The sequence below is a fragment of the Halomonas terrestris genome (genome assembly GCF_049166755.1).
In the GTDB taxonomy this organism is placed as follows: Bacteria; Pseudomonadota; Gammaproteobacteria; order Pseudomonadales; family Halomonadaceae; genus Halomonas.
This window is the reverse complement of the sequence record NZ_JBMHFZ010000001.1, coordinates 112,091-224,162: the sequence shown is the minus strand read 5'-3', so window position 1 is coordinate 224,162 and position 112,072 is coordinate 112,091. Positions and strand designations below refer to the sequence as shown.

The 112,072-nt window shown below is 68.2% G+C and carries 108 protein-coding genes (2 of these 108 cut by a window edge); 75 read left to right on the top strand and 33 right to left on the bottom strand.

The genetic code is table 11. From position 1 onward, the window contains the following. The 4 genes from rep to pyrE all read right to left on the bottom strand — a co-directional run. Window positions 1–1,356 carry the 5' portion of a DNA helicase Rep gene (rep, locus tag ACOMD9_RS01065; protein ID WP_421411653.1) on the bottom strand. It extends 708 nt beyond the left edge of the window, so the window shows 1,356 of its 2,064 coding nt (coding positions 1–1,356); it begins with the start codon at window positions 1,354–1,356; its stop codon lies off the left edge, out of view. Between the two features lie 3 nt (window positions 1,357–1,359). Continuing rightward, window positions 1,360–1,851 (bottom strand): tRNA (uridine(34)/cytosine(34)/5-carboxymethylaminomethyluridine(34)-2'-O)-methyltransferase TrmL, encoded by a 492-nt coding sequence (gene trmL, locus ACOMD9_RS01060; protein WP_421411651.1) that lies wholly within the window; start codon window positions 1,849–1,851, stop codon window positions 1,360–1,362. Between the two features lie 72 nt (window positions 1,852–1,923). Then, the gene (locus ACOMD9_RS01055) at window positions 1,924–2,487 is read right to left on the bottom strand and encodes a YfaZ family outer membrane protein (RefSeq protein ID WP_421411649.1); all 564 of its coding nucleotides are present in this window, start codon (window positions 2,485–2,487) and stop codon (window positions 1,924–1,926) included. Between the two features lie 45 nt (window positions 2,488–2,532). Then, window positions 2,533–3,246 (bottom strand): orotate phosphoribosyltransferase, encoded by a 714-nt coding sequence (pyrE, locus tag ACOMD9_RS01050; protein ID WP_421411934.1) that lies wholly within the window; start codon window positions 3,244–3,246, stop codon window positions 2,533–2,535. 76 nt (window positions 3,247–3,322) lie between these two features. Between pyrE and ACOMD9_RS01045 the strand changes: the two genes are divergently transcribed. Then, window positions 3,323–4,090, top strand: a complete 768-nt coding sequence (locus tag ACOMD9_RS01045) for an exodeoxyribonuclease III (protein ID WP_421411647.1) — start codon at window positions 3,323–3,325, stop codon at window positions 4,088–4,090. A gap of 114 nt (window positions 4,091–4,204) precedes the next feature. On the opposite strand, the gene rph is transcribed toward ACOMD9_RS01045, so the two are convergent. Continuing rightward, window positions 4,205–4,927, bottom strand: coding sequence for a ribonuclease PH (gene rph, locus ACOMD9_RS01040; RefSeq protein ID WP_421411645.1), 723 nt, complete (start codon window positions 4,925–4,927; stop codon window positions 4,205–4,207). A 114-nt stretch (window positions 4,928–5,041) separates the two neighbouring features. On the opposite strand from rph, the gene ACOMD9_RS01035 reads away from it, so the two are divergent. The 11 genes from ACOMD9_RS01035 (at window position 5,042) to ACOMD9_RS00985 (ending at window position 18,913) form a co-directional block, all read left to right on the top strand. After that, window positions 5,042–5,905 (top strand): YicC/YloC family endoribonuclease, encoded by an 864-nt coding sequence (locus ACOMD9_RS01035; RefSeq protein WP_421411644.1) that lies wholly within the window; start codon window positions 5,042–5,044, stop codon window positions 5,903–5,905. 26 nt (window positions 5,906–5,931) lie between these two features. Beyond that, window positions 5,932–8,328, top strand: a complete 2,397-nt coding sequence (locus ACOMD9_RS01030) for a type I restriction-modification system subunit M (protein ID WP_421411642.1) — start codon at window positions 5,932–5,934, stop codon at window positions 8,326–8,328. Then, window positions 8,321–9,670 (top strand): restriction endonuclease subunit S, encoded by a 1,350-nt coding sequence (locus ACOMD9_RS01025; RefSeq protein ID WP_421411640.1) that lies wholly within the window; start codon window positions 8,321–8,323, stop codon window positions 9,668–9,670. The genes ACOMD9_RS01030 and ACOMD9_RS01025 overlap by 8 nt, the downstream gene beginning before the upstream one ends. Before the next feature lie 5 nt (window positions 9,671–9,675). Further along, on the top strand, window positions 9,676–10,509 hold the full coding sequence (gene dinD / locus ACOMD9_RS01020; RefSeq protein WP_421411638.1) for a DNA damage-inducible protein D: 834 nt from the start codon (window positions 9,676–9,678) through the stop codon (window positions 10,507–10,509). 461 nt (window positions 10,510–10,970) lie between these two features. Next, a complete protein-coding gene (locus tag ACOMD9_RS01015; RefSeq protein ID WP_421411636.1) occupies window positions 10,971–13,997 on the top strand; it encodes a type I restriction endonuclease subunit R in 3,027 nt (1,008 codons plus the stop codon). 113 nt (window positions 13,998–14,110) lie between these two features. After that, entirely contained in the window at window positions 14,111–14,725 is a 615-nt protein-coding gene (gene gmk, locus ACOMD9_RS01010) for a guanylate kinase (protein WP_421411634.1), read from the top strand. Between the two features lie 190 nt (window positions 14,726–14,915). Next, window positions 14,916–15,176 (top strand): DNA-directed RNA polymerase subunit omega, encoded by a 261-nt coding sequence (rpoZ, locus tag ACOMD9_RS01005; protein ID WP_421411632.1) that lies wholly within the window; start codon window positions 14,916–14,918, stop codon window positions 15,174–15,176. 66 nt (window positions 15,177–15,242) lie between these two features. Then, entirely contained in the window at window positions 15,243–17,378 is a 2,136-nt protein-coding gene (locus ACOMD9_RS01000) for a RelA/SpoT family protein (RefSeq protein WP_421411630.1), read from the top strand. A 90-nt stretch (window positions 17,379–17,468) separates the two neighbouring features. After that, window positions 17,469–17,858 carry a RidA family protein gene (locus tag ACOMD9_RS00995; RefSeq protein ID WP_421411628.1) on the top strand — a complete coding sequence of 130 codons (390 nt, stop codon included), beginning with the start codon at window positions 17,469–17,471 and terminating at the stop codon, window positions 17,856–17,858. Window positions 17,859–17,864: 6 nt separating this feature from the next. Next, window positions 17,865–18,380 (top strand): RNA 2',3'-cyclic phosphodiesterase, encoded by a 516-nt coding sequence (gene thpR / locus ACOMD9_RS00990; RefSeq protein ID WP_421411626.1) that lies wholly within the window; start codon window positions 17,865–17,867, stop codon window positions 18,378–18,380. 29 nt (window positions 18,381–18,409) lie between these two features. Continuing rightward, complete coding sequence (locus ACOMD9_RS00985; protein ID WP_421411624.1) at window positions 18,410–18,913, top strand: acyloxyacyl hydrolase; 504 nt, start codon at window positions 18,410–18,412, stop codon at window positions 18,911–18,913. Window positions 18,914–18,959: 46 nt separating this feature from the next. Here ACOMD9_RS00985 and ACOMD9_RS00980 read toward each other — a convergent pair whose 3' ends face one another. After that, window positions 18,960–19,835, bottom strand: coding sequence for an SDR family oxidoreductase (locus ACOMD9_RS00980; RefSeq protein WP_421411622.1), 876 nt, complete (start codon window positions 19,833–19,835; stop codon window positions 18,960–18,962). Between the two features lie 111 nt (window positions 19,836–19,946). Here ACOMD9_RS00980 and ACOMD9_RS00975 point away from each other — a divergent pair, with 111 nt between their 5' ends. Then, a complete protein-coding gene (locus ACOMD9_RS00975; protein ID WP_421411620.1) occupies window positions 19,947–20,867 on the top strand; it encodes a hydrogen peroxide-inducible genes activator in 921 nt (306 codons plus the stop codon). Continuing rightward, the gene (gene recG / locus ACOMD9_RS00970; protein ID WP_421411619.1) at window positions 20,864–22,957 is read left to right on the top strand and encodes an ATP-dependent DNA helicase RecG; all 2,094 of its coding nucleotides are present in this window, start codon (window positions 20,864–20,866) and stop codon (window positions 22,955–22,957) included. Before ACOMD9_RS00975 ends, recG begins: the two co-directional genes overlap by 4 nt. Window positions 22,958–23,159: 202 nt before the next feature. Here the strand turns inward: recG and ACOMD9_RS00965 are convergent, their stop codons facing one another. The 3 genes from ACOMD9_RS00965 to ACOMD9_RS00955 form a co-directional block, all read right to left on the bottom strand. Beyond that, window positions 23,160–23,516, bottom strand: coding sequence for a hypothetical protein (locus ACOMD9_RS00965; protein WP_421411617.1), 357 nt, complete (start codon window positions 23,514–23,516; stop codon window positions 23,160–23,162). 78 nt (window positions 23,517–23,594) lie between these two features. Continuing rightward, entirely contained in the window at window positions 23,595–23,870 is a 276-nt protein-coding gene (locus tag ACOMD9_RS00960; RefSeq protein WP_421411615.1) for an HU family DNA-binding protein, read from the bottom strand. 227 nt (window positions 23,871–24,097) lie between these two features. Further along, on the bottom strand, window positions 24,098–25,258 hold the full coding sequence (locus ACOMD9_RS00955) for an FAD-dependent oxidoreductase (protein ID WP_421411613.1): 1,161 nt from the start codon (window positions 25,256–25,258) through the stop codon (window positions 24,098–24,100). A gap of 74 nt (window positions 25,259–25,332) precedes the next feature. Between ACOMD9_RS00955 and ACOMD9_RS00950 the strand changes: the two genes are divergently transcribed. From ACOMD9_RS00950 to aptA, 5 genes are all read left to right on the top strand, one after another. Continuing rightward, window positions 25,333–25,881, top strand: coding sequence for a chorismate--pyruvate lyase family protein (locus tag ACOMD9_RS00950; RefSeq protein WP_421411611.1), 549 nt, complete (start codon window positions 25,333–25,335; stop codon window positions 25,879–25,881). Between the two features lie 188 nt (window positions 25,882–26,069). Further along, a complete protein-coding gene (gene ubiA, locus ACOMD9_RS00945) occupies window positions 26,070–26,966 on the top strand; it encodes a 4-hydroxybenzoate octaprenyltransferase (RefSeq protein WP_421411609.1) in 897 nt (298 codons plus the stop codon). 88 nt (window positions 26,967–27,054) lie between these two features. Continuing rightward, window positions 27,055–27,744 (top strand): phosphate regulon transcriptional regulator PhoB, encoded by a 690-nt coding sequence (phoB, locus tag ACOMD9_RS00940; protein ID WP_421411607.1) that lies wholly within the window; start codon window positions 27,055–27,057, stop codon window positions 27,742–27,744. 1 nt (window position 27,745) lies between these two features. Then, on the top strand, window positions 27,746–29,053 hold the full coding sequence (gene phoR, locus ACOMD9_RS00935; protein ID WP_421411606.1) for a phosphate regulon sensor histidine kinase PhoR: 1,308 nt from the start codon (window positions 27,746–27,748) through the stop codon (window positions 29,051–29,053). A 111-nt stretch (window positions 29,054–29,164) separates the two neighbouring features. Further along, window positions 29,165–30,538 (top strand): omega-aminotransferase AptA, encoded by a 1,374-nt coding sequence (aptA, locus tag ACOMD9_RS00930; protein WP_421411605.1) that lies wholly within the window; start codon window positions 29,165–29,167, stop codon window positions 30,536–30,538. Window positions 30,539–30,642: 104 nt separating this feature from the next. Here aptA and ACOMD9_RS00925 read toward each other — a convergent pair whose 3' ends face one another. The 7 genes from ACOMD9_RS00925 to ACOMD9_RS00895 all read right to left on the bottom strand — a co-directional run bounded on the left by ACOMD9_RS00925 (window position 30,643) and on the right by ACOMD9_RS00895 (window position 37,550). Then, complete coding sequence (locus tag ACOMD9_RS00925) at window positions 30,643–31,122, bottom strand: copper chaperone PCu(A)C (protein WP_421411604.1); 480 nt, start codon at window positions 31,120–31,122, stop codon at window positions 30,643–30,645. Between the two features lie 68 nt (window positions 31,123–31,190). Next, the gene (cysZ, locus tag ACOMD9_RS00920; protein ID WP_421411602.1) at window positions 31,191–31,925 is read right to left on the bottom strand and encodes a sulfate transporter CysZ; all 735 of its coding nucleotides are present in this window, start codon (window positions 31,923–31,925) and stop codon (window positions 31,191–31,193) included. A 209-nt stretch (window positions 31,926–32,134) separates the two neighbouring features. Next, complete coding sequence (gene phoU / locus ACOMD9_RS00915; protein ID WP_421411600.1) at window positions 32,135–32,863, bottom strand: phosphate signaling complex protein PhoU; 729 nt, start codon at window positions 32,861–32,863, stop codon at window positions 32,135–32,137. 25 nt (window positions 32,864–32,888) lie between these two features. After that, window positions 32,889–33,704, bottom strand: a complete 816-nt coding sequence (pstB, locus tag ACOMD9_RS00910) for a phosphate ABC transporter ATP-binding protein PstB (protein ID WP_421411933.1) — start codon at window positions 33,702–33,704, stop codon at window positions 32,889–32,891. 62 nt (window positions 33,705–33,766) lie between these two features. Beyond that, complete coding sequence (pstA, locus tag ACOMD9_RS00905) at window positions 33,767–35,299, bottom strand: phosphate ABC transporter permease PstA (RefSeq protein ID WP_421411599.1); 1,533 nt, start codon at window positions 35,297–35,299, stop codon at window positions 33,767–33,769. Next, window positions 35,296–36,519 (bottom strand): ABC transporter permease subunit, encoded by a 1,224-nt coding sequence (locus ACOMD9_RS00900; protein ID WP_421411598.1) that lies wholly within the window; start codon window positions 36,517–36,519, stop codon window positions 35,296–35,298. Before ACOMD9_RS00900 ends, pstA begins: the two co-directional genes overlap by 4 nt. 74 nt (window positions 36,520–36,593) lie before the next feature. After that, window positions 36,594–37,550 carry a PstS family phosphate ABC transporter substrate-binding protein gene (locus ACOMD9_RS00895; protein WP_421411596.1) on the bottom strand — a complete coding sequence of 319 codons (957 nt, stop codon included), beginning with the start codon at window positions 37,548–37,550 and terminating at the stop codon, window positions 36,594–36,596. 127 nt (window positions 37,551–37,677) lie between these two features. Between ACOMD9_RS00895 and ACOMD9_RS00890 the strand changes: the two genes are divergently transcribed. Beyond that, window positions 37,678–38,094: an acyl-CoA thioesterase gene (locus ACOMD9_RS00890; protein ID WP_421411593.1), complete on the top strand. Its 417-nt coding sequence runs from the start codon at window positions 37,678–37,680 to the stop codon at window positions 38,092–38,094. A gap of 227 nt (window positions 38,095–38,321) precedes the next feature. On the opposite strand, the gene ACOMD9_RS00885 is transcribed toward ACOMD9_RS00890, so the two are convergent. From ACOMD9_RS00885 to ACOMD9_RS00875, 3 genes are read right to left on the bottom strand one after another with little or no spacing between them, the layout of a single operon-like run. Further along, complete coding sequence (locus ACOMD9_RS00885; RefSeq protein WP_421411591.1) at window positions 38,322–39,263, bottom strand: nucleoside hydrolase; 942 nt, start codon at window positions 39,261–39,263, stop codon at window positions 38,322–38,324. A gap of 32 nt (window positions 39,264–39,295) precedes the next feature. Next, complete coding sequence (locus ACOMD9_RS00880; RefSeq protein WP_421411589.1) at window positions 39,296–40,216, bottom strand: ribokinase; 921 nt, start codon at window positions 40,214–40,216, stop codon at window positions 39,296–39,298. A gap of 15 nt (window positions 40,217–40,231) precedes the next feature. Next, a complete protein-coding gene (locus tag ACOMD9_RS00875; protein WP_421411587.1) occupies window positions 40,232–41,167 on the bottom strand; it encodes a D-2-hydroxyacid dehydrogenase in 936 nt (311 codons plus the stop codon). 183 nt (window positions 41,168–41,350) lie between these two features. Here ACOMD9_RS00875 and ACOMD9_RS00870 point away from each other — a divergent pair, with 183 nt between their 5' ends. The 14 genes from ACOMD9_RS00870 (at window position 41,351) to ACOMD9_RS00805 (ending at window position 52,878) form a co-directional block, all read left to right on the top strand. Continuing rightward, a complete protein-coding gene (locus tag ACOMD9_RS00870) occupies window positions 41,351–41,614 on the top strand; it encodes an FmdB family zinc ribbon protein (protein ID WP_421411585.1) in 264 nt (87 codons plus the stop codon). A 48-nt stretch (window positions 41,615–41,662) separates the two neighbouring features. Beyond that, on the top strand, window positions 41,663–43,444 hold the full coding sequence (gene aspS / locus ACOMD9_RS00865) for an aspartate--tRNA ligase (RefSeq protein ID WP_421411584.1): 1,782 nt from the start codon (window positions 41,663–41,665) through the stop codon (window positions 43,442–43,444). A 79-nt stretch (window positions 43,445–43,523) separates the two neighbouring features. Beyond that, window positions 43,524–44,273, top strand: a complete 750-nt coding sequence (locus tag ACOMD9_RS00860) for a YebC/PmpR family DNA-binding transcriptional regulator (RefSeq protein WP_421411582.1) — start codon at window positions 43,524–43,526, stop codon at window positions 44,271–44,273. A gap of 9 nt (window positions 44,274–44,282) precedes the next feature. Further along, a complete protein-coding gene (gene ruvC / locus ACOMD9_RS00855; RefSeq protein ID WP_421411580.1) occupies window positions 44,283–44,822 on the top strand; it encodes a crossover junction endodeoxyribonuclease RuvC in 540 nt (179 codons plus the stop codon). A 130-nt stretch (window positions 44,823–44,952) separates the two neighbouring features. Then, a complete protein-coding gene (gene ruvA / locus ACOMD9_RS00850) occupies window positions 44,953–45,564 on the top strand; it encodes a Holliday junction branch migration protein RuvA (RefSeq protein WP_421411578.1) in 612 nt (203 codons plus the stop codon). A gap of 48 nt (window positions 45,565–45,612) precedes the next feature. After that, window positions 45,613–46,650 carry a Holliday junction branch migration DNA helicase RuvB gene (gene ruvB, locus ACOMD9_RS00845; RefSeq protein ID WP_421411576.1) on the top strand — a complete coding sequence of 346 codons (1,038 nt, stop codon included), beginning with the start codon at window positions 45,613–45,615 and terminating at the stop codon, window positions 46,648–46,650. After that, window positions 46,647–47,069, top strand: coding sequence for a tol-pal system-associated acyl-CoA thioesterase (gene ybgC, locus ACOMD9_RS00840; protein WP_421411574.1), 423 nt, complete (start codon window positions 46,647–46,649; stop codon window positions 47,067–47,069). The genes ruvB and ybgC overlap by 4 nt, the downstream gene beginning before the upstream one ends. Window positions 47,070–47,080: 11 nt before the next feature. Beyond that, window positions 47,081–47,770 carry a protein TolQ gene (gene tolQ, locus ACOMD9_RS00835; protein ID WP_421411572.1) on the top strand — a complete coding sequence of 230 codons (690 nt, stop codon included), beginning with the start codon at window positions 47,081–47,083 and terminating at the stop codon, window positions 47,768–47,770. A 12-nt stretch (window positions 47,771–47,782) separates the two neighbouring features. Beyond that, entirely contained in the window at window positions 47,783–48,223 is a 441-nt protein-coding gene (gene tolR, locus ACOMD9_RS00830) for a protein TolR (RefSeq protein ID WP_421411932.1), read from the top strand. Window positions 48,224–48,232: 9 nt separating this feature from the next. Next, complete coding sequence (gene tolA / locus ACOMD9_RS00825; RefSeq protein ID WP_421411570.1) at window positions 48,233–49,417, top strand: cell envelope integrity protein TolA; 1,185 nt, start codon at window positions 48,233–48,235, stop codon at window positions 49,415–49,417. 11 nt (window positions 49,418–49,428) lie between these two features. Next, a complete protein-coding gene (tolB, locus tag ACOMD9_RS00820) occupies window positions 49,429–50,709 on the top strand; it encodes a Tol-Pal system beta propeller repeat protein TolB (RefSeq protein WP_421411568.1) in 1,281 nt (426 codons plus the stop codon). A 46-nt stretch (window positions 50,710–50,755) separates the two neighbouring features. After that, window positions 50,756–51,289, top strand: coding sequence for a peptidoglycan-associated lipoprotein Pal (gene pal, locus ACOMD9_RS00815; protein WP_421411566.1), 534 nt, complete (start codon window positions 50,756–50,758; stop codon window positions 51,287–51,289). Window positions 51,290–51,321: 32 nt separating this feature from the next. Continuing rightward, window positions 51,322–52,098 carry a tol-pal system protein YbgF gene (gene ybgF / locus ACOMD9_RS00810; protein WP_421411564.1) on the top strand — a complete coding sequence of 259 codons (777 nt, stop codon included), beginning with the start codon at window positions 51,322–51,324 and terminating at the stop codon, window positions 52,096–52,098. An 18-nt stretch (window positions 52,099–52,116) separates the two neighbouring features. Then, entirely contained in the window at window positions 52,117–52,878 is a 762-nt protein-coding gene (locus ACOMD9_RS00805; protein ID WP_421411562.1) for a YciK family oxidoreductase, read from the top strand. Window positions 52,879–52,888: 10 nt separating this feature from the next. Here ACOMD9_RS00805 and ACOMD9_RS00800 read toward each other — a convergent pair whose 3' ends face one another. From ACOMD9_RS00800 to ubiG, 3 genes are all read right to left on the bottom strand, one after another. Then, complete coding sequence (locus ACOMD9_RS00800; RefSeq protein WP_421411560.1) at window positions 52,889–53,701, bottom strand: hypothetical protein; 813 nt, start codon at window positions 53,699–53,701, stop codon at window positions 52,889–52,891. Window positions 53,702–53,842: 141 nt separating this feature from the next. Continuing rightward, the gene (locus tag ACOMD9_RS00795) at window positions 53,843–54,511 is read right to left on the bottom strand and encodes an HAD-IA family hydrolase (protein WP_421411558.1); all 669 of its coding nucleotides are present in this window, start codon (window positions 54,509–54,511) and stop codon (window positions 53,843–53,845) included. Then, window positions 54,508–55,233, bottom strand: a complete 726-nt coding sequence (ubiG, locus tag ACOMD9_RS00790; protein WP_421411556.1) for a bifunctional 2-polyprenyl-6-hydroxyphenol methylase/3-demethylubiquinol 3-O-methyltransferase UbiG — start codon at window positions 55,231–55,233, stop codon at window positions 54,508–54,510. The genes ACOMD9_RS00795 and ubiG overlap by 4 nt, the downstream gene beginning before the upstream one ends. Window positions 55,234–55,471: 238 nt before the next feature. On the opposite strand from ubiG, the gene galU reads away from it, so the two are divergent. Next, complete coding sequence (gene galU / locus ACOMD9_RS00785; protein WP_421411554.1) at window positions 55,472–56,362, top strand: UTP--glucose-1-phosphate uridylyltransferase GalU; 891 nt, start codon at window positions 55,472–55,474, stop codon at window positions 56,360–56,362. Between the two features lie 5 nt (window positions 56,363–56,367). After that, window positions 56,368–57,663, top strand: a complete 1,296-nt coding sequence (locus ACOMD9_RS00780) for a nucleotide sugar dehydrogenase (protein ID WP_421411552.1) — start codon at window positions 56,368–56,370, stop codon at window positions 57,661–57,663. 97 nt (window positions 57,664–57,760) lie between these two features. Here the strand turns inward: ACOMD9_RS00780 and ACOMD9_RS00775 are convergent, their stop codons facing one another. Continuing rightward, window positions 57,761–58,339, bottom strand: coding sequence for a superoxide dismutase (locus ACOMD9_RS00775; protein WP_421411551.1), 579 nt, complete (start codon window positions 58,337–58,339; stop codon window positions 57,761–57,763). Between the two features lie 282 nt (window positions 58,340–58,621). On the opposite strand from ACOMD9_RS00775, the gene ACOMD9_RS00770 reads away from it, so the two are divergent. The 4 genes from ACOMD9_RS00770 (at window position 58,622) to msrA (ending at window position 66,136) form a co-directional block, all read left to right on the top strand. Beyond that, window positions 58,622–59,533 (top strand): hypothetical protein, encoded by a 912-nt coding sequence (locus ACOMD9_RS00770; RefSeq protein ID WP_421411550.1) that lies wholly within the window; start codon window positions 58,622–58,624, stop codon window positions 59,531–59,533. Window positions 59,534–59,605: 72 nt separating this feature from the next. Further along, a complete protein-coding gene (gene tamA, locus ACOMD9_RS00765) occupies window positions 59,606–61,459 on the top strand; it encodes an autotransporter assembly complex protein TamA (protein ID WP_421411931.1) in 1,854 nt (617 codons plus the stop codon). Next, window positions 61,459–65,484 (top strand): autotransporter assembly complex protein TamB, encoded by a 4,026-nt coding sequence (tamB, locus tag ACOMD9_RS00760; protein WP_421411548.1) that lies wholly within the window; start codon window positions 61,459–61,461, stop codon window positions 65,482–65,484. The genes tamA and tamB overlap by 1 nt, the downstream gene beginning before the upstream one ends. Window positions 65,485–65,521: 37 nt before the next feature. Beyond that, window positions 65,522–66,136: a peptide-methionine (S)-S-oxide reductase MsrA gene (msrA, locus tag ACOMD9_RS00755; protein WP_421411547.1), complete on the top strand. Its 615-nt coding sequence runs from the start codon at window positions 65,522–65,524 to the stop codon at window positions 66,134–66,136. Here the strand turns inward: msrA and ACOMD9_RS00750 are convergent. Continuing rightward, window positions 66,117–67,157: a hydrolase gene (locus tag ACOMD9_RS00750; protein WP_421411545.1), complete on the bottom strand. Its 1,041-nt coding sequence runs from the start codon at window positions 67,155–67,157 to the stop codon at window positions 66,117–66,119. The genes msrA and ACOMD9_RS00750 overlap by 20 nt on opposite strands. 7 nt (window positions 67,158–67,164) lie before the next feature. Then, the gene (gene pepQ, locus ACOMD9_RS00745) at window positions 67,165–68,463 is read right to left on the bottom strand and encodes a Xaa-Pro dipeptidase (RefSeq protein WP_421411544.1); all 1,299 of its coding nucleotides are present in this window, start codon (window positions 68,461–68,463) and stop codon (window positions 67,165–67,167) included. Window positions 68,464–68,621: 158 nt separating this feature from the next. On the opposite strand from pepQ, the gene ACOMD9_RS00740 reads away from it, so the two are divergent. Next, on the top strand, window positions 68,622–69,098 hold the full coding sequence (locus ACOMD9_RS00740; RefSeq protein WP_421411542.1) for a cytochrome c: 477 nt from the start codon (window positions 68,622–68,624) through the stop codon (window positions 69,096–69,098). A 5-nt stretch (window positions 69,099–69,103) separates the two neighbouring features. On the opposite strand, the gene can is transcribed toward ACOMD9_RS00740, so the two are convergent. Further along, window positions 69,104–69,754 carry a carbonate dehydratase gene (gene can, locus ACOMD9_RS00735; protein ID WP_421411540.1) on the bottom strand — a complete coding sequence of 217 codons (651 nt, stop codon included), beginning with the start codon at window positions 69,752–69,754 and terminating at the stop codon, window positions 69,104–69,106. Between the two features lie 182 nt (window positions 69,755–69,936). Here can and gorA point away from each other — a divergent pair, with 182 nt between their 5' ends. The 10 genes from gorA (at window position 69,937) to yidD (ending at window position 79,234) form a co-directional block, all read left to right on the top strand. Beyond that, window positions 69,937–71,301: a glutathione-disulfide reductase gene (gorA, locus tag ACOMD9_RS00730; protein ID WP_421411538.1), complete on the top strand. Its 1,365-nt coding sequence runs from the start codon at window positions 69,937–69,939 to the stop codon at window positions 71,299–71,301. A gap of 235 nt (window positions 71,302–71,536) precedes the next feature. After that, complete coding sequence (ectA, locus tag ACOMD9_RS00725; RefSeq protein WP_421411536.1) at window positions 71,537–72,115, top strand: diaminobutyrate acetyltransferase; 579 nt, start codon at window positions 71,537–71,539, stop codon at window positions 72,113–72,115. Between the two features lie 88 nt (window positions 72,116–72,203). Beyond that, on the top strand, window positions 72,204–73,469 hold the full coding sequence (gene ectB / locus ACOMD9_RS00720; RefSeq protein WP_421411534.1) for a diaminobutyrate--2-oxoglutarate transaminase: 1,266 nt from the start codon (window positions 72,204–72,206) through the stop codon (window positions 73,467–73,469). Window positions 73,470–73,566: 97 nt separating this feature from the next. Further along, window positions 73,567–73,980, top strand: coding sequence for an ectoine synthase (locus ACOMD9_RS00715; protein WP_421411532.1), 414 nt, complete (start codon window positions 73,567–73,569; stop codon window positions 73,978–73,980). A 509-nt stretch (window positions 73,981–74,489) separates the two neighbouring features. Beyond that, on the top strand, window positions 74,490–75,332 hold the full coding sequence (locus ACOMD9_RS00710) for an ATP-dependent zinc protease family protein (protein WP_421411530.1): 843 nt from the start codon (window positions 74,490–74,492) through the stop codon (window positions 75,330–75,332). Window positions 75,333–75,374: 42 nt separating this feature from the next. After that, complete coding sequence (locus tag ACOMD9_RS00705; protein WP_421411528.1) at window positions 75,375–76,880, top strand: UUP1 family membrane protein; 1,506 nt, start codon at window positions 75,375–75,377, stop codon at window positions 76,878–76,880. Between the two features lie 5 nt (window positions 76,881–76,885). After that, complete coding sequence (locus ACOMD9_RS00700) at window positions 76,886–77,875, top strand: alpha-L-glutamate ligase-like protein (RefSeq protein ID WP_421411526.1); 990 nt, start codon at window positions 76,886–76,888, stop codon at window positions 77,873–77,875. Between the two features lie 70 nt (window positions 77,876–77,945). After that, window positions 77,946–78,401, top strand: coding sequence for a transcriptional repressor (locus ACOMD9_RS00695; protein ID WP_421411524.1), 456 nt, complete (start codon window positions 77,946–77,948; stop codon window positions 78,399–78,401). A gap of 36 nt (window positions 78,402–78,437) precedes the next feature. Then, on the top strand, window positions 78,438–78,881 hold the full coding sequence (gene hisI, locus ACOMD9_RS00690; protein ID WP_421411522.1) for a phosphoribosyl-AMP cyclohydrolase: 444 nt from the start codon (window positions 78,438–78,440) through the stop codon (window positions 78,879–78,881). 5 nt (window positions 78,882–78,886) lie between these two features. Beyond that, on the top strand, window positions 78,887–79,234 hold the full coding sequence (yidD, locus tag ACOMD9_RS00685; protein WP_421411520.1) for a membrane protein insertion efficiency factor YidD: 348 nt from the start codon (window positions 78,887–78,889) through the stop codon (window positions 79,232–79,234). 2 nt (window positions 79,235–79,236) lie between these two features. Here the strand turns inward: yidD and ACOMD9_RS00680 are convergent, their stop codons facing one another. Next, on the bottom strand, window positions 79,237–79,662 hold the full coding sequence (locus ACOMD9_RS00680) for a SufE family protein (protein WP_421411518.1): 426 nt from the start codon (window positions 79,660–79,662) through the stop codon (window positions 79,237–79,239). A 27-nt stretch (window positions 79,663–79,689) separates the two neighbouring features. Beyond that, window positions 79,690–80,850, bottom strand: coding sequence for a tyrosine-type recombinase/integrase (locus ACOMD9_RS00675; RefSeq protein ID WP_421411930.1), 1,161 nt, complete (start codon window positions 80,848–80,850; stop codon window positions 79,690–79,692). Window positions 80,851–81,147: 297 nt separating this feature from the next. On the opposite strand from ACOMD9_RS00675, the gene ACOMD9_RS00670 reads away from it, so the two are divergent. Continuing rightward, window positions 81,148–82,182: a DNA-binding protein gene (locus tag ACOMD9_RS00670; RefSeq protein ID WP_421411516.1), complete on the top strand. Its 1,035-nt coding sequence runs from the start codon at window positions 81,148–81,150 to the stop codon at window positions 82,180–82,182. 161 nt (window positions 82,183–82,343) lie between these two features. Here the strand turns inward: ACOMD9_RS00670 and nfuA are convergent, their stop codons facing one another. Next, window positions 82,344–82,934: a Fe-S biogenesis protein NfuA gene (gene nfuA, locus ACOMD9_RS00665; protein WP_421411514.1), complete on the bottom strand. Its 591-nt coding sequence runs from the start codon at window positions 82,932–82,934 to the stop codon at window positions 82,344–82,346. Window positions 82,935–83,285: 351 nt separating this feature from the next. Between nfuA and metH the strand changes: the two genes are divergently transcribed. The 4 genes from metH to ACOMD9_RS00645 all read left to right on the top strand — a co-directional run bounded on the left by metH (window position 83,286) and on the right by ACOMD9_RS00645 (window position 90,733). Continuing rightward, window positions 83,286–87,005: a methionine synthase gene (metH, locus tag ACOMD9_RS00660; protein WP_421411512.1), complete on the top strand. Its 3,720-nt coding sequence runs from the start codon at window positions 83,286–83,288 to the stop codon at window positions 87,003–87,005. A gap of 58 nt (window positions 87,006–87,063) precedes the next feature. After that, the gene (locus ACOMD9_RS00655) at window positions 87,064–88,392 is read left to right on the top strand and encodes an MATE family efflux transporter (RefSeq protein ID WP_421411510.1); all 1,329 of its coding nucleotides are present in this window, start codon (window positions 87,064–87,066) and stop codon (window positions 88,390–88,392) included. A gap of 165 nt (window positions 88,393–88,557) precedes the next feature. Then, the gene (locus ACOMD9_RS00650; protein ID WP_421411508.1) at window positions 88,558–90,210 is read left to right on the top strand and encodes a nitrite/sulfite reductase; all 1,653 of its coding nucleotides are present in this window, start codon (window positions 88,558–88,560) and stop codon (window positions 90,208–90,210) included. After that, on the top strand, window positions 90,203–90,733 hold the full coding sequence (locus ACOMD9_RS00645; RefSeq protein ID WP_421411506.1) for a DUF934 domain-containing protein: 531 nt from the start codon (window positions 90,203–90,205) through the stop codon (window positions 90,731–90,733). The genes ACOMD9_RS00650 and ACOMD9_RS00645 overlap by 8 nt, the downstream gene beginning before the upstream one ends. 156 nt (window positions 90,734–90,889) lie before the next feature. Here the strand turns inward: ACOMD9_RS00645 and smrA are convergent, their stop codons facing one another. Further along, a complete protein-coding gene (gene smrA / locus ACOMD9_RS00640) occupies window positions 90,890–91,483 on the bottom strand; it encodes a DNA endonuclease SmrA (protein ID WP_421411504.1) in 594 nt (197 codons plus the stop codon). A gap of 113 nt (window positions 91,484–91,596) precedes the next feature. Here smrA and ACOMD9_RS00635 point away from each other — a divergent pair, with 113 nt between their 5' ends. The 5 genes from ACOMD9_RS00635 (at window position 91,597) to ACOMD9_RS00615 (ending at window position 94,100) form a co-directional block, all read left to right on the top strand. Beyond that, window positions 91,597–92,040 (top strand): gamma-glutamylcyclotransferase family protein, encoded by a 444-nt coding sequence (locus ACOMD9_RS00635; RefSeq protein ID WP_421411502.1) that lies wholly within the window; start codon window positions 91,597–91,599, stop codon window positions 92,038–92,040. A gap of 75 nt (window positions 92,041–92,115) precedes the next feature. Continuing rightward, window positions 92,116–92,469: an arsenate reductase (glutaredoxin) gene (arsC, locus tag ACOMD9_RS00630; RefSeq protein ID WP_421411500.1), complete on the top strand. Its 354-nt coding sequence runs from the start codon at window positions 92,116–92,118 to the stop codon at window positions 92,467–92,469. Between the two features lie 44 nt (window positions 92,470–92,513). Beyond that, a complete protein-coding gene (gene wrbA, locus ACOMD9_RS00625) occupies window positions 92,514–93,137 on the top strand; it encodes an NAD(P)H:quinone oxidoreductase (protein WP_421411499.1) in 624 nt (207 codons plus the stop codon). Then, window positions 93,134–93,535, top strand: coding sequence for a DUF2069 domain-containing protein (locus ACOMD9_RS00620; RefSeq protein WP_421411497.1), 402 nt, complete (start codon window positions 93,134–93,136; stop codon window positions 93,533–93,535). The genes wrbA and ACOMD9_RS00620 overlap by 4 nt, the downstream gene beginning before the upstream one ends. A gap of 91 nt (window positions 93,536–93,626) precedes the next feature. After that, entirely contained in the window at window positions 93,627–94,100 is a 474-nt protein-coding gene (locus ACOMD9_RS00615) for a c-type cytochrome (RefSeq protein ID WP_421411495.1), read from the top strand. 73 nt (window positions 94,101–94,173) lie between these two features. On the opposite strand, the gene ACOMD9_RS00610 is transcribed toward ACOMD9_RS00615, so the two are convergent. After that, window positions 94,174–94,860, bottom strand: a complete 687-nt coding sequence (locus ACOMD9_RS00610) for a cytochrome b/b6 domain-containing protein (protein WP_421411494.1) — start codon at window positions 94,858–94,860, stop codon at window positions 94,174–94,176. 307 nt (window positions 94,861–95,167) lie between these two features. Between ACOMD9_RS00610 and pdxH the strand changes: the two genes are divergently transcribed. Then, on the top strand, window positions 95,168–95,809 hold the full coding sequence (pdxH, locus tag ACOMD9_RS00605; protein ID WP_421411492.1) for a pyridoxamine 5'-phosphate oxidase: 642 nt from the start codon (window positions 95,168–95,170) through the stop codon (window positions 95,807–95,809). 53 nt (window positions 95,810–95,862) lie between these two features. On the opposite strand, the gene ACOMD9_RS00600 is transcribed toward pdxH, so the two are convergent. After that, the gene (locus tag ACOMD9_RS00600; protein WP_421411490.1) at window positions 95,863–98,610 is read right to left on the bottom strand and encodes a bifunctional acetate--CoA ligase family protein/GNAT family N-acetyltransferase; all 2,748 of its coding nucleotides are present in this window, start codon (window positions 98,608–98,610) and stop codon (window positions 95,863–95,865) included. Window positions 98,611–98,742: 132 nt separating this feature from the next. Here ACOMD9_RS00600 and ACOMD9_RS00595 point away from each other — a divergent pair, with 132 nt between their 5' ends. Both ACOMD9_RS00595 and ACOMD9_RS00590 read left to right on the top strand, forming a co-directional pair. Then, complete coding sequence (locus ACOMD9_RS00595) at window positions 98,743–99,678, top strand: histone deacetylase family protein (RefSeq protein ID WP_421411488.1); 936 nt, start codon at window positions 98,743–98,745, stop codon at window positions 99,676–99,678. A gap of 160 nt (window positions 99,679–99,838) precedes the next feature. Further along, window positions 99,839–100,468, top strand: coding sequence for a helix-turn-helix domain-containing protein (locus ACOMD9_RS00590; protein WP_421411486.1), 630 nt, complete (start codon window positions 99,839–99,841; stop codon window positions 100,466–100,468). A gap of 44 nt (window positions 100,469–100,512) precedes the next feature. Here ACOMD9_RS00590 and ACOMD9_RS00585 read toward each other — a convergent pair whose 3' ends face one another. Next, on the bottom strand, window positions 100,513–101,352 hold the full coding sequence (locus ACOMD9_RS00585) for a formate dehydrogenase accessory sulfurtransferase FdhD (RefSeq protein WP_421411485.1): 840 nt from the start codon (window positions 101,350–101,352) through the stop codon (window positions 100,513–100,515). A 94-nt stretch (window positions 101,353–101,446) separates the two neighbouring features. Between ACOMD9_RS00585 and ACOMD9_RS00580 the strand changes: the two genes are divergently transcribed. The 11 genes from ACOMD9_RS00580 to ACOMD9_RS00530 form a co-directional block, all read left to right on the top strand. Next, complete coding sequence (locus tag ACOMD9_RS00580; protein WP_421411483.1) at window positions 101,447–101,878, top strand: DUF3305 domain-containing protein; 432 nt, start codon at window positions 101,447–101,449, stop codon at window positions 101,876–101,878. Then, the gene (locus tag ACOMD9_RS00575) at window positions 101,875–102,417 is read left to right on the top strand and encodes a DUF3306 domain-containing protein (protein ID WP_421411481.1); all 543 of its coding nucleotides are present in this window, start codon (window positions 101,875–101,877) and stop codon (window positions 102,415–102,417) included. The genes ACOMD9_RS00580 and ACOMD9_RS00575 overlap by 4 nt, the downstream gene beginning before the upstream one ends. A gap of 93 nt (window positions 102,418–102,510) precedes the next feature. Then, the gene (locus ACOMD9_RS00570) at window positions 102,511–104,232 is read left to right on the top strand and encodes a 4Fe-4S binding protein (RefSeq protein ID WP_421411479.1); all 1,722 of its coding nucleotides are present in this window, start codon (window positions 102,511–102,513) and stop codon (window positions 104,230–104,232) included. A gap of 4 nt (window positions 104,233–104,236) precedes the next feature. Then, entirely contained in the window at window positions 104,237–104,866 is a 630-nt protein-coding gene (locus ACOMD9_RS00565) for a TorD/DmsD family molecular chaperone (protein WP_421411477.1), read from the top strand. Window positions 104,867–104,973: 107 nt separating this feature from the next. Further along, window positions 104,974–105,177: a twin-arginine translocation signal domain-containing protein gene (locus ACOMD9_RS00560; protein ID WP_421411475.1), complete on the top strand. Its 204-nt coding sequence runs from the start codon at window positions 104,974–104,976 to the stop codon at window positions 105,175–105,177. Between the two features lie 26 nt (window positions 105,178–105,203). Next, a complete protein-coding gene (locus ACOMD9_RS00555; RefSeq protein ID WP_421411473.1) occupies window positions 105,204–108,059 on the top strand; it encodes a molybdopterin-dependent oxidoreductase in 2,856 nt (951 codons plus the stop codon). Window positions 108,060–108,085: 26 nt separating this feature from the next. Beyond that, the gene (gene fdh3B, locus ACOMD9_RS00550; protein WP_421411471.1) at window positions 108,086–108,700 is read left to right on the top strand and encodes a formate dehydrogenase FDH3 subunit beta; all 615 of its coding nucleotides are present in this window, start codon (window positions 108,086–108,088) and stop codon (window positions 108,698–108,700) included. 9 nt (window positions 108,701–108,709) lie between these two features. Next, window positions 108,710–109,771 (top strand): formate dehydrogenase subunit gamma, encoded by a 1,062-nt coding sequence (locus ACOMD9_RS00545; RefSeq protein WP_421411470.1) that lies wholly within the window; start codon window positions 108,710–108,712, stop codon window positions 109,769–109,771. A 92-nt stretch (window positions 109,772–109,863) separates the two neighbouring features. Next, window positions 109,864–110,190, top strand: coding sequence for a DUF1244 domain-containing protein (locus ACOMD9_RS00540; RefSeq protein WP_421411468.1), 327 nt, complete (start codon window positions 109,864–109,866; stop codon window positions 110,188–110,190). A 1-nt stretch (window position 110,191) separates the two neighbouring features. Then, a complete protein-coding gene (moaB, locus tag ACOMD9_RS00535; protein WP_421411466.1) occupies window positions 110,192–110,713 on the top strand; it encodes a molybdenum cofactor biosynthesis protein B in 522 nt (173 codons plus the stop codon). A 212-nt stretch (window positions 110,714–110,925) separates the two neighbouring features. Next, window positions 110,926–112,072: the 5' portion of a molybdopterin molybdotransferase MoeA gene (locus tag ACOMD9_RS00530; protein WP_421411464.1), read on the top strand. The gene runs 62 nt beyond the window's last position; only the first 1,147 of its 1,209 coding nucleotides appear in the window; its start codon is at window positions 110,926–110,928; its stop codon lies off the right edge, out of view.

Genomic DNA, 112,072 nt, shown 5'->3' with positions numbered 1-112,072 from the left:
CAGGCCCAGCTCGTGACAGGCGGCGAACAGCGAGATGCCGCGCCCGGTGGCCTGGTCGTTGGCATAGTTGGCCAGCTTCTCCAGGGTGCCGGGGCCGATCTCGCGACGTGGCACGTTGACGATGCGCAGGAAGGCGTTGTCGTCGGCCGGGTTGATCAGCAGCCGCAGGTAGGCCATGGCGTCCTTGATCTCGTTGCGCGAGAAGAAGGAGGTGCCGCCGGAGAGCTTGTAGGGGATCTGGTAGTGCTGCAGCTTGAGCTCCAGCAGCCGGGCCTGGAAGTTGCCGCGGTAGAGCACCGCGAAGTCGCGCCACTCGGCGCGCTCCTTGATGCGCCGGGTGAGGATCTCGCTGGCCACCCGCTCGGCCTCGGCCTCCTCGTGGCGGTTGACCACCACGCGGATCGCCGCACCCTGGCCCATCTCCGACCACAGGGTCTTCTCGTAGACGTGGGGGTTGTTGGCGATCAGGGTGTTGGCGGCACGCAGGATGGTGCCGGTGGAGCGGTAGTTCTGCTCCAGCTTGATGACATTGAGGCGCGGGAAGTCCTCGCCCAGGGTGACCAGGTTCTCGGGCCGGGCTCCGCGCCAGGCATAGATCGACTGGTCGTCGTCGCCCACCACGGTGAAGGTCTTGCGCTCGCCCATCAGCAGCTGGACCAGCTGGTACTGGCTGACGTTGGTGTCCTGGTACTCGTCCACCAGCATGTAGTGGATCTTGCGCCGCCAGCGAGCGAGCGCCTCCGGATCGTCGCGCAGCAGCACCACCGGCAGCAGGATGAGGTCGTCGAAGTCGACGGCATTGTAGGCCTTGAGGTGACGACCATAGGCCTCGAAGACTCGCGCCGCATACTGCTCGTCGTCGTCCGCGGCGTGGGAGAGCGCCTGACCGGGCAGGATCAGGTCGTTCTTCCACTGGGATATCTGGTGCTGGACCCGATTGATCTGGTCGGCATCGACCTGGGCGTCCTTGTTCATCAGGTCGCGCAGTAGTGCCTTGGCATCCTCGGGATCGAACAGCGAGAAGCCGGGCTTGTAGCCCAGCGCCTTGAGCTCGCCGCGGATGATGTTGAGCCCCAGGGTATGGAAGGTGGAGACGGTCAGGCCGTGCCCCTCGCGTCCCTTGAGCATCGACCCCACCCGCTCCTTCATCTCCCGGGCGGCCTTGTTGGTGAAGGTGACGGCGGCGATGCGCCGCGCGCTCATGCCACACTCCTGCACCAGGTAGGCGATCTTGGTGGTGATCACGCTGGTCTTGCCGGAGCCGGCCCCGGCCAGCACCAGGCAGGGGCCATCGATGTAGCGCACCGCCTCCTGCTGGCGGGGGTTCAACTTGGCCAGGCGCTGCTTGATCGACATCGCTCACTCCTTCCGGGTGCCCGCCTTCACGGGACCCGACCCCACGAACTCCAGCTGACGCCAGGCCTCGAAGACGATCACCGCGCAGGCGTTGGAGAGGTTCAGGCTGCGGCTCTCGGGCCGCATGGGGATGCGCAGGCACCGCGCCTCGGGCAGGGCATCCAGCATCGCCTGGGGCAGCCCGCGGGTCTCGGGGCCGAACACCAGGGCATCGCCCTCACGATAGGCCGGCTCATGATAGCCGGTCCGCCCGCGGGTCGATACGGCAAACACGCGCTCGGGGGCCACGGCAGCCAGGAAGGCGGCCCAGTCGACATGCACCCTCACCCGTGCCCACTCGTGGTAGTCGAGCCCGGCGCGGCGCAGCCGCTTGTCGTCGAGCTCGAAGCCCAGTGGCTCGATCAGGTGCAGGCGGAAGCCGGTGTTGGCACACAGGCGGATCAGGTTGCCGGTGTTGGGGGCGATCTCCGGCTGGTAGAGGACGATATCGAGCATGGGTCTCCTGCGGGCGGCCCTCAACGCAGTCGGGCCCCATCCGGGGCCCGACGCTGACGGCACGGATACCGCTCAGAAGGTGAGGCGAACACCCACCAACGGGCCGCTGTCCAGGGTGCGCGAGCCGCCGCGGTCGTCGTCGAAGTCGGCGCGCAGGGCCCGGTAACCGACATAGCCGTCGACGGTGGGGGTGAAGGCATAACGCGCCCGCACGCCCAGTTCGTAGCCGTCGTCCAGGTCACGGGTGCTGACCGCGCCCGGCGTGTAGAAGCCATAGCCGCCCAGCGACAGCGCCGGCATGGCCGGAACATAGGCATAGCCGTAGCCGCCGAGGCCCAGGCCGCCGCCCTTGCCGTGGTCGGTGTCGAACTGGGTCCAGCGCGCACCCACGCCGATGTCGTAGTCGTTGGTGCGCTCCACGCCGAGCAACTGGGCATGGAAGGCCGTGGCGTCATGACGGTAGTCGCTGTCGATCACGCCACCGCCCAGGACGATGCCGTGGGTGAGCTCGCCGGCGGCCTCGAACTGCACGGCGTCCTGGCTGAGGTTCAGATCCAGGCTGCTCGACTGGGCCTGGGCCAGGGTCGCGGAACCCAGCAGCAACGCCCCGGCGAGGGCAATGATGGTCAGTCGCATGTCACTCTCCTTGTCTGCCCTGGGGCATGACCGTGTGCATCGGTATCAGGCGGCCTGCACGCCGTAGCGCTCGCGATAGTCGCGAATGGCCGCCGCATGACCCCGGAGCTCATCGCCTGCATGCTGTTCAAGATAGGCCAGTACCATGTCCAGCGTCACGATACTGATCACCGGCATGCCGTAATTGGCCTCGACCTCCTGGATGGCGCTCCGCGTGCCGTTGCCGCGCTCCTGGCGGTCCAGGGCGATTACCACCCCGGCGGCCCGGGCGCCGGCGGCCTCGATCAGCCCCATCACCTCGCGGATGGCGGTGCCGGCGGTGATCACGTCGTCGATGATCAGGATATCACCGGCCAGTTCGGCGCCGACGATGCTGCCACCCTCGCCATGGGCCTTGGCTTCCTTGCGGTTGAAGGCGTAGGGCAGGTCGCGGTCATGATGGTCGGCCAGGGCCACGGCGGTGGTGGCGGCCAGGGGAATGCCCTTGTAGGCGGGCCCGAAGAGCACGTCGATCGCCAGGCCGCTGTCGGCGATGGCCCGCGCGTAGAATCGTCCCAGCCTGGCCAGGGCACGGCCGGTGCGGAACAGCCCCGCATTGAAGAAGTAGGGGCTGACCCGACCCGACTTCAGGGTGAACTCGCCGAAGCGCAGCACCCCCTGCTCGATGGCGAACTCGATGAACTCTCGCTGGTAGGCTTGCAACTCGCTGTTCTGCTGCCTGGGCACGCCGGAACTCTCCACCTCGTGGCTCTCTATCATGTTCATGGGCAAAGGCCATTTACCCAAACGTCGAAACGTCGGGTATCATACACGCGCGACGCAAAAGGGACCATGTATGAAAATCGCCACCATCAATGTCAACGGCATCCGGGAGGCGGTCGGTCGGGGTTTCCTCGACTGGCTGGCCAACCAGGATGCCGATGTCGTCTGCGTGCAGAACCTCAAGGCCAAGAGCTTCGAGCTGGACGACAGCATCCTCTACCCGGAAGGCTACGAGGGCTACTTCCTCGACGCCGAGCAGGACGGCTTCTCCGGTGTCGGACTCTACTGCCGCAAGATTCCCAAGGCCATCATGTACGGCCTGGGCTTCCCGCAGTGCGACCACGAGGGTCGCTTCCTGCAGGCCGACTACGACCGCTTCAGCATCGCCAGCTTCCTGATGCCCGACGGCAGCGACCCCGCCGCCAAGCAGGCCTTCATGGCCCAGTACCAGGAGTACCTGAGCAAGATGGCCCGCAAGCGCCGCGAGTACATCATCTGCGGCACCTGGCACATCGCCCACAAGACCATCGACCTGGAGAACTGGGCCGACAACCAGACCACGCCCGGCTTCAAGCCCGAGGAGCGCGCCTGGATGGACCAGGTCTTCGGCCCCACCGGTTTCATCGACGCCTTCCGCGAGATCAACCGTGACGCCGGCGAGTACACCTGGTGGCCGGCACTCGACCAGGACCAGCCGCGTTCACGCCAGGAAGGCTGGCGCATCGACTATCAGGTGGTGGGCGCCAACTTCCGCCGCCACGTGGTCGATGCCTGGATCGATCACGACGCCACCTTCTCCGAGTTCGCCCCGCTGATCGTCGAATACGACCTGACGCTCTGATCGCGCCCCCTACGTCGCCGTCCCGGCTCCGGCCGGAACGCATTGCGCCGGCCATGATGGCCGGCGCAATGCGTTATGCCGCGGCTCAGGGCGGATCCGTCGGCCAACGCCGCGTCAGCGACGAATCCCCAGCGCCTCGCGCTGGTGATCGAACAGCTCGGCCCCTGCCTTCTCGGCCAGGTCGAGCATGGCGTCGAGCTCTGCACGGGAGAAGGTGCCGGCCTCGGCGGTCCCCTGCACCTCGATCATGCCACCGCTCTCGGCCATCACCACGTTCATGTCGGTGTCGGCGCCGCTGTCCTCGGGGTAGTCCAGGTCCACCACCGGCACGCCCTTGAAGATGCCCACCGAGACGGAGCTGACCAGCTGCTTGAAGGGGTCCCCCTTGATCTTCTTCTCGCGCTGCAGGTAGCGGATGGCATCGATCAGCGCCACGCAGCCGCCGGTGATCGAGGCGGTGCGGGTGCCGCCATCGGCCTGGATGACGTCGCAATCCACGGTGATGGTGAATTCGCCGAGCTTCTTGAGGTTCACCGCCGCCCGCAGCGAGCGACCGATCAGCCGCTGGATCTCCAGGGTGCGCCCTCCCTGCTTGCCACGGGCCGCCTCGCGCCCGCCACGAGTATGGGTGGCACGGGGCAGCATGCCGTACTCGGCGGTCACCCAGCCCTGGCCCTTGCCACGCAGCCAGCGCGGCACCCCGGCCTCGACACTGGCGTTGCACAGCACGCGGGTGTCACCGAACTCCACCAGTACCGACCCCTCGGCGTGGCGGGTGTAGTCGCGGGTCAGGCGGATCTCGCGGGGCTGGTCGGGCTGTCGTCCACTGGGGCGCATAGAACCTCTCGTCTTTCGTATGAACATCATGGCCGGTGTCGGCCTGGGGCCGCCATTCTACACGCTTAATCGGTTACACTGGGGCCCCACCGACGCGACGCATCAGGAGTTCCCATGGCTCACAGCATGACCGCCTTCGCCCGCCTGGGCCGGGAAGCCGAGTGGGGCAGCCTGCAGCTCGAGCTGCGCTCGGTGAACCAGCGTTACCTCGATCCTCACTTCCGCCTGCCGGAGAGCCTGCGCGACCTGGAGCCGGTGTTCCGCGAGTCACTGCGCGTGCGCCTGGCCCGCGGCAAGGTGGAGTGCACCCTGCGCTTCGAGCCGGCCAGCGGTGCAGCCACCCTGGCCGTCAGCCGCGAACGCCTCGAGGCCCTGGCCGTGGCCCTGGCCGAGGTGCGCGGCGTGGTCAGCGATGCCCCCATGCCCGATGCCCTGGCGCTGCTCGACCACCCCGGCGTGCTCGACGCCCGCGGTCCGGACCTCGAGACCGTCAAGGCCGAGGCCACGGCACTGTTTCATGCCGCCCTGGACGACCTGGTCGCCGGCCGCGCCCGGGAGGGCGACAAGCTGGCGGTGCTGATCCATGAGCGGCTTGCCGCCGTCAACGCCCAGGTGGCCGAGGTGCGCCGGCTGATGCCGGAGATCCTCGCGCGCCAGCGCGCCCAGCTGCTCGAGCGCCTCGAGGCGGTCAAGGCCGACCTCGATCCCCAGCGGCTCGAGGCCGAGCTGGTACTGCTCGCCCAGAAGGCCGACGTCGACGAGGAACTCGACCGCCTGGCCACCCATGTCACCGAGGTGGAACGCCAGCTCGGCCAGAAGGGCCCCGTGGGGCGGCGCCTCGACTTCCTGATGCAGGAGCTCAACCGCGAGGCCAACACCCTCTCCTCCAAGGCGGTGGTCGCCAGCACCACGCGCTGCGCGGTCGAGCTCAAGGTGCTGATCGAGCAGATGCGCGAGCAGATCCAGAACATCGAATAAACCAGGGATAGGAAGGTCCCCGCACCATGAATCACGCCGCCCACAACAAGCTGGTTGCCTTCATCTGGTCGATCGCCGACGACTGCCTCCGCGATGTCTACGTGCGTGGCAAGTATCGTGACGTGATCCTGCCGATGGTGGTACTGCGCCGCCTCGATGCCCTGCTGGAAGCCTCCAAGTCCCAGGTACTGGAAGAGGTCGCGCTCCAGCGCGACGAATTGCAGTTGGCGGAGCCGGACGAGACGGGGCTCCGCGATGCCTCCGGCCATGTGTTCTACAACACCAGCAAGTGGACCCTGAGCCAGCTCTACAGGACGGCCACCAACAACCAGCAGATCCTCCTGGCCAACGTCGAGGAGTACCTCGAGGGCTACAGCCCCAACGTCAAGGAGATCATCGACAAGTTCGACCTGCGTCGTCAGATCCGGCACATGGCCAGCAAGGACGTGCTGCTGGATGTGCTGGAGAAGTTCACCTCGCCCTATATCAACCTGACCCACGAAGACGCCGAGGACCCGGACGGCAACCGCCTGCCGGCACTCTCCAACCTCGGCATGGGCTACGTCTTCGAGGAGCTGATCCGCAAGTTCAACGAGGAGAACAACGAGGAAGCCGGGGAACACTTCACTCCCCGCGAGGTGATCGAGCTGATGACCCACCTGGTCTTCGATCCCGTCAAGGACTGCCTGCCACCGGTGATGACCATCTACGACCCGGCCTGCGGCAGCGGCGGCATGCTCACCGAATCCCAGAATTTCATCAAGGACGAGGAAGGCGACATCCGCGCCGGTGGCGACGTCTATCTCTACGGCAAGGAGATCAACGACGAGACCTACGCCATCTGCAAGTCCGACATGATGATCAAGGGCAACGACCCGGCCAACATCCGCTCCGGCTCTACCCTCTCCACCGACGAGTTCGCCGGCGACCGCTTCGATTTCATGCTCTCCAACCCGCCCTATGGCAAGAGCTGGGCCAGCGAGCAGAAGTTCATCAAGGACGGCAAGGAAGTCATCGACCCCCGCTTCAAGGTCGAGTTGGCCGACTACTGGGGCAATCGCGAAATCCTCGACGCCACGCCCCGCTCAAGCGACGGCCAGCTGCTGTTCCTGATGGAGATGATCAGCAAGATGAAGGCCGGCGAGACCAGCCCGGGCTCACGCATCGCCTCGGTGCACAACGGCTCCAGCCTGTTCACCGGCGACGCCGGCAGCGGCGAGAGCAACATTCGCCGCTACATCATCGAGAACGACCTGCTGGAGGCCATCATCCAGCTGCCCAACAACCTGTTCTACAACACCGGTATCACCACCTACATCTGGCTGCTCAGCAATCGCAAGGCCGAAGGGCGCCGCGGCAAGGTCCAGCTCATCGACGCCAGCCTGCTCTACCGCAAGCTGCGCCGAAACCTCGGCAACAAGAACTGCGAGTTCTCTCCCGAGCATATCGGCGAGATCACCCGGTGCTATCAGGCACTGGAAAGCATCGACCGCCCGGCGGGAGGCGACGGCATCGCCGCCCAGGTCTTCGACAACCGTGACTTCGGCTACCACAAGGTCACCATCGAACGCCCCGATCGACGCAGGGCAGGCTTCAGCGCCGAGCGCATCGAGACCCTGCGCTTCGATAAGGCCCTGCGCGAGCCCATGGCATGGGCCTACGCACAATGGGGAGACACCCTCTACGAGCCCGGCACCCTCAAGGAGCACGAAAAGGCAATGCTTTCCTGGTGCGAGGAGCAGGAGCTGGGCCTCAACGCCAAGCAGCGCAGGAAGCTGCTGGATGAGGCCACCTGGCACAAGCACCTGACCCTGGTCAGCGCCGCCCAAGGGCTGATGGCGGCCATCGGCACCGAGGAGTTCAACGACTACAACCGCTTCAAGTCGCTGGTGGAGAAGGAGCTGAAGGCGCTGACCAGGCGGGAGGGCATCAAGCTCTCCGCCAGCGACAAGAGCGCCATCCTCAACGCCATTAGCTGGTACAGCGAGGACGCCGAGAAGGTCATCAAGCAGACCGTGAAGCTGACCGGCGAAGTGCTCGCCCAGCGCCTCGCGTTTCTGGGCTGCCGGGAGGAGGATCTGCCCGACTTCGGCTACACCCCGACCGGCAAGCCTGGCGAATATGTCATCTTTGAAGCGAGCGCGGAGCTACGCGACAGCGAGAGCATTCCTCTCGACCAGAGCATCCACGGTTTCTTCCTGAACGAGGTCAGGCCCCACGTGCCGGAAGCCTGGATCAATATGGCATCGGTGAAGATCGGCTATGAGATCAGCTTCAACAAGTATTTCTACAAGCACCAGCCGCTGCGCAGCATGGAGGAGGTCGCCTGCGATATCGTGGCACTGGAGCAACAGGCGGAAGGGCTGATTGCCGATATTCTGGGTATTGGTGTTGAAGAATTATCGGGTGTGGAGAATGAATAATAAAACTTCCTTTTACCAAAGAGCCAGCCTCCCAATTTCACATCAATGGCATACCTGCAGACTGAAAGACATTGCCTTGATCAACCCAGTTCTTTCACTTTCAAACTTCAGCCCTGATGAGCATGCTTGTTTCTTGCCAATGGAGCATGTTTCGGTTCTTGATGAGCCGTCCTACTCACTTCAAAAAAAAATAAAGGATATCAGCACAGGACTGACAAACTTTGAGCGGAGCGATGTCATAATCGCCAAGATCACTCCTTGCTTTGAAAATGGAAAAGGTGCCTGCCTCGACAAGATGCCATCCCAGATTGGTTTCGGCTCTACAGAATTTCATGTATTGAGGCCTGGAAGAAGTACCTCATCAAGATTTTTATATTTCTTGACTAAGTCAAGCTTATTTATGAAGCAAGGCGAGGCGCTTATGACCGGATCCGCCGGTCAGAAGCGCGTTCCCTACAGCTTTATTTCCAACTTTCAATTATCGCTACCCCCGATTCATGAGCAGTTTAATATAGCTAGATTCCTTGATGAAAAAACCACAGGGATCGAAAAAGCAGTCAACATAAAAAAACAGCAGATCGACTTACTCAAGGAGCGCAAGCAGATTCTGATCCAGAATGCCGTTACTCGCGGCCTGGAACCGAATGCGCCCATGCGCGATTCTGGCATTGAGTGGATTGGAGAGGTCCCGCAGCACTGGAGAATCAACCATAATCGCACCCTCTTTACTGAACGTGTCGAGCCTGGCAACGAAGGCTTGCCGCTTCTCACCGTATCCATTCGTTCCGGCGTATCCACCGGCGAGCTAAGCGAAGACGATAACCTGAGAGGACGAGTCAAGATCGAGGATCAAACCAAGTACAGCCTCGTTCAGCCCGGTGATATCGTCTATAACATGATGCGCGCCTGGCAGGGTGCCATCGGTGCCGTAACGACGACAGGCATGGTAAGCCCGGCCTACACAGTGGCTACTCCGGATTCCAGGATTCGGCCAAAATACTTCGAGTACCTGTACAGGACACCGCTCTTCATCCACCAGATGGACCGCCACTCCAAGGGCATTACCGATTTTCGCAAGCGACTCTACTGGCAAGAGTTCAAGCAAATGCTCTCCCTCGTTCCTCCGCTCTATGAACAGGATCGCATCGTTCAACATATCGACCAGGAATCGACCCGAATCGACAGGGCTATTTCCCTCTTCCAAGGCCAGATCGAGCGCCTCAAGGAGTACCGCGCCACCCTGATCGATAGCGCCGTCACCGGCAAGATCCGGGTGCCAGGCGTGGAGGATCCCGCCCCCGCCCTTTCCATGGATGGACCTAAGGAGAACTCATGGATATAAATAGAATGCGAAGCCAGTTTGACGACCTGAGCCACACCGTTCCTGAAGAAGATATCGAGTTCTGGTTTGCCCGCGACCTGATGAAGCCGCTGGGTTATGCGCGATGGGAAAATTTCCAGACCGCCATCCGCCGGGCCATAGAGTCCTGCGAATCAACAGGTTATAGCCCTGAAGACCATTTTCGTGGCGTCACGAAAATGGTCCCTCTGGGCAGTGGCTCTGAGCGACCAGTGGATGACTTCATGCTCACCCGCTATGCCTGCTACCTGATTGCTCAGAACGGCGACCCTCGCAAGGAGCCCATTGCCTTTGCCCAGAGCTATTTCGCCGTTCAGACCCGTAAGCAAGAGCTGATTGAAGACCGCATGCGGCTGATTGCCCGGATGGATGCCCGGGAGCGTCTACGTGAATCCGAAAAGGGCCTGTCGCAGAACATCTACGAACGGGGCGTGGATGACAAGGGCTTTGGGCGTATCCGCTCACGGGGAGATGCCGCCCTATTCGGCGGTAACACCACCCAGCTGATGAAGCAGCGCTACGGCATCACCAAGAGCCGCCCACTCGCCGACTTTCTGCCCACACTGACCATCGCGGCCAAGAACCTGGCCACAGAGATGACCAACCACAATGTCATGCAGGAAAACCTGCAAGGCGAAATGTCGATTACCCAGGAGCATGAACAGAACAATGTAAGCGTCCGCGATATGCTGGGTCAGCGTGGTATCCAGCCGGAAAACCTGCCGCCCGAGGAAGACATCAAGAAGTTGGAGCGCCGAGTAAAAAGTGAACAAAAACGGCTTGAAAGACAGTCCGGTAAATTACCCGGCGATGAGGAGTAGTCATTGCGCTGTTGCCAGCGGCGTCCGACTCCACGGAAGCGCAAGGCCTACCGCTACGTTCCCTACTGGGCCTGGGACGTTCTCATTTAATAGTGCTGCGCTTTCTCTCCATGCCAGAGAGACTACTACCCCACAGAGTTAGACGAATGCAGACGCGAAGCGAGCCGGAAGCTGAGGGCAGCTTTGAAAATAAGTTATATTTTACAAATGGTTATGCGGTGATCGACAAATGTCTAACCGCCACTCGCTAGACATTTCTAGACATTCCCTCGGCCCTACAAGCTAAAGAATGGCTGCGGCTCGAAGGCAAAGAGGGGCAGGAAAGCTTCATTTGACGGCCACTTGATGGGCTACCCTGGCAGAAGCAGTGGAGCACAGGAAAGTCTATTAATAACAATGAATTATAAAAAATTCGTCATTTGACAGGGCACAGGGATGCCAGGACACACGCAGGAGAGGTCATGGTCAGCCAGACAAACGAGCAGGCACTGGAAGCGAGCATCGAGCGCGCCCTGACGGGCAGCAGCCGCGAGGACAACATCGCGCTGGGCGAGAGCCCGGCCGAGCGCCCCTTCAGCCCGGCGCATGGCTACCACCCCGGCCGCCCCGAGCACTTCAACCCACACTACGCCGTCGATACCCACCAGCTGTGGCACTTCCTCGAAGCCACCCAGGCCAGGGAGTTGGACAAGCTCAGGCAGCGCCATCCGGACTGGGAGCGCAAGCTGCTGGAGCGCTACGACCGGCTGGTCGGCAAGCATGGACTGCTGCACCTGCTCAAGAAGGGGCTGAGCCTCGATGACGCCCACTTCACCCTGTTGTATCCCGCACCGCTGGCCAGCAGTTCGGCCAGCGTCAAGGAGCGCTTCGCGGCCAACCGGTTCAGCTGCACCCGCCAGGTGCGCTATTCGCTGGCCAACAGCCTCGAAGAGATCGACATGGTGCTGTTCATCAACGGCCTGCCCTTCGCCACCCTGGAGCTGAAGAACCCCTGGACGGGGCAGACGGCGCGCTATCACGGCCAGAAGCAGTATCGACAGGACCGCGACCCCAGCCAGCCGCTGCTGCGGTTCGGGCGCTGCCTGGTGCATATGACCGTGGATACCGACGAGGTCTACATGACCACGCGGCTGGCGGGACCGAGGACCGATTTCCTCCCTTTCAACCAAGGCAGCGAGAACCACGGTGCCGGCAATCCGCGCAACCCGCATGGCCATCGCAGCGCCTACCTGTGGCAGGAGGTCTTCACCCGCGAGAGCGTGGCCAACATCATCCAGCACTTCATGCGCCTGGATGGCAGCAGCCGTATGCCGTTGACCAGGCGGACGCTGTTCTTCCCCCGCTATCACCAGTTGGATGTCGTGCGCCGCCTCGTGGCCCATGTCAGCGAGCATGGCGTCGGCCAGACCTATCTGGTGCAGCACTCAGCCGGCTCGGGCAAGTCCAACTCCATCACTTGGGCGGCCTACCAGCTGATCGAGACCTACCCAAGCGCCGAGGACGTGCGCGGTGCCCGCGGGCTGGAAACGCCGCTTTTCGACTCGGTCATCGTGGTCACCGACAGGCGCCTGCTCGACCGGCAGCTGCGCGACAACATCCGGGAGTTCTCGGAGGTCAAGAACATCGTTGCGCCGGCGCAGCGCTCGGCCGACCTGAAGCAGGCCCTGGAGCAGGGCAAGAAGATCATCATCACCACCATCCAGAAGTTCCCCTACATCATCGACGGCATCGATGACCTGAGCGACAAGCGCTTCGCCGTCATCATCGATGAGGCACACGGCTCTCAGGATGGCGATGCTCACGGCAAGATGAACCGGGCCATGGGTGGCGACGCGGAGTCCGAGGAGGACGTGCAGGACAAGGTGCTCCAGGCCATGCGCGCCCGCCGGATGCGCGGCAACGCCTCCTACTTCGCCTTCACCGCCACCCCCAAGCGCAGCACGCTGGAGAAGTTTGGCCAGGCCACGCCAGACGGCGAGTTCAAGCCCTTCCACCTCTACTCGATGAAACAGGCCATCGAGGAGGGCTTCATCCTCGACGTGCTGGCCAACTACACCACCTACCGCAGCTACTACGAGATCCAGAAGTCCATCGAGGAGAACCCCCTGTTCGATACGGCCAGGGCCCAGAAGAAGCTGCGCGCCTACGTGGAGCGGCACCCCCAGACCATCCGTGCCAAGGCGGAGATCATGCTGGACCACTTCATCCAGCAGGTGGTCAATCACAAGAAGCTGAAGGGCAAGGCCAAGGGGATGGTGGTCACCCAGAACATCGAGGCCGCCATCCGCTACCACCAGGCCATCACACGCCTGCTGGAAGACCGTGGCGCCCCCTTCAAGGCGCTGGTGGCCTTCTCGGGAACCAAGCCGGTGGATGGCATCGACTACACCGAGGCCGACATCAACGGCTTCCCCGAGGCCGAGACCAGGGAGGCATTCGACAGCGACGAATACCGGCTGCTGGTGGTGGCCAACAAGTACCTGACCGGCTTCGACCAGCCGAAGCTGACGGCCATGTACGTGGACAAGAAACTCCAGGACGTCCTCGCGGTCCAGACGCTTTCCCGTCTCAACCGCGCCGCACCGAAGCTCGGCAAGAAGACCGAGGATCTCTTCGTTCTGGACTTCTTCAACACCACCGACGATATCAAGAAGGCCTTCGATGATTTCTATACGGCCACCAGCCTGTCGGAGCCGACCGACGTCAACGTGCTGCATGAGCTCAAGGAGGCCCTGGACGAGATCGGTGTCTATGAATGGCACGAGGTGGAAAGCTTCATCGAGCACTACTTCGGCAATGCCGACGCCCAGGAGCTGAGCCCGCTGATCGATGCGGCGGCCGACCGTTTCAACAACGAACTGGAACTCGACGACCCGCACAAGGCGGACTTCAAGATCAAGGCCAAGCAGTTCGTCAAGATCTACAGCCAGATGGCCTCGATCATGCCCTATGAGGTGATCGATTGGGAAAAGCTGTTCTGGTTTCTCAAGTTTCTGATTCCCAAGCTTATCGTCCGGGACAGGGAAGCCGACCAGATCGATGCGCTGCTGGAATCGGTCGACCTGTCATCCTATGGCCTGGAACGGGTCAAGCTTGGTCAGCGAATCGGCCTGGACGAGACACCGACGGAGCTCGACCCCACCAACCCGAACCCACGCGGCGCCCATGACGGTGGGGCCGACTCCGACCCGCTGGACGAGATCATCCGCACCTTCAACGAGCGATGGTTCCAGGGCTGGGAAGCCACGCCGGAGGAGCAGCGCGTCAAGTTCCTCAGCATCGCCAGGAGCATCGAGGCTCACCCGGACTTCAAGGAGAAGTACAAGAACAATCAGGACTCCCATAACCGCGTGCTGGCATTCGAGAAGATCTTCGAGGAGGTCATGCTGAAGCGTCGTCGCGCCGACCTTGAGCTGTACAAGCTGCTGGCCAACGATGAAGCCTTCAAGTCGTCCATGCAGGAAAACCTGAGAAAAGTGTTGGGATAGCCTCGCGGCAGGGGATGAACAGCCCCTGCAGCGCGCCGCGAATTCATGCGATACTTCGCGCTTTCCTCACGGCACACGCCGCTTCACCCAGTTGCCAATCAGGGATGCCGACCATGCCCCAAGGTACCCTCTTCATCGTTTCCGCCCCCTCCGGCGCCGGCAAGACCAGCCTGGTGCGCGAGCTGATCGAGAGTCTCGACGGCCTCCAGGTCTCGGTCTCGCACACCACCCGCGAGCGCCGGCCCGGCGAGGTGGATGGCGTGAACTACCACTTCGTCGACGTGCCGGGCTTCGAGGCGATGATCGAGCGGGGCGAGTTCTTCGAATACGCCCGGGTGTTCGACAACTACTACGGCACCTCCCGCCCGGCCGTGAAGACCATGCTGTCCGCCGGCCAGGATGTCATCCTGGAGATCGACTGGCAGGGCGCCCGCCAGGTACGCAGCCAGATGCCCGAGGCCGTCTCGATCTTCATCCTGCCGCCCTCCCGCAACGAGCTGGAGCGCCGCCTCGCCAGCCGCGGCACCGACGAGCATGCGGTGATCGCCCGGCGCATGGACGACGCGGTCAAGGAGATGTCGCACCATGACGAGTACGACTACCTGGTGATCAACGACGACTTCACCACCGCCCTGCGCGAGCTCCAGTCGCTGGTGATCGCCCGCCGCCTGACCCTGGCGCGGGTCCGCGAACGTCACGCCCCCCTGCTCGAGGCGCTGTTGTCATGACCCCCAGCCGCGGGCGCTTGTCATGACCCCCGGCCGCAGGCGCTGATCCTGAAACCCCGCCGCGGCGCTTGTCAGGCGAGCCGGGCGTCGAGTAACCTATCAGGTCTATCCATTGTGGAATCACGGTCTGCGCCCCCCCCCTCGCCGCGGGCCCGATGACGATTCCCCACCAGCACTCAGGAAGGCATCCATGGCGCGAGTCACAGTCGAAGATTGTCTGGAAAACGTCGAAAACCGCTTCAAGCTGGTGATGATCTCCACCCAGCGTGCCCGCCAGCTGGCCCGCGGCTCCCGCGACGCCCTGCTGCCGTGGGAGAACGACAAGGCCACCGTGATGGCACTGCGCGAGATCGCCGAGGGCCTGGTCGACGCGAGCGTGCTCGACGAGCCGATCGAGGCGCCGGTGCGCATTCGCCACGAACCCGAGCCGGGCCTCGCCGCCGAGGAGTGATCCCGCACGACGGCTTTCCGCCGCCATTCCCCGCAGGGCACTCACGCAGGATTCAGGGCGCGCCGCATGTTCACCATCGATGACCTGGCCGACCGTCTCGGCGGCTACCTCCCTCAGGACGAGATCCAGCAGGTCAAGCGTGCCTTCTACTACGCCGAGCAGGCCCACGATGGCCAGCGTCGGCGCTCCGGCGAGCCCTATGTGACTCACCCGCTCGCCGTCGCCAACATCCTCGCCAACATGCACATGGACCATCAGAGCCTGATGGCCGCCATGCTGCACGACGTGATCGAGGACACCGGGGTCGGCAAGGAGGCCCTGGCCAGGCAGTTCGGCAAGCCGGTGGCCGAGCTGGTCGACGGCGTCTCGAAGCTGACCCAGATCACCTTCGAGGACAAGGCGGTCGCCCAGGCCGAGAACTTCCAGAAGATGGTCCTGGCGATGTCCCGGGACATCCGGGTGATCATCGTCAAGCTCGCCGACCGCCTGCACAACATGCGCACCCTGGGCGCCCTGCGCCCCGAGAAGAAGCGCCGCATCGCCCGCGAGACCCTCGAGATCTACGCCCGCATCGCCAGCCGGCTGGGCATCAACACCATCCGAGTCGAACTCGAGGACCTCTCCTTCCAGGCCCTGCATCCGATGCGCGCCGAGCGCATCAAACGCGCCGTCTCCAGCGCCCGCGGCAACCGTCGCTCGGCGATCCGCCATGTCCAGAATGCCCTGCAGACGAGCCTCGACGAAGAGGGAATGCCCGCCACCGTGATCGGCCGCCAGAAGCACCTGCTGTCGATCTACAAGAAGATGCGCGACCAGCGCAAGTCGTTCGCCGAGATCATGGACGTGTTCGGCTTCCGCATCATCACCGAGGACGTCGACAGCTGCTACCGCATCCTCGGCGTGGTGCACAACCTCTACAAGCCGGTGCCGGGTCGCTTCAAGGACTACATCGCCATTCCCAAGGCCAACGGCTACCAGAGCCTGCACACCACCCTGTTCGGCAGCGGCGGCATGCCCATCGAGGTGCAGATCCGCACCCGCGAGATGGAGGCCATGGCCAACAACGGCATCGCCGCCCACTGGCTCTACAAGGCCGGCCAGACCGAGCACCCCATCGCCGAGGGCAGCCATGCCCGCGCCCGGGCCTGGGTCAAGGGGCTGCTCGAGATGCAGCGCCACGCCGGGGATTCGCTGGAGTTCATCGAGCACGTCAAGAACGATCTCTTCCCCGACGACATCTACGTCTTCACGCCCAAGGGCGACATCATGGAGCTGCCCCAGGGCGCCACGGTGATCGACTTCGCCTACAGCGTGCACACCGACATCGGCAACAGCTGCATCGCCTGCCGCATCGACCGCCACCTGGCCCCGCTCTCCTCCCGTCTGGAGAGCGGCCAGACCCTGGACATCATCACCGCCCCCGGGGCCAAGCCCAACCTGGCCTGGCTCAACTTCGTGGTCACCGCCAAGGCCCGCTCGGCGATCCGCCACGCGCTGAAGCACCAGCAGCAGATCGAGGCCGTACAGCTCGGCCGCCGCCTGCTCAACAAGTCCCTGGCCGACTTCGAGACCAGCCTGGAAGAGCTGCCGCGCGGCCCGCTGGACGGCCTGCTGGCCGAGCTGTCGCTGAAGAACGAAGATGCCCTGCTGGAGTCCATCGGCCTGGGCACCCGGGTCGCCCATGTGGTGGCGCGCCGCCTGCTCGACCTGCAGCACGGCGAGGAGCGGGGCGCCGGCGAGTCCGAGAGGTCCAGCCACGGGCCCATCGTGATCAGCGGCGCCGAGGGCATGGTGATCAAGTTCGCTCGCTGCTGCCACCCCCTGCCCGGCGATCCGGTGATCGGCCACCTGTCGGTGGGCAAGGGCATCGTGGTGCACCGTGCCGAGTGCCGCAATCTCGGCGAACTCAGGAACGACCCGGACAAGCTGTTCGCCCTGGAGTGGTCCGACGAGATCGAAGAGGACTTCCCCGTCGCGCTGCGCCTGGAGGTGGAAAGCCGCCGCGGCCTGGTGGCGGAACTCGCCGGCCTGGCCACCGATGCCGGGGCCAACATCGAGCGCATCGGCATCGAGGAGCGCGACGCGCGCCTGTCGATCGTCAACCTGACCCTGGCGGTACGCGACCGGGTGCACCTGGCGCGCATCATCAAGCGACTGCGCAACCTCTCCCATGTGGGCAGGATCTCGCGGGTCGGCAACTGAATCCGTCCCAGGCCCGCCCGTCGCGGCTGCGGCGGGCGGGCCATCTCTTTCATGCGTCACAACCCTTCAACGCCACCACGGAGAACGTCCATGAGCAACAAGGCCGTGATCAACACCGACCAGGCGCCCGCCGCCATCGGCCCCTACTCCCAGGCCATCAAGGCCGGCAACACCGTCTACCTCTCCGGCCAGATCCCCCTGGACCCGGCCACCATGGAGCTGGTCTCCGACGACTTCGAGGCCCAGGCCCGCCAGGTCTTCACCAACCTCAAGGCCGTCTGCGAGGAGGCCGCCGGCTCGCTGGGCGAGATCGTCAAGCTCAACCTCTACCTGGTCGATCTGGACAACTTCGCCATCGTCAACCAGGTGATGGAGGCATTCTTCGAGAAGCCCTACCCGGCCCGCGCCGCGGTGGGCGTGAAGGCACTGCCCAAGGGCGCCCAGTTCGAGGCGGAAGCTGTCATGGTCATCGGCGACTGAGCGGGCGTGAGACTCTTTCTGGCACTGGTGCCGCCGCCCGAGCTGCGCAGGCGGCTCGGCGAGCTGGCGGACCTCGCCCACGCCCGCTGCGGCGGGCGGCGCATGCCGGACGAGAGCCTGCACCTGACCCTGGCCTTTCTCGGCGAGGTCGCCGAGGAACCGGCCGACGCAGTGGCGAGCTGGGTGCGCACGCTGGCGGTCACGCCCGGCCGCTGGCGGCTCGATCACTGGGGCCGCTTCCGGCGACCGGGGATCGTCTGGCTCGGGGCCAGCCGCACCGACACCGCGCTCCAGGCGCTGCACGGCCGGCTGTGGGACGGCCTGGAGCACCGTGGCCTGACAGGCCGCCCGGACAGCTTCGTGCCCCATATCACCCTGCTGCGACGTGCCGACACCCTCGAGACCGACGGCCTGCCGGACGTGCGGCTCGACTGGACCTATAATCAGCTTGAGCTGATTCACTCCATCACCGACGACCGGGGCGCCCGCTACGTCAGCCTGGCACGATCAGGCACCCCCTGAATCGTCGGCAGGGAAGAAGGGGGAAGGGAATGTCCCGCAAGGCAGGCATCACGACCGTCGCCGCTGCCGCGGCACTGCTGGGCAGCGGCCCGGTACTGGCCGACTGGTACCTGGCCGCAGGCGCCACCAGCGAATCCACGGCGGCGCTGACGGTCGAGATCGACCGGATGATCGGGCTCGAGCGTTTCCATCCACGCCTCGACCTGAGGCTGGCCACGGGCCTGCTGCTGCTCTCCAGTCGCGAGAAGGATGGCAATGCCGCCTGGCGCCTGACACCGGCGCTGCGCTACACCTTCGCCGGCGAGCGGGGAGTGTTCGTGGAAGGGGGCATCGGCGGGGCGCTGTTCCTCGACACCCGTGTCGAGGCGCGGGAACTCTCCACCGCCTTCCAGTTCGAGGACCGCCTGGCGCTGGGCCTGCCGTGGGCCGGCGGCGAACTCTCGCTCGCCCTGACCCACTACTCCAATGCCGGCATCCGGCGACCCAACGACGGCTTCGAGACGCTGACGCTTGGCTATCGTCAAGCACTGTGATCGCGGCCAGCCGATACGCCGGCCTCGATGCCACCCCGGCTCGGGGTCAGGCCTTCTCGGGTGCCAGGAAGCCTCCCTCCCGGAGCACCTGGGCATAGCCCTCGCGGTAGCTGGGGTAGCGGAACACATAACCGCTCTCGAGCAGGCGGCGGTTGTCGCAGCGCTTGCTGGCCCGGCGCCGCAGCGGCGACTGGATCGTCTCGGTAGCCTCCACCTTGAGCTGCCTGGCCAGCCAGGCCATCACCTCGTGCAGCGGCGCGGGTTCGCAATCGCTGCCGAGATAGAGTTCATGGAGGGGCTTGCCGGCCAGGGCGAGGTCGACCAGGTGGGCGAGCACCCCGGCACAGTCGTCGCGGTGGATGCGGTTGGTGTACATGGCCGGGCTGGCGGGCGCGATGCGCCCCTCGCTCACCTGGCGAATCAGGCGGTCGCGGCCGGGGCCGTAGATGCCCGAGAAGCGCACCACCGTGCCCGGCAGGTCATGATCGATCAGGGCCTGCTCCGCCTCGCGCATCAGCTGGCCGGAGAAACCCGAAGGAGCGGTGGGGCTGGACTCGTCGACGGCCTCGCCCTCCTGCTGGGCGTAGACGCTGGTGGAGGAGACGAAGAAGACGTGCCGTGGCGCCCTGCTGCGGCCGGCATATTCGGCCAGCGCCGCCTTGAGGCCCTCGGGATAGGCGACACGATAGGCCTCCTCGTCGAAGTGGTCGGCGCTGACCACGTAGACCAGCACATCGGCATCCGGCAACCCGGCCAGGCCGGCGGTATCGCCCAGGTCCAGTGACACGGCCTCGAGGCCGGCATCCTCCAGGGCCGCGGCGTTGCGGCGCACGCCGACCACCCGCTGGCCGGCTTCCTTGAGGCGCCGTCCCAGCGCGGTGCCGATATCGCCACAGCCCAGAATCAGTGTCGTCTTCTTCACCTTTCCGTCGCCCCCTGATAAAAAGTCCCTATTGGCATTATTGTATCCTTGTGCTTTGGGCCCCGTGCATCGGGGCAACACCCGTATCGAGAGGATGCCACCGGCACCAAGATGACTCTAACAGAACTTCGCTACATCGTAACCCTGGCCCAGGAGCGCCACTTCGGGCGCGCCGCGGAGCGCTGCTTCGTCTCCCAGCCGACCCTGTCGGTGGCAGTCAAGAAGCTCGAGGAGGAGCTGGGCGTGGCACTGTTCGAGCGTTCGAAGTCCACCGTGCAGGTCACGCCCCTGGGCGAGAAGATCGTCGAACAGGCCCAGCGCGTGCTGGAGCAGAGCAGCGTGATCAAGGAGCTGGCCAGCGCCGGCAAGGACCAGCTGGCCAGCCCGCTGCGCATCGGTGCCATCTACACCATCGGGCCCTACCTCTTCCCGCACCTGGTGCCGGCCCTGGCGGCCAGCGCCCCGCAGATGCCGCTCTACATCGAGGAGGGCTTCACCGGCAACCTGCGTCGCAAGCTGAGGAACGGTGAGCTGGACGCCATCATCGTGGCCCTGCCCTTCACCGAGACCGACGTGGTCACCAAGCCCCTCTACGAGGAGGAGTTCGAGATACTGATGCCCGCCGACCATCCCTGGGCCGAGCGACAGAGCATCGACAAGGAGGACCTGCTCGACGAACGCCTGCTGCTGCTGGGCGAGGGACACTGCTTCCGCGACCAGATCCTCGAGGCGTGCCCGGCCATCAGCCACAAGCTCAACAGCCCCAGCAATACCCTCACCGCCGAGGGCGGGTCGCTGGAGACCATCCGCCACATGGTGGCCTCGAAGCTGGGCATCACGGTGCTGCCGCGCTCGGCCATCGGCACCGGCCACTACGAAAGCGGCCTGTTGATCAGCCGGCCCTTCAGCCCCCCGGCGCCCTCGCGTACCGTGGCCATCGCCTGGCGGGCGAGCTTCCCGCGCCCCAGGGCCATCGACGCCGTGACCGACGCCATCGCCCGGTGTCGCGAGGCCGAACTCGAGCCCGCATGAGGACCGACACCAAGGCTCTCGACGCGCCGGTCACATCGCTCAAGGGCGTCGGTGAAGCCCTGGCGCTGAAGCTCGCCCGGTTGCGCATCGACAGCGTCGCCGACCTGCTGTTTCACCTGCCACTGCGCTACCAGGACCGCACCCGCATCACGCCCATCGGCACCCTGCGTGCCGGACACGAGGCGGTGGTGGAGGGCGAGGTCGTGGCCAGCGAGGTGGTGCGCGGCCGTCGGCGCAGCCTGCTGGTCCGGCTGCGCGACGGGTCCGGGCTCCTCAGCCTGCGCTTCTTCCACTTCACGCCGGCCCAGCAGCAGCAGTTCCGCCCCGGCACCCGGGTACGCTGCTTCGGCGAGGCCCGGGCCGGTGCCACGGGGCTGGAGATCTACCATCCGGAGTATCGGCTGCTCAGCACCGACGCGCCGCCGGTGGAGGATCACCTGACGCCGATCTACCCGGCCACCGAGGGGTTGCACCAGACCCGCCTGCGGGCGCTGATCGAGCAGGCACTGGCATGCCTCGACGCCGAGCCCGAGGCACTGCCCGACTGGATTCCCGCCCCCCTGCGCACGCGCTTCGGCCTGCCCGAGCTGCACCACTGCCTGCGGGTGCTGCACCAGCCGCCCCCGGAAGCCGACCCCGCGCAGCTCGCCAGCGGCCACCACCCGGCCAGCCGCCGCCTGGCCCTGGAGGAGCTGCTGGCCCACCAGCTCAGCCTGCGCGAGGTGCGCCAGTGCATCCAGCGGGACGGCGCGCCACGACTGCCCTCCGGACGCAGCCTGCAGACGCGCTTCCTGACCCAGCTGCCCTTCTCGCTGACCGGCGCCCAGCGCCGGGTGCTCGACGAGATCGCTGCCGACCTGGCACGCGAGGTGCCGATGCTGCGCCTGGTGCAGGGCGACGTGGGCTCCGGCAAGACGGTGGTGGCCGCGATGGCGGCACTCTCGGCCATCGCCGGCGACTGCCAGGCAGCCATGATGGCGCCCACCGAGATCCTCGCCGAGCAGCATTACCGCGCCTTCCGCGCCTGGTTCGAGCCGCTGGGCATCGAGGTGGCCTGGCTGGCCGGCAAGCTCAAGGGCAAGCCGCGACTCGACACCAAGGCGGCGATCCTCGACGGCCGCGCGCGCATGGTGGTGGGCACCCACGCGCTCTTCCAGGGCGACGTGCACTTCCAGCGCCTGGGACTGGCCATCATCGACGAACAGCACCGCTTCGGGGTGCACCAGCGCCTGGCGCTACGTGAGAAGGGCGAGGCCGGCGGCCTCACCCCCCACCAGCTGGTGATGACCGCCACGCCCATTCCCCGCACCCTGGCCATGAGCGCCTACGCCGACCTCGACGTCTCGGTGATCGACGAGCTGCCGCCGGGGCGCACCCCGGTGAAGACGGTCGTGGTGCCGGACGAGCGCCGCCCCGAGGTGGTGGCGCGCATCCGCCACGCCTGCGCCGAGGGCCGCCAGGCCTATTGGGTCTGCACCCTGATCGAGGAATCCGAGGCGCTGCAGTGCCAGGCCGCCGAGGCGACCCGCGACGAGCTCACCGAGGCCCTGCCGGAGCTCGCCATCGGCCTGGTCCACGGGCGCATGAAGGCCGCCGAGAAGGCCGCGGTGATGGATGCCTTCAAGGCCGGCGAGCTGGACCTGCTGGTGGCCACCACGGTGATCGAGGTGGGCGTCGACGTGCCCAACGCCAGCCTGATGATCATCGAGAACCCGGAACGGCTGGGGCTCTCGCAGCTCCACCAGCTCCGCGGGCGGGTCGGACGTGGCTCCACCGAAAGCTACTGCGTGCTGCTCTACCACGGGCCGCTGTCGGCCCACGCCAAGGAGCGGCTGACGGTGATGCGCGAGACCACCGATGGTTTCCGCATCGCCGAGAAGGACCTGGAGCTGCGCGGCCCCGGCGAGGTGCTGGGCACCCGCCAGACGGGGCTCGCCCAGATGAAGATCGCCGACCTGGAGCGTGACGCCGACCTGCTCGAGCGGGTCTCGCCCCTGGCCGAGGCGCTGCTGGCCAGCCGCCCGGAGGCCAGCCGCCCGCTGATCCGCCGCTGGCTGGGCGAGGAAGCGGGGCGCTATGGGCAGGTGTGACAGGGCCGAGCACCGAGCACCGAGCACCGAGCACCGAGCAGGATGATAGCGTGTTACGACTGATGCGAGCGGCGCCGGGGACAGGTCGGAGCGGAGGTCATTCTTCAAGGACGAAGAATGTAGCGCCAAGGGAGGGGTTCACAGCGCCTCCGCGTAGACCTGTCGCCGGGAAAGCCGCGACGTCAGGCAACCCCTTGGGCGTTCAAAGGTGCTTCAGCAGCCGCTGCAGCCTCTGCAGGTCGCCGGAGTCGCCGACCAGGCGCACGGTGCCGGCCATCATGCCGTCTAGGAAGGCCTGCTGGGTGGGCTTCTTCAGCACCTTGAGCGCGGTGGCCTCGTCCTCGAAGCGCAGCTCCAGGTCGAGGTCCACCGGCAGCCCACGGCCCGTGCGAATGCCACGGGGGGACATGCGGTAGAAGCGGGCGATGGAGAGGTCCTCGGTGGCGATGCCCCAGTCGAGGCCACGCATCTCGGTAAGCAGTTCACGGAAGCGGGGCTTGCGCCGCAGGGCGCGCTTGAGCAGCCGTCCCAGCAGCCAGAGCATCAGTCGCAGCTTCATGTCGATTCCGCCGCCAAGGAAGTGTGAAGGGCATGATCCTGCGGCCCGCGTTACCGCGGGCCGCGTCAAGGTACCGGCTTACTTGGTGACGGCGTCCTTGAGCCCCTTGCCCGGCTTGAAGGCCACGGTCTTGCTGGCCGGAATCTTGAGCGGGGCACCGGTCTGGGGGTTCTTGCCGGTACGAGCGGCGCGCTCGCGCACGGTGAAAGTGCCGAAGCCGATCAACGAGACATCCTGACCCTGGGACACGCTGCCGGTGATCTCGTCGAGGATGACGTTGAGCACCTGGCTCGCCTTGTCCTTGGAGAGATCGGCACGCTCGGCAATCGCCGCCGCGAGTTCTGGTTTACGCATACAGCCCTCCTGGTATTGGCATTGTTCCCGGCGAAGTCGCACGCCGGTATTGTTGTTGATAACTGAGTTGATGGATCCCTGCTCCTGCATCACTCGCATGCGGCCTCCCCGCCACGCGCCTGTCCGGAACATCCGTCAGGCCAGCGGAATGACGACATGCGAATGACACCAACATCAACGACGCATCGGGCCCGGCCGTATCGCCGGGAGCGCCGTCGTTGACGTCACTAGCCTAGCAACGGCGGTGCCGCCCGCGCCAGTTCGACTTTCCGACGTACACAGGCGCCTGTCAACGCAAAACCGATCAAACGTCCGTCCTCGGCCTCGGCGAAGGCCGCCAGGTCGCCTCCCTCCCCCTCGATGCGCCAGCACGCCACCCCCCGTGTCGGTGGCAACGCCACCACCGGCAGCAGCGGCGTCTTGACCAGCACCGGCCAGGCGCCGTAGCTCACCGGTGTGGGCGTGCCGGCCAGGGTCCCGGCCAGGGCCTTGGCGCTGGCCTGAAGGGGCTGGACGTACATGGCATTGACCCCGTCGACGCAGGCCGCGTCCCCCAGTGCAAAGACACCGGGAGCCGAGGTGGCGAGCAGGCGGTCGGTGAGGATGCCGGCGTGGCTGACCTCGAGACCGGCCGCCTCGGCCAGCTCGGTGCGGGGCCGCAGCCCGGTGGCCACCAGCACCAGGTCGGCCTCGAGACGGCTGCCATCGCTCAAGGCCACGCCGACCCGGCTGCCTGAAGGCTCCAGTCCCGCCAGGCTGCGGCCCAGGTGCAGTGTCATCCCCGCCGCCTCGAAGGCGTCACCCAGGGCGCGTCCCAGCGGCTCGGGCAGCAGTCGCGGCAGGGGGGCGCTCTCCGGCGCCACCAGGCTCACGTCGTGCCCCCCCGCGGCGAGGTCGTTGGCGAACTCGCAACCCACCAGCCCCACGCCGATGATCGCCACCCTCGCCGGCCGGCCCAGGGCCTCCAGCGCCGCATGGAAGAGGCGGTAGTCATCCAGGTCATTGACACTGAAGACGCGGCCGGAGACCGCCTTCGGCACCCGGAAGGGCACGGCCGGCGCGGCGCCCGTGGCCAGTACCAGCTCGCTCCAGGGCAGCCGCTCGGCACCGATGGCCAGGGTGCGCGCCTCGAGGTCGATGGCCTCGACCCGGGTGTGGGTGCGCACCACGGCGCCGAGCCGGTCGGCCAGCTCCAGTGCCGAGCCTGCCGCCAGCCGCTGCGGAGGCAGGCGCTTGGCAAAGCCGGTGGAGAGCAACGGCTTCGAGTAGTCATCGCCGCTGTCGGCGGTGATCAGGGTGACGGGACGCTCGGTATCCCGGGCCCGCAGCTGGCGCAGCAGGCCGATGCCGGCCATGCCGGAGCCGATGATGGTCAGGGGAGCGCTCATGGAACTCCTCGGTCAGGGTGGGGATGACACCGCATGTTACACTACCCGCCCCTGTATCGACGCGGAGCCCGACGGTGTCCGACCTGCCACCCTGCGACACCCACGCCCCGGCGCACTGGATCCCCCTAGCCGCGGCCCGCCCCGCCATGGCGCCCGCCTGGTGGCGATGGGTCGCCTCCCGCGACTCCCTCACCGCCCGGCTGACCGATGCCGGCCACCCGCGGCCCTTCCGGGTCCGGCTGCTCGACCAGCGCATCGGCCTGCCGCGCCGCGACGAGGCGCTGGCCCTGGACCTCCCGCTGCACCGCCAGGCCTGGCTGCGCGAGGTGGCCCTGTACCTCGGCGAGCGCCCCTGGGTGGTGGCCCGGTCGGTGGCGCCGCTGGAGGAGCTGCGCGGCCAGCGCCTCGACCAGCTGGGCGAGAACTCCCTGGGCAGCTGGCTGTTCCGCCAGCCGGACCTGGAACGCGGCGACATCGAGGTGACCTCGGCCCCCGCCGGCTTCCATTCGGCCCGCGGGCCCTGGGGTCGGCGCTCGGTGTTCCGCCACGGCAGCTTCCGGGTGCTGGTGCAGGAGTGGTTCCTGGACGCCATGGCGGATGACCTCGGCCTTCCTTCGCGCTAGGCTCTGGGCCAGTCTCCGATGCCGACGGTGAGGGGCGCCGGAGACAAGCCGAAGAGGAGGTCCTACGCCAGGGATGGCGTCGGTAGCGTACAGGGAGGTATTCACAGCGCCTCCTCGCAGGCTTGTCTCCGGAACAGCCCCGTCCCTTAACACCTTCTGCTAATAAAGAAATTTTTCACGAGGACGAGATGGACCGTTCCCTGATGCACCCCAAGGGCCTGGCCCGGGTACCCGACTTCCTGCACCTGACGCGCCTGGACCGTCCCATCGGCACCTGGCTGCTGATGTGGCCCACCCTCTGGGCGCTCTGGTTCGCCGCCGAGGGCGTGCCCGGCCGCGACGTGCTGCTGATCTTCATCGCCGGGGTCTACCTGATGCGCGCCGCCGGCTGCGTGGTCAACGACTACGCCGACCGCCACTTCGACGGCCACGTCAAGCGCACCAGGAATCGCCCCCTGGCCACCGGCCGGATCAGCGAGGGAGAAGCCAAGGCGCTGTTCCTGATCCTGGTGACCGCCGCCTTCGTGCTGGTGTGGTTCACCAACCTCTTCACGGTGATGCTGTCGCTGGTGGGCGTGGTGCTAGCCTTCATCTACCCCTTCATGAAGCGCTACACCCACCTGCCACAGCTGTTCCTGGGGGCCGCCTTCTCCTGGGCGATCCCCATGGCCTTCGGCGCGGTGCTGGGCCATGTTCCGGCCGAGGCCTGGCTGCTGTTCCTGGCCAACGTGGCCTGGACGGTGGCCTATGACACCGAGTACGCCATGGTCGACCGCGACGACGACCTCAAGATCGGCATCAAGTCCACCGCCGTGCTGTTCGGCCATGCCGACCGGCTGATGATCGGGCTGCTGCAGGGGCTGACGCTCGTCCTGCTGGCCTGGGCCGGTTCCCGCCTGGCCCTGGGCGGCTTCTTCTGGCTGGGCCTGGCGACCATGGCGGCGACCTTCGTCCACCAGCAGTTCCTGATCCGCCACCGGGACCGCGACCGCTGCTTCCAGGCCTTCCTCAACAATCACTGGTCGGGCCTGGTGGTGTTCGCCGGCATTGCGCTCAGCCTCTGGCCGGCGCTGAACGGCAGCTGAGCATGGCGACGGCGGGGGAGTGTCACGGTATTGTCACAAGGAGATGATGTCATCGTCATCGACCCGACATTGACCACGAGGGCCCGGGATGACTGCCAAGACCGTTCTGATCGTCGATGACGAGGCGCCGATCCGCGAGATGATCGCGGTGGCACTGGAGATGGCCGACTATCGCGTCCTCGAGGCGGACAACGCCCTGTCCGCCCATGCCATGGTCGTCGACCACCAGCCCGACCTGCTGCTGCTCGACTGGATGATGCCCGGCACCAGTGGCATCGAGCTGGCCAGGCGACTCAAGCGTGACGAGGCCACCAGCGAGCTGCCGATCATCATGCTCACCGCCAAGGGCGAGGAGGACAACAAGATCCAGGGCCTGGAAGCCGGCGCCGACGACTACATCACCAAGCCCTTCTCGCCGCGGGAGCTGGTGGCACGCCTCAAGGCCGTGTTGCGCCGCTCCACGCCGCGGGGCATCGAGGAGCCCCTGGAGGTCGAGGGGCTGCTGCTCGACCCGGTCAGCCACCGGATAAGCGCCAACGGTCGCGCGCTGGAGATGGGGCCCACCGAATACCGCCTGCTGCAGTTCTTCATGAGCCACCCCGAGCGCGCCTATACTCGCGGTCAGCTGCTCGACCAGGTGTGGGGCGGCAATGTCTACGTCGAGGAGCGTACCGTGGATGTCCATATCCGCCGCCTGCGCAAGGCACTGGGCGACGCCCACCAGCATCTGATCCAGACCGTGCGCGGCACCGGCTACCGATTCTCCACCAAGGGCTGACGTGCGCCTCTGGAGCCGTGAACTCTGGCGCCTGGGTCTGCTCGCCGGCATCGGCACCCTGGCGGGCTGGCCCTTCTCGGCTCCCGGTCTGGGGCTGGCCACCGGCCTGGCCATCTGCCTGCTGTATCACCTGCGCCAGCTGCACGCCCTGCACGCCTGGCTGACCCAGGCGCCCCGGGCCGAACCCCCTGCCGCCAGCGGCCTGTGGGGCGAGCTGTTCGACCGCCTCTACCGCTACCAGAAGGGCCAGCGCCTCGCCCAGAGCCGCCTGCGCAGCACCCTGAAGCGCATCCAGGAATCCTCCGAGGCGATGCGCGACAGCGTGGTGATGCTCGACCACCATGGCGACCTGGAGTGGTGGAACAGCGCCGCCGAGCGGATGCTCGGCCTCCAGGCCAGCCACGATCGTGGCCAGCACGTCACCAACCTGATCCGCGACCCGCGCTTCATCGCCTACTTCGAGGCCCGCGACTACCGCGAACCGCTGACACTGCCCTCGCCCATCGACGAGCGACTGATCCTGCAGTTCCAGGTGACGCTCTACGGCGACGACGAACGGCTGCTGATGGCCCGTGACATCACCCGCCTGCACCACCTGGAGCAGATGCGCCGCGACTTCGTGGCCAACGTCTCCCACGAGTTGAGGACGCCACTGACCGTGCTGGCGGGCTACCTGGAGACCTACTCGGGGGTCGCCGAGCAGCTGCCGCCTCGCCTGGCCCGTGGCCTCGGCCAGATGCAGGAGCAGACCGCCCGGATGCAGAACCTGGTCAACGACCTGCTGCTGCTGTCGCGGCTGGAGATCGACCGGGGTGGCGATGACCATGCTCCCCTGGCCATGGACGCCCTGCTGGAGAGCGTGCGCCGCGACGCCGAGGCGCTCTCGGGCGGACGCCAGCAGGTCAGGGTCGAGATCGAGGAGGCACGGCGGCTGATCGGCAGCGAATCGGAGATCCGCAGCGCCATCTCCAACCTCGCCTACAACGCCGTGCGCTACACCCCGGAGGGGTGTCATGTCACCCTGCGCTGGAAACCCCACCCAGAGGGGGCCTGCGTGGAGGTCGAGGATGATGGCGACGGCATCGACCCGGTGCACATCCCCCGACTCACCGAACGCTTCTACCGGGTCGACAAGGGACGCAGCACCGCCAGCGGCGGCACCGGCCTGGGACTGGCCATCGTCAAGCACGTCCTGCTGCGCCATGGGGGCCACCTGGAGATCGCTTCCCAGCCCGGCCGGGGCGCCCTGTTCCGCTGCATCTATCCAACCGACCGCCTGTCGACCCCCGAGTCCATCACCTCCCCCTGACGTCTTGCGCAAGAGAGAGCTCACGTTAAGGACAGTAGGGTTTAATTTTATAAACCTGATTTCCGGGCCATGCTCTATGGAGGACAACGCCAAACGACAGAGGTGAGCACCATGGTCGAGCTGAGCCATCAGCCGTCATCCGCCCGGGACGACGCCTCCACGACGCCCCGCTCGGGGGGCGCGTCCGTCAACCGCCACTACTGGATGCCATTCAGTGCCAACCGCGACTTCCACGCCAACCCCCGGGTGATCGCCGGCGCCGAGGGTCGCTACTTCATCGATGACCAGGGACGACGGCTGTTCGATTCGCTCTCGGGTCTCTGGACCAGCGGGGCGGGGCACAACCGCATCGAGATCCAGCAGGCAGTGTCGCGCCAGCTCGGCAGCCTGGATTTCGCCCCGGGCTTCCAGGTCGCACATCCCCTGGCCTTCGCGCTGGCCGAGAAGGTGGCCAGCCTGACGCCCGCGGGGCTCGATCATGTCTTCTTCACCGACTCCGGTTCGGAGGCGGCCGATACCGCGGTGAAGATGGCCAGGGCCTACTGGCGGCTGAGGGGGCGGCCGGAGAAGACCCGCCTGATCGGCCGTGCCAAGGGCTACCACGGCGTCAACGTCGGCGGCACCAGCCTCGGCGGCATCGGCGGCAACCGCAAGCACTTCGGCCAGCTGATGGATGTCAGCCACCTGCCGCACACCCTGCAGCCACATCTCGCCTTCACCCGCGGCCAGGCCGAGAGCGGTGCCGAACTCGCCGATGCCCTGCTCGACCAGATCGCCCTGCACGATGCCTCCAACATCGCCGCGGTCATCGTCGAGCCGATGTCGGGCTCGGCCGGGGTCATCGTGCCGCCCAGGGGCTACCTCCAGAGGCTGCGCGAGATCTGCACGGCCCATGACATCCTGCTGATCTTCGACGAGGTGATCACCGCCTTCGGCCGCAGTGGCGCCACCACCGGCGCCGAGGCCTTCGGCGTGACGCCGGACATCATGAACCTGGCCAAGCAGCTGACCAACGGCGCCGTGCCCATGGGGGCGGTGGTCGCCTCCCGCGAGATCTACGACACCTTCATGCACGCCGGCGGGCCACGGCACGCCATCGAGTTCTCCCACGGCTACACCTACAGCGCCCACCCGGTGGCCTGCGCCGCGGGCCTGGCGGCACTGGAGCTGCTCGAGCGCGAGGACTTCCCTGGCCAGGTGCGCGCCATCGCCCCGGTGTTCGAGGAGAAGCTCCACGCCCTCGAGGGCCGGCCGCACGTGGTGGATATCCGCAACCACGGGCTGGCCGGGGCGGTCCAGCTGGCACCCCGGGACGGCGATCCGACGATCCGCCCGCGGGACGCCCACCTGGCACTCTGGGAGGCGGGCTTCTACGTGCGCTATGGCGGCGACACCCTGCAGTTCGGCCCGCCGTTCGGCTCGACGCCCGAAGAGCTCGAACGGCTGTTCGATGCCGTGGCCACCACGCTGGATTCGCTGGCCTAGGAGCCTGTCTGATTTGACCGATCGTCACGAGAGATTCGGATTTCGCAGTAGATCGGCGTTAAGTCCGACAGGCTCCTGGCGGGAGCGGATCCCGCGGGCCCGCGTCAGTGGTGATGGTCGTCGGCGTCCCGGCTGCCCTCCCCGGCACTCTGCACCCAGACCTCCACCTCGATCTCGCCGCGCTCGGCGAACTCCAGGGTCAGGGAGAAGCGCTCGCCCTCGCGGAGCGGAGCGACGAGGTCGAACAGCATCAGGTGGTAGCCGGCACCGGGGCGCATGGTCTGGAGGATGCCGGCGGGGACCTCGATGCGCTCGACCCGGCGCATCCGCATCACGCCATCGTCCATGGTCATGTCGTGCAGCTCGATCGTCTCGCTCGCCGGACTGCGTGCCCCGACCAGCACGGCGGGCTCACCGCCCTCCACGCGGATGTCCACATAGGCCGCGGCATGGGGCACCCCGGGGGGAGCCGGTGTGGCGAAGGGGTGGGCGATATGCACGTCATCCAGGCGGTAGTCGTGGGCCAGGGCCGTGGCGGGGAAGACCAGGCCGGCGGCGAGCAGCAGGGAAGCGAGAAGCGGCATACGGCGGTTTCCTTGTCGGCTGAAAGATGCGGGAGGCAGGAGCTCCTTCCCAGCATAGCAGCCGGCCTTCACGCCCCGCCGGCGGCCGGTACCTGGCCGCGATAGTGGCGCTCCCACATCAGCACCGCGCCGGCCACGGCGCCGGGCAGCAGGAAGAGGTTGGCCAGCGGGATCCAGGTGATCAGGGTCACCCAGCCGCCGTAGGTGAGCGTCGGCCACCAGCGCGACGAGAGCCGCCGGCGCATGTCGGCGAAGCTCACCTTGTTGTTGTCCATGGGGTAGTCCAGGTAGGTGATCGCCATCACCCAGGCCGAGAAGGCCAGCCACAGCAGCGGCGCGACCACGTTCAGCCCGGGAATCCAGCTCACCACGAAGAGCAGCGCCATGCGCGGCAGGATATAGACCAGCTTGACCATCTCGCGGCCCAGGGCATCCACGGCGGTCTTCGCCAGGCCGCGGTCGTCCAGCGGTGGCCGACCGGTGGCCACCACCTCCACCTTCGCCGCCAGGAAGCAGTAGAAGGGGGCAGCGATCAGGTGGGTCACCAGGGTGAAGGTGAAGAAGATGATCACCACCAGGCTGACCACGAAGAGCGGCCAGATCAGCCATTCGAGCCAGGCGAGCCATCCGGGCACCATGGCCATCCAGCCCTCGAGCCAGCCGCCGAAGTTGGCCAGCACGTAGCGCAGCATGGCGCCGTAGACCAGCAGGTTGACGGCGATGGGCAGGAAGACATAGCGGCGCAGGCCGCGGGTGTAGACCAGGCGGGTGCCGCGGGTCAGGGCCGTGAAGGCGTCGAGCATTTCGTCGTCTCTAGCAGGAGGTCGATAACATCCCCCGGGGCTTATCCGGCGACGGCTCCCGAAGTGTCGGACCATCGAGGAGGCGCTGTGAACCCATCCCTGGGCGCTACTTTTGCCTTCCCTGGCAAAAGACCTCCTCTTCGAGCCGTCCCCGGCGCCCCTCACCAAGGGAAAAGCCTACGCCATTGACGACGATTCGCTGACAGCGATCAACCCTTGCGAGTGATCGCCTGCTCGTCCAGGTCCTCGGGATCGGTATGGCGGATATCCAGGCCCTTGACCAGGTAGACCACGTACTCGGCCAGGTTGTTGGCGTGGTCGCCGATGCGTTCCAGGGCGCGCAGGATCCACATCAGGCTGAGGATGGGGGAGATCGAACGGGCATCCTCCATCATGAAGGTCATCAGCGAGCGCATGGCGCTGCGATACTCGTTGTCCACCTCCTCGTCCTCGTGGACCAGCTGCAGCGCCAGCTCCGTATCGAAGCGGGCGAAGGAGGTCAGGGCATCGCGCACCATGCGCCGCACGTGCTCGCTGATCATCCGCACCTCGACGAAGCCGCGGCTGCCGTTGCCGGCCTCGATCAGGTCGATGGCGTTGCGGGCGATCTTGCTCGCCTCGTCGCCGATGCGCTCCAGATCCGAGGCGGCACGGATCACCGCCAGCACCAGGCGCAGGTCGGAGGCGGTGGGCTGGCGACGGGCCAGCACCTGGGTGCACTCCTCGTCGATCTTGATCTGCATGTCGTTGACCGCCCGGTCGTTGTCGACCACCCGCTGGCCCAGGGCGGAGTCGCTCTCGAGCAGCGCGCTGACGGCATCCTGGACCTGCTTCTCGACCAGGCCACCCATCGCCATCAGGTGGGTCTTGAGTTCCTCGAGCTCCTGGTTGAACTGCCGGGAGATATGCTGGCTGTGGATGTCGCTGGTGATGTCCATGGGACTCTCCTTGGGGGCCGGGCCGTCAGGCCATGCGCCCGGTGATGTAGTTCTCGGTGCGCCGCAGGCGCGGGTTGGTGAAGAGGGTATCGGTGGCGCCGTACTCCACCAGTTCGCCCTGCTGCAGGAAGGCGGTGTAGTCGGAGACCCGCGCGGCCTGCTGCATGTTGTGGGTGACCAGCACCAGGGTCAGCTGCGACTTCAGGTTGCGGATCAACTCCTCGATCTTCAGCGTCGAGATGGGGTCCAGGGCCGAGGCCGGCTCGTCGAGCAGCAGCACCTCGGGGCGCACGGCCAAGGTACGGGCGATCACCAGGCGCTGCTGTTGGCCGCCGGAGAGCGCCCAGGCCGAGCTCTTCAGGCGATCCTTCACCTCGTCCCACAGCGCCGCCGACTGCAGCGCCCACTCGACGATATCGTCCATCTGGCGCTTGCGGATCCCGCCCTGCAGCCGCAGGCCGAAGGCCACGTTGTCGTAGATCGACATGGGGAAGGGGTTGGGGGCCTGGAAGACCATGCCCACCCGCCTGCGCAGCTCGGCCACCGCCACCTCGGGGCCATGGATGTCCTGCCCCTCCAGCCGGATCCGCCCCTCGCGCCGGACCTCCTCGTTGAGGTCGTGGAGCCGGTTAAGCGCCCGCAGCAGCGTCGACTTGCCACAACCGGAGGGCCCGATGAAGGCCGTCACCCGATGCCGCGGGATCCTCAGGGTGAGATCGCGCAGCGCCGGCTTGTCGCCGTAGGCCAGGGTCAGCCCCTCGATCTCCAGGCAGCTCGCCTCGCGGTCGAAGTCGATGATCGGTCCGGACGGGGCCGGACGCGGCGTCGAGAACACGGACATCGCGGTGACACTTCTCCCCGGCGCCTTGGCGCCACTGAACATGAGCGCCTCGGCGCCGACGTTCAGTGGCGCGGCAGCGCCCCATGACGCGCCCTCAGATGATGGCGCAGGAATATTGCAGTCAGGTTAAGCACCAGGATCACCAGCACCAGCAGCAGCGCCGTGGCGTAGACCAGCGGCAGCGCCGCCTGGACATCGCCGCCGTGGAAGGCCACGTCGTAGATGTGGTAGCCCAGGTGCATGAACTTTCGCTCAAGATGCAGGAAGGGGAAGTCGCCGTCCACCGGCACCTGGGGCGCCAGCTTGGCCACTCCCACCAGCATCAGCGGCGCCACCTCGCCGGCCGCCCGGGCCACGGCCAGGATCAGCCCGGTGAGCATGGCGGGCAGCGTCATCGGCAGTACCACCCGGGTGAGCATCTCCATCCGGGTGGCCCCCAGCGCCAGGGCCCCCTCGCGCTGATGGTCGGGCACCCGGGCGAGCCCCTCCTCGGTGGCCACGATCACCACCGGCAGGGTCAGCAGCGCCAGGGTCAGCGAGGCCCACAGCAGGCCGCCGGTGCCGAAGGTGGGGGACGGCAGCGCCTCGGCGAAGAACCACTCGTCCAGCGAGCCGCCGATGCCGTAGACGAACACCCCCAGCCCGAACACCCCGTAGACGATGGAGGGCACCCCGGCCAGGTTGCGCACGGCGATGCGCACCAGCCGGGTCAGGGGGCCCTGGTGGGCCACCTCGTTGAGGTAGATGCCCGCCAGCACGCCGAAGGGCGTCACCACCACCGACATCAGCAGCACCATCAGCACCGTGCCGAAGATCGCCGGCCAGACGCCGCCGGCCGTGTTGGCCGCGCGGGGCCCCTCCGAGAGGAAGCGCCACACGCCCTCGCCCCAGGCGACGAGCCGGTCGAGGGACGTCATGGCATTGGGCCGCCAGGCGCGCAGCACCTCCTCCAGCGGCTGCTCGAGCCGGCGGCCATCGACGCTCTCCAGCACCAGGGTGTCACCACCCATGCGCGCCTGCAGCGCGCGAATCCGGGCGTTGGCCTCGGCCAGCTCCGCCCGCGAGCCGGCCTCCTGCTCCAGGCGCCGCACCAGCGGCACCACGACCCGGTCGCGCAGCTCGTCGCGCTGGCGGCGCAGGGCCTGGATCTCCTCCAGCCGCGCCTGCAGGGCCGGCCAGGCGGCTTCGCCCGCGTGGCGGCCGTCGGCGCCCTCCAGGGCCACCAGCCGGCCAACGAAGCTGCCCCAGCGGCGGCGTTCCAGCACCAGCAGCTCGGGGGGTGTCGCCACCCGCTCAATGGCCTCCACGGCCACCCAGCTCCAGATGCCGCCGTCGAGGTCCCGGTTGGCGGTACGATAGAGCCGCTCGCGCCCCTCGCCATCGAAGCGGCGCTCCTCCCGGACCGCCTGGCCCGCCAGCACCCGGCCGTCGGCGAGGGTCACCTGCTCCACGGTGGCGGGCCAGAAGTGACCCAGGCCGCGCACCGCCAGCAGGGCCAGCAGCCCGACGAGCATCAGCAGCGACAGCGCCACGCTGCCCGCGGCCAACCAGGGCCAGGGGCCCTCGCCTCGCATTCCATGGACCCGCCGGCTCATGCGCCTCGCCCCAGGCGACGATAGCGGTGACGCAGGCGCATCCGCACCAGCTCGGCCAGGGTATTGACCAGGAAGGTGAAGACGAACAGCAGCAGGGCGGCCAGGAACAGCAGTCGGTAGTGGGTCCCGCCCGGCGCGGCCTCCGGCAGCTCGATGGCGATGCTCGCCGCCATGGAGCGCATCCCCTCCAGGGGGCTCAGGGTCATCAGCGCGGTGTTGCCGCTGGCCATGAGCACGATCATGGTCTCCCCCACCGCGCGGCCGGCCCCGATCATCACCGCGCTGAAGATCCCGGGGCCGGCCGCCGGCAGCACCACCTTCCAGAGGGTCTGCCAGCGGGTGGCGCCCAGCGCCTGGGCCCCCTCGCCCAGGCTCGGGGGAACGCCGGAGAGCGCATCCTCGGCCAGGGCGTAAATGCCGGGAATCACCGCGAAGCCCATGGCCAGCCCGACGATCAGCGCGTTGCGGCTGGCGTAGTCGAGCCCCAGGGAGGCCTCCAGCCAGCCGCGCAGGTCGCCGCCGAACACCCGGGCCTCCAGCCAGGGCGACAGCCACAGCGACAGCGCCACCAGCAGCGCCAGCCAGGGCATCAGCCAGAGCCCGGCCCAGCCCGGCGGCAGCCGCTGCGCGAGGCTCGCCGGCAGCCGCGACCAGAGCAGGCCGGCCAGCAGCATGCCCAGCGGCAGGACCGCCACCAGCGAGAAGGCCCCGGCCAGGTGGCGCTCCACCCAGGGGGCCAGCACCAGGCCGGCGACGAAGCCGATGACCACGCCCGGCAGTGCCTCCATCAGCTCCAGGGTCGGCTTGAGGCGGGTGCGCAGGCGCCGCGACATGAAGGTGGCCGAGTGCACGGCGGCTCCCAGCGCCAGCGGCACGGCGAACAGCAGCGCCCAGAAGGCCGCCTTCAGCGTGCCCCACACCAGCGGGGCCATCCCGTAGTGCGGCGCCTCCTCCGTGGAGAGGGTATCGGGCTGCCAGCGGTGCTGGGGCAGCTCGTGGCCCTCCACGGGCTGCGGCAGCCATAGCCCGCGCCAGTCGACCCCGTGGTGGTCGGCAAGGAACAGCGGCACCACCTCCAGCGCCAGGAAGACCCCGATGGCCATCACCGCCACGACCACGCCGATGCCCCCGGCGGTGACCAGCAGCGTGGCCAGGCGGTCGCGGCCACGCCGCAGCCACTGGCGACGAGGAGTGGGCTTGGGCGGCAGGGGGTCGATCATGGCCGCTCCCGGGAAGTCATGAAGAGGGGGTGAATCATACATTACGACATTGGCGTGACAGTTGCGTGACAGGCTCAGTCGGCGGGCTCGCCCCGTCCGAACCAGGCCTGCTGGCGCTCGCGGACGGCCTCGGAGAGGCTCACGAAGCCGATCTCCTCGACGGTCTCCTGCCCCTCGGGGGACAGCACCAGGTCGATGAAGGCCTGCTCCGGGCCGGGCAGCACCCCGCCGGGGGGCAGGTTGACATAGAGATAGAGGTCGCGCGTCAGGGGATAGTCGCCGCTGTGCACCGTCTCGGGGCCGGGTCGATGGAGTCGCCCCCGGGCATCGCGCTGCGCCACGGCCCTGACGCTGGCCGTCAGGTGATTGAGGCCCGCATAGCCGATGGCGGAGGGTTCGGCGGCCACCGCCGCCACCACGGCCGCCGAGCCGGGGTGCTCGTTGAGCCGCAGACGGAAATGGCCGTTGCAGAGGGTATCCCGGCGGAACTGGCCGTGGGTGCCGGAGGCCACGTTGCGGCCGTGCAGCACGATGCGGTCACCGGGGAGCGCCACTCCCAGCTGGCTCCAGCGGTCGATCGCCGATTCGGCCCCGCAACGCCGCGTGTCGGAGAAGATCGCATCCAGCTCGTCGAGGCGCAGGCTCTCCAGGGGGTTGTGGCGATGCACCACCACCACCAGGGCGTCACGGGCGATCTCCAGCTCCAGGGGAGGATAGCCGTAACGCTCGACGAAGGCCTCCCGCTCGTCCTCGGTCATCGGCCGCGACATCGGCCCCAGCCGGGTCGTGCCGGCGATCAGCGCCGCCGGGGCGCTGGCCGAGCCGCTGGCCTGGAGCTGCAGCCTGATCCCGGGATAGCGTTCGCCGAGGCGCTCCCCCCAGCGCAGCATCAGACCCGCCAGGGTGTCCGAGCCGACGGCCCCCAGGGTCCCGGTGACCTCCTCGACAGGCTCGGCCGTGGCCGCCATCGCCATCAGGGCCAGCAGCAGTGCGCCCAGCCAGGTTACCGCTCTCTTGCTGCCTCGAGTCATGATCTCTCCCGAACGAGGGCGCGGGACATGGTGTCGCAGCGCTGGTGACACGGCATGGCATGCGTATACCATGGCCATCGATTGGCCTTCTATCGCCACAATAACAAGTCAGGAAGATGACGTTGTCATGACAGAGCTCGACGATATTCCCGCCCCCCAGGGCCAGCTGACCCTCAAGCTGCTGGCCAACCGCCAGGATACCAACCTTCACGGTGACATCGCCGGCGGCTGGCTGGTGGCCCACATGGACCAGGCCGCCGAACTGGCCGCCGGCCGCGAGGCCCGGGGACGAACCGCCACGGTGGCCATCGAGGCGATGGACTTCCTCTGCCCGGTGCGCGTCGGCTCGGTGGTCAACATCTTCACCGCGGTCCGGGAGATCGGCCACAGTTCGGTGAAGATCGACGTCGAGGTGTGGATCCGCCAGCCCCATGAGCGCGACCCCGACGAGCTGCACAAGGTCACCGAGGCCCGCTTCGTGATGGTGGCCCTGGACGACAACGGCCGCATCCGCGCCGTGCCCCAGAACGGCTCCCCCTCATAACGGCGATGGGCGCCACCCGGGCGCCCATCGCTGTAACCGCGGAAGCCCCCCAGGAGCCTGTCTGATTTGACCGATCGTCACGAGAGATTCGGATTTCGAGACAAGTTTATCGATCTGATGAGGCGAATAGCCCGCTATTTAACGAATCAGATCGAATGAAATTGGCCGAAAGACCGGATCTCGCAGTAGATCAGCGTTAGGTCCGACAGGCTCCTAGGGCAAGGCCCTCAGGCCAGGGTGTCGGCGATCCAGTCGCTCACCGCCTGGCCCTCCACGTCCAGGCAGACGTCGACCAGGGGGGTGCGTGACCAGCGCCCCTCGATGAAGGCGCGGCCCTCCGGCGCGAAGATCGTCTGTCCCTCGGCATCCCCCGAGGTCGCCACCGTCAGGTGGCCCCGGGCGGTGTCGAACAGCTCCGGGCGCAGCAGCCAGGCCAGGGCGCAGCTGTCATGGGGGCAGCAGCCGTCGATGCCCAGGAACTCGTGGTAGAAGTCGCGATAGAAGGCGTAGCTGCCTGCCAGTACCCGGCCAAGGGCTCCCTGGCCAGCCTCGATGCGGGCCATGTGTGCCGGGGTGAGCACGCAGCGGTGGGTGACATCGAGCCCCACCAGGGTCAGTGGCCAGCCGGCAGTCAGCACCCGCGCCGCGGCGTCGGGGTCGTTGAACATGTTGGCCTCGGCTACCGGGGTGACGTTGCCCCCCTCGCGGATCGAGCCACCCATGATCACCACCTGCCTGACCTTGCCGATGATGGTCGGATCAAGCTGCAGCGCCGCCGCCAGGTTCCCTACCGGCCCGACGGCCACCAGCGTGACCTCGCCGGGGCGTGCATTCACGGTATCGACGATGAACTGGGCGGCACTGCGCGGATCGGGCCGGCCCTGGATCGCCGGAAGCTCGATATCGCCCAGGCCGTTGGCACCGTGGATGTGGGCCGGTGCCGGGTGGCGCGGCTTGACCATCGGCGCGGCGGCGCCCTGGGCGACAGGGATGTCGCGCCCGGCGAGTTCGGCGAGCAGCAGGGCGTTGTGGGTGGCGGTCTCCACATCCACGTTGCCGTAGGTGGTGGTCAGGCCCAGCAGTTCGATGTCGGGGTGGCGCAGGGCGATGGCGATGGCCTGGGCGTCGTCGACGCCGGGGTCGGTATCGAAGATGATCGGGTGCGGCACGGTGTCGTCTCCTCGGGCGATGGAAGGGGGGATCAGGAAGCGGCGGGCTCGTCGCGCAGGGCGCGCTCGACCTCGGCCTGCTCGGGAATGCTCTCGGCGGCGCCCGGGCGCTGAACGCCCAGGGCCGCGGCAGTGGCGGCGCGCTTCAGGCAGTCGGTGATCGCCAGTCCGGCCTGCAGTGCCGCCATGAAATAGCCGATGAAGGTGTCGCCGGCCGCGGTGGTGTCCACCGGCGTGACCGGCAGGGCCGGCTGATGGAGGCGCTCGCCGGCGGCCTGGTACCACGCGCCCTCGCCGCCCAGGGTCAGCACGATCTCGCAGTCCGGCAGCGTCGCGGCAAGGGCATCGAGCAGCGCCTCGGCGGGTGTCGTCTCGTCGACTCCCGCCAGGCCGGCCGCCTCGATGCGGTTGACGAACAGCAGTCGGCAGGCCGCCAGTGGCAATGATGCCACCTCCGGGGTCATCGGCGCCGGGTTGAAGGCGATGTTCAGGCCCTGCTCGGCGCCGCGGGCCATGACCTCGGCCAGGGCATTGCACTCGTTCTGCATCAGCAGCCAGTCGCCGGGGCGGGTCGCCGCGATCAGGCTTCCCACCTCCTGCGGGTGAAAGCCGAAGTTGGCTCCGGGGAAGAGGATGATGGCGTTCTCGCCCTGGTCATCGACCTGGATGACGGCGTGGCCGCTGGGCTCGTCGACCAGCTCGACATGCGAGACGTCGACGCCGGCCCGTGCCAGGGTGTCCCGTGCCCAGGCGTCCTGACGCCCGAGGCGTCCCCAGTGGCAGATGCTGCCGCCGGCGCGGGCCATGGCCAGTGACTGGTTGGCCCCCTTGCCGCCCAGGCCCACACGATAGTCGTGGCTGGCGAGGGTCTCGCCGGGCGTCACCAGGTGAGGCACCCGATAGAAGTGATCGAGGTTGATCGACCCATAGTTGTGGATGCCGCTGTGCCGCATGGTCGCTCTCCTCGATCAGCTCGCCAGCCAGGTGCGCAGGTTCTCGACGGTCAGGGTCACGACCCGCTGTCGTGCCTCGGGGGTGATCCAGGCATTGTGGGGCGTGACGATCAGGTTGAGCGGCTCGGCGAGGGCATCGAGCAGGGGGTGGCCGTCGCGGGGCGGCTCCACCGGCAGGACGTCGACGCCGAGCCCTCCCAGCCGGCCCTCGCGCAGGGCCTGCAGCGACGCCTCCTCGTCGATGATGCCGCCGCGGGCGCAGTTGACCAGCAGGGTGCCGGGCTTGAGCGTGGCGAGCAGGTCGGCATCGACCAGGTGTCGCGTCGCCTCGGTGAGCGGGCAGTGAAGGCTGATGATGTCGGCCTGGGGCGCCAGCTCGCCGAGGCCGGGGCGGCTGTCGCCGGCCTCGTTGCCGGGGCGGGCGGCGAAGCTCACACGCATGCCGAAGGCCTCGCCGAGCTGCGCCACCTTGGAGCCCAGCACGCCCTGGCCGACCACCACCAGGTGCTTGCCCTCGAGTTGCAGGGTGCCGTGATCCATCAGGCAGAAGAAGGGGCTCTCGCCCCAGCGGCCGGCGGCGACATCGCGCTGGTAGAGTGGCAGCCGATTGGCCAGGGCGAGCATCAGCATCAGGGTGTGCTGGGCGACGCTGGCGGTGCCGTAGGCGGTGACGTTCTTCACCGCGATGCCCAGTCGCTCCGCGGCCGCCATGTCGATGTTGTTGGTGCCTGTGGCCAGCACGCAGATCAGCTCGAGCTCGGGCAGGGCCTCCAGGGTCGCGGCATCGAGTACCACCTTGTTGACGATGGCCACCCGCGCGCCGGCCAGCCGTTCCCGGGCCTCCCCGGTGCTGCTCTGGGGGTGGACGTCCAGGCGTTGCACCTGCTGACGAATCGGGTCGAGGTCGATATCGGGGCCGAGGCTGGCGGCATCGAGAATCACGGCTTTCATGCGGTTTCCTTCCAGTGAGTGGAGCGGGGATGCCTTGCCCGCACGGGTGGTGGGCACGCTATAATGTCTCGCTTTCGGGCAGGCTTGGAAGTTGCGCGGGCCGGCCATATGTTCGTTACTCGTCGGGCCCGGTGCCCGACATCCTCCTGACCTGGGTAATGTCATCCCCGGAGAGATAGAACCATGCCCATCTACGAATACGAGTGCAAGGCCTGCGGCCACCGCCTGGAGAAGCTCCAGAAGCTCAGTGCCGCCCCCCTGACCGATTGCCCCTCCTGCCAGGCTCCCGAGCTCTCCCGCCTGGTCTCGGCGGCGGGTTTCCGCCTGGCCGGCGGCGGCTGGTACGAGACCGACTTCAAGTCCGGCAGCAAGAAGAACCTGGCCGGCGACCCGACCGGCGCCAGCGACGGCAAGACACCGGCGAAGAAGGATGGCGCGGCGGCCTGACGGCCCCCTGCGCCACGTTTTCAACAACGCAACAGTACAGGACATGACATGCGCAGCCATTATTGCGGCCAGCTGAACGAGACCCTGGTGGACCAGACGGTCACCCTGTGCGGCTGGGTACACCGCCGCCGTGACCACGGGGGCGTGATCTTCCTCGACATGCGCGATCGCGACGGTATCGCCCAGGTCGTGGTCGACCCCGATACCGCCGAGGCCTTCGCGAACGCCGACCGCGCCCGCAGCGAATTCGTGCTGCGCATCCAGGGTCGCGTGCGGCTGCGCCCGGAAGGGACCCAGAACCCCAACATGCCCACCGGCATGATCGAGGTGCTGGCCAGGGACGTGGACGTCCTCAATACGGCGGTCACGCCGCCGTTCCAGCTCGACGAGCACGGCAAGGTGGGCGAGGAGGTGCGTCTCAAGCACCGCTACATCGACCTGCGCCGCCCGGAGATGATCGAGAAGCTGCGCCTGCGCTCGCGCATCACTCACAGCGTGCGGGCCTTCCTCGAGGGGCAGGGCTTCCTCGACATCGAGACGCCGATCCTGACGCGTGCCACTCCGGAAGGGGCGCGTGACTACCTGGTGCCGAGCCGCACCCACGCCGGCAGCTTCTTCGCCCTGCCGCAGTCGCCGCAGCTGTTCAAGCAGCTGCTGATGGTGTCCGGGTTCGACCGCTACTACCAGATCGCCCGCTGCTTCCGTGACGAGGACCTGCGCGCCGACCGCCAGCCGGAGTTCACCCAGATCGACATCGAGGCCTCCTTCGTCGAGGAAGACGACATCATGGCCGTCACCGAGTCGATGATTCGCCAGCTCTTCCAGGAGGTCCTGGCCGTCGAGCTGCCCGAGTTCCCGCGCATGCCCTACGCCGAGGCGATGAGCCGCTTCGGTTCCGACAAGCCGGACCTGCGCATTCCCCTGGAGCTCACCGACGTCGACGACCTCATGCAACGGGTCGACTTCAAGGTGTTCTCCGGCCCGGCCAACGCCGACGACGGGCGGGTTGCCGCCCTGCGCGTGCCGGGTGGGGCCAAGCTGTCGCGCAAGGAGATCGACGAGTACACGAAGTTCGTCGGCATCTACGGCGCCAAGGGACTGGCCTGGATCAAGGTCAACGAGCGTGCCAAGGGGCTCGAGGGCCTGCAGTCGCCCATCGTCAAGTTCATGGAGAACGTGGTCGAGGAACTGCTCGACCGGGTCGGTGCCGAGGACGGCGACATCATCTTCTTCGGTGCCGACAAGGCGCGCATCGTCAACGAGGCGATCGGCGCGCTGCGTGTGCGGCTGGGCGAGGACCTCGACCTCTACACCCGTGCCTGGGCACCGCTGTGGGTGATCGACTTCCCGATGTTCGAGGAGGATGGCAGCGCACGGATGCAGGCCCTGCACCATCCCTTCACCGCCCCCTCCTGCGATGTCGAGGCGCTCAAGGCGAACCCGATCGCGGCGCTCTCCCGGGCCTACGACATGGTGCTCAACGGCACCGAGCTGGGTGGCGGCTCGATCCGTATCCACGATCCGGCCATGCAGCGGGCGGTGCTCGAGGTACTGGGCATCGACGAGGAAGAGGCCCGCGAGAAGTTCGGCTTCCTGCTCGACGCCCTGCAGTACGGCGCTCCCCCTCACGGTGGGCTGGCCTTCGGCCTGGATCGGCTGGTGATGCTGATGACCGGTGCCCGCACCATTCGCGAGGTCATCGCCTTCCCCAAGACCCAGAGTGCGGCCTGCCTGTTGACCGATGCCCCGGGCGAGGTGAGCGGCGAGCAGCTGCGCGAGCTCCACATCCGCCTGCGCCAGAAGGCCAGGGCGGAAGTCGCCGGCGAGTAGGCGCTCACCGGACCAGGTATCATTGCACCGGCGCCCAGGGGCGCCGGTCTCCGTTGGGAACCATGTGAAGGAGAAGCCGATGGCCGGCCACAGCAAATGGGCCAATATCAAGCACCGCAAGGCGGCCCAGGATGCCAGGCGGGGCAAGATATTCACCAAGCTGATCCGCGAGCTGACCGTGGCGGCCCGCCAGGGAGGCGGTGAACCCGCCGACAATCCACGCCTGCGCGCCGCCATCGACAAGGCGCTGGCCAGCAACATGACCAAGGACACCATCCAGCGGGCGGTGGACCGCGGCGCCGGCAACAGCGATGGCGACGCGATGGAGGAGTGCGTCTACGAGGGCTACGGCCCCGAAGGCGTCGCGATGCTGGTCGAGTGCCTGACCGACAACCGCAATCGCACCGTCTCCGACGTGCGCCACGCCTTCAACAAGTGCGGTGGCAACCTGGGGACCAGCGGGTCGGTGGCCTTCATGTTCCACAAGCAGGGCCGCCTGGACCTTCCCGCCGGCGTCTCCGAGGAGGCGGTGATCGAGGCGACCCTCGAGGCCGAGCCGGATGACATCGTCACCCTGGATGACGGCAGCCTGGAGGTGATCACCTCGCCGGAGGCCTACGGTGAGGTCAAGGACGCCCTGGTGCAGGCCGAACTCGAGCCGGAACGCAGCGAGCTGGGGCTCTTTCCCGAGACCACCACGCCGATCGCCGACGTGGAACTGGCGCGCAAGGTGATCCGGCTCATCGACATGCTGGAGGACCTGGACGATGTCCAGAACGTCTATACCAACGCGGAGTTCGCCGACGATGTCCTCGACCAGCTCGAATGAGCCCGCCCGGTGCTGATCCTGGGGATCGACCCCGGCTCGCGGATCACCGGCTACGGGGTGCTCGACGTCACCACCGCGACGCCGTTGTATGTGGCCAGTGGCTGCATCCGTACCCGGGCCGACGACCTGGCCCAGCGCCTGGCCCAGATCTATGCGGGCATCGCCGAGCTCGTCGCCACGCATCGGCCCGGGGAGTTCGCCATCGAGCAGGTGTTCATGTCGAAGAATGCCGACTCGGCGCTGAAGCTGGGGCAGGCGCGGGGCACGGCCATCGTCTGCGCCGCCAACCATGGGCTGCCGGTCAGCGAGTACGGGCCGCGCCAGATCAAGCAGGCGGTGACCGGCAGCGGTGGCGCCGACAAGGCCCAGGTGCAGCACATGGTGGCCGCCGTCCTCGGGCTCGATGGTAGTCCCCAGGCCGATGCCGCCGATGCCCTGGCCATCGCCCTGACCCATGCCCATGCCCGGCTGGGGCTGCTCACCGAGGGTAGCTTCGGCGGCCACCGCACCCGCCGCCGTGGCAGCGGCTGGCGAGACTTCCGGCCCTGAGGGCGCCTCGTCCGCCAGCGTTGAATGATTCTCGAACGCTGTTTGATGGCAGGCTGGCCAGCCGGCAGGATGATCCGTATAGTGAACGCCATGTCTCGATGGACCCATTGCCGACGGATTTGACAGCCCCATGATCGGACGCCTGCGTGGCACCCTGCTCGACAAGCAGCCGCCCTGGCTGGTAGTGGACGTGGCCGGCGTCGGCTATGAGCTGGAAGCCTCCATGAACACCCTGGTGGCGCTGCCCGCCCCCGGGGAGCCCGTTTTCCTCTACACCCACCTCAGCGTGCGTGACGACGCCCACCTGCTCTACGGCTTCGCCCGCGAGCAGGAGCGCTCGCTGTTCCGTGCCCTGATCAAGGTCAACGGCATCGGCCCCAAGCTGGCCCTGGCCATCCTCTCGGGCATGGACGAGGCGGCGTTCATGCGCTGCGTGATGGACGACGACGCCAAGGCCTTGACCCGCCTGCCGGGGGTCGGCAAGAAGACCGCCGAGCGCCTGATCATCGAGATGCGCGACCGCTTCCCCCACTGGGAACCCGCCGAGGCGGGCCTCGGGGCGGCGATCGGTGGCAGCGCTGTGTCGGACGCCCGCCAGGAGCCGCTGGTGGATGCCGAGGCGGCACTGGTCAGCCTGGGCTACAAGCCCGCCGAGGCGACCAGGATGCTCGCCGGACTCGAGGACGAGGCCTCCACCGAGGCGATGATCAAGGCGGCACTGAGTCGCCGCCTGGCCGGGTGATCCAGATGCTGCCGACACCTTCCTCCCTGCCGATCCCGGGGGCCGCCGATGCTCGAGAATGACCGCCTGATCGCCGCCGACCCGCGCGAGGGTGAAGGGCGCATCGATCATGCCATTCGCCCGCAGCGGCTGGCCGACTATATCGGCCAGCCGCGGGTGCGCGAGCAGCTCGACATCTTCATCAGCGCGGCCCGGGGCCGGGACGAGAGCCTCGACCATACCCTGGTGTTCGGCCCTCCCGGCCTGGGCAAGACCACCCTGGCCAACATCATCGCGGCGGAGATGGAGGTGGGGCTCAAGTCCACCTCCGGGCCGGTGCTGGAGCGGGCCGGTGACCTGGCCGCCATGCTCACCAACCTGCAGCCCGGGGACGTGCTGTTCATCGACGAGATCCACCGTCTCTCGCCGGTGGTGGAAGAGATCCTCTATCCCGCCATGGAGGACTTCCAGCTCGACATCGTGATCGGCGAGGGGCCGGCGGCGCGCTCCATCAAGCTCGACCTGCCGCGCTTCACCCTGGTCGGGGCGACGACCCGGGCAGGACTGCTGACCTCGCCGCTGCGCGACCGCTTCGGCATCGTCCAGCGCCTGGAGTTCTACGCCATCGACGAGCTCACCGAGATCGTCGCCCGCTCGGCACGGCTGCTCGGCGTCGAGGCCGACCGCGGTGGCGCCCTGGAGGTGGCCCGTCGCTCGCGGGGCACGCCGCGCATCGCCAACCGCCTGCTGCGCCGGGTGCGCGACTACGCCGAGGTGCGCGGCAGCGGTCGCGTCGATGCGACCATCGCCGACCAGGCGCTGAACATGCTCCACGTGGACCATCATGGCCTCGACCACATGGATCGTCGGCTGTTGCTGGCGATGATCGAGAAGTTCGATGGTGGCCCGGTGGGGGTGGACTCGCTCGCCGCGGCGATCGGCGAGGAGCGCGACACCATCGAGGACGTCATCGAACCCTACCTGATCCAGCAGGGGTTGATGATGCGCACCGCCCGCGGACGGGTCGTGACCCGCCAGGCCTGGCAGCACTTCGGCCTGGTGCCTGACGAGCAGGCCGCCGATGCCCAGGGGGAGGTGCGGCCGTGAGTGACTTCCGGCTGCCGGTTCGGGTCTACATCGAGGATACCGACGCCGGCGGTATCGTCTATTACGTCAATTACCTCAAGTACATGGAGCGGGCACGCAGCGAGTGGCTCCGGGCGCAGGGGTTCACCCAGCGCGAGCTGTTCGAGGGCGGTATCCAGCTGGTGGTCCACCGCCTGGAGTGCCGTTATGCCAAGCCCGCCCGCCTGGATGACGGCCTCGAGGTCGGGGTCGTCATCCTGTCGCACGGTCGCTGCCGACTGACGTTCGGCCAGGTAGTGACACGTCGCGGGGAACCCTTGTGCGAGGCACGAGTCGACATCGCCTGTATCGATGCCGATAGCCTCAAGCCCACACCATGGCCGCCGGCACTTGCCGCGGTTCTCTCTGCCCCACGGCAGGACGTTCAACCGCAAGTCTGACGAGGATGCCCGTGAACGACTCCATGTCCATTCCCCACCTGATCATGAGTGCCAGCACCGTGGTGCAGCTGGTGATGCTGCTGCTCACGGTGGGATCCATCCTGTCCTGGGTGGTGATCTTCCAACGGACCTTCGTGATGCGCCGTGCCCGCAGGGCCCACCAGGTCTTCGAGGAGCGCTTCTGGTCCGGCGTGGACCTCAATGAACTCTACCGCGAGACCCCGGCCGAGCAGGAGACCCAGGGGGCCGAGCATGTCTTCCGTGCCGGCTTCCGCGAGTTCAACCGCCTGCTGCCCAAGACCCGCAGCCCCCAGGCGATTCTCGACGGCGTCCAGCGCAGCATGCGCGTCGCCTGGTCGCGGGAGGAGGAGCGCCTGAACCTGCACCTGGTGTTCCTGGCCACGGTGGCCTCGGCCAGCCCCTATATCGGGCTGTTCGGCACCGTCTGGGGCATCATGGGTTCCTTCCAGTCGCTCTCCATGGCCCAGCAGGCGACGCTGGCCACCGTGGCACCATGGATCGCCGAGGCGTTGATCGCCACTGCCATGGGCCTGTTCGCGGCCATCCCGGCGGTGATCTTCTACAACCGCCTGTCTGCCGAATCCGGGCGACTGCTGGGCAAGTACGAGGACTTCGCCGAGGAGTTCCACTCCATCCTGCACCGCAATCTGCAGGGCCGGACCGAAACCGCCACCGCCTGAGGGACTCGCATGATGCATGGACCTTTCAAACGTGGCGGTGGTCGCAAGCCCATGGGCGAGATCAACGTCGTGCCCTTCATCGACGTCATGCTGGTGCTGCTGGTGATCTTCATGATCACGGCGCCGATGCTGACCCAGGGGGTGCAGGTCGATCTGCCCCAGGTGACCTCGGAGCCCATGGAGGATGTCGAGGACAATGAGCCGATCATCGTCTCGGTGGACCGCGAGGGACAATACTTCATCTCCCTGGGTGACGACGAGACGCCGGTGAGCCTGAACGACATCGCCGACCGGGTGATCATCATCCTCGAGCGGCGCCCGGGCACCCCGGTGATGGTGCGCGGCGACCGCAATGTGCCCTATGGCCAGGTGGTCAGCCTGATGAGTACCCTGCAGATCGCCGGCGTCGTTAATGTCGGGCTGATCTCGGAACCGCCACCCGGGGAGGGTTGAGGAGACGAGATGGCCAGACACGACCAGCGCGTGGGCTATGGACTGCCCACGATCCTCGCCGTTGCCCTGCATGTCGTCGTGGTGGCGTTCAGCGTGATCAGCCTGCCCCAGCGCGAAGCGGAACCGACCTCGTCCTCCATCGTCCAGGCGACGCTGGTCAGTACCGAGACCACCACCGACCAGGCCCAGCGCGCCGAGGAGGCGCGGGCAAGGGCCCAGGCCAGGGAGGCCGAGGAGCAGCGCCAGGCCGAGGAGGCCGCCCGTCAGGCCGAGGAGGCGGCCGCCGCCGAGGAAGCCGCCCGCCAGGCCGAGGAGCAGGCGCAGCGCGAGGCCGAGGCCCGGGCCCGCGAGGAGGCGCGCCAGGCCGCCGAGGAGGAAGCGGCCCGGCGCGCCGAGCAAGCCGAGCAGCAGGCTCGCCTGCGCGAGCAGCAGGAGGAGCAGCGACGCCAGCAGGAAGAGGAAGCCCGTCGCCAGCGGGAAGCCGAGGAGCAGCATCGCCGCGAGGAGGAGGCCGAACGCCAGCGCCAGGCCGAGGAGCAACGCCAGCGGGAAGCCGAGGAGGAGGCCGAGCGCCAGCGCCAGGCCGAGGAGCAGCGCCAGCGGGAAGCCGAGGAGGAGGCCGAGCGCCAGCGCCAGGCCGAGGAGCAGCGCCAGCGGGAAGCCGAGGAGCAGCGTCGCCGCGAGGAGGAGGCCGAGCGCCAGCGCCAGGCCGAGGAGCAGCGCCGGCGGGAAGCCGAGCGCCAGCGGGAAACCGAGGAGCAGCGCCGCCGCGAGGAGGAGGCCGAGCGCCAGCGCCAGGCCGAGGAAGCCGCGCGTCGTGCCGCCGAGGAGGCCGAGGCCGCCCTGCAGCGCGCCATCGAGGGCGAGAGCGATGCCGTGGCCAACGCCCGCCAGGGCGAGGAGGCCGCCAACAGCTTCATCAACCTGGTGCGCCGTGCGGTGGAGCAGGCCTGGGTGATTCCGCCCAATGTTCCCCAGGGCGCGGCCGCCGAGATCTCGGTACGCCTCGGGCCCTCCGGTGAACTGTTCACGGCGACCATCTCGCAGAGCAGCGGCGACAGCGCCTTCGACCGTTCGGCCATCCAGGCCGTCGAGGCAGCCGCGCCCTTTGCCGAACTGCGGCAGTTGCCAGCGGCGGTTCAACGGGATTACCGTCAATTCAATCTGCGATTCAGACCGGGGGATGTACGCTGATGAGAGCCCTGATGACCACCTGGTTGACCGCCTTGCTGCTGCTGGTCAGCGGCATGGCCCACGCCCAGGCCAACCTGACCATCGAGATCACCCGTGGCAGCGACCGGGCCACTCCGGTCGCCGTGGTGCCCTTTGCGGGCGGCGACAGCCTGCCCGAGGATGTCGCCCAGGTGATTCACGACAACCTCGAGCGCAGCGGCTACTTCGACCCGCTGCCCCGCGACTCCATGATCGACCGCCCCACCGAGAGCGGCGAGGTGCGCTACCGCGACTGGCGGGCCCTGGACGTGCGCTATCTGGTGGTGGGGCAGGTGAGCCAGGAGGGCAGCGGCTACAGTATCCAGTTCGAGCTGATGGACGTCAGCGGCGAGCGCCGCATGCTCGGCGAGGTGGTGACCACCCCCCAGGGCCAGCTGCGCAAGGCCAGCCACCATATCAGCGACCAGATCTTCGAGGCCATCACCGGCATCCGCGGGGCCTTCTCCACCCGCATCGCCTATGTCACCGCCCAGGGGGTCGGCGAGGACATGCAGTTCGGCCTCTACGTCGCCGATGCCGATGGCCGCAACAGCCAGCAGGTGCTCTCGTCGGTCGAGCCCATCCTGTCGCCGGCCTGGTCGCCGGATGGCGGCAAGCTGGCCTATGTCTCGTTCGAGACCGAGCGGCCGGCCATCTATATCCAGAACCTGGCTTCCGGACAGCGCGTGCGTGCCACCTCCTTCGAGGGCATCAACGGCGCGCCGGCCTGGTCGCCCGATGGCCGCAAGCTCGCCATGTCGCTCTCCAAGGATGGGCAGCCGGAGATCTACGTGATGGATGTGGCCTCCCGCGACTTCCAGCGACTCACCAACAGCTCCAGCATCGACACCGAGCCCTCCTGGGCCCCTGACGGCCGCAGCCTGCTGTTCACCTCCGACCGCAGCGGCGGGCCGCAGATCTACCGCCACGACTTCGCCAGCGGCGAGCAGCAGCGCCTCACCTTCACCGGCAACTACAATGCCCGTGGCCGGTTCGCACCGGACGGGGAGTCGATCTTCCTGATCCACCGCAGCAACAACGGCTACCAGGTGGCGAGGCAGGATCTCGACAGCGGCCGCCTGGTGGTGATCAGTGATTCGAGCCGGGATGAATCCCCCAGTGTTTCACCCAACGGGACCATGGTAATCTTCGCCACCCAGCAGGGCGGCAGCGGGGTCCTGGGGGCGGTATCGGCCGACGGCCGCGCGTCCTTCCGGCTGCCCTCGCCCCAGGGTGATGTACGGGAACCCGCCTGGTCCCCCTTCCTGAACTGACAAGTCACAACGATGGCGTCTTTCGAAACCAGCAAGGAGTAAGAAAATGCAACTCAAGCCCTACGCCAGGACCCTGGCAGTCGCGCTGTCCCTGGCCTTCGTGGCAGGTTGTTCCAGCAGTGGCGGCACCCAGGACGGGACCATGGATGGCAGTGCCGGCAACGGTGCTGCCGGCAGCGGCGTGGCGGGTACCGGCCAGGTCAGCGGTAGCGGCCTGGGTGGCGATGCCGGCCAGCAGGCCGACGGCCGCATCCCCGAGCAGCGCACCATCTACTTCGAGTTCGACAGCGACCGTATCCGCAGTGAGTTCGAGCCGGTGCTCGCCGCCCACGCCCGCTACCTGCGCTCCAACGGCAACGCCCGTGTCGCGCTTCAGGGCCACACCGACGAGCGCGGTACCCGCGAGTACAACATGGGGCTGGGCGAACGCCGTGCCCGCTCCGTCGAGCGCTTCCTCTCCGTGCAGGGCGTGTCGCCCTCGCAGGTCGAGGTGGTGAGCTATGGCGAGGAGCGCCCCGCGGTACGCGGCAACAACGAGGAGGCCTACGCCCAGAACCGTCGGGTCGTCTTCGCCTACTGAGTTCGGCACGTTCCCCGCCGATGGAGACACGCATGAAACACGGTCTTAAGGGACTGTGCGGCGCGGGAGCCCTGGTGCTCCCGCTGTCCGTATGGCTCCCGGCAATGGCGCAGCAGCCGGTGGTCGAGGACCTCACCGGCCAGCGGAGCTCCTTCTACCAGCAGGCAGAAACCCGCGAGGAAGCGGGGGGCAGCCTGGTGATCTTCAACCAGGTCCAGCAGCACGACGAGGAGATACGTCAGTTGCGGGGCCAGGTCGAGGAGTTGCGCCACCAGCTCGATCAGCTGCGGCGTCAGAGCCGCGAACAGTACCTGGACCTCGAGGAGCGACTGGCTTCCGGCAGCGCCGGGATGGAGATGGATGCCTCCACCCAGGTCGACGACGAGGCCGCTCGCGAGGTGGTCCGGGCGCCCTCGCCCAGCGGTGCCAGTGCCGATGCCCAGGCGGCCTACCAGGCGGCCTTCGCCCGGGTCCAGTCCCGGGAGTTCGGCGAGGCGATCAATGCCTTCAATCGCTTCGTGGTCGACCACCCGGGCAATACCCTGACGGCCAATGCCTGGTACTGGCTCGGTGAGCTGCACTCGGCGGAGGGTTCGCTCGACGAGGCCGAGGGCGCCTTCCATACCGTCCTCGACGACTTCCCGCAGAGCAGCAAGGTGCCCGATGCCCTCTACAAGCTGGGCCTCCTCAAGGCGCGCCAGGGGGAACCCGCCGAGAGCCGCGAATTGCTCGAGCGCCTGCTCGAGGAGTATCCCGAGACCAGCGCCGCGGGACTCGCCAATGACTTCCTGCGCCAGTCGGGCAGCTGATTTCCCCAAGGAGCACCGATGACCTGCAAGATCGACTACCAGGCCCCCGCCGACCTCCTCAAGAACCGCAATATCCTGGTCACCGGTGCCGGCGACGGCATCGGGCGTGCCGCTGCGCTGGCCTTTGCCCGACACGGTGCCACGGTGATACTGCTCGGCCGTACCATCTCCAAGCTGGAGAAGGTCTACGACGAGATAGAGGCAGCGGGGGGGCCGCAGCCGGCGATCTTCCCGCTGAACTTCGAGGGGGCCACCCTCAAGGACTACCACGACATGGCCGAGACCCTGGATCGGGAGTTCGGCCGTCTGGACGGTCTCCTGCACAACGCCGGGCTGCTCGGACGCATCACTCCCTTCGAGCAGTACAACCCGGAGCTGTGGGAACAGGTGATGCAGGTCAACTTCAACGGCCCGATCTGGATGACCCAGGCGCTGCTGCCGGCGCTGAAGTATTCGGCCGACGCCTCGATCATCTTCACCTCCTCTTCGGTGGGCCGCAAGGGACGCGCCTACTGGGGGGCCTATGCGGTCTCCAAGTTCGCCACCGAGGGCTTCGTCGAAGTGCTGGCCGACGAGGTGGAGCACCTGGGCAACATCCGGGTGAACACCCTCAACCCCGGCGCCACCCGCACCCGGATGCGCAAGACCGCCTATCCCGGCGAGGATCCCGCCACCCTGCGAACCCCCGAGGAGATCATGCCTACCTACCTGTGGCTGATGGGCCCGGAGAGTCGCGGCCACAACGGCGAGAAATTCGACGCCCAGCCGCCCCGGGCCTGAACGAGCGCCATCAGGGGAGGTCGGGGCCCCCGGGTGGCCAGGTGAGCCGTCCCCGGGAGCCCGCCTCCTGGATGTTCCGGCCGCCCATGCCCGGCAGGGGGTCTCCCCGGGCGGCCCCGGCCTGGAAGGCCACGATGCCCGCCGGGACGACATCGGGGTCGACATGCTCACGGATGATGGAGACGTCTTCGCTACTGATCAGGCCGGCCTGGTCGCTGACCGGGCCGAGGTGGGCGACCAGGCGACCCTCGTGTTGCCAGCAGCGCTGTGGCACATGCGAGACCCGCCAGGTCCGTCCCTGCCAGCATGCGCGGCTGGCGTGCTCGAGTTGCAGTGCCTCGAGGGGGGGCAACGCCGTGAAGAGCCGGCTGTTGAGGACGACACCGGTCCGCCCGAGGCGCACACCCCCATGGTAGTCCCCCTGCTTCAGGGCCTTGATCACGCGCCTGCGTCCCTGCTCGGACTGCAGGGTGCCGATACCGCACAGGTGCAGGATGTCGTCATCGATCTGCTTGACCACCCAGACCTCGATCGGCGCTCCCCACAGCCGTTGGCGCAGCGAAGCGAGCCCTGCGCGCGCTTTCGCCCCGTGAGCCGCGAGCCACTGGCGCACGGCAGTGCGTCGCGTTCGCTGCGCGAGGCCGGGCACGCGCCGAGGCACGGCTTCCTCGCCTGTCGTCGGGTCGGGGGGATCGTGCCAGGCAAAGGAGGCCTCGCAATCGATGCAGCGATAGGTGCGAGGGCGTCTGGCCAGGCGCCTCCAGAGGGCGCGCCGGTTCCTGACGACGCCGTAGCTGTGGCAGTACGGGCAACGCTTCCTCATGACCTGTACCTTGGCGTGCCGGATGCGGGAGGGGGCGCGACAGGTCACCCTGAAGGGATGAAGGGTCGTCCTCACAGTGTCGTCGCCCGGGCGCCACTCCGCCAGGTCTGAACGGGACCGCGCCACCCGGCCGGGGGCGCCTCAGTGTCCGGTCAGTGCCGCCACCAGTGCCTCGCCGCTCTCGAACCACAGGTCGGCGGGCCAGGTGCGGTAGTCGTCGTGCTCCTCGATATAACCGTAGCCCACCGCCACGGCGGCCATCCCGGCCGCTCGCGCCGCCTGGATGTCCCGCAGGTGGTCGCCGATGTACCAGCAGTCGGCCGGCGAGGCCCCGAGGCGACGGGCGGCTTCCCAGAGCGGTTCGGGGGCAGGCTTCTTGACCGGCAGGTCGTCGGCGCAGAGCAGGGCGCCCGGCGTCAGCCCGAGCGCCTCGATCAGCGGTTCGGCATAGGCGCGTGGCTTGTTGGTGACGATGCCCCAGGGACGTGCCCGGGCTTCCCAGTCGGCCAGCAGGCGGTCGAGCGGGGGAAATACCCGGCTCTCCACCGCGATGGCCTCGCCGTAGGCCTCCAGCAGGAAGTCGCGAGCCTCGTCGTGCCCCTCGGCCTCCCTGGCCAGGCCCAGCGCGAGGGTGACCAGGGCGCTTCCCCCGTTGGAGACCTGGGCACGGATCACCGGATAGGCCAGCGGCGCGAGCCCGTGGTGGGTGCGCAGCGCATTGGTGGCCCGGGCCAGGTCGGGCGCCGTATCCACCAGGGTGCCATCCAGGTCGAAGAGCAGGGCGCCGGGGCGCACGGGAAACGTGCTCACGTGAGCTCCCTTCGGCAGTGCATCAGGTAGTTGACCGAGACATCGCTGCTGGAGAGGCGATAGCGGCGGGTCAGGGGGTTGTAGACCAGGCCGCTCTGCTCGCGCACCTCGAGGCCTGCCTCGCGGCACCAGCCGGCGAGCTCCGATGGGCGGATGAACCTGGCGTAGTCGTGGGTACCGCGGGGCAGCAGGCGCAGCAGGTACTCGGCGCCGAGGATCGCCAGCGCATAGGCCTTGGGGTTGCGGTTCAGGGTGGAGAAGAAGACCTGGCCGCCGGGCTTGACGAGCCGGGCGCAGGCGGCCACGACCGATGCCGGGTCGGGCACGTGCTCGAGCATCTCCAGGCAGGTGACCACATCGAAGTCGCCGGGCTGCTCCTCGGCCAGGGCCTCGACGCTCACATGGCGGTATGCCACCTCGACGCCGCTCTCGGCGGCGTGCAGGCGTGCCACGGCCAGGGGAGCCTCGCCCAGGTCGATGCCGGTGACGACGGCGCCGCGGTGGGCCATGGCCTCGGCGAGGATGCCGCCGCCGCAGCCCACATCGACCACCCGCCGGCTGGCCAGCCCGGCACGTGCATCGATGAAGTCGAGGCGCAGCGGATTGATGTCGTGCAACGGCTTGAACTCGCTCTCCGGGTCCCACCAGCGTTCGGCCAGGGCCTCGAACTTGGCGATCTCGCCGGGATCGACGTTACCCGCTTCCGTGTGACTTGCGCTCATCGGAGCTCTCCGTTCTGGAATCCACAGACATGAACCCACTCAAGGTTAAGTTGTTGCCGAGCCGACACGGTGGCAGGTCGGTGCTCGTTCGGTATCATGGCGTATTCTACCCGTTCCCGAGGGCGCATTCCCATGATCTGCCCCCGGGAGAGGGATGTCACCGGCGCGTCTCATCCGCTGGCAAGGTCACACATCGACATCCAGAGACGACGATTACTCACAGGACAAGGACTGCACCATGATCAACAAGGCTGTGCTTCCCGTTGCCGGCTTCGGCACCCGTTGCCTGCCGGCCTCCAAGGCGATTCCCAAGGAGATGATCACCATCGTCGATCGACCGGTGATCCAGTACGTGGTGGAAGAGGCGGTGGCCGCCGGCATTCGCGACATCGTGCTGGTGACCCACGGCAGCAAGAGCGCCATCGAGAACCACTTCGACAAGCACTTCGAGCTCGAGGCCAGCCTCGAGGCCAAGGGCAAGCATGAACTCCTCGAGGAGTTGCGCTCCGTCGTGCCCGGTGACGTCAACATCATCAGCGTACGCCAGTCCGAGCCGCTTGGGCTGGGCCATGCGGTGCTCTGCGCCCGGCCGGTGGTGGGCGACCACGAGCCCTTCGCGGTGCTGCTGCCCGACGTGCTGGTCGATTGCGAGGGGCTCGAGCGCAACGACCTCGCCGGCATGCTCGACGCCTACGAGCGCACCCGGCGCTCCCAGCTGATGGTCGAGGAGGTGCCCCACGAGCTGGTCCACAAGTACGGTATCGTGGATACCGGCGGTGAAGTGCCCGGACCGGGCGAGTCGCGCCCGCTGGCTGGCGTCGTCGAGAAGCCGGCCGTCGAGGACGCCCCCTCCGACCTGGCCGTCATCGGCCGCTACGTGCTGACGGGCAGGATCTTCCCGCTGCTCGCCGAGACCCCGCCGGGTGCCGGCAACGAGATCCAGCTCACCGATGCCATCGAGAGCCTGCGGCAGGCCGAGGGGGTCGATGCCTGGCGAATGCGCGGCAGGACCTATGACTGCGGGCACCAGCTGGGTTATCTGGAGGCCATCCTGGCCTATGGGCGCCGGCATCCGCGCTACGGCCAGGGTTTCCGCGAGCTGCTCGCGCGTTACGCCACCGAGGAGTGAATCCCATGCGGGTATTGATCCATGGCAGCGAGCTGTCTGCCGTCACCGCCGCCGCGGCCCTCTCCTGGGTCGGCCACCAGGTCACCTGGGTGCCCCATGCCAGTGCCCCCTGGGAGCAGCTCTCCCGCGCCGACTGGCTCAACCGCGAACCCCAGCTCAGCATGCAGCTAGAGGCCAGTCGGGGGCGAGGCAGCCTGCGGCTGGTGGAACCCGCCGGGCTGCAGGCCGCCGACGGCGAGGGTATCGAACTGCTCTGGCTGGCCCTGTCACCCGAGCAGCGAGGCGACCTGGCCGGCCCGCTCGCCATGCTGGCCGAGCGGGCCGTCGATGGCCTGGTGCTGGTCAACAACTCCACCTTCCCGGTGGGCGAGACCGAACGGCTCGAAGCGATGCTCGAGGGGCGCGGGGTGGCGGTGGCGTTGCCCGACCTGCTGGAGGAGGGGCGGGGCTGGGAGACCTTCACCCGCCCCGGGCGCTGGCTGCTGGGCTGCGACGATGACGCGGCCGAGGCCCGGGTCAGGGAGCTGCTGCGTGCCTTCAATCGTCGCAGCGAGGTCTTCCAGCGCATGCCCAGGCGTGCCGCCGAGCTGACCAAGCTGGCGATCAACGGCATGCTGGCCACCCGCATCAGCTACATGAACGAGATCGCCGGCCTGGCCGACAGCCTGGGCGTGGATGTCGAGTTCGTGCGTCGCGGCATGGGCGCCGACTCGCGCATCGGCTACGAGTACCTCTATCCCGGCTGCGGCTTCGGGGGGCCCAACTTCTCCCGCGACCTGATGCGGCTGGCCGATGTGCAGTCGGCCAGCGGCCGGCACTCGGCGCTGCTCGAACAGGTGCTCGACATCAACGAGCACAAGAAGGAGACGCTGTTCCGCAAGCTCTGGACCCACTTCCATGGTCGCCTCCAGGGGCGCACCGTGGCGGTCTGGGGCGCGGCCTTCAAGCCCGGCACGGCGCGCATCGACCACGCCCCGGTGCTGACGCTGCTGCGGTCGCTGTGGGCCCAGGGCGTGAAGGTGCGACTGCATGACCCCGCCGCCATCCATGCGCTGCAGGCCGAGGTCGGTGAGCATCCGCTGCTCGAGCTGTTCGACACCGACCCCTACACCGCCTGCGAGGGGGCCGACGCCCTGATGCTGGTCACCGAGTGGAAGGAGTACTGGAACCCGGACTGGCCGCGCCTCGCGGGGCTGCTCGGCGAGAAGCTGCTGCTCGACGGACGCAACATCTACGACCCGGCGTGGGTGGCGGCGCAAGGCATGCACTATCGGGGCATCGGTCGACGAGCGGATCCCTGAGGGCGCCTCGTGCCGCAGCCCTCGACGACGAACGCGAACGACCCCGCCGATGGCGGGGTCGTTCGTATCGACGGGGTGACGCCGGGGCGTCAGGCCCTCAGCTGAAGTTCTCGGCCACGAAATCCCAGTTGATCAGGGCCCACACGCTCTCCATGTACTTCGGGCGAGCGTTGCGGTAATCGATGTAGTAGGCGTGCTCCCACACATCGATGGTCAGCAGCGGGGTCTGGCCATGGGCGATGGGGGTGTCGGCATTGCTGGTGTTGACGATGTCGACACCGCCGTCATCGGTCTTGATCAGCCAGGTCCAGCCCGAGCCGAAGTTGCCGACGGCGTTGGCGTTGAAGGTCTCCTTGAACTTGTCGAAGGAGCCGAACTTGGCATTGATGGCGTCCGCCAGGGCGCCGCTGGGCTCGCCGCCGCCCCTGGGGGACAGGCAGTGCCAGTAGAAGGTGTGGTTCCAGACCTGCGCCGCCTGGTTGAACAGCCCGCCGGAGGAGGACTTGATGATCTCTTCCAGGGACTTGTCGGCGTTCTCGGTGCCCTCGACCAGCTCGTTGAGCTTGGTGACATAGGCCTGGTGGTGCTTGCCGTAGTGGTACTCGAGCGTCTCGGCGGAGATGTGCGGTTCCAGCGCGTTCTTCTCGTACGGCAGAGCGGGAAGTTCAAATGCCATTCAGGGACTCTCCTTTGTCGTCACGGTGATGAAACAGCGCCCAATGGTGAAGGATTCATCGCCACGGCTTCAAGGGGCGGCCTCGAGGGCGTTGGCCGGAGCCCGTGCGTTTGGGGTGAAAAAAACCTTACACTATGAAAACGCTGTGCAACTATTGTCGCGGCATGATAGCACCCGGGTCGGAAGGCGCCAATTCCGATTGTCAGGCTCGGGTTTCATCGCAGGACCGTCCTGCCTGCCCTGTCCAGGCAGGCCTCATCGCTCGAGAGTAAGGAGTTCGCCATGGCAGAGCGCCCGGATGACCGCCGGCATGCGCGACCGATCGTACCGGACCCGGATTCCAGCCTGGCACCGCACCGCCTGCGTCATCCCCCACCCCCGCGAGTCTGGCCGTTGTGGCTGCTGGTCCTGGTGCTGGCCGCCGCCCTGGGTACCCTGGCCTGGGCGGGCTGGGAGGAGCGCCTGCGGTTCGAGCGTGAGCTGGGCAGGCTGGGTGGCGAGGTCTCCAATGTCCATGCCCGCTTCGACGCCGAGGAGGGGCGCGGCGAGGCCCTGGAACGCCTGGACTCCCGTCTCGATGCCCTGGAGGCCCGCGACGAGGAGATCGGCGATCGACTGTCGAGCCAGGAGGAGAGTGGGGCGGCGAGGTTCTCGGCCATCGACGAGCGCATCGACGACTTGCAGGAGGGGGTGGGGCGGATCGACGAGGAGGCCGAGACCCGCGATGCCGTGCTGGCCGCCACCCGGCGCTCGCTGGATGCCCTGGAACGGGCCGGCGAGGAGGGGCGGGCGGCCCTGGGAGAGCGTATCGAGGCGTTGAATGCTGGCCGCGAGCGCCACGCCGAACGCCTCGACGGCCTGGATGACAGGCTGGCCTCGCTGGAGGCCGAGGCGGGGCAGGGCGAGGCGTTGACCCGGCTGGAGGCCGCCCATGAGCAGCTGGCGAGTGCCCATGGCGAGCTCGAGGAACGCCTGACCCGCGAGGAGCGACAGTTGCAGGAGCGGCTGGACGCGTTGTCCGCGCGGCTGGCGGGACTCACCGACGAGGTTGAAGCCGCGGCGGCATCACGGGATGATGAAGCGGCGCGCACCGATGCCATGGCGGGCAGGTTGAGCGCGCTCGAGGCCGAGATCGGCGAGCTGCGTCGCTCCCAGCTCGCCCTGAGTGCTCGGCTGGAGGCGCTGCAGCGCTGAGGCAACGGAACGCGCGAATGCCAAGCTAGGGAAGCCGTTGATATGTGGAATCGCGTGTTCACACGCCTGGGCATGGCGGCAGTGTGCCTTGGCTTGACGCAGGGGGCGATCGCCATCGAGGCGCGCATCGACGGCGTGGAAGGGAATGTCGCGGACAATGTCCGTTACTACCTGGATGGCCTCGACACGGCGCTGTACAGTCGCTCCAGGGTCGAGAGCGAAGTGCAGCGACGCACCCGTGAGGCGCTCCGGGTCCATGGTTACTACGAGCCCCGGGTGACCCTCCGGCTCGCCGAGGGCGACCCGCCCGAGCACGTGGAGCTGATGATCGAGCCCGGCCCGCGGGTACGGATCGAGGTCCTCGATATCCGTCTCGACGGCGATGCCGCCGAGGATCCCCGGTTCCGGGAGGCCGTCGCGGCCTTTCCGCTGGCCGTGGGCGACCCCCTGGTGCACGCTCCCTACGACCGGCTGCGCAGCCGCCTGGCCAATCTCTCGCTGGAGCGGGGCTACTTCGACTGGCGCTTCGTCGACCGGCGCATGGAGGTGCGGCCCCACGCCGAGAGCGCCAGGCTCTACCTGGCCCTGGACAGCGGCCCTCGCCACCGCTTCGGCGATGTCACCATCGAGGGCAGCCATATCGCGGAAGCGCGCCTGCGGCGCATGCTGCCGTTCTCCCCCGGGGACCCCTACCTGGCCGGCGAGCTCGCTCGCTACAACCAGCGCCTGGGCGAGACGGGCTGGTTCGGCTCCATCGCCGTGCGGCCGCGCCTCGGCGAGGCGGCGAGCCTTGCCCTGCCGGCGCCGCGTCTGGGTTTCTGGAACGAGCTGGACGTGGCCGACGGCCAGCTCGCCACGCAGGCCCCCTCGGCCGGGCCAAGGCCTGGAGAGCCGCGGCTCTCGGCGTTGGCGCTCGAGGGCGTCTCGGCCCTGCAACGCGCCGAGCGGCGCCCCGAGGTGCCCATCGATGTCAGCGTGACGCCGGCCGACCGCCACAAGTTCGAGATCGGCCTGGGCTATGCCACCGACGTGGGGCCGCGCACCCGTTTCGCCTGGAACCAGCCCTGGATCAATCGCTACGGCCACGGCCTTGACCACGGCCTCTTCCTCTCCGCTCCCGAACAGCGCTTCACCGGCACCTACACGATGCCGCTGGCGAACCCGCTGCGCGACAGCTACCGCTTCCAGTACGGCTTTCGCCACCGTGACAACGAGGACACCCGCTCCCTCGAGGCGACCCTGGAGGCCGCCCGGCGCTGGGAGTTCGAGAATCGCTGGGTGCAGACGATCTATGTCCGTACCACCTACGAGGACTTCACCCAGGGCGGCGAGGAAGCGCAGGTGGTGATTCTCTACCCGGGGATCAGCTGGTCGCGTACCCGGACCCGCAACCCCACCTTCCCGAGCTGGGGCGACCGGCAGAGCCTGGCCTTCGAGGTCTCTGACGACATCTGGGGTTCCGACGCCGACTTCCTGCGCATGACCGGGGAGACCCAGTGGATCCGCATGTTCGGTGACGACACCCGCTTCGTCACCCGGCTCGGGCTCGGCGCCATCGAGACCGACGACTTCGACAAGGTGCCGCCCTCGCTGCGCTTCTTCGCCGGCGGCGACCGCAGCGTTCGCGGCTATGCCTACGAGAGCCTGGCCCCGCGCAACGAGGAGGGACGCCTGGTCGGCGGCCAGCAGCTGTTCACCGCCAGCGCCGAACTGCAGCGCCGACTCACCGGGGCCTGGTGGGGGGCGGCCTTCGTCGACACCGGCGATGCCTTCGCGGAGTGGGGGCCGGACGCCCTCAACACCGGTGCCGGCCTGGGCGTGCGCTGGGTCTCCCCGGTCGGCCCGATACGGTTCGACGTCGCTCACCCCTTCGATGACGAGGACGATTCGTGGCGCATTCATTTCGCCATCGGCCCGGAGTTCTGATGGCCCGGCGCCTGATCTGGGCACTCCTCCGCCTGTCGATCCTGCTCCCGCTCTGGCTCCTCGGCATGGCCGTGCTGGCCCTGGGCCTGGCGCTCTCGCCCTGGGGAACGGGGCTGCTGCTCGAGGAGGGGGCCAAGCGCGGCTACTATCGGCTCGAGGCTGCCGAGGGGGCCCCGCTCGATACCCTGGTGCTGCACGGGCTGCGCCTGGAGGCCGGGCCGGTCGGCCTGGCCGCCGAGCGTATCGAGCTGGCCTGGGCCGAGGACTGCCTGCTCGCCGGGCGGCTCTGTCTCGACACCCTGGCGGTGGAGGGAGCGCGCATCCGCCTGGCCGCAGGCGAGGAAGCGTCCGACGAGGCAGGCGAGCGTGAACCGGGGAGCCTGCCCGATACGGTCTCGCTGCCGTTCCCCGTGGAGATCCGCGCCCTCGAGCTGCTCGATGTCGAGGTGCAGCTGGCCGACGGCACCCGGGTGACCTGGGCGCACTTCAGGACCGGGGCGGTGGCCGCGGCGGACACCCTGACCCTGCTGCCGACCCGCCTGACCGGTGCGCGGCTCCTGCTGCCGCTCTCGCCGGGGGCCCGCCTCGCCCTCAGCGAGGCCGAGCACGAGGGGCCGCGGCTCGACGCCGAGGCGATCGATGCCGCCCTGGCGGTACGCTCCCCGTTGCCGGCGACGGCCGCCGCCGAGCTGGAGGGGCTGGCCAGCCTGCCGCTCGAGGAGCGGCCCCGGCGGGAGCTGCCCGAGGTGCACCTGCCGCTGCGCCTGGAGGTGCCGGAGCTGCGGGTGGAGGATTTCGCCGTCGGCGGCCCGCTGGACTATGGGGTCAGGCGCCTGGATCTGAGCCTGACCGCCGAGGGCAGTCGGGTCGAGATCGCCCCGCTGGAGGTGACGACGCCGGATACCGACGCCCGGCTGGAGGCGAGGATCGAGTTGCGGGACGACTACCCCCTGGAGGCCCGGCTCGAGGCCTCGCTCTGGCTGCCCGAGGTGATGCCCGAGCTCGCGGGGGAGCGCGTCGAGCTGACACTGGACGGTGACCTGGGTGCGCTGGGCGTGCAGCTGGGGCTCTCCGGGCCGGTCACCGCCGATCTGGATGCCCGCCTGGACCTGCTGGACCCGACCCTGCCATTCACCGCCGCGCTGTCCAGCGACCTGGTCCAGTGGCCCCTCCCCGGGGCGACCTCCGTGCAGGCGGGGGCCGGGACAGCGGCGCCGGGCACTGCCGTCGCGACGACGGACCCCTACCTGGTGGAGGACCTCGACCTGCGCCTGGAGGGCAGCCTGCTGGCCTATCGGGTTGCCGCCTCGCTGATGGCGGAGGGGCCCGAGATCCCCTACACCCGCGTGGCCCTGACCGGTACCGGCGATGTCGAGCACTTCGCCTGGACGCCACTTTCGCTGAGTCTCGGTCGCGCCTCGGTGGTCAGCCGCGGCCGGGCCGACTGGGCCGAGGCGCTCGCCGTCGAGGCGGTGGTACGCCTGGACAACCTCGACCCGGGCGATTTCGTCGACGGCATCGCCGGGCGACTCGATGGCGACGCCGAGCTGGGCTTCTCCCGGTCGCCGACGGGCTGGCACCTGCGCCTTCCCCGGCTGGCCATCGACGGCGAGCTGCAGGAACTGCCGATGTCACTGCGTGCGAGCCTCGCCGGCGACAGCGACATGCGCTGGCGGGTCGATGCCCTGGACTTTCGCCAGGGCGAGAATCGGCTGACGGCGGCCGGCCGGGTCAGCGAACCGGCTATCGACCTCGCCGGCGAGATCGCCCTGCCGGCCCTGGCCAGCCTGCATGATGACCTCTCGGGCAGCCTGGCCGGCGAGTTCAGTGCCTCGGGCAGCCTGGCATCGCCGCAACTCGACCTGGATCTCGGCGGTGAGGCGCTGCGCTTCGCCGAGCATCGACTCGAGCGGCTGCGCCTGGCCGGTCGTGTCGTGGGGATCGAGGATCCGGAAATCGACCTGCGCCTGGATATCGAGCGACTCGACGCCGCCGGCCAGCGGTTCAGCGAGATCGGCGTGGCCCTCGACGGCCGGCTCTCCGACCATCGCCTGACCCTGGATGCCACCGCCGGCCGGGGCATGCCCCTCTCCCGGGCCGCCCTGGCGCTGGAGGGCGCCATGGGCAGCGACCGCGATCGCTATGCCGGACGGCTGACCTCGGCGGAGGCCGATACCGACCATGGCGACATCCGCCTGGCCGAGGCCGTGGCCTTCGAGGCCGACCTGCCGGCCGGGCGCGTGCGCGTCCAGCCCTTCTGCCTGGGGCGTGAGCAGGGGGGCGCGCTGTGCCTCGAGGAGACCCTGCAGGCCTCGGCGGATGACGGCCGGGCGGTGCTGGCGATACGTCGATTGCCGATGTCGCTGATCGAGGAGTGGGTGCCCGAGGACTGGGAGCTCGGGGGCGCCACCGATGCCGGACTGGTCGCCGAGTGGCGCCAGGGCGGTGCCGGCTGGCAGGGCGAGATGACCCTGGCCACCGAGCTGTCGGTGCGGGGACTCGACGCCTATGGGCAGCCCTGGGAGCTACCCGCCTCGCGGCTCTCGCTGGATCTGGAGGCCGACCAGTCCAGCGCCGACCTCGACCTGGTGCTGAGCATCGCCGAGGCCGGGGACCTGCGCCTGGTGCTGCGCATCGATGACCCTGCCGGCAGTGGCGCCCTGGACGGCCGACTGACCCTCGACGACTTCCGGCTGTCGCGCTATCGCACCCTGGTGGCCGGGATGGACACCCTCGAGGGCGTACTGGAAGGGGACGTGCGCGTCGGCGGCAACCGCGATGCGCCGGTACTCGACGGCAACATCGGCCTCACCGGCCTCCGGGTGATCGGCGGCGAGGTCCCCCTGGCGGTACGCGATGGCGAACTGGCGGTACGCCTGAGCGGCGACCAGGGGCGGATCAGCGGCTTCGTCGCCGCCGACGAGGGCCGGCTGGAGATCGACGGTGAGGCCGCCTGGCCGAGTCCCGACGACTGGCGCATCGACGTGGACCTGGATGCCCGTGAGCAGCCGCTGCTGGCGGTATTGCCGGCGTTCGGCCGGTTGCGGGCCGCCCCGGACCTGCAGGTACGGGTCCGGCCGGATCGCCTGCAGGTGCGTGGCCAGGTACAGGTGCCCTGGGCGCGGCTCGAGGTGGGCGAGATGCCGGCGTCGGCGGTGACCCCGAGCCCCGACGAGGTGATCATCACCCGTCGCGACGAGATCCGCGACCGCCGTCGGGCCGAGCGGGCCGCCGAACAGGGCGAGCCGGAGGGCGGCGAGTCGGCGGCTCGGGCCCTTGCCGAGGCCGGCATGGCAGTGGACGTGCAGATCGACCTGCGGCTCGGGCCCGACATGCAGCTCCTGGCCTACGGGCTGGAGTCGGGACTGGCCGGCACCCTCGAGGTGCGCCAGCAGAACGGCCCGGTACAGCTGTTCGGCGACGTCAACCTGGTCGATGGTCGTTTCCGCGCCTATGGCCAGGACCTGCTGATCCGCCGGGGCGTACTGCTGTTCAGCGGCCCGCCCGACCAGCCGTTGCTCAACTTCGAGGCGATCCGCAACCCCGAGGCGACCCAGGACGAGGTGATCGCCGGCCTGCGGGTCACCGGCAGTGCCGCCGAACCCCGGTTACGGGTATTCTCCGAGCCGGCCATGGACGAGGCCCGGGCGCTCTCCTACCTGCTGCGAGGCCGTCCCCCCGAGGATGGCGATGCCGGGGGCGCCCTGGCCTCGGCGCTGCTGGGCCTGACCATCGGGCGGACCGGCGGGGCGGTGGGGGCCATCGGCGAGGCCTTCGGCATCGACGACCTCGCCCTGGAGACCGCGGGGGTCGGCGACCAGAGCCAGGTGCGGGTGAGCGGCCAGCTCACCGAGGACCTGCGGGTCAGCTACGGGGTCGGGGTCTTCTCGCCGATCGCCGAGCTGACGCTGCGTTACACCCTGTGGCGGAACCTCTACCTGGAGGCGGTGTCCGGTGCCGCACAGGCGGTGGATCTCGTCTATACCTTCAGCCGGCCGGGCAAGCCACCCGGGCCCGGCGATTGACCGCAACCGACCACGCCGCCGTCGAGAGGAGCCCGTGATGAACATCGACCCTGCCCATGCCCTGCCGGGACGCGATACCCCGCTGCGGATCAGCGGCACTCACGCCGTCAATGGCCGCTCGCTGGTCCCCCCCTTCGCCGAGCACCTGAGCGAGATCGTGCTCGGGCTGGGCTGCTTCTGGGGCGCCGAGCGCCTCTTCTGGCAACTCCCCGGTGTGCACGTCACGGCGGTGGGCTATGCCGGCGGCGTCACGCCGAACCCGACCTACGACGAGACCTGTACCGGCCTGACCGGGCACGCCGAGGTGGTGCGAGTGATCTTCGATCCGGCACAGGTCGACCTCGAACGGCTGCTGCAGGTGTTCTGGGAGGCCCATGACCCGACTCAGGGCAACCGCCAGGGCAACGACGTCGGCTCCCAGTACCGTTCGGCGATCTACGTGACGGGCGAGGCGCAACTGGAAGTGGCTCGTCGCAGCCGTGACGCTTACCAGCAGGCCCTGCAGAGGGCCGGGAGAGGGGCCATCACCACCGAGATCGCGCCACTCGCGGCGTTCTACTATGCCGAGGAGTACCACCAGCAGTACCTGGAGAAGAACCCCGGGGGCTACTGTGGTCTGCGCGGCACCGGGGTCAGCTGTCCGATCGGGTGACCCGGAGGCGGTCCGGCCAGGCCTCCTGGCCCGCGGGCTGGGTCCAGTCCACCAGCTGTCGCGCTACCCGCCGTGACAGCCAGGAGCGCAGGCGTCCATCGCGCCACTCCATGAAGCCCACGTGTCCGCCGTGATGGGCGATCTCCACGCGTACCGATGCCGACGGCTCGGGGAGTCTCTCGAACAGGCCCCGCGGCATGAAGGGATCATCGTCGGCGTGGAGCACCAGGGTGGGAAGCTCCAGCTCGCCGAGCAGGCGCCCGGCCGAGGCGCGCCGGTAGTAGTCGGCGGCACCCTCGAAGCCGTGCAGGGGAGCGGTGACCGCATCGTCGTAGGCGCGCAGGCTGTCGAGCCCGGCGAGCTGGCGGCTCTCCAGCGCCAGGGGCAGTTCACCGGCCGCGAGGCGCCGCGCGACCTTGGCCTTCAGCGCGCCGAGCAGGTGCCGCTCGTAGAGGCGGGCAAAGCCCTGGTGCAGGGTGTCGGCGCTGGCCGCCAGGTCCAGGGGGGCGCTGATGGCGATGGCCCCCGTCAGGTCGAGCCCGTCGCCTCCCTGCTCGGCCACCAGCTTGACCAGCATGTTGGCGCCCAGCGAGACCCCGGTGGCGACCTTGAGGGCCCGGGGATAGCGATGGGCCAGCTGGCCGATCAGCCAGTAGGCGTCTGCGGTGTCGCCGCTGTGATAGGCCCGTGGCAGCCGATTGGGGGTGTCGCCGCATCCGCGGAAATGCATGAGCACGGCCCGCCAGCCCAGCCCCGCGGCCGTGGCCAGCAGCTCCCGGGCATAGGGGGAGCGGCAGGAACCCTCGAGCCCGTGGAACAGCACGAATACGGGGGCATCGCGGGCCGCCGGCGCGGGTTGCACCCACACCAGCTCCACGCAGTCCCCGTCCGGCAACTCGAGGATTTCCACCTCGCTGCGCAGCCTGCGCCGTGGCAGCAGGCGCGGCAGCAGCGTCTGGACGTGGCGGTTGGCGAGCCCCGGCGGCGGTCGAAAGTCGGCGGCATGCAATCGGCCGGACATGGCGATGTCACTCTGTGTCGTGAAGCGTCAGGTTGACGGGCCCATGGTCGGTGATCAGCACGTTGTCCTCGATGCGGATGCCGCCATGTTCGGCCAGTCCATCGACCCTGCTCCAGTCGATGTCCCGGTGATGGCGGAACCGGTCGAGCAGCATGGGTATGATATACAGCCCCGGTTCCATGGTGACCACCATGCCGGCTTCCAGTTCCCGGGTCAGGCGCAGGGCCGGATGCTTGGCCGGCGGGGGCAGGGCGGTGCCGTCGGCGGCGACCCGCCCGCCCGGGTCGTGGACCTGCAGGCCCAGCAGGTGGCCCAGGCCGTGGGGGCAGAACGCCCGCGTGATTCCCGCCGTCACCGCGGACGCCGCCGAGCAGCGGATCAGGCCGTGCTCGGCCAGCAGTGCGCCGAGCCCCGCGTGCATCCGCTCGTGGAGCTCGACGTAGCTCACCCCGGGACGCAGGGCGGCGATCAGCCGCCGCTGCAGCGCCGTGACGCCCTCGACCAGCGGGGCGAAGGCCGGGTCGGCATCGGGCCCTGACCAGGTGCGGGTGATGTCGGCACAGTACCCCCGGTAGCGATGTCCCCCGTCGAGCAGCAGGCTCCTGCGCCTGGCCGGTGCGTCGCTGTCGTGGTGCTGGTAGTGCAGCACGCCGCCGTGTGCATTGATCCCGACGATGTTCGGATAGGGCAGGTCGCTCTCGCGGCTTCGCGCGGCCCCCAGGTAGGCCAGCTGGCAGTCCAGCTCGCCGGCGCCGTCGAGGAAGGCCGCGCGGGCGGCAAGGTGTCCGGCCAGGGCACGCCGGTTGGCCTCGCGCAGACAGGCCACCTCGTAGGGGCTCTTGCGGACGCGCAGCTCGTCGAGGCGAGTCACCAGCGACCGGGGGTTGAGCTCCGCCTCGAGGGCCGCGGCAATGGCCGGATCGATATCCCCCAGGGCGGCGAAGCGACCGGGCGGCAGGGCGGGGGGCACCACCTCGTCGCGGGCCTCGACCCGGAAGTGGTCGACCCAGGCCTCGTCGGGCAACCGGGCCGGCAGGTGCCAGAAGTCGTCAGGCGCATGGAAGTAGAGCGCCGGGGCCTGGCCGGGGCGGACCAGCAGCCAGCTGTGGGCCAGGCCGGACAGTCCCGTCCAGTGCATGAAGTGGCCATAGGCGGCGAAGCTGGCATGCTGGTCGTCGGCGAAATGGCGGGCCGGGTGGCCGCTGTAGAGCAGCACGCCATCGTAGCCCTCGGCATCGAGTACCCGGGCATACGCGGCGTCCAGTGCCGCGAGGTGGCCGCGCTGCTGGTGGTCGAGATCGGTCATGTCGGCATCCTGTCGAGAAACCCCTGGATAGTGTATCGCCTGGCGCCCGGCTTGTGGCCTCCGCAGGCGTGACGCCGGACGGCGCGGTGCAGACAGCCGGCGCCAGGGCTGGCATCATGCGGCCTCGTTTTCCCTGGTCACGTTCGGAGTCGTTTCCCATGCGCCCCATCTCGACGCTTGCCGGCCTGCTCCTGCTGCCGGCGATGGCCCTGGTGCCCGGTGTCGCCGAGCCAGGCACGCCGGAGGCGCCGGCCTTCGAGGAGGCGCGGGCCGCGGTGAGCTGGCGTCGCGAGGAGCTCAAGGAGGTCGAGCGCCTGGTGCGCCAGTTACGCTTCGACCTGGTCAACAACCGCGCCGCCGGCGATGCCGAACCCCGCCTGGAGGCCCTCGCCGAGCGCGCCCGCGGCGACCACCTGCTGCCGGCCTTCATCGCGGGCAGCCACGGCCACGGCTCCGAGGCGCGCCCGCGGATCTGGGAGGAGTGGGAGGCGTTCGCCGAGGGGTTCGATCGGCTCGAGGCACGTATCGCGGCGCTGCGGGAGGCCGCCGCCGAGGAGGATTACGCCCGGGCCGCACGGGAACTCTCCGACCTCGGCCGGGCCTGCAAGAGCTGTCACCGCCGCTACCGCTACTGACACCCTCAGTCGCCGGCGGAGGTCAGGCGATCGATGCGATAGAGGGTGGCGACCTGGTCGAGGCCGGTGACGGTGCAGGCGAGGTCCTTGACCCGGCCGTCCGCCAGGCCGTAGACCCAGCCGTGTACCGCCACCGCCTGGCCGCGCTGCCAGGCGCGCTGAAGGATCTTGGTTCGCGACAGGTTGTCGACCTGGGCCTTGACGTTGAGCTCGCACATGCGATCCACCTGCTCCTCCAGGGGCAGGGGCTCGAGGCTGTCGCGGCAGCGGCTGTAGAGTTCGCGCACCGAATGCAGCCAGTAATCCACCATCCCGCACTCGCCGCCGGCGACCGCCGCGCGAATGCCACCACAGCCGTAGTGGCCGACGACCATGATATGGCGGACCCTGAGCACGTCCACGGCGTACTGCACGACCGACAGGGCGTTCATGTCATTGTGGTGGAGCAGGTTGGCCACGTTGCGGTGGACGAAGACCTCGCCGGGGGGCAGGGCGATGATCTGGTTGGCGGGCACCCGGCTGTCGGAGCAGCCGATCCAGAGGTAATCGGGCTTCTGCTGCTGCGCGAGTCGCGTGAAATAGTCGGGATCCTCCCGGCACATCCGTTCCGCCCAGGCACGGTTGTTCTCGAGCAGCTCCTGGATGTCCTCGTGCATGATCGGCACTACCTCGCGTCTCGGGTGGGGCCGGACGAAGATCGTCCGGGTGGCCCCTTTTACCCCCGCGCCCCCGGGGGGTCAACCGCCGGCCCTCCCGGGGCACGTGCCGGGCTGGTATCATCGGCCGCATTCCGCTTCCCGGGCCGTCCGGCGGCCTCAAGCCTGATCAGGAGAATCACGTGTCCGAATTCGACTATGACCTTTTCGTCATCGGTGCAGGCTCCGGCGGTGTACGCGCCGCCCGCACCGCGGCAGCCAGCGGCGCTCGCGTCGCCGTGGCCGAGGACCGCTACCTGGGCGGTACCTGTGTCAACGTGGGCTGCGTGCCGAAGAAGCTCTACTCCTACGCCGCCCACTTCCATGACGCCTTCGAGGACGCCGGCGGCTTCGGCTGGCGGCTGCCGGCAGCCCCCGAGTTCGACTGGGCGACCCTGCGCGACAACAAGATCGGCGAGATCAAGCGCCTCAACGGCATCTACGCCCGGCTGCTCGACGATGCCGGGGTGCGACTGATCCACGGCCGCGCCCGCGTGCTCGACGCCCACCACGTGGAAGTGGCGGGGGAGAGCGTCAGTGCCGCCAGGATACTGGTCGCCGTGGGCGGCTGGCCCTGGGTCCCCGAGTTCCCGGGCAGCGAGTTGACGCTGAACTCCAACCAGATCTTCGATCTCGACACCTTCCCACGCCGCTTCCTGGTGCTCGGGGGCGGCTACATCGCCGTCGAGTTCGCCAGCATCTTCAACGGCCTGGGCAGCGAGACCCACCTGGTCTATCGCGGCGAGCTCTTCCTGCGCGGGTTCGACCGGGAGGTGCGCGAGTTCACCCGTGACCAGATGGCCGCCAAGGGGGTCGACCTGCACTTCGGTACCAACATCGAGTCGATCGAGAAGGGCGACGGCGGGCTGCGGGTGACCCTGACCAACGGCGACCGGCTCGAGGTCGATGCGGTGCTGGCCGCCACGGGCCGCAAGCCCCACCTCGAGGGCCTGGGCCTCGAGGGTCTCGGCATCGAATTGACCGATGCCGGACATATCCGCGTCAACGACCGTTTCGAGAGCTCCGTGCCCTCCATCCTGGCGCTGGGCGACGTCACCGGCGGTCCGGAACTGACCCCGGTGGCGCTGGCCGAGGCGATGCACATGGTGCAGCACCACTTCGGCGAGACCCCGCCGAAGGCGCCACTGGACTATCGCAATATCGCCACGGCGGTGTTCTGCCACCCCAATATCGGTACCGTGGGCCTCTCCGAGGAGCAGGCCCGGGAGCAGTGTGGCGAGATCCGTGTCTACAGCGCCGACTTCCGGCCCATGAAGCACACCCTGTCGGGCAGCAGCGAGCGCTGCCTGATGAAGCTGATCGTCGATGACGCCAGCGATGTCGTCGTCGGCGCCCATATGGTGGGCGAGGAGGCCGGCGAGGTGATCCAGGGGATCGGCATCGCCGTGCGGGCAGGCCTCACCAAGGCCGACTTCGATGCCACCGTGGGGATCCACCCCACCGGGGCAGAGGAGTTCGTCACCATGCGCACCCCGACCCGGCGTTGACACCGCCGCGACGACGGGCCGCCCCCGGGGCGGCTCGTCGTGTTGGATGATGCCCATGGCCTTCCATGGGAAACGGGCTATTCTCATGATGACGGGAGGGTGTCCGGGTCGCCCCGGGGGCGGGACCTAGTATAATTTCCTATTATGGATAGTGGGCAACAGGATAATCCTTGCTTTGAAATGTGATAAGCCGCTGTTATAATGCTTGCCAAATTCGCTACAGCGAAGCACCGACATGAACGCAACCACCGAGCCCTTCACACCCTCAGCCGACCTGGCGCGCCCCAGCGTGGCGGATGCCGTGGTCGGCCACGAGGCGATGCCGCTGTTCATCCGCAAGCCCAATCCCGATGACGGCTGGGGTATCTACGAACTGGTCAAGTCGTGTCCGCCGCTGGACGTCAATTCCGCCTACGCCTACCTGCTGCTGGCCACCCAGTTCCGCGACACCTGCGCGGTGGCCACCAACGAGGAGGGCGAGATCGTCGGCTTCGTTTCCGGCTACGTGAAGAGCAATGCGCCGGACACCTACTTCCTGTGGCAGGTCGCGGTGGGCGAGAAGGCCCGCGGCACCGGGCTGGCCCGGCGCCTGGTGGAAGCCGTCATGACCCGCCCCGAACTGGCCGAGGTGCATCACCTCGAGACCACCATCACCCCCGACAACCAGGCCTCCTGGGGGCTGTTCCGTCGCCTCGCCGACCGCTGGCAGGCCCCGCTCAACAGCCGTGAATACTTCTCCACCGACCAGCTCGGCGGGGAGCACGACCCGGAGAACCTGGTTCGCATCGGTCCCTTCCAGACCGATCGCCTCTGAACGACCCCGCATCACCCTGCCTGGCGAGTGGCCGTCGAGCGGCCCCGCCATGCCCATCCGATTCGTCTTCTCACAAGGAGGTCGCCACATGCAGACCCAGACCCTCGAACGTATGGAATCCGATGTCCGTACCTATTCGCGCTCCTTCCCGGTGGTCTTCACCCGGGCCAGCAACGCCCGTCTCACCGACGAGGACGGCCGCGAGTACATCGACTTCCTCGCCGGTGCGGGTACCCTCAACTACGGGCACAACAACCCCAAGATCAAGCAGGCGCTGGTCGAGTACCTGGCCGAGGACAACATCATCCACGGCCTCGATTTCTGGACCGCCGCCAAGCGTGACTACCTGCAGACCCTCGAGGAGCTGATCCTCAAGCCGCGCGGCCTGGACTACAAGGTCCAGTTCCCCGGGCCGACCGGCACCAACGCGGTCGAGGCCGCCATACGTCTGGCCCGCAACGCCAAGAAGCGCCACAACATCGTGACCTTCACCAACGGCTTCCACGGCGTGACCATGGGCGCCCTGGCCACCACCGGCAACCGCAAGTTCCGCGAGGCCACCGGTGGCGTGCCCACCGTGGGCGCCAGCTTCCTGCCCTATGACGGCTATCTCGGTGACGGCACCGACACCCTGGACTACTTCGAGAAGCTGCTGACCGACAAGTCCGGCGGCCTGGACGTGCCGGCCGGCGTGATCGTCGAGACCGTGCAGGGCGAGGGCGGCATCAACGCCTGTGGCCTCGGCTGGCTCAAGCGCCTCGAGAGCATCTGCCGCGAGCACGACATCCTGCTGATCGTCGACGACATCCAGGCCGGCTGCGGCCGCACCGGCAAGTTCTTCAGCTTCGAGCATGCCGGCGTGGTCCCCGACATCGTCACCAACTCCAAGTCCCTCTCCGGCCTGGGCCTTCCGTTCTCCCAGGTACTGATGCGCCCGGAGCTCGACATCTGGAAGCCGGGCCAGTACAACGGCACCTTCCGGGGCTTCGCCCTGGCCTTCACCACCGCCGCCGCGGCCCTGCGCCACTACTGGGGCAACGACGAGTTCGCGCGTGACGTCCAGCGCAAGGGCGATATCGTCGCCGAGCGCTTCCAGAAGATTGCGGCCTGGATCAGCGAGCAGGGCATCGAGGCCTCCGAGCGTGGACGCGGCCTGATGCGCGGCATCGACGTGGGGACCGGCGAGATCGCCGACCGGATCACCCACAAGGCCTTCGAGAACGGCCTGGTCATCGAGACCAGCGGCCAGGATGGCGAGGTGGTCAAGTGCCTCTGCCCGCTGACCATCACCGACGAGGACCTTCAGGAGGGCCTGGATATCCTCGAGAACAGCGCCAGGCAGGCCCTGAGCTGATAGCCTGAGGAGGCCGCCCCATCATGGGGCGGCCGGGTCATCGGCCGGCACGGCCCGTCACCGACATCACCGTCTTCAACTCTATCGGAGCGCATCCATGATCGTTCGCAATCTCGAGGAAGCACGCCAGACCGACCGCCTGGTCAAGGCCGAGAACGGCAACTGGGACAGTACCCGCCTGTCGCTGGCCGATGATGGCGGCAACTGTTCCTTCCATATCACCCGGATCTACGAGGGGACCGAGACCCATATCCACTACAAGCACCACTTCGAGGCGGTCTACTGCATCGAGGGGGAGGGCGAGGTCGAGACCCTGGCCGACGGCAAGATCTGGCCCATCAAGCCGGGTGACATCTATATCCTCGACCAGCACGACGAGCACCTGCTGCGTGCCCGCAAGACCATGCACCTGGCATGCGTGTTCACGCCCGGCCTGACCGGCAACGAGGTGCATCGCGATGATGGCTCCTACGCGCCGGCCGAGGATGCCGACGATACCAAGCCGCTCTGAGCCGGGCCCCGCGGCCGACCGGCACGGCGCCGTGCCGAGAGGATGCTGCGACGTGCCAGACGACAGGGCGTGATGGTTCTCCAGCCATGCAGGGCGAACGCCCCGGGCCGCCGTTCAAGGCTCCGGGGCGTTCTCGTGCTTGGTCCAGGCGTCGCTGATCGACTCAGTCACCGTCATGGCCGCCGCGTTCGACGTCAGGCCCTCGTCATCCGTGCCGAATCCATCAGGGGTACCGGGTGGCGTTTCTACCGCCGGCATTCGCCTCGATGTCAGGGGCAAGCATGACAGCGAACGGGAGTGCGAACCCTGAACCAGGTCAAGGGGCCGCCGTGGCAGGACCAGGCAGCCGGCATGCACTGGTTCGTATAATGTATATTATGTTAAATTGACATGAACCAACGTCCCTCGGCGGGGTCAACTCAACCTCGAGACCCGGGTATGCGGCGTTGGACAAGGTAGCCGGCGACTCCTTATCATCACGCCACCACCTACAGGATTCCCCTCACCCCATGCGACACCGCCTGCTGCAATCCGGAGCCCTTTCCCTCGTCCTGCTGTTGGCCGGCTGCGCCATCCAGGGACAAGGCCCCGACCCCCAACCGGTGCTGACCCCCGACGAATTCGCCATGCGCATCGATCGCCTGGAAGCCGGGATGGCATCGCGCTGCGACGCCCAGCAGCAACTGCTCGACCAGCAGCTCCACCGCCAGGCGCTGCTGGACACCGAGGTCCGCGAGGTCGGCAGCCTGCTGCGCCACCTGCGCGCCGATATCGAGCGCCTGGAGCGTGCCGGTGGCGAGCCGGTGGTGATCACCCGCGAGTGTGTCGCCGACGAACTCGGCCTGGCCAACAAGGCTGTCGTCGGCCGCAGCGAATGGGTCGGCCTGCCCGATGTGGGTACCTACCTCAAGGCCCGAGTCGACTCCGGTGCCAACACCTCCTCGCTCTCGGCCACCGATATCACGCGCTTCGAGCGTGACGGCGAGGACTGGGTCAGGTTCAAGCTCGGCCTGGGCGAGGACGACGTGGCGGTCGAGGGAGTGGCCGACGAGTGGATCGAGGCGCCCGTGGAGCGCCGGGTGCGCATCCTGCAGGCCGCCGGCGAGCACTCCCGGCCGGTGGTCAGCCTGCTGATGACCCTGGGGCCGATCCGCGAGCCGGTGGAGTTCACCCTCAATGACCGCACGCACCTCAATTATCCGGTGCTCCTGGGAAGGCGCTTCCTGATGGATATCGCGGTGATCGACGTGGCGGAGAGCTACCTGCATGAACGGCCGGAGTTTCCCGGCGGGCGCCCGGCAGAGGAAGCCGAGCTCGACGAGGCCGGGGACCGGGATGACGACGAAGCCTGAGGCGCCGGCAGGCACCTCGCCTTCCCCTTCCAAGGATGACCCATGTCACGACTGCCCTTCTATCTGATCGTCGGCCTCCTGCTCGTGGTCGGCATCGCCATGAGCGTGCATCGCCACGTGCAGCTCGAGGTTCCCTGGACCCCCGGCGAGCAGCGCCAGGTCTGGGAGGTCGAGGCGCTGGTCAACTTCGACGCCACGGGCGACGCGGTCATGGTCGACATGGCCCTGCCTTCCAGCCAGCAGGGGTTCCGCCTGCTCACCGAGAACACCGCCTCTCCCGGCTATGGCCTGGCCTTCCTCGAGGATCAGCGCGGGCGCCGCGCCCAGTGGTCGATCCGCGAGGCCAGCGGCAGCCAGCAGCTCTACTACACGGCCCAGCTGCTGGTGGCGCCGGATTCCCGCGCGCCACGCACCGAACCGCCGAAGCTGCGTGGCGACATCGTCTGGGAACGCCCGTACGACACCGCCGCCGCCCAGGTGATCGATCGCGCCTGGCGCCGCAGCGCCGATGCCTTCACCTTCGCCCGGGAACTGATCCGCGACTTCGGCGACGAGCGCCAGGGCGAGAATACCCGCCTGCTGCTGACCCAGTTCGAGCGCAGCCCCCTGCTGGTGCGGCTGCTCAACCAGGCCGGCGTGCCGGCCCGCGAGGTCAGCGGCCTGATGCTGGAGGACGGCCGGCGACGCCAGAGCCTGACCTCCTGGGTCCAGGTGTTCGACGAGGAGCGCTGGGCGCTGTTCAATCCGGCCACCGGGGAGCAGGGTCGCCCGGACAACCTGCTTCTGTGGGAATCCGCCGGCCAGGCGGTGCTGGAGGTCCAGGGGGCCACCAACTCCCGGGTCACCTTCTCGATGCTCACCCACAACCAGCCAGCCGCCGCCGCGGTGCGCAACCAGCTCGCCGACGACACCCTGCTCAACTTCTCGATCCACAGCCTGCCCCTCGAGGAGCAGGCACTGTTCCAGACCATCCTGCTGATTCCCATCGGCGCCCTGGTGGTGGTGATCCTGAGGGTGCTGGTCGGCATCAAGACCTCCGGCACCTTCATGCCGGTGCTGATCGCCCTGGCCTTCATCCAGACCACGCTGGTCACCGGGCTGGTCGGCTTCCTGTTGATCGTCGCCGTGGGGCTGGTGATCCGCAGCTACCTCTCCTACCTGAACCTGTTGCTGGTGGCGAGGGTCACGGCGGTGATCATCACGGTGATCGCCATCATCTCGCTGTTCTCGGTGCTCTCCTACCGCTTCGGCCTCAATGCCGGCCTCACCATCACCTTCTTCCCGATGATCATCCTCTCCTGGACCATCGAGCGCATGTCGATCCTGTGGGAGGAGGAAGGGCCCAAGGAGGTACTGATCCAGGGGGGCGGCAGCCTGATCACGGCGGTACTCGCCTACCTGGCCATGAACAACCCCTGGATACGCCACATCACCTTCAATTTCCTGGGGGTACAGCTGATACTGATGGCACTGATCCTGCTGCTCGGCAACTACACCGGCTACCGGTTGCTGGAGCTGCGTCGTTTCAAGCCCGTCACCGAGGACTGAGCCGCATGTGGACGACTCCGGACAAGCTACGCGCGAAGGGCATCATCGGGATGAATCGGCGCAACATCCGCTACATCGGCCGCTACAACGACCGGCGGCTCTACCCGCTGGTGGACGACAAGCTCAAGACCAAGCTGCTGGCCCAGGAGCATGGCATCACCACACCGGCTCTGATCGGTACCGTGACCACCCAGTTCGGCGTCAAGCAGCTGCACGGCATGCTCGACGGCCACCACGGCTTCGTCATCAAGCCGGCCAAGGGCAGCGGCGGCAAGGGGATACTGGTCATCGAGCAGAGCGCCGGCGGCCTCTACATCAAGCCCAGCGGGGCCCAGCTCAGGCTGGAGGATATCGAGCGCCACGTTTCCAACATCCTCTCCGGGCTCTACTCCCTGGGGGGCTCCCCCGACGTGGCGGTGATCGAGGCCTTGATCAACTTCGACGAGGGCCTCTCGGAGTATACCTACGAGGGCGTGCCGGACATCCGGGTGATCGTCTTCCGGGGCTATCCGGTGATGGCCATGATGCGGCTCTCGACTGCCGCCTCGGACGGCAAGGCCAACCTTCACCAGGGGGCCGTGGGCGTGGGGCTGGACATCGCCAGCGGTACCGCCATCCGTGGCGTGCAGTTCGATCGTACCCGCCACGATCATCCGGACACCGGCCACGAACTGGCCAGCCTGCGGATTCCCGACTGGCGGAACCTGCTGCTGCTGGCGGCCGGCTGTTACGAGATGACCGGGCTCGGCTACCTCGGCACCGACATGGTGCTCGACCGGGATCGCGGCCCCATGCTGCTGGAGCTCAATGCCCGGCCCGGGCTGGCGATCCAGATGGCCAACGGCGAGGGGCTGAGGTCCCGTCTCGACCTGGTCGAGCGTCACACCGAGGCGACCTCACCGGAACAGCGGGTGGCCTTCGCCCAGCAGCACTTCGCCCGGCGCAGCGAGCTGCGCGAGACCCAGCCGGAGCCCGATGCCATGGTGGTGGACTGAGGCGCTGACTGGCTCCCCTGCCGCCCGGCGCGTAGAATAGCGCATTCCACACAGCCACAGCATGGCCGCCATGACCGACTCCCGTGCCCTGATGCATCAGGCCGAAAGGCAATGCCAGCGCCGCGGCGTTCGCTTCACGCCGATTCGCCGACGTGTGCTCGAGATGATCGCCGACTCCCCCGGCGGCCTGAAGGCCTACGACCTCCTCGATCGACTGGCCGCGGAGCATGCCGCCGCCCGGCCGCCGACCATCTATCGCGCCCTGGAGTTCCTCATCGAGCAGGGTTTCGTGCATCGCATCGAGTCGCTCAACGCCTACGTGGCCTGCCCCTGCCCCGAGCATGCCCATGGCTTCCAGCTGCTGATCTGCCGTCACTGCGGGCGCGTCGAGGAGCTGCACCTGGATGACGTCAATGCCCAGCTGGCCGGTCGCGCCCGGGACCTGGGCTTTCGAGTCGAGCGCCAGACCATCGAGTTGCTGGGGCGCTGCGAGGCCTGCCTCCAGGCCGTCGCCGGCCAACAGTGAGTGCCCCGCCCTTCCCTTCGTGAATCAGGAGCCCGCATGAGTGACACCTTCAAGCGCCTCGAGCAGGCCGACGTCGACAGCCGGCACCCGCTGGACGAGATTCTCGCCGCGGTGCGCTTCAATGCCGACGGGCTGATACCCGCTATCGCCCAGCAGCACGACAGCGGCGAGGTGTTGATGATGGCCTGGATGAATCGCGAGTCGCTGGAGGAGACCCTGGCGACGGGCCGGGTCTGCTACTGGTCGCGCTCCCGGGGCAAGCTGTGGCGCAAGGGGGAGTCCTCCGGCCAGCAGCAGCATCTGCGGCGAGCGGCGCTGGACTGCGATGGCGATACCCTGCTGCTGCAGGTCGACCAGACCGGTCCCGCCTGCCACACCGGCCGGCGCAGCTGCTTCTACGTGGCGCTGGAGGGTGACCATGCCCGCATCAGCAGTGCGCCCCTGATCGACCCCGACAGCCTCTACGGCAGCAAGGGCTGAACGGGATGCCCTGCCTCGCCGCCTGGCTGGCCCGGCTGCTGCGCGCCCTGCGCCGCGGCCTGGGATGGCTGATGATCGGCCTGGTCAGGATCTACCAGTGGGTGCTCAGCCCCCTGCTGGGGCCCCGCTGCCGCTACTGGCCGAGCTGTTCCAGTTACACCCTGGAAGCGATCCAGGTCCATGGCCCGTTCAGGGGGGCACTGCTGGCGGCGCGGCGCATCGCCCGCTGCCACCCGGGCTGCGAGGGCGGCATCGATCCGGTGCCGGGCGGGCCCAGCGAGGCGCTGTGCCGCGAGGACGACGAACTGGACGAGCACTTCCGCTGCCGGGAGCCTGGCCACCGGCAGGAGTGAACTCAGGCCGCCTCCTTCTCCGCCACCTCGTAGATGCGTGCCAGCATGCTGTTCAGGCCGTTGCTGCGGGTCGGCGAGAGGTGCTTGTCGAGCCCCAGGTCCTTGAGGAAGTGCGGGCTGGTGGCGCGGATCTCGGCGGCCGGGCGATCGTTGTAGATGCGCATCAGCACGGCGATCAGGCCCGAGACGATGGCGGCATCCGAGACGGCGTCGAAGTGGACCACCCCGCCGTCGATGCGGTAATGCATCCAGACGTTCGACTGGCAGCCCTGGATCTTCCGCTCGGGGGTCTTCCACTCCTCGGGGAAGTCGGGCAGCGCCTTGCCCATGTCGATGATGTACTGGTAGCGGTCCATCCAGTTGTCGAACATCTCGAATTCGTCCAGCAGTTCCTGCTGGGCCTGCTCGGCGGTGATCTCGGAACTCATGATGCCTCCTTGAAGGGGTTGTCCCCATTATAACGTCTCGCGGACGCCATCACGATCGATGTCGGCGCCGAGAGGTGCCAGGCCGTGGGCCGACTGCTGGCGATGCCACTCCTCGTCCTCGGCATGCAGGTAGCGGGCCGTGGTGTCGAGCCGTGCATGGCGGGCGGTGCCGGCCAGGTAGCGAAGTTCCACCCCGGCCTGGGCCTGGTGGGTCAGGGCCGTATGTCGCAGCCAGTGCGGCGTGGCGCGGCGAAGCCGGTCGGCCTCGGCCCGGCCCCGCCCGCCCTGCTCTCTCTCCAGTGCCTCGGCGGCCTCGCCGAAGGTCTCGCGGATCAGTCGATAGAGGCGGTTCTCGCCCAGGCCGCGCCGGCCATCCAGGGCGCGCAGCAGCGGGCCATCGTCATCCGGCGTGGGCCGTGACTCCAGCCCCAGGGTCCGTCGCCACGCCTCGAGCAGGGCCAGCATGTCCGGTGGCACGGGGATTCGCGCCGCCTTGTCGCCCTTGCCCACCACCTGCCACCACCAGCGCCCTTCCCTGCGCACGAAGTCGCCCATGCGCGCCGCGGACATCTCGCTGATCCGCGGGGCGAGCAGGTAGGCGAAGCCGAAGATGAAGCGCCGACGCGACTGCTCGTAGCGGGCTCGCCGGGAAGCCCCCTCCCCCGGCGGCCGATCGAGCCAGCCCCAGAACCAGGTCCACAGCGGCCGCTCCAGGTAGCGCTCGATGGCGTGGCGGCGATTGTCCAGTCGGCGCCGCTTGTCGCGCATCAGGCGAAAGGGGTTGTGGGCCACCCAGCCCGCCTCCACCAGCCAGGCGAACAGCCCCTGGAGTATGACCAGGCTCTGGCGACGGCTGGCGGGCGACAGCGGCCCGCGGAAGGGCCGCCAGTCGGGGCTGTGCCGCGGACGCGGCGGCCCCACCCAGTCGCCTGCCGGCCGCGGGTCGGCGAGGAAGGCCTCGAAGGCATCGAGATGCTCCCGGCGGACCTGGTCGAGCCGCAGCCCCTGCTGGTCGAGCCACAACAGCAACCGCTCCGCCTCGCGGCGATAGGCGCGCAGCGTCTGCGGGCTGGCCCGGTACTCCGTGAGCCATTGCCCCACCGCCTCGATATCGCTCTCGGCGCCGATATGGACGCCCGTAGGGACACCCTCGGGAACCCCGGAAAGCACTTCCCCGCCCGGTGCCAGCAATGGCCCCCCTGCCCCGAACCGCTCTCCTTCTTGTTTCACCACTCACGGCTCCCTGCTGGCGGATTGGCGCTTGGCGCTTGGCGCTTGGCGCTTGGCCGCCCAGTATCCCCGGGGAAGAGAAGGAAAATCAAGATAAGCCGCGTAATCTTGCTTTTTGTCGACTAAAGATAAATACAATTACGTTTTATGTAATACGTAATAACGCTTTGATGAAGCCTCGGCACGCGGTATCCTGCGGGTGGCACCGGCGCCGATGGCGGCCCGGACGCCCGCCGGGGCAACGAGGAGAATGGCATGGCGCGCAGTGGGGTACGGTACGAGGATGTCCAGCGGGCGATCGATGACCTGCTGGCCCGGGGCGAGTCGCCCAGTGTCCAGAAGGTGCGCGAGGTGCTGGGGACCGGCAGTTTCACGACCATCAGCGAGCACCTCCGCCATTGGCGGGTTCGCCGGGAGGAGAACCGGGACGTCCCGCCGCCGCGAGGCATGCCGGAGGCGTTGCAGGAGTTCGCCGAGGCGTTGTGGGACAAGGCCCAGGCGGCCGCCGGAGAGGCACTGGCCCATTATCGCGAGGAGGCCGATCGGCAGGTGGAGGCCGCCCGCGGCGAGGTCGACGAGGCCAGGCGCCACGCAGAGGATGCCCAGCAGCGGGAGTCGGCCCTGGCCGCTCACCTGGCCAGCACCGAGGCGAGACTGGAGGAGCGCAGCGCCGCCCTGGCTCGCAGCGAGACCGAGCGCGAGGCCCTGGCGGAACAGCAGGTGCGGGACGCTGCCCGGGCCGAACAGCTCGAGGAGCAGCTGTCTCGCCTGCAGGCGGAGAACGAGCGCCAGGCGAGCGATCACCAGCAGGCCCTGGCGGAGCGGGAGGCGCAGCAGCGCGAGCGCCTGGCCCAGGAGGAGCAGCGCCACGAGAGCGCCGAAGCCCGGCTGATGGCCCTGCTCGACGAGGCGCGGCAGGAGCGCCAGGCCGCGGAGAAGCACCACGCCACCCGCGAGCGACAGCTGGAGTCTCGCCTGGAACGCCTGCAGCAGCAGTTGCAGGAGGCGCGTGGCGCGCTCGCCGAGGAGGAGAAGCGCCATCGCGAAACCGACTGGTCGCGCGCCCGTGCCGAGGAGCAGGCCGGCAACCGGCGTCACGAGCAGGCCCTGCTCCAGGCTCGCATCGACGAGCAGAAGCGGCTGCTGGAGGAACAGGCCCGGCGGCTACGCGAGCTCGAGGCCCAGCTCAATCGCTGCCTCTGGCAGACCCCGGTGACGGCCCGTGCCGCCCAGGCCGAGCCCGACAACGACGAAGGCCCCGCCGCAGCGGAGCCTTCAGAGGACCGATAAGAACGCGAAAAAACAAAGAACAAGGAAGCGCTGAGTTACGTCGCGAGCGAAGAGAGGCTGGTCGCCGCCGGAGCGCAGCTGCCGGAGTGTAGTTCACTACATGAGGACAGCGAGCACCGCCGGCGACCAGGATATCGAGCGCAGCAGTAACTCAGGGTTTACTAACGGTAGTAGGCGTTTGTCGTGTCCGTATGGTCGGTCACGTCACGGATGCCGGCCAGCTCGGGGATCCGCTCCATGAGCGTCTTCTCGACCCCCTCCTTGAGGGTCAGGTCGACCGCGGCACACCCCTGGCAACCGCCGCCGAAGGCCAGCACGGCCACCTGCTCCTCGGTGAGCTCGACCAGCTTGATCTCGCCGCCGTGGGCGGCGAGCCCGGGGTTGATCTCGCTGTAGAGGATGTAGTTGACGCGATCCTCCAGGGGGCTGTCGGCGTTGACCTTGGGCATCTTGGCGTTGGGCGCCTTGATGGTCAGCTGGCCGCCCATGCGATCGGCGTTGAAGTCGACCACCGCCTCCTCGAGGAAGGGAATGCTGTGCTTGTCGAGATAGACGGCGATCTTCTCGAGCTCGAGGCGCTCGTCGCTGGGCTCCTCCTCACCGGGGCGGCAGTAGGCCAGGCAGGTCTCCGCGTAGGGGGTGCCCGGCTGGGTGATGAAGATGCGCACGGCGATCCCCTCGACGTTCTGCTTCTCGAGCAGCTCGGCAAGGTAGTCCTGGGCGCTGTCGGTGATCTGGATGCTGTCGCTCATTGATGCTCTCGCTGGTCTGGCCGCGGCACGGCGGGGAAAGCCGCTCTCCCGGTCGAGGCGCCGCGTGCCGGGGATGTCATGCCTCCCATGGTAAGCGAGCAGGCGCGCCGAGACAATCCCGACTGAATTGCTGGGTTATATAGTCGCCGCCGACGCTCCCCCCTGCCCCAGGCGGCCGGGGTTTGCTACCATGTCGGGCTGATTCGACCGCTGCGCCGCCCGCCGCGACGGTGGACAGCACGTCACTGGCCTGCATGTGATCACCCCGGTGAGACGAACAAGACGCCCCAGGCGCCCCCGCGGCCAGTCCGAGACCCCTGATGCTTCCCACGCTGGAGACAGACCCGACCCATGGCCGCCGTTCCCACAGCCCTGACTGCCACGCTCACCGACAGCCTCTCCCGCCGCATCCTGATGCTCGACGGGGGCATGGGCACCATGCTGCAGAACGCCGGCCTCGAGGAGGCCGACTTCCGCGGCGAGCGGTTCGCCGACTGGCCGAGCGACCTCAAGGGCAACAACGACCTGCTGGGGCTGACCTGTCCCGACCTGGTGACCCGCATCCACCGCGAGTACCTGGAGGCCGGGGCCGACATCGTCGAGACCAACACCTTCAACAGCACCCGCCTCTCCCAGAGTGACTACGGCATGGAGGACCTGGTCCCCGAGCTCAACCGGGAGTCGGCGCGCCTGGCCCGCGAGGTGTGCGACGCCGTGGCCACCGAGACCGGGGTGCCGCGCTACGTGGCCGGGGTGCTGGGCCCCACCTCGCGCACCGCTTCCCTGTCGCCGGACGTCAACGACCCGGCCAGGCGCAACGTCACCTTCGACCAGTTGCGCGAGAATTATGTCGAGGCCTCCGAGGCCCTGATCGAGGGCGGCGCGGACCTCATCCTGATCGAGACCATCTTCGATACCCTCAATGCCAAGGCGGCGATCTATGCCCTGGAAGAGGTCTTCGAGGCCCGTGGCGAGCGGCTGCCGGTGATGATCTCCGGCACCATCACCGACGCCTCCGGACGCACCCTCTCCGGCCAGACCACCGAGGCGTTCTGGAACTCGGTGCGCCATGCCCGCCCGCTCTCCATCGGCCTCAACTGCGCCCTGGGAGCCGAGGAGCTGCGCCCCTATGTGGAGGAGCTGGCCGCCAAGGCCGACACCTTCGTGTCGGCCCACCCCAATGCCGGCCTGCCCAACGAGTTCGGCGAGTACGACCAGACGCCCGAGGAGATGGCCGCCATCGTCGCCGAGTTCGCGGCGAGCGGCCTGGTCAACATCATCGGCGGCTGCTGCGGCTCCACGCCGGAGCATATCGCCGCCATCCACCGGGCCATCCAGGGCATGTCGCCGCGCACGGTACCCGAGCGTCCTCGGGCCTGCCGGCTCTCGGGGCTGGAGCCGTTCAACATCGAGGCCGACGCCCTGTTCGTCAACGTCGGCGAGCGCACCAACGTCACCGGCTCGGCGCGCTTCAAGCGGCTGATCGTCGAGGAGGACTACACCACCGCCCTGGAGGTGGCCCTCGAGCAGGTGGAGAACGGCGCCCAGATCATCGACATCAACATGGACGAGGGCATGCTCGAGTCCGAGGAGGCGATGGTCCGCTTCCTCAACCTGATCGCCGGCGAGCCGGATATCGCCCGGGTGCCGATCATGATCGACTCCTCCAAGTGGACGATCATCGAGGCGGGCCTGAAGTGCGTGCAGGGCAAGGCGGTGGTCAACTCGATCTCGATGAAGGAGGGCGAGGACGCCTTCCGCGAGCAGGCCACCGTGTGCCGCCGGCATGGCGCCGCCGTGGTGGTGATGGCCTTCGACGAGGTCGGCCAGGCGGACACCTTCGCGCGCAAGACCGAGATCTGCGAGCGCGCCTACCGCATCCTCGTCGACGAGCTCGACTTCCCGCCGGAAGACATCATCTTCGATCCCAACATCTTCGCCATCGCCACCGGCATCGAGGAGCACGACAACTACGCCGTGGACTTCATCGAGGCCACCCGCTGGATTCGCGAGCACCTGCCCCATGCCCTGGTCTCCGGCGGGGTCTCCAACGTGTCGTTCTCGTTCCGCGGCAACAACCCGGTGCGCGAAGCGATCCACTCGGTCTTCCTCTATCACGCCATTCGCGCCGGCCTGACCATGGGGATCGTCAACGCCGGCCAGCTCGCCGTCTACGACGACCTGCCGGAAGAACTGCGCGAGGCGGTGGAGGACGTGGTCCTCAACCGCCGCAGCGACTCCACCGAGCGGCTGGTGGACCTGGCCGACAAGTACAAGGGGGACGGCAGCGGCGCGGCGAAGAAGGAGGACCTCGAGTGGCGCTCCTGGGAGGTCGAGAAGCGCATCGAGCACGCCCTGGTCAAGGGCATCACCGCCTATATCGAGGAGGACACCGAGCTCGCCCGCCAGCGCGCCGGCCGCCCCATCGAGGTGATCGAGGGTCCCTTGATGGACGGCATGAACGTGGTCGGCGACCTGTTCGGCGCCGGCAAGATGTTCCTGCCCCAGGTGGTCAAGTCGGCGCGGGTCATGAAGCAGGCGGTGGCCTACCTCATTCCCTACATTGAGGCCGAGAAGAGCGAGGACATCCAGGCCAAGGGCAAGATCGTCATGGCCACGGTCAAGGGCGACGTCCACGACATCGGCAAGAACATCGTCGGCGTGGTCCTGCAGTGCAACAATTACGAGGTGATCGACCTGGGCGTCATGGTGCCGGCCGAGAAGATCCTGCAGACGGCGCGCGACGTCAACGCCGACATCATCGGCCTTTCCGGGCTGATCACGCCCTCGCTCGACGAGATGGTACACGTGGCCAGGGAGATGCAGCGGCAAGGCTTCTCGCTGCCGTTGCTGATCGGCGGGGCCACCACCTCCAAGGCCCACACGGCGGTCAAGATCGAACCCGGCTACGAGCACCCGGTGATCTATGTCACCGACGCCTCCCGGGCCGTGGGGGTGGCCGGCAAGCTGCTCTCCCCGGGCCTCAAGGAGGCCTATGTGGCCGAGATCCGTGCCGAGTACGAGACGGTGCGCGAGCGCAACGCCAAGCGCCGCCCCAAGGCCGCCGATCTCAGCTACGCCGAGGCGTGCCAGCGCAAGCCGGCGATCGACTGGACGGCCTATACCCCGCCGCGGCCCGCCGTGACCGGCCTGGTGACCTTCGACGACTACGACCTCGACGAGCTGGTCGAGCGCATCGACTGGACGCCCTTCTTCATGAGCTGGCAGCTCGCCGGCAAGTACCCGAAGATCCTCGACGACGCCGTGGTCGGCGAGGCCGCGCGCAGCCTGTTCGCGGACGCCCAGGCGATGCTGCGCAAGCTGATCGACGAGAAGCGCATCCAGGCCCGCGGCGTGATCGGCCTGTGGCCGGCCAACAGCGTCGACGACGACGTCATCGAGGTCTACGCCGACGAGTCGCGCACCCGGGTGATCGAGCGGCTCTACCATATACGCCAGCAGACCACCAAGAACCGCGACGGCGTCTGTTACAGCCTGGCGGACTTCATCGCGCCCCGCTATGACGCCAACGGAGAGCCGAGCGGCAAGCCGGACTGGATCGGCGGCTTCGCGGTCACCGCCGGCCACGGCGTCGAGGCACTGAGCAAGGCCTACGAGGCCGCCGGCGACGACTACAACGCCATCCTGGTGCAGGCCCTGGCCGACCGCCTGGCCGAGGCCTTCGCCGAGCGCCTGCATGAGCGGGTGCGCAAGGAGTTCTGGGGCTACGTGCCCGAGGAGTCCCTCGACAACGATGCGCTGATCGGCGAGAAGTACCAGGGCATCCGCCCGGCGCCGGGGTATCCGGCCTGCCCGGACCATACCGAGAAGGCCACGCTGTTCCGCCTGCTCGAGGCCGAGGCCAACAGCGGCCTGGAACTCACCGAGAACTTCGCCATGTGGCCCGCCGCCGCGGTGGCCGGCTGGTACTTCTCGCACCCCCAGTCGAAGTACTTCTCGACGGGCAAGATCACCCGCGACCAGGTCGAGGTGCTGGCCAGCCGGAAGGGAATGACGCTCGAGGAACTCGAGCGCTGGCTCTCCCCGGTACTCTCCTACGACCCGGCCTGATCCCGGCGCCGGCCCCGCGAAAGCGCGGGGTCGCGGCCATCACCGACCCGGAAGACGGATGCTGCCCGAGCCTTCTCGCCGCCAGACGATCCTGCGCCTCGCCCTGCCGATCATCGCCGGCATGCTCTCCCAGAGCCTGCTCAACCTGATCGATGCGGCCCTGGTGGGATCCTTGGGCGAGGTCCCCCTGGCCGGGGTCGGTATCGGCGGCTACGCCATGTTCCTGATCACCGCGATGGTCTTCGGGCTCTCTTCCGGTGTCCAGGCCCAGACCGCGCGACGCCACGGCGAGGAGGACTGGGGGCAGCGGGCGATGGCGCTCAATGCCGGCCTGCTGATCGCCCTGGTGGTCGCCGGCCCGCTCGCCCTGCTCTGCCTGTGGCAGGCGCCGCGCCTGCTGGCGCTGATCAACCAGGATCCGGCGGTCAATGCCGTGGCGGTGGAGTACTTCCGCTGGCGAGTGGTGTCGCTCGTTCCGGTGGCGATGATCTTCTGCTTCCGCGGCTACTGGAACGGCATCCAGCAGACAGGCATCTACCTGCGCATCATCCTCTTCATGCACCTGATCAACGTGGTGGCGAGCATCGGCCTGATCTTCGGCCACGCCGGCCTGCCGGCCATGGGGGCCGCCGGGGCCGGCGCGGGAACCAGCCTGTCGCTGTTCGTCGGGCTGGTGATCTGGGTCCTGCTCAGCACCCGGCATGCCACCACCAGCGGCTTTCTCGCCGGCCTGCCTCGGCGACTGACGGTCGTCACCACCCTGCGACTGGCCACGCCCCACTCCTTCCAGCAGCTGTGGTTCGCCGCCGGTTATGCCGTGCTGTTCTGGATGCTCGGTCGCATCGACACGCCCAGCGTGGCGGTGGGCCATGTGCTGGTGAACCTCTCGCTGCTGCTCATCCTGCCGGGGGTGGGCCTGGGCATGGCGGCGATGAGCCTCGTGGGCCAGGCCCTCGGCCGCCAGGCTCACCGAGACGCCCATCGCTGGGGCTGGGAGGTGGTGCACCTGGCCTGGCCCTGCCTCGCGGCGCTGGCGCTGCCGATGGCGGCCTTCCCCGAGGCGGTGCTGGGCCTCTTCCTGCACGACCCGGCGCTGATCGAGCTGGGTCGCGTCCCGCTGCAGCTCACCGCGGCGATGATCGTGCTGGATGCCGCCGCCCTGGTGCTGGCCCAGGCGCTGCTCGGCGCCGGGGCCAATCGCATGGTGATGACGGCCACCCTGACCATGCAGTGGCTGGTGTTCCTGCCGCTGGCTTGGTGGGTCGGGGTGGTGCTGGAGCATGGCCTGATCGGCATCTGGTGGGTGCAGCTCGGCTACCGCTGCCTCAATTCGGCCTGGTTCGCGCTGATCTGGCAGCGGCGACGCTGGCAGCAACTGCAGGTCTAGCCATCCCCCGGTTTCCGGGCCGACACCCGCCCGGCGGGCTTGCCCCCGGGCGGAGGTTATTACTATTCGTATAAAAACTATGCACATTTATTCTTTCATAGAATATCGCTGAGGCGGTAAGGTGCCCCTACGCCACGCCACTCTCACTGCAGCAGGACCGGCTGAATGTATCGCTACGACACTCACGATCAGACCCTGGTCAATGAACGGGTCGCCCAGTTCCGCAACCAGATGGAACGCTATCTGGCCGGGCGACTCAGCGAAGAGGAGTTCCTGCCCCTGCGTGTGCAGAACGGCCTCTATGTCCAGCGCCATGCCCCCATGCTGCGTATCGCCATTCCCTACGGCATGCTGGCGGCCTACCAGCTGCGCAAGCTCGGCGACCTGGCTCGCGACTACGATCGGGGCTACGGGCACTTCACCACCCGCACCAACCTGCAGCTCAACTGGCCGAAGCTGGAGACGGTTCCCGACATGCTGGAGGAGCTGGCCAGCGTGCAGATGCACGCCATCCAGACCAGCGGCAACGACATCCGCAACACCACCACCGACCAGTTCGCCGGCGTCGCCGCCGACGAGGAAGTCGACCCGCGCCCCTGGTGCGAACTGATCCGGCAGTGGTCCACCTTCCATCCGGAGTTCGCCTACCTGCCGCGCAAGTTCAAGATCGCGGTGACGGGTGCCGCCGAGGATCGTGCCGCCATCCAGGTCCACGATGTGGGGCTGCGGCTGTGGCAGGACGAGCGCGGCGAGGTGAGGGTGAAGGTACTCGCCGGCGGTGGCCTGGGCCGTACCCCGATGATCGGTGACGTGGTGTGCGAGGACCTGCCCTGGCAGCACCTGCTCACCTATCTCGAGGCCCTGGTGCGGGTCTACAACCAGTTCGGCCGCCGCGACAACAAGTTCAAGGCACGCATCAAGATCCTCGTGAAGGCGCTGGGCGTCGAGGAGTTCCGTCGCCGCGTCGAGGCCGAGTGGTCCCACCTGAAGGATGGTCCCCAGACCCTGACCCGGGAGACCGTCGAGACCATGCGGGGGCATTTCATCGACCCCGAGCGGCGGCCGGTCGACCCGGCGGCGATCGACGGCTTCGAACGGCTGCGCGGCGAGAATCGCGCCTTCGCGCGCTTCGTGACCAACAACGTCCACGCCCACAAGGTCCCCGGCTACAAGGCGGTGACCCTGTCGCTCAAGCGCCGCGACCACTCGCCCGGCGATGTCACCTGGGAGCAGATGCACCAGATCGCCGACCTCGCCGATGAGTTCGGCTACGGTGAGCTGAGGGTCACCCACGAGCAGAACCTGGTGCTCTCCGATGTGCCGGTGGATCGCCTCGAGGCGCTCTGGCATCGGCTGGATGCGCTGGGCATGGCCAACCCCACGGTAGGCACCCTCGCCGACCTGATCTGCTGCCCCGGGGGCGATTACTGCGCCCTGGCCAATGCCAAGTCGATTCCGGTGGCCCAGGCGATCCAGGAGCGCTTCGACGACCTCGACTACCTCTACGACCTGGGGCCGCTCGAGCTGAACATCTCCGGCTGCATGAACGCCTGTGGCCACCATCACGTCGGCCAGATCGGCATCCTCGGCGTCGACAAGAAGGGCGAGGAGTGGTACCAGATCTCGCTGGGTGGCGCCCAGGGCAACGAGGCATCGCTCGGCAAGATCCTCGGCCCCTCCTTCAGCCGCGAAAGCGTGCCCGAGGTGATCGACAAGGTCCTGCAGGTCTACGTGGGCGAGCGCGCCGACGGCGAGACCTTCCTGGACACCTACCGCCGCATCGGTCTCAAACCCTTCAAGGAGCGGGTCTATGCCTGATCAAGCCGTCCCTGCACGCCCCTTCATCCGCGCCGGCCAGCCGGCCGTGGACGACTGGACCCTGGTTCGCGACAGCGATGCCGCCCCGAGCGGGGGGCGGTGCATCGTGCCCCTCCCCGCCTGGCAGTCGGGTGCCGGGCAGGCCCCCTGGCTCGCCAGTGACACCGAGCTCACCGACGCGCTGGCCGCCGAGCTGCTCGACGCCCCGCTGATCGCCATCGACTTCCCGAAGTTCACCGACGGCCGCGGCTACAGCCTGGCCCGGCTGCTGCGCGAGCGCCACGGCTATGCGGGCGAGATCCGCGCCATCGGCGACGTGCTGGTGGACCAGCTCTATTTCATGACCCGCTGCGGTTTCGATGCGCTGTCGCTGCGCGAGGACCAGTGGCTCGAGGATGCCCTGGGGGCCCTCGGCGCCTTCAGCCGCGCCTACCAGCCGGCGGTGGACCAGCCCGAGCCGCTGTTCCGGCGTCGCGAGCGGGAGTGGGCCCGGGCCCGCGAGAAGGCCCCCGCCTACGCTTGATGAAGCGACCCATGCTCCGGCGGTGAACCATTCAGGGGCGCCGGGGACAGGCCTGAAGGGGGTCCGAGGACCAGGGATGGCCGAGGTAGCGCCCAGGGAGGGGTTCACAGCGCCCCCGTACAGGCCTGTCGCCGGCAAGGCCCCGTAGTCAGATCCTTATCCCCGCCGCTTCTGCTGCCGCTCGCGGTTGGCCGCCTTGGCCCGTTCGCTCTTGCGCAGCATCACCCAGGTGGCGCCGAGGCCGCCGTCGGGGGGCTGGGCGGAGACGTAGGCCTGCACCTCCTCGAACTGGGCCAGCCACTTGGCCAGGTAGGAGCGCAGCACGTTGGGCGGGCTGTCGATGGCCTGGCCGCGGCCATGCACGATCAGCACCGAGCGCAGGTCATGGGCGTGGGCCTCCTGGATGAACGGAGGCAGCGCACGGCGGCACTCCTCCAGCGGGCGGCGCAGCAGGTGCAGGCGCGCCTGGGCGGCATAGCCGCCGTGGCGCAGGCGGTCCACCACGCCCTGCTGGATGCCGTCGCGGCGGTATTCCAGCGGATCGAAGGGCGGCACCAGGTCGACGAAGTCGTCGGAGAGGAAGTTGCGGCCCTCCTGCTCGGCGGCGGCACTCTCCCGGCGGGCCAGCTGCGCCTCGCTGGGGCCACCCCTGCGGCGCCCGGGGTCGGCCCGGTTGCGGGCCCTGGCCAGCGGCGCCACATCGCCCATCAGGGCCCTGAAGTCCAGATCATCGCGTGCAGGCTGGGTCATGGGGCACCTCCCGTCGTCAAGGGGACCTCCATCCTAGCAGAGCCGCCGGCCGCAGACAGCGCCCCCGGAGGATGTCAGGATAGGGCCAGCCCGCGGGACGCCCCGGAGACCCGATGACACGACTTCGCCTGCTCCTGATCAGCCTCTTCGGCCTGCCCCTGGCCGTGGCGGGCTGGCTCTGGCTGACCATGCTCAGCCCCTTCACCTATGATCCGCCCGACGGCCTGGCTCCCATCGCCGACGGCCCCCATGAGGTGTTCGTCTACGGCACCCTGCGCTCGGGGCTGGTGCGCTGGCTGGTCACCGGCCGCGCCGGGGAGTCGCAACCGGCGGTACTGGAAGACTTCCGCCGGGAGGGGCTGGATCTGGCCGAGGCGCCCGGGGAACGCGTCGAGGGCGAGGTGATCGAGGTGTCCGCCGGGGAGCTCGCTCGGCTGGACCGCTACGAGCGCCTGGGTATCCGCTACGAGCGGGTTCGGCTCGAGCTCGCGGACGGTCGTGAGGTCTGGGTCTATCGGCGTCTCCCCGAGGAGGCAACGGCCGGCGCGCAGTTGTGAGCCGGCCAGGCCGCCTTCTACAATGGCCCCCCTTTCCTCTCACCTGCCCGTTCCAGCCTGCTCCAAGGAGGCCGCATGACCACCATCACCCTCTACCACAACCCGCGATGCTCGAAGTCTCGCCAGGCCCTTGCCCTGCTCGAGGAGCGCGGCGTCGGGTTCCAGGTACGCCGCTACCTGGACGAGCCGCTCTCCGAGGATGAGCTGCGTGCCCTGATGGCCCGGCTCGACGGCGACACCGCCGCCCTGGTGCGCCGCCAGGAGCCCGAGTGGAAGGCGCTGTCCGCCGACGCCGGTGATCCCGAACAGGTGGTCCGGGCCATCGTCGCCCACCCCAGGCTCATGGAACGGCCCATCGCCGACGATGGCGAGCGCGCCGTGATCGGCCGCCCCCCGGAAGATGTCCTGGCGCTGCTCGACGCTCACTGAGCCGACGGCGTCCCCTTCTCACCCTGCCGCCTCCCGGAGCCCCGATGAGCGCCTCCCTGCCCTACGTACTGATCCTCTACTACTCCCGCCATGGCGCCACCCGGGCCATGGCCGAACGGCTCGCCGCCGGCGTCGAGTCCTGCCGCGGCATCGAGGCCCGGCTGCGCACCGTGCCACCGGTCTCGACCACCTGCGAGGCGGTCGACCCCGAGATCCCCGCCGAGGGTGCCGTCTATGCCAGCCTCGACGACCTTCGCCACTGTGCCGCCCTGGCACTGGGCAGCCCGACCCGGTTCGGCAACATGGCGGCCCCTCTCAAGCACTTCATCGACACCACCAGCGAGCTGTGGCTGGGGGGTGCCCTGGTCGACAAGCCGGCCAGCGCCTTCACGTCCACCTCCAGCCTGCACGGCGGCCAGGAGACCACCCTGGTGTCGATGCTGCTGCCATTGCTGCACCACGGCATGGTCTATGCCGGCCTGCCGTACAGTGAGACCGAAGTGATGGACACCACCAGCGGCGGCACCCCCTACGGGGCCAGCCATGTGGCCGGCAAGCGCAGCGACCGGCCCCTCGACGACCACGAGCGCCACCTGGCCCAGGCCCAGGGGCGCCGACTGGCCCGGCTCGCCCTGGCACTGGACGCCATGCGCCGGGAGGCCCGATGAGACAGTGGCTGGAGGGACTCGAGGCCCGCCAGGGCCTGGATCACCTGACCGGACGGGCGCGACGACTGGTGCTGGGCAGCTACGGCCTGCTGCTGGCGCTGATCGCCTATTTCAGCCTCGTCGTGCAGCGCGATGCCGGAAGCCTGGCCCCGATGGTCGCCTTCGCCCTGCCCCTGGTGCTGTTCCTTCCCTCGCTCATCGGTCGACGGCCGCGGGGGCATGCGTGGCTGGCCTTCGTCAGCCTGCTCTACTTCATGAAGGGGGTGATGGTCACCACCCTCCCGGGGCTCGGCTGGCTGGGATTGCTGATCGCCGTGGCGGCGCTGCTGCTCTTTACCGGCTGCACGGGCTATGCCCGCTTTCGCAGCCGGCAGCTGCGTGCCGCCGAGGCAGGCTAGTCACCCGGTCTCAGCGTGCTAAGCTGCTGAGGCTTGACATGAATCAACAGCTATTGGCGTGTCGTCGCCAATGATACGCAAGGAGATCGTGATGACCGTGACCTCGAAACCCTGGCTCGCCACCCTGGGGCTCTCCCTCGGCCTGCTGGCCTCGGCCTCCGTCCAGGCGGTGGATGTCGACAAGGCCATCCAGTATCGCCAGGACGCGCTGCGCGTGATGGCCTGGCAGATGGGGCCCCTGGGCGACATGGCCCAGGGCAACATCGACTACGATGCCGAGCGGTTCGCCCTGCGCGCGGGCAACCTCGCCGCGCTCGCCGGTCTGCCCTGGGAGGGCTTCGTCGAAGGCTCGCTGCGGGGGGACGGTCACGGCATGGACACCGACGCCCTGGCCGCCATCGGCGATGACCGCGACGACTTCGAGGCCCGCCATCAGAGCCTCGTCGAGGAGACCGCCACCCTGGCGGCGCTGGCCGAAGGTGACGACTTCGCGGCCATGCGCCGCCAGGTGGCCAGTGTCGCCAACACCTGCAAGGGGTGTCATGACAATTATCGGGCCGAGTGACCCGCTCCATGCAGGACACCGCAAGGCGGCTCGATGCGCCGCCTTGCGGCCTTCCGGGGCTGCCCCGGGGCGATCAGGCGCTCCAGAGCCATATCACCGGCAAGGCGGCCACGGCGATCACCACCAGGGCCAGGAAGGGGTTGGCGCGGCCGCGGGTCACGCCTCCCGTTGCAGGCTCGTCCTCGGGTGCGCCGTGAAGCGACTTCCGCCCGGTGATCATGGCCCCCACCAGCCGCTCGCCCTTGAGGCGATGCACCACCAGGGCCAGCAGGTGCAGGGCGACCAGCACGATCAGGAACTGGGCGTTCCAGTGGTGCAGTGAACCCAGTGTGCGGCTGACGCTGCGGGGCACCGTGTCGTGCAGCGGTGCAGTGAAGAAGATGTCGTCGCTGAGGAAGAGGCCGCTGACGGCCTGGAAGGTCAGGGCGATCAGCATCAACAGCACCATCAACCCTCCCAGGGGGTTGTGACCGGCAAAGGCCGGGGGACGCCCGGCCAGCAGGCGACGGCCGTAGCGCAACATGGTCGCGGGTGAGCGCAGGAAACCGGCGAAGCGGGCATGGGGGCTGCCGACCAGCCCCCACAGCCAGCGAAAGAGCAGCAGGCCCAGGATCACATAGCCGGCCCTGGCGTGAATCTCGACGGGAAACAGGAAAGGCGCGCCGCCGGTCTTCATGGTATGGAAGGAGAGCCCCACCGCCCCCACCAGGCCCCAGTGGAACAGTCGCACGGGAAGATCCCATACCCGAAGTTGCATCATCTCGCCTCCTTGCCGATGCGGGTCGCTCATCTCGTCCGGGGTGCCCAGGGCGCCCGGATGTCGTCTGCCATCGCATTATCTCATGGAATCGCCCCGCCCCGGGAGCCGGTCAAGGCCACCCGGAGGCCCCACACGCGACCGGCATACCGGGAGGGTCGGCCCGGGTGATGTCGAGGACGATGATCTCCGCGCCGTGGTAGACAGCCTGGTAATAAGCTTAGCCAAAGAAATCGCCTGGCGTCGCCGTGAAGGTGTTGAGCTCTTCCCCGTGAGCGGCGACCATGGAACAAATTTCGAGGAGAACATCATGACACGCAAGATCGCCGATATCCGACGCGACTATGAGGGAGGAAGCCTGGACGAGGCCCAGGTCACCGGCGACCCCATGGTGCTGTTCGACGAGTGGTTGACACTGGCACTGGAAACCGAAGGAGAGGACGGCAACACCATGACCCTGGCCACCGTCGACAGCCAGGGGCTGCCCCATGCCCGGGTGGTGCTGCTGAAGGGGATCGATGAACAGGGGCTGGTCTTCTACACCAACTACCACAGCCACAAGGGCAGCGAACTCTCCAACGTTCCCCACGCCGCCCTGGTGTTCTGGTGGCCCTCCCTGTCACGGCAGGTACGCGTCGAGGGCCGGGTGGAACAGGTCAGCGCGGCCGAATCGGATGCCTATTTCGCCAGCCGTCCCCGGGCCAGCCAGCTGGGTGCCTGGGTCGCCACCCAGAGCGTGGTGATTCCCGGGCGTGCCTGGATCGAGGAGCGCGAGAAGCGCTTCGAACAGGCCTACGAGGGCCAGGAGATCCCCAGGCCGGTGCACTGGGGCGGGTATCGGGTCCTTCCCGACATGATCGAGTTCTGGCAGGGGCAGCCGAGCCGCCTGCACGACCGCATCCGCTACGAGTGCCGCGATGGCGAGTGGCACCACTTCCGCATGGCGCCCTGATGCCCCCCCCGACAGCCTGCCGCGCTCGTCCCCGGCCATGATCCGGGGCTGCGTCAGTCGGGCTGGCTCTCCAGGCGGTGCCTCTGCCACTCGCTCTGCGGCTCGTTGAGTCGCAACACCGCATCCACCACCTGCTCCTCCATGTTGTAGCGGCAGCGGAACCCCAGGTGCTTCATCAGCGCCCGCATGGGGTGGTTGTCGACCATGATCTTGCCGATCATCTCCAGGGTGCCGACGCTTCTGCAGTAGCTGATCATCTTGTTCATCAGCAGGCTGCCGATGCCGAGGCCCTGGAGGTCGTCGCGGATGATGATCGAGAACTCGGTGCGGATGTTGTCCGGGTCGTTCCAGACCCGGACCACCCCCAGCATCTCCTTGCCGCCGTCGTCGCGCCGGTGCTCGGCGATGAACGCCATCTGCCGGTCGTAGTTGATATGGGAGAGGATCGACAGGTCGCGCTGGGTCAGGTCCGACTTGTTGTGGAAATAGCGGAACCGGATGCTCTCCTCGGAGAGCTGGGTATGGAAGCTGGTGATCAGCGGGGCGTCCTCGGCACGGATGGGCCGTACCTCCACCTCCCAGCCGTTCTTGAGGGTGACCCACTCACGCAGCTCTTCCGGGTAGGGCATGATGGCGAAGCGTGCCGGCGTGCCCAGGTCGAGGGCGAAGTCCACCGCCACCAGGCCGTCACGATTGAGCAACAGCGGGTTGAGTTCCAGTCCACGCAGTTCCGGCAGGTCGCTGGCCATCTGCGACAGCTTGACCAGCACCTCGCAGAGGCGTTCGATGTCCCGGCCAGGATCGCTGGAGTGCTCGCGGATGAGTCGCGCGGCATGGGTGCGCCCGACGGTGTCCTCGGCCAGGCGCATGTTGAGTGGCGGCAGCGCCACCTGGCGGTCGGCGAGGATATTGACCTTGTAGCCGCCGATGCCGAACACGATCACCGGGCCGAACACGGGGTCGCGGGTGATGCCGGCGCAGACCTGCATCGAGTGCTTGCCGCGCTGCATGGGTTGCAGGCAGTACTCGTCGATCCGGAAGGCGGGAAACTTCTCGCCGACCTTCTCCCCCAGCCGACGCACGCCCTCGGCGACCTGCTCCGGGCTGGCCAGGTCCTGCAGCAGGCCGGCGGAGAGCTTGTGGGGGTGCTTGCGGTAGCGGAACGGCCGGCAGTTGCCCTCGTGAACCACCTTGAGGGCCATGGGGCCGTCGATCCTGGCCGCGGCCGCGGCGCCCTCCTCCGGTGTCTCCACATAGTGGCTGGGTGCCACCGGGATGCCATAGGCTTCCAGCACCCGGGCGGTCTCGGAGTGCGCCAGGCACTCGCGCCCCTCGGCCCTGGCGTCCGCGATCAGGGTGCGGCAGCGGCCGCGGATCTCCGCCGTGGTGGTGAAGGGAAGGCTCGGCGGGGTCTCCTGCAGCAGTGCCTGGACCCGCTGGTAGTCGACCATGTGCATGAAGGCCTTCACCGCCTTCTCCGGTGACAGGTAGGTGGGAATCCCGGCGAGGTTGCACTCGTGACGCGCCGGGAGCGCCTCCTCGAGCCCCATCCAGCTGGTGAGGAGGTTGCGCCGGAAGCGCTTGCGGTTGGCGATGATGGCCTGGGCGGTGGCCCTGGAGGGGGCAAGCCGGGTCGGGGCATGGACCACCAGGACGGCATCGACCTCGGGGTCGGCGGCGACGATCTCCAGGGCATCGACCAGCTTCTCCGGGGTGGCGTTGCCCCCCAGGTCCACCGGGTTGTCACCGGGGCGACTCATGTCGAAGCCACCGTCGAGCAGCGCCTCATGGGTCTTCTCGCTGAAGCCGGCCAGCTTGCCGCCGGCACTGATCAGCTTGTCGATGGCCAGCATGGCCGGTCCCAGGCCGTTGGAGACGATGGCCAGGCGATCGCCGCGCAGCGGCTTCATGCGGGACAGGGTCTCCAGTGCATCGAACAGCTCGTCGGAGTCGTTGACCCTCACGACCCCGGCACGGGAGAAGGCGGCATCGAAGATGGTGTCGCGATTGGCTATCCCCGGGGTGGGTGGCAGGCCGGTGAGGTCGGACTCGGCGGTACGCCCGCTCTTGATCGCCAGCACCAGGCGGTTGCGCGAGGCATCCCGCAGCGCCGTCATGAAGTGCTGGGCGTCCATGATGCGCTCCAGGTGGAGCAGGATCGCCTGGGTCGGGGAAAACTGGTTGATGTAGTCGAGCAGGTCGGGAAGCATGACGTCGACGCTGTCGCCCAGGGTGACCAGATGGGAGAATCCGATGCCGCGCCCGGCGGCCCAGTCGATCATGGCGTTGCCGAGCATGCCGGACTGGCCGAGGTAGGCCACCCGCCCCGCCTTGACCGGCTGGCTGGCATAGGAGGCATTGAGCTTTCGCCCCGGCACGATCAGGCCCATGCACTCCGGCCCCAGCACCCGGATGCCCGACTCCCGGGCGGCGGCCAGCATGCGCTCGCGTATCGACCCCTTGTCGCCGCGGTCCTCGTCCAGGTGGGCGCCGCCCGACAGGACCAGCGCGGCCTTGACGCCGAACCGGCCGAGCCGGGCGATACGCCCGGGCACGGTCTCGACCGGCGAGCAGATGACCGCCAGGTCCGGTGTCTCGGGCAGCTGCGAGACGCGTGCCACGCAGGGCGCGCCGAACACCGTGTCGTAGTCCTTGGGGTTGACCGCCCAGATGGTGCCGGGAAAGCCGGCCTCCTGGAGGTTGCGGATCACCAGGCCGCCGAGGGAGTGGGGTTTCTCGGAGGCGCCGATCACTGCCAGGGTGCGCGGCTCGAAGAAGTGGCGCAGGAAACGGGTGCTCAAGGCTCTCTCCCCGGGTTGTCCCCGTGACGGGGTGTTCCGTTGGTTGGCTGTTCCCTTGTGTACGACCTATTGACACTGTCATGCAAGGGGCGACGAAGATTATCGTGACGCCAGTCAGCCTGGAGCGCACGCATGATCACCGCCTATATCACCCATCCCGATTGTCAGCTGCATCACATGGGGCCCGAGCACCCCGAGAGCCCCCTGCGGCTGGAGGCGATCCGTGCGCGGCTGGCCCTCGCCGGCGTCTTGCAGCAGACCATGCAGTCGGATGCCCGCGAAGCCACCCTGGAGGAACTCGCCAGGGTGCACCCGATGCGTCACCTGCAGGCGCTGGACAAGTGTGTGCCGGAAGAAGGCATCGTGACCCTGGACAGCGACACCATGCTGAACCCCGACAGCCTGAAGGCCGCACGAATGGCGGCCGGCGCGGTGCTCCGCGGCGTCGACCAGGTGTACCGCGGCCAGGCCGACAATGTCTTCTGTGCGGTACGCCCGCCGGGCCACCATGCCGAGGCCACCGATGCCATGGGCTTCTGCTTCTACAACAACGTGGCCGTGGGCGCCGCCCACGCCCGGGAGAAGTACGGCGCGCGGCGCATCGCCATCCTCGATTTCGACGTGCACCAGTGCAACGGCACCATCGACATCTTCAAGAACGATCCCGAGGTCCTGGTCTGCACCAGCTTCCAGTTCCCCTTCTACCCCTGGCGCTACCTGCGCAGCGAGTGGCAGAACGTGGTGAACACCCCGCTGGAGGCCGGCACCGACAGTGCCGCCTTCCGCCAGGCCATCGAGGACGACTGGCTGCCGGCCCTGCACGCCTTCAAGCCGGAGATCGTGCTCGTCTCGGCGGGCTTCGATGCCCACCGCGAGGACGAGATGGCCGAGCTCTGCCTCGAGGACGGGGATTTCCACTGGGTCACCCACCTGGCGATGGAGATCGCCGCCCTCTATGCCGACAACCGCCTGGTCTCGGTACTGGAGGGGGGCTATCACCTGGAGTCGCTGGGGCGCAGCGCCGAGGCGCACCTCAAGGCACTGCTGGGACTCCCCTTCGAGGCGTGACGCGTTTCCAGCATCGGGGAAACACGGCACCGTCGCCTGCAGCGGCTCTCCGCGTCGTGCGTCGTGTCGCATCCCGCACCGTTTCGGGTCGCTCACACGAGGCGAGGGATTCCCCATGTGGTAGGCTGGTGGAAACTCTGTTTCCTATAGTGAACCGACCATGACCGCCACCACCGATCAGGAGGCTGCCCTGCGCATCGCCTCGGGACGCAAGCCCTTCGTCGAACCCCTGCGCCTGGGAGAGCGACTCAAGGAGATCCGCCTGGCCAATCAGTGGACCCTGGAGGATGTCAGCCAGCGCACCGGGCTGGCGCGCTCCACCCTGTCCAAGATCGAGAACGACCAGATCTCGCCCACCTTCACCGCGGTGCAGAAGCTGATCGGCGGGCTCGGCATCGACCTGCCGCAACTGCTCTCGCCGCCCCGCGCCCAGACCCGCACCATGGGACGCCGCGACCTGACCCGCCGGGGGCATGGCCAGCAGCACCCCACCCCCACCTATGAGCACGAGCTGCTCAGCTGCGAGCTGGCCCAGAAGCGCATGATCCCGTTCAAGACCATCGTGCGGGCCCGCAGCTTCGACGAATTCAGCGAGTGGGTTCGCCACGACGGTGAGGAGTTCCTGATGGTTCTCGACGGCGAGATCCTGCTCTACACCGAGTTCTACGAGCCGCTTCACCTGGTGCAGGGAGACAGCATCTACTTCGACAGCGACATGGGCCACGCCCTGGTGTCGATCAGCGAGGAGGATGCCGTCGTGCTCTCGGTGTGCACCCGGGCAGAGGCCTAGGCGTTGCCGGCCAAGCCGGCGAACGGCCAATCCCCGGACAGGGCCTAGCGGCGGTCACCCGGCCGGCGCGGCGGAATGGCATCCAGCTCGAGCCGGTCACCGGCATGGATCGCCTGGAAGTGGCGCCCCTTGGCCCGGGCGATCAGCAGCACCCCGAAACGCTCGGCCAGCTCCACCCCCTTCTGGGTCACGCCCGAACGCGAGACCAGCACCCCGATGCCCATCTGGGCCACCTTGAGCACCATCTCCGAGGTCAACCGGCCGGTGGTATAGAAGATGTCGGCGTGCCGTGAATCGGCCTCCTCCAGCCACTGGCGTCCCGCCAGGGTATCCACGGCATTGTGACGCCCCACGTCCTCGACGAAGTCCAGCACACGCTCGCCATGGCAGAGCGCACAGCCGTGCACGGCACCGGCGCTGCGGTAGGTCTCGTTGTGGGCGCCCAGGTTCTCGAGCAGCCGGTAGAGCACCGACTGGCGCAACCGGGTGGCCGGCAGGGCGTTGAGCGAGGTGGCCTCGAGCAGGCGGCCGAACACCGTACCCTGGCCGCAACCGGTGGTGACGGTACGCTGACCGAGCCGCTCCTCCAGGTCCTCGGGCAGGTGGCGCGTGACCACGGCGGCTGCCTCCACCTCCCAGTCGACGTGCACCGCCTGCAGGTCTACGCGGGTCGCGAGCAGCCCCTGGTTGCGCAGGTAGCCCACGACCAGTGCCTCGGGATCGGCGCCCAGGGTCATCAGGGTGACGATCTCGCGCTTGTTGAGGTAGACGGTCAGGGCGCGCTCGGCGGCGATCGCCTGGCGCCGCGCCTCGCCGAACTCGTCGAGCACCTCGATCTCCAGGGTGGCGGGCAGGCGTGCCTGGCTAAGGCTGATGTCGTGCATTCACGGCTCCTCGACAAAGCGTTGATAGACGATGATGGCATTCCGTCCGCGCAGTGTCTTTACTGAATTGACAACTTCGTCGAGAGCGGCACCCATGACCCACCCGAGCAGCCAACGCACCCTGAGCCTCGACATTGCCAGCGAGACGCGGCGCATCAAGGGATTCAACGCCACCCGATGGCAGATCGTTGACCTGACCCCTGGGGATGGCGGCCCCTGGGTCCTGACGTTGCAGCTGTACCTCACCGAAAGGGCGGCCTACCGCTTCAACCTCGATGCCGGCACGCCCCGCCTGTTCGTCCTCTGCGGTGAGAGCGGCGGCACGCCCCGTCCCTCGGCGATCACCGTGAGCCAGGACGTCGCCGCTTCCTGGCTCGACGGTGAGCAGCAGGTGCTGGAAGCGGCGATGCCGCTGGCGATCCGCGCCTGGCTCGAGGCCTACCTGGCCCGCCACGGCGAGGCCCCGGACGAGGGGCGCAAGAAGAAACGCAAGGGGGCGGGACGCGCCCGGGAGCAGTCCGCATGAGCCGCTTGAGTCGCTGGTCACGCCGCAAGCTCGGCGATGACGTCGAGGAGGAGGCGCCGGCCGAGTCGCCAGCCACCACGCGGGAAGACGCCGAGCAGGCGGTCGCGGCGGAGCCCGAGCCGGGCAGCCTGGATGCCACCCTTCCCGACCCCGAGAGCCTCCCCGCCGGCAGCGACTTCACGGCATTCCTGCAGTCGGGCGTCAGCGATGCCCTGCGCCGACGCGCTCTGCGCCGGATGTTCTCGGGTGACCACTACGGCATCCGTGACGGCCTCGATGACTACGACGACGACTACCGCCAGCGCCTCAAGCCCCTGGCCAGCGAAATGGCCCAGCGCCTGAGGCAGTGGACCCGCGAGCTCGACGAGAACGAGCCCGAGCCGGAAACCCGCGACCCTGCGGAGGAGGTGGAGGTCGCCGAGGTCGAGGCCCCGCACGCCGAGGAGCCGGCACCGCCCCGGGACGAGGAGCCTGCCGATGCCCGGCGTGCCCCCGGGCCCGGCGACGGGAGCGAGACGTCGCTCGCGCGCGGGGATTAGACCAAGGGCGGTCTGGCAAGATCACGAAAACCGGCCAGACTGAAACATTAGCATCACAACATAATAACGATGTAACCCTGACCGTGAGGTGGCATGAATCAGCGAATCGATACGATCGCCGTGGACGATGGCGGCAATCGCCAGGCGAGGGAGGCGATGCATCGCCGGGTCTCCTGGCCTCTCAACCTCACTCCGTCCAGCGTCGGCTATGTCAGCGAGGGGCATGCCCTGATCCTCGGCAACGAACGTGACGCACGCCGTGCCGCACGCGCGCTGCACGACCGCGGGCTGGCCTCGGTGACCCTGCTGCTCACCGAGCCGGTCGATCCCTCCGCCGGCGACGCGGCTGGCGCCGGGGACGACACCCTGCTGGCCGAAACCCGGACGCTGGCCTGCCACACCCTGACCCGCGAGCAGGCCAGGAACCTGCGCATCGATGGCTACCTGGGGCGCTTCCGGGTCACGCTCGGGCAGGGAGACCAGGCGCTGGACCTGGGCCGGGCGCTGCTCGAGCGGGATCATTTCGACCAGATCCTGGACCTCGGCGAGGCGCCGGCGCTGGCACTCGAGCTGCCGCCGCCGGGCTATGTCACCACCCGCTGGGGAGCCGCCGAGTGCGACTCCCGCCTCGAGGCCTTCGCCGCCCTGGTCGGCGAGTTCGACAAGCCCCGCTACTTCCAGATCAACCACGACCTCTGTGCCCATGCGGCCAGCGGCAACACCGGCTGCACCCGCTGCCTGGAGGTCTGCCCCGCCGATGCGATCCAGAGCCGGCAAAGCCGGGTCGAGTCGCGCATCGAGATCGATCCCTACCGCTGCCATGGCGTGGGCAGCTGCAGCAGCGCCTGTCCCACCGGCGCCATCGAGTTCCGGCTGCCGGAGACCCTGCGTCAGCAGGAGACCTTGGTGGCCTGGCTGGCGGCCTATCGACAGGCCGGCGGCACGCTGCCGGTGGTGCGTTTCGGTGCCGCCGAACACCTGCGGGACGAGGGCGAGCCGGCCGGCCATGTCCTCGATGTCCCGCTGGAGGAACTCGGCGCCGCCGGGCACGACCAGTGGTTGACCGCCCTGGCGGCCGGTGCCGCCGAGGTGCGCCTCCAGTACCACCCCGACATGCCGGAGCGACTGGTCGCCTTCATCGACGACCAGCTCGCCCAGGCACACGCCCTCCTCGAGGCGCTGGGGCACCCGCCCGAGCGCATCTCGGTGCTCGCCGTCGGCGACACGGCGGCCAGGGACGCCCTGCCCCGCCACCCGCCGCTAGCCGCGGACGGCCTGGTGCTCGACGGCACCGGCAAGCGCGAGCGACTCGACCGCGTGCTCGACCACCTGGCCGGCCAGGGCCACCCGAACGGCGAACGACACGCCATGCCCGCCGACGCCGCCTATGGCGGCATCGCCGTGGACACCCAGCGCTGCACGCTCTGCATGGCCTGTGTCGCCGGCTGCCCCACGCCCGCCCTCGCGGCCGGCGAGGAGCGCCCGGAGCTGAGCTTCCGCGAGGCCGACTGCGTGCAGTGCGGCCTCTGCGTCGAGGCCTGCCCGGAGGAGGCCATCGCCCTGCTGTCCGGCTTTCTCGCCGATCCAGCCCGTGGCCAGCGTCGGGTATGCCATGAGGAGGCGGCCTTCGAGTGCATCCGCTGCGGCAAGCCGTTCGCCACCGCCAGCACCATCGCCACGATCAAGGCCAGGCTTGCCGACCATCCCTACTTTGCCGGCGACGCCATGTCCCGGCTGGAGATGTGCGAGGACTGCCGCGTGAGGGACGTGTGGCGGGAACTGGCGCGAGATCCCGAATCACAACTGAAGGTGTGAACCGATGACCGACACTGTCCCGCAACCGGCGACCCCGGTGCTCGACGAGGCCCAGGCCCTGCGCGCCGATATCCATCGGTTGCTGGCACGCCTGCTGCGCGAGTCGCCCGATGTCGAGCTGCTGGCGTGGCTCGCCGATCTGGAGGTCGAGGACGAGGGCAGCCCCCTGGCCGGCCCCTGGCGCGACCTCGTCGCGGCGGCACGCCAGGCCATCGTCGAGGAGCTCGCCCGCGCCCATTTCCGCCACCTGGTCGGCGTCATCCAGGGCGACGTGACCCCCTACGCCTCCTGGTACCGCGACGGCGAGCTGATGGACCAGGCGCTGGTGGCGTTGCGTCGCGATCTCAAGTCGTTGGGTATCGAACGCGACGAACAGGTCCACGACCCGGAGGATCACCTGGCGGCGCTCTGCGAGGTGATGGCCCTGCTCATCGAGGCTCGCTCCCCCTCCGAGGCCCGTTTCTTCATGACACACCTCGCGCCCTGGGCCTCGCGCTGCCTGGCGGACCTGGGCCGGGTCGAATCGCCCTTCTATTCCGCGCTCGGCCGGCTCGGCCGGGCCTTCATCGACAGGGAAGAGGCGCTGCTCGCGGGTGAGGCAGCGCAGGAACCCGTCAGGCTCGTCGAGCCCTGACGCCACCCGTACCGACCGCAAGGGAACGGGAAGCCAGCATCGCAAGAGTGCCCATGAAAACCACAACAACGCCAACTCAAGGCCACGGCATGAACGAGGAGACTCCCATGAACAAGACCCGCAATCCGCAGCGCCGACACTTCCTCAAGACCCTCGGCGTCGGCACCGCCGCCGCCGGGGCGGCAGCCGCCGTCGGTCACGTCAGCCTGGTGCAGGCCGAGACGTCCCGCACCGAGTCCCCGGCCGACAAGGCCCAGGGCTATCGGGAGACCGACCATATCCGCACCTTCTACGCCACCCTGCGGGACTGACGGCTCGACAGCCAGGAGATCACACCATGCGTCTGACTCGTAAAAGCGATGCCCCCAAGGCACCCGGGCTGGGCATTTCCCGGCGCCAGTTCCTCAAGCGCAGCGGCGCCACCACCGGCGGCCTCGCCGCGGCCGGCTTCATGGGGGCCCCGATGATGCGTCGCAGCGACGCCTCGGACAAGACCCCGGTGCTCGACTCGCCGGTGGAGACCAGGCGGACCGTCTGCTCCCACTGCTCGGTGGGCTGTGGCGTCTATGCCGAGGTCCAGGAAGGAATCTGGACCAAGCAGGAACCCGCCTTCGATCATCCCATCAACCGCGGCGCCCACTGCGCCAAGGGCGCCTCGCTGCGTCAGCACGGCCACTCCAGCCGGCGCCTCAAGTACCCCATGAAGCTGGTGGGGGGCGAGTGGCAGCGCCTCTCCTGGGAAGACGCCATCGAGGAGATCGGCGACAAGGTGCTCCAGCTCACCGAGGAGCACGGTCCCGACAGCATCTACTGGCTCGGCTCGGCCAAGTTCAACAACGAGCAGGCCTACCTAATGCGCAAGTTCGCGGCCCTGGCCGGCACCAACAACACCGACCACCAGGCGCGCATCTGCCACTCCACCACCGTGGCCGGGGTGGCTAACACCTGGGGCTACGGGGCGATGACCAACTCGCTCAACGACATCCAGAACAGCAAGTCGATCATGTTCATCGGCTCCAACCCCAGCGAGGCGCACCCCGTGGCCATGCAGCACATCCTGCTGGCCAAGGAGCGCAGCCACGCCCAGATCATCGTCGTCGACCCGCGCTTCACCCGCACCGCCGCCAAGGCGGACAGCTTCGTGCGCATCCGCCCCGGCTCGGACGTGGCCTTCATCTGGGGCCTGCTCTGGCACATCTTCGAGAATGGCTGGGAGGACCAGCAGTACATCGACCAGCGCGTCTATGCCATGGACGAGGTGCGTGCCGAGGTCGCCAACTTCCCGCCCGGCGAGGTCGAGCGCATCACCGGCGTGCCCGAGGCACTGATGCGCGACACGGCGCGTCGCCTGGCCGAGAACCGGCCCGGCTGCATCGTCTGGTGCATGGGCGGCACCCAGCACACCACCGGCAACAACAACACCCGCGCCTACTGCATCCTCGAGCTGGCGCTGGGCAACGTCGGCAAGTCCGGCGGGGGCGCCAACATCTTCCGCGGCCACGACAACGTCCAGGGGGCGACGGACCTGGGGCTGATGTCCCACTCCCTGCCCGGCTACTACGGCCTCGCCGAGGGCGCCTGGGCCCACTGGGCCCGCGTCTGGGACCTCGACCTGGACTGGCTCAAGAGCCGCTTCGACCAGACCGAGTACGCCGATGGCAAGCCGATGCACAGCAACGGCATCACGGTATCGCGCTGGGTCGATGGCGTGCTCGAGGAGGAGGACGCGATCTCCCAGCGCACCCGGCTCAAGGCGATGTTCTACTGGGGCCATGCGGTCAACTCCCAGACCCGCGGCCCCGAGATGCAGAAGGCGATGCAGCAGCTCGAGATGATGGTCATCGTCGACCCCTACCCCACCGTGGCCGGCGTCATGCACGGTCGCAGCGACGGGGTCTACCTGCTGCCGGCAGCCACCCAGTTCGAGACCTACGGCAGCGTGACCGCGACGAACCGCTCGATCCAGTGGCGCGACAAGGTGATCGAGCCGCTGTTCGAGGCCAAGCCCGACCACGAGATCATGTACCTGCTGTCGCGCAAGCTGGGCTTCGCCGACGAGCTGTTCAGGAACATCGAGATCAACGGCACCGAGCCCCTCGTCGAGGACATCACCCGCGAGTTCAACCGCGGCATGTGGACGGTGGGCTATACCGGACAGAGCCCCGAGCGGCTCAAGGCCCACCAGCAGAACTGGCACACCTTCAGCTTCCGCACCCTGCAGGCCGAGGGAGGGCCGGCTGACGGCGACTACTACGGCCTGCCCTGGCCCTGCTGGGGCAATGCCGAGATGGGGCATCCCGGCACCCCGATCCTCTACGACACCAGCAAGCGGGTCTCCGAGGGCGGCCTCACCTTCCGGGCCCGTTTCGGCATCGAGCGCGACGGCGAGAACATCCTCGCCGATGGCTCCTTCAGCGAAGGCTCCGAGCTCAACGACGGCTATCCCGAGTTCACCGATGCCATGCTCAAGGACCTGGGCTGGTGGGACGACCTCACCGAGGAGGAGCAGGCCGAGGCGGAGGGCAAGAACTGGAAGACCGACCTCTCCGGCGGCATCCAGCGGGTGGCCATCGCCCACGAGTGCGCCCCCTTCGGCAATGCCAAGGCGCGCTGCAACGTCTGGACCTTCCCCGACCCGATCCCCAAGCATCGCGAACCGCTCTACACCAGCCGCCGCGACCTGGTCGCGGACTACCCGACCTGGGATGACGTCGCCTCGCACTATCGCCTGCCGACGCTCTACAAGAGCATCCAGGACAACGACAACTCCGATCGCTACCCGATCATCCTCACCTCCGGGCGCCTGGTGGAGTACGAGGGTGGCGGCGAGGAGACCCGCTCCATGTCCTGGCTCGCCGAGCTGCAGCAGCAGATGTTCGTCGAGATCAACCCGGCGCTGGCCAACGAGCTGGCGGTGGCCGACGGCGACATGGTGTGGGTCGAGGGTGCCGAGGGCGGCCGCGTCCGCGTCCAGGCCCTGGTGACGCCCCGGGTGGCACGGGAGGTGGTGTTCATGCCGTTCCACTTCGGCGGCATGTTCCAGGGCGAGAGCCTGCACGACCGCTACCCGGAGGGTTCGGCCCCCTACGTGCTCGGCGAGGCGGCCAACACCGCCACCACCTACGGCTATGACACCGTGACGCAGATGCAGGAAACCAAGTGCACCCTGTGTCGTATCGAGAAAGCCAGCTGATTGCGCTCGCCAACCAGGAGATTCCCATGGCTCAGATGAAATTCATGTGCGACGCGGAACGCTGCATCGAGTGCAACGGCTGCGTCACCGCCTGCAAGAACGCCAACGATGTCGAATGGGGCATCCAGCGCCGCCGCGTGGTCACCCTCGACGATGGCGAACCCACCGAGGTGTCGATCTCGGTGGCCTGCATGCACTGCGACGATGCACCGTGCATGGCGGTCTGCCCCACCGACTGCTTCTACAAGACCGACGACGGCATCGTGCTGCACGACAAGGACCTGTGCATCGGCTGCGGCTACTGCCTCTACGCCTGCCCCTTCGGGGCTCCGCAGTTCCCCAAGCAGAACGCCTTCGGCGAGCGCGGCAAGATGGACAAGTGCACCTTCTGTGCCGGCGGGCCGGCGGAGAGCAAGGAGGAGGAGTACGAGAAGTACGGCGCCAACCGCATCGCCGAGGGCAAGCTGCCGCTGTGTGCCGAGATGTGCTCCACCAAGGCCCTGCTGGCCGGTGACGCCCAGACGGTGGCGGACATCTTCCGCCAGCGGGTGGTCCAGCGCGGCCATGCGGACGGGGGCTGGTCGGGCAATCCCCGCGCCGATGCCGACAACCTCGCCTACGACGCCACCCGCCAGGGGTAAGGAGGCACCATGACCCTTTCCAACACATGGCCGGGCCTGTGGCGGATGCTGGCCTTTGCCTTGGCGCTGCTGGCCGGCCTGGCCCTCGCCCAGCCGGTGCTGGCCCAGGCCGAACCGGAACGCGAGGCCGCCGGCGCCGTCGGCGGCGTGTCGCCGGACACCTGGCGACAGGTGCGCAGCGGCGAGGTGGGAGCCAACTTCCGCGACAGCCGGGCGGATTCCACCTACAACCTGGTCAATGCCAGCGGGGAGAACTGGCGACAGCTGCGCAACCGCTGGGTCTCGCCCTTCGGCCTGATCGCCATCGGCGGCATGATCGTGGTGATCGCGCTCTTCTACCTGATCATCGGACGCAAGGATCTCAGCCAACCGCGCACGGGCCGAAAGCTGCTGCGCTGGCCGCTGCTCGTGCGCTCGATCCACTGGACCGTGGCCACGCTGTTCATCGTCCTGGCGCTATCCGGCCTGAACCTGCTCTACGGCAAGGCCGTCTTCCGGCCGCTGTTCGGGGATGCCGTGTGGGGCGCGATGATCTCCGCCTCGAAGATCGCCCACAACTACCTGGGCCCGCTGTTCGGCGTCCTGCTGGTGGTGCTGCTCGCCCGGGTGCTGAAGCACAACTTGCCGAAGCGGCATGACCTCACCTGGTTCAAGCAGGGGGGCGGCCTGGTCGGCAAGGGCCATCCCGATGCGGGGTTCGCCAACGGCGGCGAGAAGCTGTGGTTCTGGCTGCTGGCCACGGCAGGCCTGGCGGTGGTCGCGAGCGGCTTCGTGCTGGACTTCCCCAACTACGGCCAGAGCCGCGACACCATGCAGTGGGCCAACATCATCCACGCCGTGGGGGCCCTGGGCCTGACCGCGGTGGCACTGGGCCACATCTACATCGGCACCATCGGCTCGGAGGGCTCGCTCGAGGGCATGACCACCGGCTATGTCGACGAGACCTGGGCCCGGGACCACCACAACCTCTGGTACGAGGAGGTGAAGGACCAGGCGATCCCCGAGGAGCAGCTCGCCGCCGGGCGCGCCTCGCCTGACGCCAGCGACGAGGCCGCCTCTCGCCCTGGCTGAGCCGCGTTGATACGCCACCCTCTCGACACCGCCTTCGGGCGGTGTCTTTTGTTATGCTGGCGGGACCGATGACACCGGCAGGGAGACCCCCCATGGAACACCTCGATGATGCCACCCGTACCGAGCTGGAAGCCGCGGCCTTTCGTCGCCTGCTCAAGCACCTAAACGAGCACAAGGAGGTGCAGAACATCGACCTGATGATACTGGCCGACTTCTGCCGCAACTGCCTCTCCAAGTGGCTGGTGACCGCCGCCGAGGAGCGCGGTGCGGAACTCGACTACGAGACGGCTCGCGAGTTCGTCTACGGGATGCCCTACCGCGAGTGGAAGGAGAAGTACCAGCAGGAGGCGACGCCGGAACAGCTGGCCGCCTTCGAGGCCCGCCAGGCCGAGAAGCGTCAGGACGGGGAGTCCTCCTGAGATGAACGAGCCGATGATCCCCCTCTCCGTGGCGGTATTGACCATTTCCGATACCCGCACCGAGGCGACCGACCGCAGCGGGCAGAGCCTGGTGGAGCGCCTGACCGCCGCCGGCCACCGCCTGGCCGACAAGCAGATCGTGGCTGACGACATCTATCGGATCCGCGCCGTGGTGGCGGGCTGGATCGCCGACCCCGAAGTGCAGGTGATCCTGACCACCGGCGGGACCGGCTTCACCGGCCGGGACTCGACCCCGGAGGCGGTGGGCGTGCTGCTCGACAAGCAGATCGAGGGCTTCGGCGAGCTGTTCCGTCACCTCAGCTGGCAGGAGATCGGCAGCTCCACGGTGCAGAGCCGCTGCCTGGGCGGGCTGGCCAATGCCACGGTGGTGTTCTGCCTGCCCGGCTCCACCGGGGCCTGCCGCACCGCCTGGGACGGTATCCTCGCCGAACAGCTCGACAGCCGCCATAAACCCTGCAACTTCGCCAACCTGGTGATCCCCGAGCGAGGCCAGCATGTTTGATGATGACGTCATGGCAGGCGATGACCGTTCGATTCAGGTCCCGAGGACGCACCTATGGGGTCTGACCCCGTGCTCGACCGCGGCCACCGACATGGCCTTCCTCGGCAACCTCGACGTCCCGGGGGTCAGACCCCATAGGCACCGCCAGCGTTGGCGAACCGTCGACACCCTGCACTATCGGGCGAGTCGGGAGCTGCCCGAGCGAGGCCGGCATGGCTGATCTCAAGAGCGTCGAGGCGGCCCTGGCGGCGCTGCTGGCGGATGTGACCCCGCTGCCTGCCGAGACCCTGCCCTGCGAGCAGGCCGCCGCACGGGTGCTGGCCGAGGCGGTGACGGCTCGCCTGGACGTGCCGCCCTTCGACAACAGCGCCATGGACGGCTATGCCCTGCGCCACGCGGACGCCGGCCACTGGCTGCCGGTGAGCCAGCGCATCGTCGCCGGGGCCGCCGCCACCCCCCTGGCACCGGGCAGCTGTGCGCGCATCTTCACCGGCGGCGAGATCCCCCCGGGTGCCGATTGCGTGGTGATGCAGGAGCGGGTCGAGGCGGAAGGCGACCGGGTCCGGATACCCGACGGCATTCCCGCGGGCGACAACGTCCGCCGTCGCGGCCGCGACGTCTCGGCCGGTGACGAGTTGCTGCCCGCCGGCGAACGCCTGGAGGCGGCGGCCCTGGGCCACCTGGCGGGCCAGGGTATCACCGAGGTGCGGGTCCGCCGCCGCCCGCGGGTCGCCCTGCTCAGCACCGGTGACGAGATCGTCGACCCCGGCCAGCCCCTGGCGCCGGGGCAGATCTACAACTCCAACCGGCCGATGCTCAGGCGCCTGCTGGAACGCTTCGGTGCCGAGCTGGTACGGGTCGCCTCGGTGCCCGATGACGCCGCGGGGACCCGGGAGACCCTGGCCGCCGCGGCCCGCGAGGCCGACGTGGTGATCTCCACCGGTGGCGTCAGCGTCGGCGAGGAGGACCACGTCAGGGCGGCCCTGGAGCAGTTGGGCCGACTCGACCTGTGGCGCCTGGCCATCCGGCCGGGCAAGCCGCTGGCGCTGGGGCGTCTGCCCGGCGAAGCGGGACGCGAGTCGCGCTTCGTCGGATTGCCGGGCAACCCGGTGTCGAGCTTCGTCGGGGCCTGGCTGTTCCTGCGGCCGCTGATGGGGGCGCTGCAGGGCTGCCCGTCCCTGGCGACGCTGCCGAGGCTGCGCTGTCGGGCCGACTTCGCCACCACCACCGGCCCGCGCCGGCACTACATGCGCGTGGCGCTGGACTTCACCGAGGAGGGGGTCGTGGCCAGGGCGTTCCGCGACCAGAACTCCGGCGTGCTCTCCTCCTGCATCGGCGCGGATGCCCTGGCGGTGATCC

Coding starts and splice junctions, on each gene's coding strand:
- rpoZ (WP_421411632.1), top strand. CDS start 14,916: ATGGCGCGAGTCACAGTCGAAGATTGTCTGGAAAACGTCGAAAACCGC.
- ACOMD9_RS01025 (WP_421411640.1), top strand. CDS start 8,321: ATGAATAATAAAACTTCCTTTTACCAAAGAGCCAGCCTCCCAATTTCA.
- yidD (WP_421411520.1), top strand. CDS start 78,887: ATGCCCTGCCTCGCCGCCTGGCTGGCCCGGCTGCTGCGCGCCCTGCGC.
- ACOMD9_RS00635 (WP_421411502.1), top strand. CDS start 91,597: ATGACACGACTTCGCCTGCTCCTGATCAGCCTCTTCGGCCTGCCCCTG.
- ACOMD9_RS00805 (WP_421411562.1), top strand. CDS start 52,117: ATGACCTGCAAGATCGACTACCAGGCCCCCGCCGACCTCCTCAAGAAC.
- ACOMD9_RS00560 (WP_421411475.1), top strand. CDS start 104,974: ATGAACAAGACCCGCAATCCGCAGCGCCGACACTTCCTCAAGACCCTC.
- ACOMD9_RS00565 (WP_421411477.1), top strand. CDS start 104,237: ATGACCGACACTGTCCCGCAACCGGCGACCCCGGTGCTCGACGAGGCC.
- can (WP_421411540.1), bottom strand. CDS start 69,754: ATGCACGAGGACATCCAGGAGCTGCTCGAGAACAACCGTGCCTGGGCG.
- gmk (WP_421411634.1), top strand. CDS start 14,111: ATGCCCCAAGGTACCCTCTTCATCGTTTCCGCCCCCTCCGGCGCCGGC.
- ACOMD9_RS00780 (WP_421411552.1), top strand. CDS start 56,368: ATGCGGGTATTGATCCATGGCAGCGAGCTGTCTGCCGTCACCGCCGCC.
- trmL (WP_421411651.1), bottom strand. CDS start 1,851: ATGCTCGATATCGTCCTCTACCAGCCGGAGATCGCCCCCAACACCGGC.
- ruvA (WP_421411578.1), top strand. CDS start 44,953: ATGATCGGACGCCTGCGTGGCACCCTGCTCGACAAGCAGCCGCCCTGG.
- ACOMD9_RS00955 (WP_421411613.1), bottom strand. CDS start 25,258: ATGAGCGCTCCCCTGACCATCATCGGCTCCGGCATGGCCGGCATCGGC.
- ACOMD9_RS01055 (WP_421411649.1), bottom strand. CDS start 2,487: ATGCGACTGACCATCATTGCCCTCGCCGGGGCGTTGCTGCTGGGTTCC.
- tolA (WP_421411570.1), top strand. CDS start 48,233: ATGGCCAGACACGACCAGCGCGTGGGCTATGGACTGCCCACGATCCTC.
- ACOMD9_RS00975 (WP_421411620.1), top strand. CDS start 19,947: ATGACTCTAACAGAACTTCGCTACATCGTAACCCTGGCCCAGGAGCGC.
- ACOMD9_RS00680 (WP_421411518.1), bottom strand. CDS start 79,662: ATGAGTTCCGAGATCACCGCCGAGCAGGCCCAGCAGGAACTGCTGGAC.
- ACOMD9_RS01045 (WP_421411647.1), top strand. CDS start 3,323: ATGAAAATCGCCACCATCAATGTCAACGGCATCCGGGAGGCGGTCGGT.
- ACOMD9_RS00750 (WP_421411545.1), bottom strand. CDS start 67,157: ATGTCCGGCCGATTGCATGCCGCCGACTTTCGACCGCCGCCGGGGCTC.
- phoU (WP_421411600.1), bottom strand. CDS start 32,863: ATGGACATCACCAGCGACATCCACAGCCAGCATATCTCCCGGCAGTTC.
- ACOMD9_RS00770 (WP_421411550.1), top strand. CDS start 58,622: ATGGCAGAGCGCCCGGATGACCGCCGGCATGCGCGACCGATCGTACCG.
- msrA (WP_421411547.1), top strand. CDS start 65,522: ATGAACATCGACCCTGCCCATGCCCTGCCGGGACGCGATACCCCGCTG.
- ACOMD9_RS01015 (WP_421411636.1), top strand. CDS start 10,971: ATGGTCAGCCAGACAAACGAGCAGGCACTGGAAGCGAGCATCGAGCGC.
- ACOMD9_RS00710 (WP_421411530.1), top strand. CDS start 74,490: ATGCGACACCGCCTGCTGCAATCCGGAGCCCTTTCCCTCGTCCTGCTG.
- ectA (WP_421411536.1), top strand. CDS start 71,537: ATGAACGCAACCACCGAGCCCTTCACACCCTCAGCCGACCTGGCGCGC.
- tolB (WP_421411568.1), top strand. CDS start 49,429: ATGACCACCTGGTTGACCGCCTTGCTGCTGCTGGTCAGCGGCATGGCC.
- ACOMD9_RS00985 (WP_421411624.1), top strand. CDS start 18,410: ATGTCCCGCAAGGCAGGCATCACGACCGTCGCCGCTGCCGCGGCACTG.
- ACOMD9_RS00895 (WP_421411596.1), bottom strand. CDS start 37,550: ATGACTCGAGGCAGCAAGAGAGCGGTAACCTGGCTGGGCGCACTGCTG.
- ACOMD9_RS00610 (WP_421411494.1), bottom strand. CDS start 94,860: ATGATGCAACTTCGGGTATGGGATCTTCCCGTGCGACTGTTCCACTGG.
- phoB (WP_421411607.1), top strand. CDS start 27,055: ATGACTGCCAAGACCGTTCTGATCGTCGATGACGAGGCGCCGATCCGC.
- pstA (WP_421411599.1), bottom strand. CDS start 35,299: ATGAGCCGGCGGGTCCATGGAATGCGAGGCGAGGGCCCCTGGCCCTGG.
- ACOMD9_RS00590 (WP_421411486.1), top strand. CDS start 99,839: ATGACCGCCACCACCGATCAGGAGGCTGCCCTGCGCATCGCCTCGGGA.
- moaB (WP_421411466.1), top strand. CDS start 110,192: ATGAACGAGCCGATGATCCCCCTCTCCGTGGCGGTATTGACCATTTCC.
- smrA (WP_421411504.1), bottom strand. CDS start 91,483: ATGACCCAGCCTGCACGCGATGATCTGGACTTCAGGGCCCTGATGGGC.
- ACOMD9_RS00890 (WP_421411593.1), top strand. CDS start 37,678: ATGACAGAGCTCGACGATATTCCCGCCCCCCAGGGCCAGCTGACCCTC.
- ACOMD9_RS01030 (WP_421411642.1), top strand. CDS start 5,932: ATGAATCACGCCGCCCACAACAAGCTGGTTGCCTTCATCTGGTCGATC.
- ACOMD9_RS00555 (WP_421411473.1), top strand. CDS start 105,204: ATGCGTCTGACTCGTAAAAGCGATGCCCCCAAGGCACCCGGGCTGGGC.
- pyrE (WP_421411934.1), bottom strand. CDS start 3,246: ATGATAGAGAGCCACGAGGTGGAGAGTTCCGGCGTGCCCAGGCAGCAG.
- cysZ (WP_421411602.1), bottom strand. CDS start 31,925: ATGCTCGACGCCTTCACGGCCCTGACCCGCGGCACCCGCCTGGTCTAC.
- ACOMD9_RS00775 (WP_421411551.1), bottom strand. CDS start 58,339: ATGGCATTTGAACTTCCCGCTCTGCCGTACGAGAAGAACGCGCTGGAA.
- ubiG (WP_421411556.1), bottom strand. CDS start 55,233: ATGAGCGCAAGTCACACGGAAGCGGGTAACGTCGATCCCGGCGAGATC.
- aptA (WP_421411605.1), top strand. CDS start 29,165: ATGGTCGAGCTGAGCCATCAGCCGTCATCCGCCCGGGACGACGCCTCC.
- ACOMD9_RS00655 (WP_421411510.1), top strand. CDS start 87,064: ATGCTGCCCGAGCCTTCTCGCCGCCAGACGATCCTGCGCCTCGCCCTG.
- ACOMD9_RS00650 (WP_421411508.1), top strand. CDS start 88,558: ATGTATCGCTACGACACTCACGATCAGACCCTGGTCAATGAACGGGTC.
- ubiA (WP_421411609.1), top strand. CDS start 26,070: ATGGACCGTTCCCTGATGCACCCCAAGGGCCTGGCCCGGGTACCCGAC.
- aspS (WP_421411584.1), top strand. CDS start 41,663: ATGCGCAGCCATTATTGCGGCCAGCTGAACGAGACCCTGGTGGACCAG.
- dinD (WP_421411638.1), top strand. CDS start 9,676: ATGCGAAGCCAGTTTGACGACCTGAGCCACACCGTTCCTGAAGAAGAT.
- ACOMD9_RS00960 (WP_421411615.1), bottom strand. CDS start 23,870: ATGCGTAAACCAGAACTCGCGGCGGCGATTGCCGAGCGTGCCGATCTC.
- pal (WP_421411566.1), top strand. CDS start 50,756: ATGCAACTCAAGCCCTACGCCAGGACCCTGGCAGTCGCGCTGTCCCTG.
- ACOMD9_RS00870 (WP_421411585.1), top strand. CDS start 41,351: ATGCCCATCTACGAATACGAGTGCAAGGCCTGCGGCCACCGCCTGGAG.
- ACOMD9_RS00620 (WP_421411497.1), top strand. CDS start 93,134: ATGAGACAGTGGCTGGAGGGACTCGAGGCCCGCCAGGGCCTGGATCAC.
- ACOMD9_RS00900 (WP_421411598.1), bottom strand. CDS start 36,519: ATGATCGACCCCCTGCCGCCCAAGCCCACTCCTCGTCGCCAGTGGCTG.
- ACOMD9_RS00875 (WP_421411587.1), bottom strand. CDS start 41,167: ATGAAAGCCGTGATTCTCGATGCCGCCAGCCTCGGCCCCGATATCGAC.
- hisI (WP_421411522.1), top strand. CDS start 78,438: ATGAGTGACACCTTCAAGCGCCTCGAGCAGGCCGACGTCGACAGCCGG.
- tamA (WP_421411931.1), top strand. CDS start 59,606: ATGGCGGCAGTGTGCCTTGGCTTGACGCAGGGGGCGATCGCCATCGAG.
- ACOMD9_RS01000 (WP_421411630.1), top strand. CDS start 15,243: ATGTTCACCATCGATGACCTGGCCGACCGTCTCGGCGGCTACCTCCCT.
- ACOMD9_RS00670 (WP_421411516.1), top strand. CDS start 81,148: ATGGCGCGCAGTGGGGTACGGTACGAGGATGTCCAGCGGGCGATCGAT.
- ACOMD9_RS00740 (WP_421411542.1), top strand. CDS start 68,622: ATGCGCCCCATCTCGACGCTTGCCGGCCTGCTCCTGCTGCCGGCGATG.
- ACOMD9_RS00995 (WP_421411628.1), top strand. CDS start 17,469: ATGAGCAACAAGGCCGTGATCAACACCGACCAGGCGCCCGCCGCCATC.
- fdh3B (WP_421411471.1), top strand. CDS start 108,086: ATGGCTCAGATGAAATTCATGTGCGACGCGGAACGCTGCATCGAGTGC.
- ACOMD9_RS00700 (WP_421411526.1), top strand. CDS start 76,886: ATGTGGACGACTCCGGACAAGCTACGCGCGAAGGGCATCATCGGGATG.
- metH (WP_421411512.1), top strand. CDS start 83,286: ATGGCCGCCGTTCCCACAGCCCTGACTGCCACGCTCACCGACAGCCTC.
- ACOMD9_RS00580 (WP_421411483.1), top strand. CDS start 101,447: ATGACCCACCCGAGCAGCCAACGCACCCTGAGCCTCGACATTGCCAGC.
- ACOMD9_RS00585 (WP_421411485.1), bottom strand. CDS start 101,352: ATGCACGACATCAGCCTTAGCCAGGCACGCCTGCCCGCCACCCTGGAG.
- tamB (WP_421411548.1), top strand. CDS start 61,459: ATGGCCCGGCGCCTGATCTGGGCACTCCTCCGCCTGTCGATCCTGCTC.
- ACOMD9_RS00860 (WP_421411582.1), top strand. CDS start 43,524: ATGGCCGGCCACAGCAAATGGGCCAATATCAAGCACCGCAAGGCGGCC.
- pstB (WP_421411933.1), bottom strand. CDS start 33,704: ATGTCCGTGTTCTCGACGCCGCGTCCGGCCCCGTCCGGACCGATCATC.
- pepQ (WP_421411544.1), bottom strand. CDS start 68,463: ATGACCGATCTCGACCACCAGCAGCGCGGCCACCTCGCGGCACTGGAC.
- ACOMD9_RS00925 (WP_421411604.1), bottom strand. CDS start 31,122: ATGCCGCTTCTCGCTTCCCTGCTGCTCGCCGCCGGCCTGGTCTTCCCC.
- ACOMD9_RS00705 (WP_421411528.1), top strand. CDS start 75,375: ATGTCACGACTGCCCTTCTATCTGATCGTCGGCCTCCTGCTCGTGGTC.
- ACOMD9_RS00615 (WP_421411495.1), top strand. CDS start 93,627: ATGACCGTGACCTCGAAACCCTGGCTCGCCACCCTGGGGCTCTCCCTC.
- ruvB (WP_421411576.1), top strand. CDS start 45,613: ATGCTCGAGAATGACCGCCTGATCGCCGCCGACCCGCGCGAGGGTGAA.
- rph (WP_421411645.1), bottom strand. CDS start 4,927: ATGCGCCCCAGTGGACGACAGCCCGACCAGCCCCGCGAGATCCGCCTG.
- wrbA (WP_421411499.1), top strand. CDS start 92,514: ATGAGCGCCTCCCTGCCCTACGTACTGATCCTCTACTACTCCCGCCAT.
- ACOMD9_RS00575 (WP_421411481.1), top strand. CDS start 101,875: ATGAGCCGCTTGAGTCGCTGGTCACGCCGCAAGCTCGGCGATGACGTC.
- ybgF (WP_421411564.1), top strand. CDS start 51,322: ATGAAACACGGTCTTAAGGGACTGTGCGGCGCGGGAGCCCTGGTGCTC.
- recG (WP_421411619.1), top strand. CDS start 20,864: ATGAGGACCGACACCAAGGCTCTCGACGCGCCGGTCACATCGCTCAAG.
- ACOMD9_RS00715 (WP_421411532.1), top strand. CDS start 73,567: ATGATCGTTCGCAATCTCGAGGAAGCACGCCAGACCGACCGCCTGGTC.
- ACOMD9_RS00800 (WP_421411560.1), bottom strand. CDS start 53,701: ATGAGGAAGCGTTGCCCGTACTGCCACAGCTACGGCGTCGTCAGGAAC.
- nfuA (WP_421411514.1), bottom strand. CDS start 82,934: ATGAGCGACAGCATCCAGATCACCGACAGCGCCCAGGACTACCTTGCC.
- ACOMD9_RS00545 (WP_421411470.1), top strand. CDS start 108,710: ATGACCCTTTCCAACACATGGCCGGGCCTGTGGCGGATGCTGGCCTTT.
- galU (WP_421411554.1), top strand. CDS start 55,472: ATGATCAACAAGGCTGTGCTTCCCGTTGCCGGCTTCGGCACCCGTTGC.
- ACOMD9_RS00540 (WP_421411468.1), top strand. CDS start 109,864: ATGGAACACCTCGATGATGCCACCCGTACCGAGCTGGAAGCCGCGGCC.
- ACOMD9_RS00595 (WP_421411488.1), top strand. CDS start 98,743: ATGATCACCGCCTATATCACCCATCCCGATTGTCAGCTGCATCACATG.
- pdxH (WP_421411492.1), top strand. CDS start 95,168: ATGACACGCAAGATCGCCGATATCCGACGCGACTATGAGGGAGGAAGC.
- ACOMD9_RS00645 (WP_421411506.1), top strand. CDS start 90,203: ATGCCTGATCAAGCCGTCCCTGCACGCCCCTTCATCCGCGCCGGCCAG.
- ACOMD9_RS00880 (WP_421411589.1), bottom strand. CDS start 40,216: ATGCGGCACAGCGGCATCCACAACTATGGGTCGATCAACCTCGATCAC.
- ACOMD9_RS00695 (WP_421411524.1), top strand. CDS start 77,946: ATGACCGACTCCCGTGCCCTGATGCATCAGGCCGAAAGGCAATGCCAG.
- ACOMD9_RS00965 (WP_421411617.1), bottom strand. CDS start 23,516: ATGAAGCTGCGACTGATGCTCTGGCTGCTGGGACGGCTGCTCAAGCGC.
- ectB (WP_421411534.1), top strand. CDS start 72,204: ATGCAGACCCAGACCCTCGAACGTATGGAATCCGATGTCCGTACCTAT.
- arsC (WP_421411500.1), top strand. CDS start 92,116: ATGACCACCATCACCCTCTACCACAACCCGCGATGCTCGAAGTCTCGC.
- ACOMD9_RS00570 (WP_421411479.1), top strand. CDS start 102,511: ATGAATCAGCGAATCGATACGATCGCCGTGGACGATGGCGGCAATCGC.
- tolR (WP_421411932.1), top strand. CDS start 47,783: ATGCATGGACCTTTCAAACGTGGCGGTGGTCGCAAGCCCATGGGCGAG.
- ACOMD9_RS01035 (WP_421411644.1), top strand. CDS start 5,042: ATGGCTCACAGCATGACCGCCTTCGCCCGCCTGGGCCGGGAAGCCGAG.